The organism is Microcoleus sp. Pol11C3, from assembly GCF_036701485.1.
Taxonomy (GTDB): domain Bacteria; phylum Cyanobacteriota; class Cyanobacteriia; order Cyanobacteriales; family Microcoleaceae; genus Microcoleus.
This window is the reverse complement of record NZ_JAUBQW010000005.1, coordinates 1-114,725: the sequence shown is the minus strand read 5'-3', so window position 1 is coordinate 114,725 and position 114,725 is coordinate 1. Positions and strand designations below refer to the sequence as shown.

At 45.4% G+C, this 114,725-nt stretch carries 87 protein-coding genes and 2 tRNA genes; 52 read left to right on the top strand and 37 right to left on the bottom strand.

Translation table 11 applies throughout. The features are described 5' to 3' along the window. The coding region (locus tag QUA40_RS03100; protein ID WP_333121689.1) for a tetratricopeptide repeat protein at positions 1–2,590 on the top strand (2,590 nt) is incomplete at its 5' end. A 6-nt stretch (positions 2,591–2,596) separates the two neighbouring features. Continuing rightward, positions 2,597–3,655: an RNA-binding domain-containing protein gene (locus tag QUA40_RS03095; protein ID WP_333121687.1), complete on the top strand. Its 1,059-nt coding sequence runs from the start codon at positions 2,597–2,599 to the stop codon at positions 3,653–3,655. A 139-nt stretch (positions 3,656–3,794) separates the two neighbouring features. Here QUA40_RS03095 and QUA40_RS03090 read toward each other — a convergent pair whose 3' ends face one another. The 3 genes from QUA40_RS03090 to QUA40_RS03080 form a co-directional block, all read right to left on the bottom strand. After that, positions 3,795–5,384 carry a glycoside hydrolase family 57 protein gene (locus tag QUA40_RS03090; protein ID WP_333121686.1) on the bottom strand — a complete coding sequence of 530 codons (1,590 nt, stop codon included), beginning with the start codon at positions 5,382–5,384 and terminating at the stop codon, positions 3,795–3,797. 103 nt (positions 5,385–5,487) lie between these two features. Beyond that, entirely contained in the window at positions 5,488–8,697 is a 3,210-nt protein-coding gene (locus tag QUA40_RS03085; protein ID WP_333121685.1) for an EAL domain-containing protein, read from the bottom strand. A 370-nt stretch (positions 8,698–9,067) separates the two neighbouring features. Continuing rightward, positions 9,068–12,343, bottom strand: coding sequence for a PAS domain S-box protein (locus QUA40_RS03080; protein ID WP_333121683.1), 3,276 nt, complete (start codon positions 12,341–12,343; stop codon positions 9,068–9,070). Positions 12,344–12,871: 528 nt separating this feature from the next. Here QUA40_RS03080 and gatB point away from each other — a divergent pair. Continuing rightward, positions 12,872–14,374 (top strand): Asp-tRNA(Asn)/Glu-tRNA(Gln) amidotransferase subunit GatB, encoded by a 1,503-nt coding sequence (gene gatB / locus QUA40_RS03075; protein ID WP_333121681.1) that lies wholly within the window; start codon positions 12,872–12,874, stop codon positions 14,372–14,374. Positions 14,375–14,688: 314 nt separating this feature from the next. Here gatB and QUA40_RS28920 read toward each other — a convergent pair whose 3' ends face one another. The 4 genes from QUA40_RS28920 to rseP form a co-directional block, all read right to left on the bottom strand. Next, positions 14,689–14,934: an IS66 family transposase gene (locus QUA40_RS28920; RefSeq protein WP_445301117.1), complete on the bottom strand. Its 246-nt coding sequence runs from the start codon at positions 14,932–14,934 to the stop codon at positions 14,689–14,691. A 595-nt stretch (positions 14,935–15,529) separates the two neighbouring features. Then, positions 15,530–15,823 carry a hypothetical protein gene (locus tag QUA40_RS03070; protein WP_333121680.1) on the bottom strand — a complete coding sequence of 98 codons (294 nt, stop codon included), beginning with the start codon at positions 15,821–15,823 and terminating at the stop codon, positions 15,530–15,532. 497 nt (positions 15,824–16,320) lie between these two features. Next, a complete protein-coding gene (gene nth / locus QUA40_RS03065; protein WP_333121678.1) occupies positions 16,321–16,965 on the bottom strand; it encodes an endonuclease III in 645 nt (214 codons plus the stop codon). Between the two features lie 217 nt (positions 16,966–17,182). Then, positions 17,183–18,277 carry an RIP metalloprotease RseP gene (rseP, locus tag QUA40_RS03060; protein WP_333121677.1) on the bottom strand — a complete coding sequence of 365 codons (1,095 nt, stop codon included), beginning with the start codon at positions 18,275–18,277 and terminating at the stop codon, positions 17,183–17,185. A gap of 60 nt (positions 18,278–18,337) precedes the next feature. Between rseP and QUA40_RS03055 the strand changes: the two genes are divergently transcribed. The 6 genes from QUA40_RS03055 to QUA40_RS03030 all read left to right on the top strand — a co-directional run bounded on the left by QUA40_RS03055 (position 18,338) and on the right by QUA40_RS03030 (position 25,810). Next, a complete protein-coding gene (locus tag QUA40_RS03055; RefSeq protein ID WP_333121676.1) occupies positions 18,338–18,535 on the top strand; it encodes a hypothetical protein in 198 nt (65 codons plus the stop codon). After that, a complete protein-coding gene (locus QUA40_RS03050) occupies positions 18,532–19,209 on the top strand; it encodes an ATP-dependent Zn protease (RefSeq protein WP_333121674.1) in 678 nt (225 codons plus the stop codon). The genes QUA40_RS03055 and QUA40_RS03050 overlap by 4 nt, the downstream gene beginning before the upstream one ends. Positions 19,210–19,319: 110 nt before the next feature. Further along, positions 19,320–19,871, top strand: a complete 552-nt coding sequence (locus QUA40_RS03045) for a hypothetical protein (protein WP_333121673.1) — start codon at positions 19,320–19,322, stop codon at positions 19,869–19,871. A 172-nt stretch (positions 19,872–20,043) separates the two neighbouring features. Beyond that, the gene (locus QUA40_RS03040; protein ID WP_333121672.1) at positions 20,044–20,601 is read left to right on the top strand and encodes a Uma2 family endonuclease; all 558 of its coding nucleotides are present in this window, start codon (positions 20,044–20,046) and stop codon (positions 20,599–20,601) included. A gap of 217 nt (positions 20,602–20,818) precedes the next feature. After that, on the top strand, positions 20,819–22,246 hold the full coding sequence (locus QUA40_RS03035) for an MFS transporter (RefSeq protein WP_333121671.1): 1,428 nt from the start codon (positions 20,819–20,821) through the stop codon (positions 22,244–22,246). A 1,206-nt stretch (positions 22,247–23,452) separates the two neighbouring features. Continuing rightward, positions 23,453–25,810 (top strand): polysaccharide biosynthesis tyrosine autokinase, encoded by a 2,358-nt coding sequence (locus QUA40_RS03030; protein ID WP_333121669.1) that lies wholly within the window; start codon positions 23,453–23,455, stop codon positions 25,808–25,810. A gap of 215 nt (positions 25,811–26,025) precedes the next feature. Here the strand turns inward: QUA40_RS03030 and QUA40_RS03025 are convergent, their stop codons facing one another. Further along, positions 26,026–28,485, bottom strand: a complete 2,460-nt coding sequence (locus QUA40_RS03025; RefSeq protein WP_333121667.1) for a CBS domain-containing protein — start codon at positions 28,483–28,485, stop codon at positions 26,026–26,028. Positions 28,486–28,753: 268 nt separating this feature from the next. Between QUA40_RS03025 and QUA40_RS03020 the strand changes: the two genes are divergently transcribed. From QUA40_RS03020 to QUA40_RS02960, 13 genes are all read left to right on the top strand, one after another. Continuing rightward, on the top strand, positions 28,754–29,428 hold the full coding sequence (locus QUA40_RS03020) for a HEAT repeat domain-containing protein (RefSeq protein ID WP_333121665.1): 675 nt from the start codon (positions 28,754–28,756) through the stop codon (positions 29,426–29,428). Between the two features lie 177 nt (positions 29,429–29,605). Then, the gene (locus tag QUA40_RS03015) at positions 29,606–29,860 is read left to right on the top strand and encodes a hypothetical protein (protein ID WP_333121664.1); all 255 of its coding nucleotides are present in this window, start codon (positions 29,606–29,608) and stop codon (positions 29,858–29,860) included. A gap of 233 nt (positions 29,861–30,093) precedes the next feature. Further along, a complete protein-coding gene (locus QUA40_RS03010) occupies positions 30,094–31,209 on the top strand; it encodes an inorganic phosphate transporter (protein WP_333121663.1) in 1,116 nt (371 codons plus the stop codon). A 139-nt stretch (positions 31,210–31,348) separates the two neighbouring features. After that, positions 31,349–31,690, top strand: coding sequence for a metalloregulator ArsR/SmtB family transcription factor (locus QUA40_RS03005; RefSeq protein WP_333121662.1), 342 nt, complete (start codon positions 31,349–31,351; stop codon positions 31,688–31,690). 104 nt (positions 31,691–31,794) lie between these two features. After that, positions 31,795–32,499 carry an MIP/aquaporin family protein gene (locus QUA40_RS03000; protein WP_333121661.1) on the top strand — a complete coding sequence of 235 codons (705 nt, stop codon included), beginning with the start codon at positions 31,795–31,797 and terminating at the stop codon, positions 32,497–32,499. Between the two features lie 7 nt (positions 32,500–32,506). Further along, positions 32,507–33,166 carry an arsenical resistance protein ArsH gene (gene arsH, locus QUA40_RS02995; RefSeq protein WP_333121659.1) on the top strand — a complete coding sequence of 220 codons (660 nt, stop codon included), beginning with the start codon at positions 32,507–32,509 and terminating at the stop codon, positions 33,164–33,166. A gap of 50 nt (positions 33,167–33,216) precedes the next feature. Continuing rightward, on the top strand, positions 33,217–33,612 hold the full coding sequence (gene arsC / locus QUA40_RS02990; RefSeq protein ID WP_333121658.1) for an arsenate reductase, glutathione/glutaredoxin type: 396 nt from the start codon (positions 33,217–33,219) through the stop codon (positions 33,610–33,612). Between the two features lie 294 nt (positions 33,613–33,906). Then, a complete protein-coding gene (gene arsS / locus QUA40_RS02985) occupies positions 33,907–34,893 on the top strand; it encodes an arsenosugar biosynthesis radical SAM (seleno)protein ArsS (RefSeq protein ID WP_333121656.1) in 987 nt (328 codons plus the stop codon). 120 nt (positions 34,894–35,013) lie between these two features. Beyond that, positions 35,014–35,742 carry a TVP38/TMEM64 family protein gene (locus QUA40_RS02980; RefSeq protein ID WP_333121654.1) on the top strand — a complete coding sequence of 243 codons (729 nt, stop codon included), beginning with the start codon at positions 35,014–35,016 and terminating at the stop codon, positions 35,740–35,742. Positions 35,743–36,182: 440 nt separating this feature from the next. Next, on the top strand, positions 36,183–38,651 hold the full coding sequence (locus tag QUA40_RS02975) for an ATP-binding protein (RefSeq protein ID WP_333121652.1): 2,469 nt from the start codon (positions 36,183–36,185) through the stop codon (positions 38,649–38,651). 101 nt (positions 38,652–38,752) lie between these two features. Further along, a complete protein-coding gene (locus tag QUA40_RS02970; RefSeq protein WP_333121650.1) occupies positions 38,753–39,652 on the top strand; it encodes a methyltransferase domain-containing protein in 900 nt (299 codons plus the stop codon). 109 nt (positions 39,653–39,761) lie between these two features. Further along, positions 39,762–40,490, top strand: coding sequence for an HAD family phosphatase (locus QUA40_RS02965; protein WP_333121649.1), 729 nt, complete (start codon positions 39,762–39,764; stop codon positions 40,488–40,490). A 120-nt stretch (positions 40,491–40,610) separates the two neighbouring features. Next, positions 40,611–40,683, top strand: a tRNA-Ala gene (locus tag QUA40_RS02960). Between the two features lie 16 nt (positions 40,684–40,699). Here QUA40_RS02960 and QUA40_RS02955 read toward each other — a convergent pair. Beyond that, a complete protein-coding gene (locus tag QUA40_RS02955) occupies positions 40,700–40,876 on the bottom strand; it encodes a hypothetical protein (RefSeq protein WP_333121647.1) in 177 nt (58 codons plus the stop codon). A 333-nt stretch (positions 40,877–41,209) separates the two neighbouring features. Between QUA40_RS02955 and urtA the strand changes: the two genes are divergently transcribed. From urtA to QUA40_RS02920, 7 genes are all read left to right on the top strand, one after another. Next, positions 41,210–42,532, top strand: coding sequence for an urea ABC transporter substrate-binding protein (gene urtA, locus QUA40_RS02950; protein ID WP_333121645.1), 1,323 nt, complete (start codon positions 41,210–41,212; stop codon positions 42,530–42,532). Between the two features lie 302 nt (positions 42,533–42,834). Further along, positions 42,835–43,989 (top strand): ABC transporter permease subunit, encoded by a 1,155-nt coding sequence (locus QUA40_RS02945; RefSeq protein ID WP_333121692.1) that lies wholly within the window; start codon positions 42,835–42,837, stop codon positions 43,987–43,989. 27 nt (positions 43,990–44,016) lie between these two features. After that, a complete protein-coding gene (urtC, locus tag QUA40_RS02940; protein WP_333121643.1) occupies positions 44,017–45,159 on the top strand; it encodes an urea ABC transporter permease subunit UrtC in 1,143 nt (380 codons plus the stop codon). Between the two features lie 312 nt (positions 45,160–45,471). Beyond that, on the top strand, positions 45,472–46,194 hold the full coding sequence (locus QUA40_RS02935; protein WP_333121641.1) for a TIGR00266 family protein: 723 nt from the start codon (positions 45,472–45,474) through the stop codon (positions 46,192–46,194). A 135-nt stretch (positions 46,195–46,329) separates the two neighbouring features. Continuing rightward, positions 46,330–47,076 carry an urea ABC transporter ATP-binding protein UrtD gene (gene urtD, locus QUA40_RS02930; protein WP_333121640.1) on the top strand — a complete coding sequence of 249 codons (747 nt, stop codon included), beginning with the start codon at positions 46,330–46,332 and terminating at the stop codon, positions 47,074–47,076. A 72-nt stretch (positions 47,077–47,148) separates the two neighbouring features. Beyond that, positions 47,149–47,847 (top strand): urea ABC transporter ATP-binding subunit UrtE, encoded by a 699-nt coding sequence (urtE, locus tag QUA40_RS02925; RefSeq protein ID WP_333121639.1) that lies wholly within the window; start codon positions 47,149–47,151, stop codon positions 47,845–47,847. Then, positions 47,844–48,284 carry a hypothetical protein gene (locus tag QUA40_RS02920; protein ID WP_333121637.1) on the top strand — a complete coding sequence of 147 codons (441 nt, stop codon included), beginning with the start codon at positions 47,844–47,846 and terminating at the stop codon, positions 48,282–48,284. The genes urtE and QUA40_RS02920 overlap by 4 nt, the downstream gene beginning before the upstream one ends. Positions 48,285–48,288: 4 nt before the next feature. Here QUA40_RS02920 and QUA40_RS02915 read toward each other — a convergent pair whose 3' ends face one another. The 7 genes from QUA40_RS02915 to QUA40_RS02885 all read right to left on the bottom strand — a co-directional run bounded on the left by QUA40_RS02915 (position 48,289) and on the right by QUA40_RS02885 (position 60,266). Next, the gene (locus QUA40_RS02915; RefSeq protein WP_333036453.1) at positions 48,289–48,543 is read right to left on the bottom strand and encodes a hypothetical protein; all 255 of its coding nucleotides are present in this window, start codon (positions 48,541–48,543) and stop codon (positions 48,289–48,291) included. 16 nt (positions 48,544–48,559) lie between these two features. Then, positions 48,560–49,300, bottom strand: coding sequence for a pentapeptide repeat-containing protein (locus QUA40_RS02910; protein ID WP_333121636.1), 741 nt, complete (start codon positions 49,298–49,300; stop codon positions 48,560–48,562). 66 nt (positions 49,301–49,366) lie between these two features. Next, positions 49,367–49,843 (bottom strand): chemotaxis protein CheW, encoded by a 477-nt coding sequence (locus tag QUA40_RS02905; RefSeq protein WP_333121635.1) that lies wholly within the window; start codon positions 49,841–49,843, stop codon positions 49,367–49,369. A 199-nt stretch (positions 49,844–50,042) separates the two neighbouring features. Beyond that, entirely contained in the window at positions 50,043–52,853 is a 2,811-nt protein-coding gene (locus QUA40_RS02900) for a hybrid sensor histidine kinase/response regulator (RefSeq protein WP_333121634.1), read from the bottom strand. A gap of 397 nt (positions 52,854–53,250) precedes the next feature. Then, positions 53,251–59,040 carry a PAS domain S-box protein gene (locus QUA40_RS02895; RefSeq protein ID WP_333121633.1) on the bottom strand — a complete coding sequence of 1,930 codons (5,790 nt, stop codon included), beginning with the start codon at positions 59,038–59,040 and terminating at the stop codon, positions 53,251–53,253. Between the two features lie 99 nt (positions 59,041–59,139). Continuing rightward, positions 59,140–59,643, bottom strand: a complete 504-nt coding sequence (locus QUA40_RS02890; RefSeq protein WP_333121632.1) for a chemotaxis protein CheW — start codon at positions 59,641–59,643, stop codon at positions 59,140–59,142. A gap of 257 nt (positions 59,644–59,900) precedes the next feature. After that, complete coding sequence (locus QUA40_RS02885; protein ID WP_333121630.1) at positions 59,901–60,266, bottom strand: response regulator; 366 nt, start codon at positions 60,264–60,266, stop codon at positions 59,901–59,903. Between the two features lie 937 nt (positions 60,267–61,203). Between QUA40_RS02885 and QUA40_RS02880 the strand changes: the two genes are divergently transcribed. Both QUA40_RS02880 and QUA40_RS02875 read left to right on the top strand, forming a co-directional pair. Beyond that, positions 61,204–61,938: a phosphoadenylyl-sulfate reductase gene (locus QUA40_RS02880; RefSeq protein ID WP_333121628.1), complete on the top strand. Its 735-nt coding sequence runs from the start codon at positions 61,204–61,206 to the stop codon at positions 61,936–61,938. Between the two features lie 290 nt (positions 61,939–62,228). Beyond that, entirely contained in the window at positions 62,229–63,206 is a 978-nt protein-coding gene (locus QUA40_RS02875; RefSeq protein ID WP_333121626.1) for a class II fructose-bisphosphate aldolase, read from the top strand. A gap of 54 nt (positions 63,207–63,260) precedes the next feature. Here the strand turns inward: QUA40_RS02875 and QUA40_RS02870 are convergent, their stop codons facing one another. Beyond that, positions 63,261–64,100: a Uma2 family endonuclease gene (locus QUA40_RS02870; RefSeq protein ID WP_333121624.1), complete on the bottom strand. Its 840-nt coding sequence runs from the start codon at positions 64,098–64,100 to the stop codon at positions 63,261–63,263. 230 nt (positions 64,101–64,330) lie between these two features. Here QUA40_RS02870 and QUA40_RS02865 point away from each other — a divergent pair, with 230 nt between their 5' ends. Beyond that, on the top strand, positions 64,331–66,541 hold the full coding sequence (locus QUA40_RS02865) for a Tex family protein (protein ID WP_333121623.1): 2,211 nt from the start codon (positions 64,331–64,333) through the stop codon (positions 66,539–66,541). On the opposite strand, the gene QUA40_RS02860 is transcribed toward QUA40_RS02865, so the two are convergent. Together QUA40_RS02860 and QUA40_RS02855 are read right to left on the bottom strand one after the other, a co-directional pair. After that, entirely contained in the window at positions 66,538–66,699 is a 162-nt protein-coding gene (locus QUA40_RS02860; RefSeq protein ID WP_333121622.1) for a hypothetical protein, read from the bottom strand. The genes QUA40_RS02865 and QUA40_RS02860 overlap by 4 nt on opposite strands. A 429-nt stretch (positions 66,700–67,128) precedes the next feature. Beyond that, positions 67,129–68,208: a PIN/TRAM domain-containing protein gene (locus QUA40_RS02855; protein ID WP_333121621.1), complete on the bottom strand. Its 1,080-nt coding sequence runs from the start codon at positions 68,206–68,208 to the stop codon at positions 67,129–67,131. A gap of 375 nt (positions 68,209–68,583) precedes the next feature. On the opposite strand from QUA40_RS02855, the gene hemW reads away from it, so the two are divergent. The 4 genes from hemW to QUA40_RS02835 all read left to right on the top strand — a co-directional run bounded on the left by hemW (position 68,584) and on the right by QUA40_RS02835 (position 72,747). Next, entirely contained in the window at positions 68,584–69,927 is a 1,344-nt protein-coding gene (hemW, locus tag QUA40_RS02850; RefSeq protein WP_333121620.1) for a radical SAM family heme chaperone HemW, read from the top strand. A 226-nt stretch (positions 69,928–70,153) separates the two neighbouring features. Further along, the gene (locus QUA40_RS02845) at positions 70,154–70,414 is read left to right on the top strand and encodes a hypothetical protein (protein WP_333121618.1); all 261 of its coding nucleotides are present in this window, start codon (positions 70,154–70,156) and stop codon (positions 70,412–70,414) included. Between the two features lie 104 nt (positions 70,415–70,518). After that, entirely contained in the window at positions 70,519–70,791 is a 273-nt protein-coding gene (locus QUA40_RS02840) for a DUF1830 domain-containing protein (protein ID WP_333121616.1), read from the top strand. Between the two features lie 390 nt (positions 70,792–71,181). After that, entirely contained in the window at positions 71,182–72,747 is a 1,566-nt protein-coding gene (locus QUA40_RS02835; RefSeq protein WP_333121615.1) for an FAD-dependent oxidoreductase, read from the top strand. A gap of 91 nt (positions 72,748–72,838) precedes the next feature. Here the strand turns inward: QUA40_RS02835 and QUA40_RS02830 are convergent, their stop codons facing one another. Next, the gene (locus QUA40_RS02830; protein WP_333121614.1) at positions 72,839–73,705 is read right to left on the bottom strand and encodes a lipid kinase; all 867 of its coding nucleotides are present in this window, start codon (positions 73,703–73,705) and stop codon (positions 72,839–72,841) included. A gap of 224 nt (positions 73,706–73,929) precedes the next feature. Between QUA40_RS02830 and QUA40_RS02825 the strand changes: the two genes are divergently transcribed. Beyond that, positions 73,930–75,228 carry a HEAT repeat domain-containing protein gene (locus QUA40_RS02825; RefSeq protein ID WP_333121612.1) on the top strand — a complete coding sequence of 433 codons (1,299 nt, stop codon included), beginning with the start codon at positions 73,930–73,932 and terminating at the stop codon, positions 75,226–75,228. A gap of 133 nt (positions 75,229–75,361) precedes the next feature. Here the strand turns inward: QUA40_RS02825 and QUA40_RS02820 are convergent, their stop codons facing one another. The 11 genes from QUA40_RS02820 to QUA40_RS02770 all read right to left on the bottom strand — a co-directional run bounded on the left by QUA40_RS02820 (position 75,362) and on the right by QUA40_RS02770 (position 90,432). After that, entirely contained in the window at positions 75,362–76,498 is a 1,137-nt protein-coding gene (locus tag QUA40_RS02820) for a DegT/DnrJ/EryC1/StrS family aminotransferase (RefSeq protein ID WP_333121610.1), read from the bottom strand. Positions 76,499–76,678: 180 nt separating this feature from the next. Then, positions 76,679–77,290 carry a sugar transferase gene (locus QUA40_RS02815; RefSeq protein ID WP_333121608.1) on the bottom strand — a complete coding sequence of 204 codons (612 nt, stop codon included), beginning with the start codon at positions 77,288–77,290 and terminating at the stop codon, positions 76,679–76,681. A gap of 60 nt (positions 77,291–77,350) precedes the next feature. Further along, positions 77,351–78,550, bottom strand: a complete 1,200-nt coding sequence (locus tag QUA40_RS02810; RefSeq protein WP_333121607.1) for an ATP-grasp domain-containing protein — start codon at positions 78,548–78,550, stop codon at positions 77,351–77,353. 66 nt (positions 78,551–78,616) lie between these two features. Beyond that, positions 78,617–79,756: a DegT/DnrJ/EryC1/StrS family aminotransferase gene (locus tag QUA40_RS02805; RefSeq protein ID WP_333121604.1), complete on the bottom strand. Its 1,140-nt coding sequence runs from the start codon at positions 79,754–79,756 to the stop codon at positions 78,617–78,619. Beyond that, positions 79,753–80,901 carry a glycosyltransferase gene (locus QUA40_RS02800; protein ID WP_333121603.1) on the bottom strand — a complete coding sequence of 383 codons (1,149 nt, stop codon included), beginning with the start codon at positions 80,899–80,901 and terminating at the stop codon, positions 79,753–79,755. Before QUA40_RS02800 ends, QUA40_RS02805 begins: the two co-directional genes overlap by 4 nt. Before the next feature lie 8 nt (positions 80,902–80,909). After that, positions 80,910–82,085, bottom strand: coding sequence for a glycosyltransferase (locus QUA40_RS02795; RefSeq protein ID WP_333121601.1), 1,176 nt, complete (start codon positions 82,083–82,085; stop codon positions 80,910–80,912). Continuing rightward, positions 82,075–83,448, bottom strand: a complete 1,374-nt coding sequence (locus QUA40_RS02790; RefSeq protein WP_333121599.1) for a hypothetical protein — start codon at positions 83,446–83,448, stop codon at positions 82,075–82,077. The genes QUA40_RS02795 and QUA40_RS02790 overlap by 11 nt, the downstream gene beginning before the upstream one ends. A gap of 57 nt (positions 83,449–83,505) precedes the next feature. Next, positions 83,506–84,657 (bottom strand): glycosyltransferase, encoded by a 1,152-nt coding sequence (locus QUA40_RS02785; protein WP_333121598.1) that lies wholly within the window; start codon positions 84,655–84,657, stop codon positions 83,506–83,508. 35 nt (positions 84,658–84,692) lie between these two features. After that, complete coding sequence (gene murJ, locus QUA40_RS02780) at positions 84,693–86,051, bottom strand: lipid II flippase MurJ (protein WP_333121597.1); 1,359 nt, start codon at positions 86,049–86,051, stop codon at positions 84,693–84,695. A gap of 53 nt (positions 86,052–86,104) precedes the next feature. Then, positions 86,105–87,586 carry a DUF4832 domain-containing protein gene (locus QUA40_RS02775; RefSeq protein WP_333121596.1) on the bottom strand — a complete coding sequence of 494 codons (1,482 nt, stop codon included), beginning with the start codon at positions 87,584–87,586 and terminating at the stop codon, positions 86,105–86,107. Between the two features lie 62 nt (positions 87,587–87,648). Further along, positions 87,649–90,432: a polysaccharide biosynthesis protein gene (locus QUA40_RS02770; RefSeq protein ID WP_333121595.1), complete on the bottom strand. Its 2,784-nt coding sequence runs from the start codon at positions 90,430–90,432 to the stop codon at positions 87,649–87,651. Between the two features lie 665 nt (positions 90,433–91,097). On the opposite strand from QUA40_RS02770, the gene QUA40_RS02765 reads away from it, so the two are divergent. Further along, complete coding sequence (locus QUA40_RS02765; RefSeq protein ID WP_333121690.1) at positions 91,098–91,574, top strand: IS5 family transposase; 477 nt, start codon at positions 91,098–91,100, stop codon at positions 91,572–91,574. Positions 91,575–91,884: 310 nt separating this feature from the next. Then, entirely contained in the window at positions 91,885–94,101 is a 2,217-nt protein-coding gene (locus QUA40_RS02760; protein ID WP_333121593.1) for a polysaccharide biosynthesis tyrosine autokinase, read from the top strand. A gap of 20 nt (positions 94,102–94,121) precedes the next feature. On the opposite strand, the gene QUA40_RS02755 is transcribed toward QUA40_RS02760, so the two are convergent. Then, positions 94,122–97,547 carry a PAS domain S-box protein gene (locus tag QUA40_RS02755; protein WP_333121592.1) on the bottom strand — a complete coding sequence of 1,142 codons (3,426 nt, stop codon included), beginning with the start codon at positions 97,545–97,547 and terminating at the stop codon, positions 94,122–94,124. 591 nt (positions 97,548–98,138) lie between these two features. Between QUA40_RS02755 and QUA40_RS02750 the strand changes: the two genes are divergently transcribed. The 7 genes from QUA40_RS02750 (at position 98,139) to QUA40_RS02720 (ending at position 104,951) form a co-directional block, all read left to right on the top strand. Continuing rightward, a complete protein-coding gene (locus tag QUA40_RS02750) occupies positions 98,139–99,113 on the top strand; it encodes a LysR family transcriptional regulator (protein WP_333121591.1) in 975 nt (324 codons plus the stop codon). Between the two features lie 100 nt (positions 99,114–99,213). Further along, positions 99,214–100,278: an anthranilate phosphoribosyltransferase family protein gene (locus tag QUA40_RS02745; RefSeq protein WP_333121590.1), complete on the top strand. Its 1,065-nt coding sequence runs from the start codon at positions 99,214–99,216 to the stop codon at positions 100,276–100,278. 146 nt (positions 100,279–100,424) lie between these two features. Further along, positions 100,425–101,030: a molybdenum cofactor guanylyltransferase gene (locus QUA40_RS02740; protein WP_333121588.1), complete on the top strand. Its 606-nt coding sequence runs from the start codon at positions 100,425–100,427 to the stop codon at positions 101,028–101,030. 63 nt (positions 101,031–101,093) lie between these two features. Continuing rightward, a complete protein-coding gene (locus tag QUA40_RS02735) occupies positions 101,094–102,269 on the top strand; it encodes an aminotransferase class V-fold PLP-dependent enzyme (protein WP_333121586.1) in 1,176 nt (391 codons plus the stop codon). A gap of 425 nt (positions 102,270–102,694) precedes the next feature. After that, positions 102,695–103,042, top strand: coding sequence for a DUF6717 family protein (locus QUA40_RS02730; RefSeq protein WP_333121584.1), 348 nt, complete (start codon positions 102,695–102,697; stop codon positions 103,040–103,042). A gap of 14 nt (positions 103,043–103,056) precedes the next feature. Then, positions 103,057–104,406 (top strand): LCP family protein, encoded by a 1,350-nt coding sequence (locus tag QUA40_RS02725; RefSeq protein ID WP_333121583.1) that lies wholly within the window; start codon positions 103,057–103,059, stop codon positions 104,404–104,406. Positions 104,407–104,426: 20 nt separating this feature from the next. After that, complete coding sequence (locus QUA40_RS02720) at positions 104,427–104,951, top strand: pentapeptide repeat-containing protein (protein WP_333121581.1); 525 nt, start codon at positions 104,427–104,429, stop codon at positions 104,949–104,951. 128 nt (positions 104,952–105,079) lie between these two features. Here QUA40_RS02720 and QUA40_RS02715 read toward each other — a convergent pair whose 3' ends face one another. Beyond that, the gene (locus QUA40_RS02715) at positions 105,080–106,333 is read right to left on the bottom strand and encodes an S-layer homology domain-containing protein (RefSeq protein WP_333121579.1); all 1,254 of its coding nucleotides are present in this window, start codon (positions 106,331–106,333) and stop codon (positions 105,080–105,082) included. Positions 106,334–106,670: 337 nt separating this feature from the next. On the opposite strand from QUA40_RS02715, the gene QUA40_RS02710 reads away from it, so the two are divergent. Then, on the top strand, positions 106,671–108,149 hold the full coding sequence (locus tag QUA40_RS02710; protein WP_333121577.1) for an amidase: 1,479 nt from the start codon (positions 106,671–106,673) through the stop codon (positions 108,147–108,149). Between the two features lie 144 nt (positions 108,150–108,293). On the opposite strand, the gene QUA40_RS02705 is transcribed toward QUA40_RS02710, so the two are convergent. Together QUA40_RS02705 and QUA40_RS02700 are read right to left on the bottom strand one after the other, a co-directional pair. After that, positions 108,294–109,865 (bottom strand): GmrSD restriction endonuclease domain-containing protein, encoded by a 1,572-nt coding sequence (locus QUA40_RS02705; RefSeq protein ID WP_333121575.1) that lies wholly within the window; start codon positions 109,863–109,865, stop codon positions 108,294–108,296. A 156-nt stretch (positions 109,866–110,021) separates the two neighbouring features. Further along, entirely contained in the window at positions 110,022–110,714 is a 693-nt protein-coding gene (locus QUA40_RS02700) for a GDSL-type esterase/lipase family protein (protein ID WP_333121574.1), read from the bottom strand. Between the two features lie 80 nt (positions 110,715–110,794). Here QUA40_RS02700 and QUA40_RS02695 point away from each other — a divergent pair, with 80 nt between their 5' ends. From QUA40_RS02695 to QUA40_RS02675, 5 genes are all read left to right on the top strand, one after another. Next, entirely contained in the window at positions 110,795–111,025 is a 231-nt protein-coding gene (locus QUA40_RS02695) for a DNA-directed RNA polymerase subunit omega (RefSeq protein WP_015175138.1), read from the top strand. Positions 111,026–111,277: 252 nt separating this feature from the next. Continuing rightward, positions 111,278–111,925, top strand: coding sequence for a hypothetical protein (locus tag QUA40_RS02690; RefSeq protein ID WP_333121572.1), 648 nt, complete (start codon positions 111,278–111,280; stop codon positions 111,923–111,925). 141 nt (positions 111,926–112,066) lie between these two features. Beyond that, a complete protein-coding gene (locus QUA40_RS02685; RefSeq protein ID WP_333121570.1) occupies positions 112,067–112,435 on the top strand; it encodes a DUF1818 family protein in 369 nt (122 codons plus the stop codon). Between the two features lie 37 nt (positions 112,436–112,472). Further along, a tRNA-Pro gene (locus QUA40_RS02680) sits at positions 112,473–112,546 on the top strand. A 150-nt stretch (positions 112,547–112,696) separates the two neighbouring features. Further along, the gene (locus QUA40_RS02675) at positions 112,697–113,581 is read left to right on the top strand and encodes a phage integrase SAM-like domain-containing protein (protein ID WP_333121568.1); all 885 of its coding nucleotides are present in this window, start codon (positions 112,697–112,699) and stop codon (positions 113,579–113,581) included. 296 nt (positions 113,582–113,877) lie between these two features. Here QUA40_RS02675 and QUA40_RS28915 read toward each other — a convergent pair whose 3' ends face one another. Both QUA40_RS28915 and QUA40_RS02670 read right to left on the bottom strand, forming a co-directional pair. Continuing rightward, entirely contained in the window at positions 113,878–114,600 is a 723-nt protein-coding gene (locus tag QUA40_RS28915; RefSeq protein WP_445301116.1) for an IS630 family transposase, read from the bottom strand. Then, a partial coding sequence (locus QUA40_RS02670) for a hypothetical protein (RefSeq protein ID WP_333121566.1) occupies positions 114,539–114,725 on the bottom strand: 187 nt, incomplete at its 5' end. The genes QUA40_RS02670 and QUA40_RS28915, both read right to left, overlap by 62 nt.

Sequence of the window (114,725 nt, the reverse complement as noted above, 5' to 3'; positions counted from 1 at the left end):
AGCGCTACAGATTGAACCTAATAATCGGATAACATTATATAGTTATGCCTATGCTTTGAGTTCAAATAATCAGCATGAAAAAGCTTTACAGTTCTTTGAGCGAGCTCTTCAAATTGAACCTAATAATCGGATAACATTATCTAGTTATGCCTATGCTTTGAGTTCAAATAATCAGCATGAGAAAGCTTTACAGTTCTTTGAGCGAGCGCTTCAAATTGAACCTAATAATCGGATAACATTGTCTAGTTATGCCAAAGCTTTGATTTCAAATAATCAGCATGAGAAAGCTTGGTCGTTGTTTGAGCGAGCGCTACAGATTGAACCTAATAATCGGATAACATTATATAGTTATGCCTATGCTTTGAGTTCAAATAATCAGCATGAAAAAGCTTTACAGTTCTTTGAGCGAGCTCTTCAAATTGAACCTAATAATCTGATAACATTGTCTAGTTATGCCAAAGCTTTGATTTCAAATAATCAGCATGAGAAAGCTTTACAGTTGTTTGAGCGAGCGCTACAAATTGAACCTAATAATCTGATAACATTGTCTAGTTATGCCAAAGCTTTGATTTCAAATAATCAGCATGAGAAAGCTTTACAGTTGTTTGAGCGAGCGCTACAAATTGAACCTAATAATCTGATAACATTGTCTAGTTATGCCAAAGCTTTGATTTCAAATAATCAGCATGAGAAAGCTTTACAGTTGTTTGAGCGAGCGCTACAAATTGAACCTAATGATCTGATAACGCTCAATAGTTATGCCAATGCTTTGATTTCAAATAATCAGCATGAGAAAGCTTTACAGTTGTTTGAGCGAGCGCTACAAATTGAACCTAATAATCGGATAACGCTCAATAGTTATGCCAAAGCTTTGATTTCAAATAATCAGCATGAGAAAGCTTTACAGTTGTTTGAGCGAGCGCTACAAATTGAACCTAATGATCTGATAACGCTAAATAGTTATGCCTATGCTTTGATTGCAAATAATCAGCATGAGAAGGCTTTACAGTTCTTTGAGCTAGCCCTACAAATTGAACCTTATAATGTGATCACGCTAAATAGTTATGCCAAAGCTTTGACTTGGATTCGTGAGTATGAGAAAGCTTTGCCTTTGTTTGAGCGAGCGCTTAAAATTGAACCTAATAATCCGATAACTCTCAGTAGTTATGCTATTACTTTAGCTTCACTTGGTCAGGATGAGAAGGCTTTACCATTCTTTGAAAATGCACTACAAATGGGATTAAAAAATCATAATATACGAAATGATTTTATTTATTTTCACTATTTTCCTGCACTAGAAAGATTAGGCAAGTACCAAGAGGCTATCAACCAGTTATCTGAAATAAAAAAGGATTTTCTGACTCAATATGAAGCTAATATAATTCTACTCAAATTAGGTAGGCTATACTACTGCATTAAGCAACGAGAGAAAGGTGACGAATATTTCGAGGCAGCAATTGCCAACTCGGATGACAAAGAGAAAACACGGCTCCACAGTGCTAGAAATATTTTTGCCAGCGATCCTCATAACGATACAGCAATTCAAATGCTGCGGCAAATCGAAAAAGATTCTCCGCGCTACGATCAGGCAAGGGCAATGCTGATTCTTAACTTTAGTGAGCAAGACTACTTTGAAATGGTCAACGCTGATGTCCCAAGTGAATTAAGCGACACGGAAATCCTCAATCGGGCGATGTATCACAAAATTGCCAATGAGATCAGCATCCTTAAAGGAATTGCTTATCGAATTTCACGTCGCTCCGATCGCGAAGATCCCTTATTAAACGGTATTATTCAAGCGATTGAAGATGTCTTCAAAGAGGTTGACAAACGCAAGGAAGCACAAAAATCTGAGATTGAAACTATTTCTAATGACGACTATCGGAGGATTTTGACTGTCATTTCCAAAACTGCCCATGATATCTCTGACTTTGTGAATAACGAATTGGCTGTGATCAAGTCGAAGACTATACGATCCATCCGAAAGTTATCACCTAATGACGAGCATTACGCCCAGTTTGATAAATTGCTGACACAACTGGAACTAACCCAGACTGCTCTCAATGACTTGAAAGCTATCAACGAAGGTATCTCTATCAAAAATCACCATTTTCATGTCAAGGAACTATTTGAAAAGTGGGAAATAACTTGCCATATTGATAATGCTTGGATTCTTCTAGACATAAGAAACGGTGACTCTCAGTTCTATGGAGATCAGGAAAAAATAAAGAGTGCATTAAATGAACTGGTCGAAAATTCTCTGAAGCACAATGCTGACCAGCCGAAATTGACCATTCATATCACGTCCCAAGATGTGGTCAACCCATCAGGAATTCGGGGAATGAATGTCCCTGGAGAGCAAAAATATCTGTTTATTGAATTTGCTGATGATGGTAAGGGCGTTCCAGAGTATCATAAAGATTGGATCTTTCAACCCCTAAAAACCACATCTCAGGAGGGTAAAGGTAGCGGATTAGGGCTGTTCATTATCCGTAAAACCCTGACCAAGATGAAGGGCTATATTCGGGAAACGGGACAAGATGGAGCTAGATTTGAAATTTATATTCCTTATCTTGAGGAAGAGGTGTAAGATAATATGCAAAGTAAAAATGTTCATTTGCTGTTGGTAGAGGACAATCCTCGATTTTTGAGTGAGTTACTGGAATGGCTTGGGGACTATGGCTATGAGCAGATTGAAACGGCTAGCAGTGTTGCTCAAGCTAAAGAGAAGTTGGGAAATCCCTTTGACGTAATTATTGCAGATATGCGAATGGAGCAGGATGACAGTGGATTTGCTGTTATTGACGAAGTGAAAGCCCGAAATCTTTCTTCTGTAGTTATTATCTTGACTGCCAATGATACAGTTTCAGATTGCCGCGCTGCTTTCAAGATGGGCGCATGGGACTATATTTCTAAAAATATGCGAGGTAATATTTTCGATATACTTCATGAATCGATTCAGGATGCGATCGCCTATTTCAACCGTTGGGGTAACGTTCAGAATGAGCAGTGGATTAACGAGAATATAGAAACGTTGGATCAAACATATTTTGGTCAGTACATTGCCGTGATTAACAAAACGGTAATCGATGCAGGAGATACAGAAGAAATATTGAAACGACAGATTGAGGAACGACAACTACGCCGCTTTTTAACAACGATCAGAAAAATTGGCGAACTGCGCCCAATTTCTGAGTTGATAAAACTCCCTGAAAGCGATCGCCTGGAGTATAAGAGTACCTTTCAGTGGGATGTTAGGCGCGATTGTGAGAATAACGACTTAAAATTTAGCACTCTTAAGACAATTGCTGCATTTCTTAATTCTGAAGGTGGAACTCTCATTATCGGCGTTGAAGATAATGGTAATATTTTCGGGCTAGAAAAGGATTTGTCTTTACTGTCAAATGGAAATCTGGATCAGCTAGAGCGGACAATTATTGATTCAATTTGTAAACATATTGGCAGCAACTTTACTCAGCAGATTAAAATTAGGTTTGAAAAAATTGATGGCAAAGATGTCTGTGCGATTTATATAAAAAAATCGGCGAAAAAATCTTGGCTACAGAAAACGAACGAAAAGAAACTTGAATTTTATATTCGGATGTCGAACAGGTCTGAACCTCTTGATCTTCCAAATATCTACGATCACCTGTAATGCGACCGTGCGGTGCGTGAGAAATAGCCTCATCGTTGGTAGTTGAAGATTTCTCGTTCTCACGCACCCTATAAAGCTAGTGTATGAAAAAAACCCGCGATGGCGGGTTTTAAACTGTCGGGATTTGCTCGAAGTTTGCTTAAAGCGATCGATAAACGCGATAGTTAATTTCAGGGAAAATATTATCAATCTCCTCAACCTTCTCCAACCAACCCGAATCAACTTTCCCTTCTTTCACTTCATCGTAAAGCTTGTGAAAGCGCATTAAGTGCGATCGAGTTCGCCGCACCGCATAGGGCACCATCGTCCCTGTACGCATAATAAACGCCCAGTCAGAAGATTGAGCCAGCAGCACTTCCCGCGCCGCCTGATTCAAAGCACGAGACTGCAACTCATCTTCCGGTTCCATACTTCCCAACTCAATCATCCGTTCAGCAGCCTTGTGCAAATGCGGGTAAATCCAAGCATTCGTCTCATTCAACCAATACTCATGGAAACCTCTATATCCCCAACTAGACTGCGACGGGCGACAAACTTGTTGAGTCGGATTACCCCGCAAATAATCGGCCAAATGTGTCATTTCGTAGGTATTTTGATCGAACCAACTCTTGCGGAATAAGTAATCTAAGAACCAAGGCCCTTCGTACCACCAGTGGCCGAAAAGTTCCGCGTCATAAGGTGAAACAATAATCGGCGGGCGCTGCATAATGCCGTTGAGGTGCTCTACTTGCCGTTCCCGGTTAAAAGCAAAATTGCTGGCGTGTTCGGCTGCTTTTTCCCTGGCCCAGTACGGATCGTATAACTGTTTATCGCCTAAACCCAATCCGCGACCGGTGATTTTGTGATATTTAATGCCGGTATTTTTCCGCTGACCGTTGGGCATGATGTAGGGCTTAATGTAGTCATAGTCAGCTTCCCAGCCCAAATCTTTGTAAAATTCGCGGTATTCGGCGGCGCCGGGATAGCCGACTTCGGAAGACCAAACCTGCTGCGAGGATTCGTGATCCCGGCCGAAGGCTGCTACTCCGCATTCGGTGAAAATTGGGGCGTAGCTGCCGTAGCGGGGACGCGGGCGGGCGTAGAGGATGCCGTGACCGTCTGTGAGAAAGTAGCGGAGGCCGGCATCGGCTAACATTCGCTCTAAGCCTTCATAGTAGGCGCATTCGGGCAGCCAAATGCCTTTTGGTCGGCGGCCGAAGTTTTCTTCGTAGTTGTCGCAAGCTACTTGAATTTGTGCCCAAACTGCTTCGGGGTACATTTTCATCAGCGGTAGGTAGCCGTGGGTGGCACCGCAGGTGATGATTTCGAGGTTGTTGGTGTCTTGGTGTTCTTTGAAGGCTTTGACTAAATCTCGATCGTACTTTTCCCAAAAGTTGCGGACTTGACAGAAATGGGCTGCGTAATGTTCTGCTAAATAGCGGAGGTGACCGTTGCCGCTGTTGTGTTCGATTTCGAGATCGGCTAATTCTTCGAGTTTAGCCAAGTGGTCGTCGAAGCGGTCTTGCAGCAAGGGGTCGCGCAGCATGGCCACCAAGGGCGGCGTCATGCTCATGGTAATTTTAAAGTCGATGCCGTCGCGCTTGAGCCCTTCAAAGACTTGCAGCAGGGGAATGTAAGTTTCCGCGATCGCCTCAAACAGCCATTCTTCTTCTAAAACGTAGTCGCTTTCGGGGTGGCGGACAAAAGGCAAGTGGGCGTGGAGAACGAGGGCGAGGTAACCAATAGTCATAGTGATTTGGATGCCGTAGTTATTAACTGACGCCAGTTAGGGACAGCTTTAAAATATTTTAAGATTTTATGCTGAAACGGGACTCACAAAATGCCGTGTTTTTTTAATTGCCTTTCTCTAACAAACTAAATGTCAGCAAATTCTGATTTTCTGCTTGCTGTCGGATTAGGGATGCGGCTGTTTGAGCGTCTACTGCCTGTGAGAAAAAGAATCCCTGGGCATACTCGCATTTTAACCCTTTGAGTATAGATAGTTGCGAGGCTTCTTCGACTCCTTCGGCTACTACATCCATGCCTAAATTGTGCGACAAAGTAACTATTGAGCGTACAATTTCTGTGGGGTCAATGGCTCCTTTACCTAGGTCGAAATCACCTCCCATCCTGCTAACAAAAGAGCGGTCTATTTTTAAGGTATTGGTGGGGAATCGGTGCAGGTAGGAGAGGGATGAATAGCCGGTGCCGAAGTCGTCAATGCACAAGTGTATGTTTCGGGTTCTGAGCTGCACCAGCATTGCTGTTACTGATTCGGAATTTTCTATGAGTACGCTTTCGGTAATTTCTAGTTTTAAACTGCTGCCGTCGAGGTGACTTTCTGCGAGAACTTGGTCGATGTATTCAATTAAATCTGGCTGAGAAAACTGTTTGACTGAAAGGTTGACGCTGACGCTTAAGGGCGGGTTGCTGGGAAATAGCTGCTGCCACTGGCGGATTTGCTGGCAAGCTGTACGCAGTACCCAGCGGCCGAGGGGTACGATCAAGCCGGTTTCCTCGGCGATGGTGATGAATTCGGCGGGGGAAACTAAGCCGCGTTCTGGATGCTGCCAGCGCACTAGGGCCTCAAAACTGGTAATTGTGCTGTTGGCGATCAACACGATCGGCTGGTAGTGAAGGATAAACTGGGGCGCTGCGGATAAGGGAGGTAAGGCTGATTGGGGGGATGAGAGAAAGTCTTCTTCTCTGGCCGGATCTCTAATTGATTCGATCGCCCGCCGCAGGTCGTTTTCTAGCTGCAACAGCCGCAAAGCGTGGGCGTGCATGGAACTGTTGAAAACTTCGTGTCGAGCTCGGCCGAGTTCTTTGGCGCGGTACATTGCTGTGTCGGCGTCGCGCAGCAGGTTGGTAGGTTCTAAGTATTCGCCAGAACTCAAAGCTATGCCGATGCTGGCGGTGATAAATACTTCGTGTCCGTCTAGAAGGATGGGCGAGGTGATTTTCTTTTGCAGGCGGTTGACAATGGTGGTAGCTTCATTTAGGCCGTCGATGTCTTCGAGCAACAGCACAAACTCGTCTCCTCCGAGGCGGGCCACAGTATCTCCGACCCTCAGACAAGCTTCCAGACGCCGCGCGATCGATACTAGCAGTTGATCGCCGATGGCGTGGCCGAGGGAATCGTTGACGACTTTAAATCTATCTAAATCGAGAAACAGCACGGCAAACAAGTAGTCTTTGCGCCGTTTTCCCAGTCTCAGAGCGTGTTCCAGCCGATCGGTAAATAGTGATCGGTTGGGCAATCCGGTGAGCGCGTCGTGAAAAGCGTCGTGCAGCAGTTTTTCCTCGGCGAGTTTGCGCTGAGTGATATCGTGACAGTTAATCACGATTCCCTTGACTGCGGGATCATACAGCAAGTTGGTGGCTACAGCTTCTACATAACACCAGGAACCGTTGCGGTGGCGGACTCGGTACTCAACTGGACACTGGCTTCTTTTGGGGTTTTTAATGGCTTTGTGGAGGGTTTCGGTGATCGCGGCGCTGTCGTCGGGGTGAACTATTTCTAAGGCGCTGCGCCCGATCGCCTGGTGGGGTGCGTATCCTAAAATTCGCTTGACGGAAGGGCTGATGTAGCGGAAGATTCCCTCGCCGTCGAGAATGATCGTGATGTCTGTAGCGTTTTCAATCAGCGATCGAAATCGCTGTTCGCTTTGCCGCAGAGCTGATTCGGCTTCTTTACGATCGCTGATGTCGAGAGCTACTCCGTCTACAATTATGTCGCCGTTTTCGTTCTTGGAAAATCTGGCGCTGTCTTGCACCCACTTGACCTCCCCCGATCTCAGAACGATGCGGTACTGGCGATCACACGGCAAAAGACTCGCTCTCGATGCTGCTACGCTGCTGTCACACGAGCTTTTGTCATCTGGATGGATGATTTCGGTCAAGAGTTCTGGGCGCGAAATTACTTCTTCGGCAGCGATCCCAGTAACTTCGCGCACGCCGGGACTGATGTATGGCATGGACATTGTGCCGTCTGGATGAAGCAGGGTGCGGTAAACTGAGCCGGGAATGTTGGCTGCCATTGTGGCTAGCTGCTGCTGGATGCCACAGACTGCTGCTTCGGCGCGCTTGCGTTCTGCGAGTTCGGTTTGGGCTTGTTGGTAGAGTTCCGCTTGGTGGATCGCGATCGCGCACTGATCGGCTATGGCTTTGAGTAGGGACAGTTCTTCGGCGTTCCAAGAGCGCGCCCGATCGCACTGATAGAGGCTAATTCCTCCCAAAAATGACTGCTGGTAGAGCAGTGGGGCGATCGCGACGGAGCGAAACCCTACCAACCCTGCTGATTCTTGCAGGGACGGGCACAGTGTCGATAACTCGTCGATGATCAGGGTTTCCCCGGCCGCGAGCCCCGATCTGTAGTGTTCGGCCACTTTGCAATTTAGCCCGACAAACCCTTCTCTGTCGGCTGCTTTGCTGATGTAGCGAACTGTGATGCTGCCTTCAGCATCTGGCTGCAAGATGGCGCAGGCGCTGATGTCTAAAGCTTCGTGCAGTTGATCTGCGGTGGTTTGCAGCACTTCGTCGAGTACAAGGGTGAAGCGCATGGCTTGGAGGATGCGGTTGACGATCGCTTCTCGCTGAGCTTGCCGCTGAATTTGGGCGATCGCTTCTTGTTGCTGGCGCCGCATTTTGTATTCTTGGAGCGATCGTTCTAAGACTGTTGGCAACCTAAACAGCCGGCCTTTTAATACGTAATCGGTCATTCCGGCTTTTATGCACTCAACTGCTGCTTCTTCTCCCAAACTTCCCGTTATTAAAATCAAGGGTATGTCTTGCCCTAATTCCTGCATTAATTTCAATACTTCTATACCGTTGAAGCCGGGGAGGCGGTAATCTGAGAGTACAGCATCGTACTGGCAATTTTCAAGCAGTTTTCTGCACTCTGTTGCTGTTTCGGCAGTGTCGCACTTAAAATTTACCCCCCCCGCTTCTAAGGCGAGCACTATTAATTCCATATCTTCTGCCATGTCTTCGATAATCAACAATTTTAATGTTGATTCCGCTACCATTTTTAGTAGATAGTTTGTGTGAGTTATATCTAACATAAGGTATTGGGGATGTTTTTAATTGGTTGTTCGTGTTGTTGCTAAATGTAAATTTTTAGATTGAGTGTGGTTAATTTGATCTCGGTATTGTTAGTTATTTTAGCAAAATCAATTATATAATCTACTCTCAAGAGCTTTATTTAGCACCCGTAGTCGAGGGCTGACCGAACCGATTGGGGAGCATCCCAATTCTCTAAAAAGCGTTTTTTAGGATTGCGAGCATCGTGCAAAGCTTTGCCTATATCTCTCGCTTCGATCTCTCACAGCCAATACTCCTGTGAAAGCACAATTCGGATGCTCTCAGCGATTGTGACTTATTTAAGTGTATAAGAGTTTTAAATTCTGAATTTAAAACTCTTATACACTTAACTCACGAATCTATATTACCGCTTGAGATTGTTTGCCCTAGTTTAAAGTAAAAGGTGGCTCCTTGACTAGGTAGGCTTTCTGCCCAAACCGTGCCGCCGTGGCGGTGAATAATCCGCTGGACGATCGCCAAACCGATGCCCGTACCTTCAAATTCTCTCTGGGAGTGCAGCCTCTGAAAGGCTCCAAACAGGCGATCGGCATATTCCATCGGAAAACCCACCCCGTTATCCTTGACAAAAATCGTCCCATCAGGTAGACCCTCAATAACTATTGTAGCCGGAGTGCGTCCGCGGCTGAACTTGACTGCGTTGCTAATCAAGTTGCTGAACACCTGTTGCACCAAGGTTGGATCTCCCATTACTGTCGGCAAATCTCCGACGGCAAATTCAACGCTGTGGGGAGTTTGGGCCGGATCTGCGACGGTTGGGGGTTTAGTCAATTTAATCGCATTTTGTACCAAACGGCTCAGATCGATCGGAATTTGCCTCAACTCGGTGCGACTCACCCGCGACAGGGCGAGCAAACCGTCAATCAACAGGCTCATTTTTTGGCTGCTGTCTTCAATTATTTCCATATAGTGAACTATTTTGCGATCGCTCAAAGCCTCAGTTAATTCTAGCCGCTGCTTCAACACTTCTACAAAACCTGAAATATGTCGCAAAGGTGCGCGCAAGTCGTGGGAAACTGAGTAAGAAAAAGATTCTAATTCTTGATTTGCAGCTTCTAATTGCTCTGTGCGTTCTGACAAAGCTTGTTTTGTCTCTACCAACTCAGTGATATCGCGAGAAGTCCCAATTAAAGCATAAACCTCGCCGTCGAGATTTCTGAGGGGAATTTTAAAAGTATCGTAGTAAGCATTGCCACCGGAACTCACGAATTTTTCCTGAAAGTGCAGAGTTTCGCCTGTTTCAAATACTTGCAAGTTTTCCCGGCAAAATCGTTCGGCGAGTTCGGCGGGAAAACATTCAATAACTGTTTTGCCTTGCATCTCTTTGCTGCTGTTGAAACCGCAAGTTTTGGCAACAGTTTTGTTGACAAAAGGCTGGCGCATATTTTTGCGTTCGACCACAAAAATGCGATCGGGCAAAGCATCAAAAAAAGTCTCTAATTCTGCGGTACGCTGAGCGACTTGAGCTTCTAAAGTTTCGTTGAGTTCTTTGAGTTCAGCTTCTACTCGTTTGCGTTCGGTGATATCTTGACCAATGCCGATACAACTGCCGTCGGAAAGGTGAACATTTGCCCAAGAAGTGTCGATAATTCGCCCGTCTCTAACTTGTGTTTTAAAATCGCTCCAGTTCTGAGTTGCTGCTTGGATTTCATCTAAAACGTATTGACGGTATTCTGGCTGTGGATAAAATTCGGCCAAGATATCCCGGTTTTTTATTTCTGCCAAACTCCAGCCGAGCACTTGTTCCCAGTGGCGGTTTACCCAGTTTACTTCAGCGCTGCTGCCCAAGAAGGCGAGCATAATCGGCACGTTGTCGAAGATAGTTTGCAGCAGTTCCTTTTGCTGTTTTAATGATTCTTCGGCTTGTTTGCGATCGCTGATGTCGAGTACGGAACCGATAAATTGTAAAATTTGTCCGTCTGGGGTTCTTTTGAAGATTGTAGATCGAGCGTGCACCCAGCGCCATTCCCCATTTTTGTGTTTTATTCTGTAGTCTCTGTCATCCGTTTCATAGGGATTCCTGCTGTGTTTTAGTCGCTCCATGCCTGTAATTAGCTTTAACAGATCCTCGGGATGAACTAAGTTAGCGAGAGCGTCTGTACCCCAATCTTGCAATTCTTGGGGAGTGTATCCCAGCATGGCTGTGACCGATTCATTTGCATAAATATTTTTGTTTTCTACTGCATCGTAAATGTATAGAAAGTTAGGTATAGTTGTAACAATACTCTCTAAAAGTTGCTGATGTTTTTGCAGATCCAATTCGGCTTGTTTGCGCTCGCTTAAGTCCAGCACAAAACTAACGCCTAACTGCTTCGTTCCTTCTAAAAATGTGCTGCCAATCATCACCTGAACGCGGCTACCATCGGAGCGTATAAATTCTTTTTCAAAGGGAACAACCGTATTTCTAGCCTTCAGTTCGGCAACTTTTTCTGTATCTAAACGCACGTATTCTGGCGGTGTCATTTCTTGCCAGTTAACTCTTCCGGCAAGCAGCTCGTCCCGCGTATAATTTACCGTATTTAAAAAAGCGGCGTTGGCATCTGTAATGCTGCCGTTCAAATCCCAAAAAATTAGACCAATCATGTTAGAATCTACTATGGCTCTAAATTTTGATTCGCTTTGTCGCAACTGATCTTCGACTTGTTTTAGTTCTGTGAGGTCGCGGGCGATGGATAAAACTGTTTTTACTGAATTGTCTTCAGCAAACTCGGGAATGACTCGACAGTGGTAATGTTTTATTCCCTGGGGGCTGGGAAACTCAAATTCTATAGTTTCTTGTTTGCCGGTGCCAAAAACTTTCAGAAAAGTCTCGTCCCACAGATCGCACAAATGGGGCGGCATTCCTGATTGTCTATTGCTTTTACCAATCAATTCGGCGGGGCGTTTTCCGGTTGCTGATTCTACTGCTTGGTTGATGTAAATGTGGCGGAATTCTCGATCGAACCTGGCGATGATATCAGTCGCATTTTCGGCTAGGGTGCTGAATGCTTGTTCGCGCTGGTGCAGTTCTTCTTGAATGCGGTGGCGCTCGCTTACGTCTCTGGCAAAAGAGAGAATTGAAATTAGTTTTCCTTCTGCATCTTTCAGTACAGAATTGTACCATTCGCAGTAAATTACAGAGCCATCTTTAGTAGAGTTGCGGTTGTAGCCTATGTTGCGGGTTTCGCTGCCGTCTAAGAGTTTTTTTGCTATTAAGTTTACTGACTCACAATCGGCTTCATAAACTATTGATAATTCGTACCAGTCTTTACCCATTATTTCTGCTGTTTTCCAGCCAAACATTTTTTCGGCTTGGGGCGACCAACGCACGATGCGAAATTCGCTGTCCCATTCTAGAACTGCCATTGGCGAGTTTTCTACATGAAATTCCAGCCGCGAGAGGGCTTGTTTCATTTTGGTTTTGAACTCCTGGCAGAGTTGCTTGGTCTCGGTAAAGCGATCGCCTATTTGCTGTGCGTTTACTGGGCTGGCTTTGGCGAGTTCAGCTATGGTTTCTGCTGTTTGTTTTTCGAGTTCGTTCCAAGCGAGTTCGAGGGCTGATTCCGCCTGCTCTAGCTCAGTGATGCTGTTGTGAAACAGTGTGGCACTTTCAACTGGAATTTCAGGCATATTTTTGACACTTAGACAAGTGTTACTTTTACAATTCAAAATTAAATCTTAAAAGTTAAAAAAATATAATGTTATGTCAAATTATACATTTTTAACTTTTAATTTATGCGCCGAGCCGATCGTTGGAGGCGGGTGGCGCTATTAAAGACTGCCAGTAAAAGGGTTTGGGGTGCAGATTGATCGGCAATTGTGGTCGCTCAATCTAAAACTCTCCTGGGCAAGCGATCGGGCGCTAAGCTAAGTATATTCTCGCACAGGGTTGTTTGGGGCGATCGAAAGGATATCGGCGTGGCTCGGGGCGTTGGTCGATCGCGAATTTGTAGCAGGGCTTTGTGTGCCGATTCCCCTTAGTCTCAACTTAACGTACTTTCCCACAGTGTGACAGGGGGTTTCAACCCTGCCGCACTGCGGGTTTGACGTGCTTGTTGGCAGCAATGAAACCGCCCCTACCTACAAATAATCTCCAATCGGTTTGGTCAATAAAAAGCTAAAATAAAATCTAAAGTTATTCAGTCTTTTAAATCGCTTATGACTGCTGCTGCACCCTCTTCGATAAAAAACCAAACTCAGTACGAAGCCATTATCGGTCTCGAAACTCATTGTCAATTGAGTACGAATACTAAAATTTTCTCCAGTTCTTCTACTGAATTTGGCAATGCCCCAAATACTAACATTGACCCAATCTGCATGGGAATGCCTGGAGTGTTGCCAGTATTAAATCAAAAAGTGCTGGAGTATGCGGTGAAAGCAGGGCTGGCTCTCAACTGCGAAATCGCACCTTACAGTAAGTTTGACCGCAAGCAATATTTCTATCCCGATTTGCCTAAAAATTATCAAATTTCTCAGTTCGATTTGCCGATCGCTACTAACGGTTGGCTAGAAATTGAACTGGTAGATGAGACGGGAAATTCTACTAGAAAAAAAATCGGGATCACTCGCTTGCACATGGAGGAAGATGCCGGAAAATTGGTTCACGGCGGTAGCGATCGGTTGAGCGGTTCTACTTATTCAATGGTGGATTACAACCGTGCCGGTGTGCCTCTAATCGAAATTGTTTCGGAACCGGATTTGCGATCGGGCGCGGAAGCTGCCGAATACGGTCAAGAATTGCGCCGGATCGTGCGCTACATCGGTGTGGGCGACGGGAATATGCAGGAAGGTTCGCTGCGGTGCGACGTGAATATTTCGGTGCGCCCGGTTGGCCGAAAAGAGTTCGGCACGAAGGTGGAAATTAAAAATATGAACTCTTTTAATGCGATCGAACGAGCGATCGATTATGAGATCGAGCGGCAGATTCAAGCTGTGGAAAATGGCGAAACCATCGTCCAAGAAACGCGGCTTTGGGATGAAAACAAGCAGTGTACTTTCAGTATGCGGATTAAGGAAGGTGCGAGCGATTACCGGTATTTCCCGGAACCGGATTTGCCTCCGATCGAAGTTTCTGCCGAGCAATTGCAGGATTGGAAAGCTCAACTGCCGGAATTGCCGGCCTCCAAGCGCCATCGCTACGAAACTGATCTCGCTCTTTCTCCCTACGACGCGCGGGTGCTGACTGACGACAAAGCGGTGGCTGAGTATTTTGAAAAATCGATCGCCGCCGGTGCTGTGGCTAAACAAGCTGCTAATTGGGTGATGGGCGATATTACTGCTTATCTTAAAAATGAAAAGCTGGCGATCGCAGAAATTCCTTTCCAACCGCAGGATTTAGCCGAACTGCTGGGGCTAATTGATGCCGGTACGATCAGTGGCAAAATCGCTAAGGATATTTTGCCGGAGTTGCTGGCCAACGGTGGTTCGCCTCAGAAGTTCGTTGAGAGCAAGGGTTTGATTCAAATTTCGGATACTGGGGCGATAGATCGGGCGATCGATGCAGTGTTAGCCGCCAATCCCAAGGAGCTCGAACAGTACCGAGCCGGTAAAACTAAGCTGCTGGGCTTTTTTGTCGGCAAGGTGATGAAAGAGACGGGCGGACGGGCCGATCCCAAACTGACGAATGAGCTGCTGGTGGCGAAGCTGAACGGCCCAGGCTAAGCAATCGTTAAGGGGGCCGTGTAGCGGATACAGCGGTGGGCGATCGGTTTTTCCCGAGATCGCGGCGCGATCGCCCTTCTCGCTGGCTCGTAACTTTATAATTAATCTACATTTCTTTACAACATCTTCACGTTTGGGGTGTCACCCCTCATCCCTCTCGTGTTATATTGTGTTATGTAGATGCACCCTGATGGCAGAGAGAGTTACTTAGGTAGCCCTCTCTTTTTTTGTGTATTTTTTGTGGGCGTAAAAATAAGGATGCGGGAGAGCAAGAGGGACACGTCTCTAACAGGTGTAAGTTTTTTGGTAATTGCTCAACTAGGGGAAAAAAGGGAGCCATTAGTAGAGAGAGCTTGTTGAATGGATTGATCAGCAGTTAAACCCTGTCGTTTGCCAGTATTAACAACTGAACGAACCGCAGCAAACCAATCTCGACCCCATTCCGAACGGAAGCGATTGGTAACACGGCGAAATATCACGCTCATCCTAATCGCCTGTTCACTCTGATTGTTCGTGGGCGGAATTGTCGCATCTTCCAAAAATAGAAATAAATTGTCAATCAGCCCACCCTAGCGTTTTCGTAACCGGATACCATCCTTATGTTCTGGCTCTAAATTTAAAATCCTGGTTAATCTTTCCTGTAAATTTTTTCGATATCGCTTCAGCCTAGCATCGTCCATTTTTTCTCGTCGTCGATGGATGATAAAAGTCCTTATGAATGAGAATTAAATAACTTACAATTTGATGGTTCTTGTGGGATGGGCGTCCCGCCCATCCCACAAACTTGTGTAAATTATTTAATTCGCGATCCTTAATAATAACCTCTTCATCCCTGGGCCAAAAATCCTGTCCCCAACATCAATCGCATATTGGCAATCCCGCAATTGATGAGCACTCACACACTTGCCATTGTGGTGCGGGGTGATTTTTTTGAGCGCGGGAGAAGCCTGATAACCAAATATCGGGACGATGTTCTGCTATAACTTCGTTCATTACTCCACTGGCTCGGCTCGGGCCAATGACGTGTAAGCAAACATCCTGGTTCTTAAACACCCACTCCCACTGATTTTGTCCGTTAACTCTCGCACTCGTTTCATCTGAACAAATTAATTTTGCCCGCCGCCACCGTTGTAGTATTTGACTTACTTGAGCGTCTCAACTGATTTTGACCTTCAAGAGCAAGTTGGCGATGGCACCAACTGAAATCTTTAGTCCCAAGACGGAGCCAAATATCGACGACAGCCGTTCGTAGCTGATGGCATGAGTGTAACAAAGATATGTGACTAAGCTTTGAATTGAACTGCCAAACGGTGAACCTGGTTCCATTCCCAATGGTACAGGTGCAATATTCTCAGCCTGAATGCAGGCACACTGACCACCATAACGTTCTATTCGGGTGACGATGGGGCGAATTGGGGGTATTTCGATTTTTTCGTAGACGGATTGCAATTTTTGTGCATCGGCGGTGACTTTCTCTCCACACTGGGGGCAACTTTTTAGTTGGGCGATGATTGTTTGGTCGGGAGGAGGATGTAGTTCTCTTCCCCCTCCTGCTCTTCCTAGGCTTCTTTGTCTTTTTATCCCCTCAATTTTCGATGGCTTAATGTTGGGCTTGAATCCTTTGGATGGTGGAGTGCTGGAATTTTTGCTAGTTTTTTTTGGAGATGGCTCTGGTTTTCCTTCGTAGGTGGCTCATGCTGCGCTAAGTTTTTTGCTCTCTTTCGATAGCTTTACTATCAAGGCTTCTTTTACCTCGTTCGATAGTTGGTTTAGGTCGGGGAGTTTTTCCATTCCTTTATATAATGTCTATCTCCTCTTCTTGTCAAGGGGGTTGAGCAATTAACATTTGTGCAACACCTAACTATTAGTAGAAGGGCACAAATCTGCAATAACTCAATATTTTTGTGGTACAGGCATCTTGCCTCTACTAAACATTGGTGCAACACCTAACTATTAGCAGAAGGACACAAATCTGCAAGTTCGCAAATATTGCAAGCCGGATTTCTCGCATTACAAACCGCCCTGCCGTGATAAACCAACCGAATCGACCAATTTTCCCAATCCGGCTGCGGCAACAATATCATCAAATCCCGCTCGATCCTTATAGGATCGGTATGTTCGGTCAATCCCAACCGCTGAGTCAAACGTTTGACGTGAGTGTCTACGGTCACGCCCATATTAATACCAAAAGCGTGAGCGAGAACGACATTAGCTGTTTTGCGGGCAACTCCGGGCAATTCCAGTAGCAGTTCCATCCGCTGCGGCACTTGATTGTTAAATTTATTGACGATCGCCTGACAAGCACCTTTAATATTTTTAGACTTATTGCGGTAGAAACCAGTCGATCGCACGAGACTTTCGAGTTCTTCTATATCAGCATTTGCCAAAGCCACCGCATCGGGAAAACGCTCAAACAAAGCCGGCGTTACCAGATTTACTCGCTCGTCCGTACACTGAGCCGAGAGAATCGTCGCCACCAGCAACTGCACGGGAGTTTCGTAGTTGAGAGTGCAAGGAGCTTCTGGATAGAGGCGTTTGAGTCGAATCAGAATTTCGAGCGATCGTTGTTTTAAACTTAACTTTTTAGTCATTAGTCAGTAGTCAGTAGTCATTAGTCATTAGTCATTAGTCATTTGTTATTTGTTTTTAACTTCCAGGCACGACCGGGGAGCCCATAACCAGAGGCTCTGCCTCGCTTGCGTAGGAAAAAAAGAAGATGGAAAAATAGGAAAATAGGAAAACGGAAAACTAGACATAATTCTTCCTTCTTCCTTCTTCCTTCTTCCTTCTTCCTTCTTCCTTCTTTTACTATTGCATGAAATTTCGCAAATCAAACCCAGCCAAATTAGCAGTATCGCGAATAATCAAGAAAACTCCCAAACCCAGCAACAACACCAAACCAGTCTGCATGACATTTTCCTGAATGCGGTTCGGCAGAGGCTTACCCCGCAGTCCTTCTATCAAGAGAAAAGCTAGCTGACCGCCGTCCAAAGCAGGTAAAGGCAAGATATTAATCACAGCCAAATTGATGCTAATTAGCACAGCATACTGAAACAAACTCGCAGCATCCGATTTGGCAATCCCTGCACCAATCGCCACAATCGCCACAGGCCCGGACAACTTGTCGGCAGTCTGGCTGAAATTGCTAAGTAACTGCCCGAAACCTTGAACCGTCAGCACCACAATCCGCTCAAATTCTTTGGCGGCCTTGCTAAACGCCTCTACAATTCCGGCCCGCTGCCGCACGACAGTGCCATTAGAAGTTAGCTGCACCCCAATGCGACCTTTGCCGTCGGGCGACAGTTCAGGAGTTACTGTCACCACAAATTTTTGTTCTTGGCGCTGAATTTCCAAAGCTAGGGGTTGGTTGGGATGATCTTGGATTGCTGTGACCAATAATTTGATTGCTTCGCGGGAAGCGCCCAATTCCTTGCCGTCAACAGACAGAACAACGTCGCCCGATCGAATTCCCGCTTGTTTCGCGGCCGAACTGACTTCTGCGGCTACCTCCGGGACTTTAACTCCCGGTAGGGAGTTCATTTCTGCCGCGCCGACAGTGCTCAATTGTACCACCAGCAGGAAATAAGCAAAAATTAAGTTGGCAATTACCCCTGCACTAATGACGATCGCCCGATCGAGCACGGGGCGATTTTTGAGCAAATTCGGGTCATTTGGGGGAATTGTACTCTCTGGATCGTCGTCCGGGAAACCCACGAAACCTCCCAGGGGAAAGGCGCGGAGGGCATACTCAGTTTCCGGGCCTTGGTACTTCCAGAGGATGGGCCCGAAACCGATGGAGAAGCGGTTGACGTGGATGTGTTGAAGTCTCGCCGCCAGGAAGTGGCCGAGTTCGTGAACGACAATCAAGATACCTAAAACTGCGATCGCTGCCAAAACTGACATGAAGGATTCCACTAACACTTTTACTGGACTTTGATTTATTTTAATATCTTTTTAATATAGGTGGCTTGGGAGCGACAATTTTCAGTCAAACTGGAAGATGGAGTTTTTGTCGGAAGTCCCGGGTGCTGCTATCGACCCGACGCTGCCAAACCGATCGCGCGATCGTACCTGAGTTTACCTCTAAAACCCATTCCCATTAACAATTCCCTATTACAAATTCCCCATTACCAATTCCCCATTACCAATTCCCAGTTATGAAAGACACTTCTTTGAATATTATCGCTATTTCTATCTTTGCCATCACCGTTTCAATATTGTTAGGGCCCCTATTCAACTTGCCAGAAGCCGTACCTGCGATCGCCACTTTTTGCCTGTTGGGGCTAGCCACCCTTGACAGTTTCCAGTGGCAAGGTCAAGGCGGTACTATTTTATTAGATTGGCTGGGGGGAAGTTCCAAACAAAAGCGAGATCGTATCCTTCACCACGAAGCAGGACACTTCCTAGTTGCCTACCTATTGGGAATTCCCGTAACCAGCTACGCCCTCAACGCTTGGGAAGCATTTAAACAAGGCCAAACAGCCCAAGGCGGCGTCCGATTTGAAGACGAACAATTAGCATCTCAACTCCAAAGTGGCACTCTTTCCGCCCAACTTTTAGACCAATACTGCACCGTGTGGATGGCCGGAATAGTCGCCGAAAAATTTGTTTACGGCAGCGCACAAGGAGGAGCCGAAGACCGCACCAAAATTAGTGCAATTTTAACACAACTGCGCCGTCCAAGTTCCGAGATTCAACTCAAACAAAACTGGGGTTTACTGCGAGCAAAAAACCTGATAGAAAGCCACCAATCAGCTTACGAAGCCCTAGTAGCAGCAATGGCAGAAAGAGCAACTGTTGCCGAATGCTGCGACATAATCCAACAAAAATTATAGGAAAAAGATTATGCACTCTTGCCTTATAAGCCCGGTTTTTCTGTAAACTTTTCCATCAAAAAAATACGTAGAAACCGAGTTTAAGAGCGTATTATAGGGAGTAAAAATTCATGTCAGAACCAAAAACTTTCCCCACAACACTGCAAACAGCGAACCCAAATACAGAAAAATTGTTGTGGCTGTTAGGTTTCCGGATCGATCCCGGCACCGAAATACCAAATCTATATACTCTAATTGTCTATGGAGAACAAGAGCCGCCCTTAGTAGCTGGCGGTCAACTTGTATTTTTTACCCGTCCCGAACTAGCGATTAACGCTCTCCAATTGTGCAATATCGATGTCAGCGAACTGGGAAAGCCACCCACACAAATAGACGCTATTTGCGACATTGCAGAAACGCTGTACTTGCTCGATGCCGAAGATTTTGACGAGTCAGCTACTATCCTCAACTGTTTGAACGCACTTTTCGATTTAGTGAAAGCTACGTTAATACCGATGCCAACTGAATACAAGCGCATACTTTATGATTTTGCAGACCATTTGAATATTGAGGAAGAGTTTGCAAGTTTTTTAGACGCAGAAGATATTCAGCGATCGGAGATTGTCAATGCTATTTTGTGGTGTGTGGGAGCAATTACAGCAAAATCTAGATTGCTGACATAGCAATTTTAGATTTTAGATTTTAGATTGGGGATTTTTGATTTAAAGTAGTCCGGAACTATACCAAAGAAACCGGGTTTTTCACCATTGTTAAATTCTCTAATCCAGTATTTTGATAAAAAACCAGGTTTCGGGCTTTAGGATAATAGATAATATCGCCAAAGGAAATTGTGCCATGACTGTAACAGATGTACGCTTGTGGACTGTAGACGAATACCGTCGCATGACCGAAACTGGCATTCTCAATCCCGATGAACGAGTCGAATTAATTGACGGACAAATTATTTCAATGAGTGCAAAAAATCCTCCCCACGCAGCAACTAATCTCTGTGCAGCCGACTATCTAAGAAGTCTGCTGGCAGGACTTGCTTTAATTCGCATTCAAGACCCGATCGCTCTAAGTTATAATTCAGAACCAGAACCGGATATTGCTGTAGTGCAAATCGACCCTCGGCTGTACCAAGATTTTCATCCCGCGCCCGACAATATTTTGTTATTAGTAGAAATAGCTGACACGACTTTAGAAACAGACCGCAAGCGGAAAGCACCGGCTTATGCTAAGGCGGGAATTACTGATTATTGGATACTGGATGTTAACACGCGGCAAGTTTATGTTTTTCGCGAACCGGGCGAGGCAAACTACCGACAAGAAACAGTATTTAATGAAGATGATGTTTTGTCAATGCTGGCATTTCCCGAAATAGAAGTTCAGATTTCGCAACTGTTTCCTTAAGTCTGTAGAGGCGGGTTTTACCAACAATAATTGTCTCAGACCAATAATCTCGTACACCTGCCCCCACCAACCTATCAATTACCAATTACCCAATTATCAATTACCGAATCTTCAAGCTAGTCCGAAACCCCACAAAAAACTTAGTATTAGAGCGTAGCGCGAGTTATACTCCTACTGGAAAGACTGTGACTGCCGAAAAATCCCGAAATCAAAGTTTATGAGCAACACTTCCGGGCCTCAACCAGCCGCCGACAACCCCGAAACAAAAAAACTCAGTTTTTCAACAAAATTAGCTTACGGTGCCGGCGACCTCGGCCCCGCGATTACTGCGAATGTTTTGGTATTTTTCCTGCTGTATTTCTTTACCAACGTCGCCGGTTTGGCTGCGGGTACTGCTAGCAACATTTTGCTGATCGGCAAGGTTTGGGACGCGATAAATGACCCGATTGTGGGGGTTTTGAGCGATCGCACATCTCACCGCTGGGGGCGCCGATATCCTTGGATGGTTTACGGGGCAATTCCTTTCGGCATCTTCTTCTTTTTGCAGTGGATTGTTCCCAGCAAAGATCCAACGATACTATTTTGGTACTATGTGGCGATCGGCATTTTGTTTAACACGGCCTACACCGCCGTCAACCTGCCTTACACCGCCCTCACCCCAGAAATAACCCAAGACTACAACGAACGCACTAGCCTTAACAGTTTCCGGTTTTCTTTCTCGATCGGCGGCAGCATTTTGTCACTAATTCTAGCGCAAATTATCTTTGCAATAGTTAAAGATGACATCCAAAAATACTTAATCTTAGGCGCACTATGTGCAGTAATCTCAGTATTGCCTTTGTACTGGTGCTTTTTGGGAACCCGCAAACACGTACTCTCTCAATTGCAAGAAAATCCAGTAGCAGACAATTCAACATCCTTGCCGGTGGGAGAACAGGTGCGGATTGCATTTAACAATCGCCCTTTTTTGTACGTAATTGGAATTTATCTCTGTTCTTGGCTGGGAGTGCAATTAACTGCTTCTATTTTGCCCTACTTTGTAATCGACTGGATGAAACTGCCGCCAGCAACTTTTACCCAAACTGCGATCGCAGTTCAAGGCACTGCACTCGCCATGTTATCTGTTTGGAGTAAAGTCAGCGAGCGATATGGCAAAAAAGCAGTTTATTTTATGGGCATGAGTTTGTGGATAATCGCACAAGCCGGACTATTTTTCCTGCAACCAGGACAAGTAGTCCAGATGTACCTGCTAGCAGTCATGGCAGGTGTCGGAGTTTCCACTGCTTATCTTATACCTTGGTCGATGATACCGGATGTCATTGAACTCGATGAGCTTCAAACAGGAGAAAGACGCGAAGGCGTTTTCTATTCGTTTATGGTACTGCTGCAAAAAATCGGATTGGCAGTGGGTTTGTGGTTTGTAGGCCAAGCATTAGAAAGAGCTGGATTTCTCGCCACTATTCAGGGACAGGCTGCGCCCGTACAGCCTGATTCGGCACTGTTTGCGATTCGAGTTGCGATCGGACCGCTGCCGACCATTGCTTTAATTGCTGGCATGATTCTCACATATTTTTACCCGATTAGTCGCGAAGTTCATGCAGAAATTTTGTTGAGAATTCGAGAAAAGAAAGCAGAGAATCAGTAAGGTTTAATCAGTAATGGGTAATTAGTAAAATCAAAAACTCACAACTACAAATTGCTAATCCGGGCATCTATAGCAATCCTCCCATTACTGGCGAACTCTTTCTCTTTTCCTCTCTTCTCTTCTTTTACGGATTTGTCATCTGCCTCTTTCATCGGTTCCTTCAAACAAAAAAAACCGTTTCGCGTTTCCCGAAAGGATTGCTATAGCTTGCTCGGATGGCGAATCGAGGAACCGCGTCCGACGGTGAGGACGTTTTTAATTGCTTAAATCCTTGCTTTTATTCCTTCTCGCTTCTTTCTTCAACATCCACCCGTTACATCCGTTCAATCCTCTCCAAGCGAATCCGTTGCCTTCCTTCCTTCTTCCTTCTGCTATAAAAGCGATAGTTTTAGTAATAGCCCAGGAACCCAGAAACCTAGTTTTTATACGAAAAAACCTAACATTGCTCCGCACCATCCCGAACGGTAGAAAAACCCCGAAGGCTGGAGTTGTTCGAGATGTCGATCGAGCTTGAGCTTACAAATTATTAAATTTTATGTCCGTAGCACACTATAGAGATTAGTTTGTGATATAATTGATAAACCTCAGTTAAGTCTATACACTTAATCAGTCATCCAGCTCCTCAAAAAGTTTATAATTAAAAGAAGAAACAGATTTTTCTCGGAAATTGATTCGATTAGTTGCCGTTCCCAAAAATCGGCTGAATGTGGCTAATTATATCTACATGGGAAATGCAAAAATTTTTAGCCGGTCAGTTAGCGCGTAAGTTAACAAGTGCTTTTGCCGTGAACTGCGAACCGAAAAATAGCATAGAGGACAAACCAATACCAGGGCCAGCGGTGGCTGAGGTGTTACGGTCAATTGTAAAAGTTTGGTAAAGTTATTGAACTCCCTGTCGCAAAGCTGAGCGATACCTTAAAAAGTTGGCTTCGTCGCCCCGGAACTCTAAATACAAACACAACGCAGCAGACTCAAATGCAGTCTGATATAACTCTCTAGCAGTTGTAAAAGAACTTTTGCCGCCGGCATAGCATAGGGATTTAGTTATTTTTGTATACTATGTGAAAGTAGTGAGAACTATTAGAAGGAAGTGGGTTCGACAAACCAATAATTTCCTGTGATATCCTTAAGCCAATGCTCAAAGTATCAACCCGAAGGCTCGCAGAAGAAAGCTGATTTTACCCACACAATATCCAAGAGGTCAACATGGAAAGAGAACAGGACGCTCATATCGTACCCATTAGCAGCCAGAGCCGACAGGTGCAGCAATTTTCCGTTGACGAGGGAGAAGAGTTAAGCGCGCAGCCTCAGAAAGGATTGAATCTAAAGCCGTTGTTGAGGACTTTTCAGCGACAAGCCCTAATCATTATTGGGATTATAGGTCTAGTAGGCGTTGGAGCTGTTTATCAGATCAAGGGAGGCAAGAAAACATATCAAGGCGATTTTCGGATGCTAGTGGAACCCGTGACAACGGAGGCAAGAATTGCTGACCCCGCTGCCCTAGCCAATCGCGGCGAGGGGGGGGGAGTGCCTAATCGAGATTTTTTTAGTTTGGACTACGCAACTCAACTTGAAATTCTCAAGAGTCCTCAGATGCTTTCTGCTATTGCCAAACAAGTCCAAAAACGATATCCCGAAGTTACCGAGGAAATTCTTGAAAAAGGATTAGTCGTTTTGCGGATGGGAGAAAATGAGATGACGCTGACTAAAATTTTGCAAGTTCGCTTCCTAGGGACTGATCCTAAATTAGTTGAGTTCGTTTTACAAGAAACTAAAAAGAAATATTTAAAGTACAGTCTTGACGAACGCAAGACTCGGATTGGTGAAGGTGTTAAATTTATTGAAGACCAGCTTCCGGGACTCAATAAGCGCGTAAACACCCTGCAATCGGAGTTACAGGTGATACAGGAGAAGCAAAAGATTACCGATCCTAAAGAACAAGGAGCGCAATTAATCCAGCAAGTTCGTACGGTAGAAACTTTAGAGTTAGACACTCAAAGGCTACTGCAAGAACAGAAAACGCTGTACGCTAACTTGCAAAAACAATTAGATTTTACACCAAATGAAGCTATTGCCGCTTCAGCTTTAAGCGAAGAACCTCAATATAAAGAGTTGCTGACCAAGGTTAAGGAAGTAGAAGGTCAGATTGCTGTAGAAACAGCTCGTTTTAAATCTGCTAACCCTATAGTGGAAGCTTTAGAGCGCAAACGGGCAAATTTAGCAGCTTTGCTCAACCAGCAAACTGATCGAATTTTGGGGCAAAATTTAGTAGGCACCCAAGCTGATTCTAAAGTTCAGAATTTTCAAAACTCTATTCGCATAGGCTTAATTAAACAATTGGTTGATACTGCTAACCAAGTTGAAGTCTTAGAAGCTCGCCTTCAAGCAATCACCCAAACTAAAAACAATTTAAACAGGCAAGCAACAGAATTCCCCACCATAGCCCGCCGCTACAACGAACTGCAACAGCGATTAGAAGTAGCCACCCGCACCCGCGATCAACTTTTAAGCCAGCGGGAAACTCTGCGCGTCCAAGCCGCTCAAAGCCAAGTACCTTGGGAAATAATTTCTGAACCAGGCATACCCCGAGATGCGAAGGGCAACCTAATTCCTGTTCCATCCAAAGCTAAAAACAAATTAGTGATGGCAGTTGTTGGGGCGCTAGTTTTGGGTCTGGGAGCTGCTATCCTCATTGAAAAGTTCCGCAATATTTTCTACTGTGCTGATGACGTTAAAGATGCGGTTGAAGCGCCTTTATTGGGAGCAATTCCTCTTGACAAAAATGCTAAAAAATTTCCCCCTTCTATTGCTAATGCCTATACTTATCTTGAAGGAAAAGAGGGTAATAAGAAAAATGCTGCGGAATTTATAGAAGCTTTTGACTCTCTTTATACTAATATCCGCTTTCTTTCTTCAAATCGAACGATTAGCTCTTTGGCAATTGGTTCGGCTACAGTTGGCGAAGGCAAATCTACCATTGCTTTAAACTTAGCTTACGTCGCAGCGCTGGCAGGTCAGCGAGTGCTGTTAGTAGACGCGAATTTGCATTCGCCCAGTCTGCACTTGCTGTTGGAACTGCCTAATGTCAAGGGATTGAGCAACTTGCTCGACAATAAAAACGAACCAAATGAAATTATCCAACGATCGCATCTAGCAGATAATCTTTTTGTATTAACTGCCGGTCTCCCGGAGCCTGGTACTGCCAGACGGCTGGCATCATCTCAGATGCAGTATTTAATGGAAGAACTTCAGGCAAAATTTGACTTAGTTATCTATGATACGCCGCCGCTGGCGGACAGTAAAGATGCGAATTTTTTAGCGGCGCGCACCGATGGCATACTGATGGTTGTAGCAATTCGCCAGGTTCCCTTTTCTTTAGTCCAAAAAGTTTTCAGTCAATTAGAAAATTTTGGCATACCATGCTTGGGCACAGTTGCGAATCATGCCTCTAAACGCAAGAAGTATCCAGCATCTAGATCATCAGTTGTTGAAGATAAAAATGAATATTTGAATTTGACACCAGCACCGTCTCGTATCCGCAAACTAGCTCCTAAAAAAGAGTAACACCCAACAAAGCTGACACCCAAAAAAGGATACAAGCCCCCGACACGAGTCATGGAACTCCCAAAATTTTAGACTCTTGTTCCAGCTCCAAGATTCATCTGTGGAGTAAATCGAAAATCGAAAATCGTTCGACTGAGCGCGACTTAATGCTCGCGCTCGCCGAACCTCTTAGGCCGAAGTCTAAAATCTAAAATCTAAAATTGACTCATGGCCGATTAATTTCCATCCGGGTTGGTAGGAAATGTGACGGTAAAATTAGTCCAGCCATTCCTGCTTTCAACCTCAATTTTTCCCTGCAACTGTTCGACAAGTTTTTGAACCAAAGCTAAACCCAAACCTGTACCTCCTTGTTTCCAAGGATCGGCGTTGGGAACTCGATAAAATTTCTCAAAAATTCGAGGCAATTCCTCTATGGAAATCGACGATTGATTGCTGAGTGTAAATTGGATTTCTGAAGCCACAGCACTTGCTTGTCGCGAATTTGTCCTTTGTCCTCCTTGTTCGCCGTCTCCGTTTTTGCACTCGACTTTCAGAGAAATTTCGCCGTCATTAGCCGTATATTTGCAGGCATTGTTGAGGAGTTCGGCTAAAATTCGTCCCAAACTAGCGCGGTTGGAACTGATCGTGGGGAGGTGGCGAGCCCACTCTACTCGCAAATGCTGGTGGCGATCCTGGGCCCTGGTGTAAAACGGGTCGATAATAGTAGGCAGCCAGACTTCTAAGTTTACTGGTTCGAGGTCGATCGGACAAGTTGCCGCTTCGAGCCGCTGCAAATCTAGCAAAGCATTAATCAAATCTGTTTCTCTAGTACATTCTGTTTCTAAAATTTCTAGATAAATCTGGCGTCGATCTGGTGTGGGAGAAATTCTCAACATATGAATAGCCATTTTTATATTAGCTAAAGGCGTCCGCAGTTCGTGAGAAACGGTGCTGAGAAATTCATCTTTGAGGACGTTTAAATGCTGGAGTTCGTGAACTTTTTGCTGCAATTCGGCGGTGCGTTCTTGGACTTGGCGTTCGAGGTCGGTGTTGAGATTTTGGACTTGCTGATAGAGTTGGGCTTGCTGAATGGCGATCGCGATTTGAGTTGCCAGTTGCAGCAGCAAATCCACTTCCGAAGGTTGCCACTGACGGGATTGGGAACACTGATGGACACACATCATCCCCCACAAATTGCCGTCTTGCAAAATTGGTACAATCAAATAAGCTTTGATTTGGGCTTGCTGGAACCGGGCATATTTTTCGGCGGTCAAACAGGCTTGGTCGATGTCGGGGACGGCATAAATTTCCTGTTCGATCACGGAAGCAGATTCTTGCCAAATATTATCCGGCATGATTTCTCCCAATATTGAAAGCCAATTTTCGGCAACGGATTCTGCCACTACAATGCCGTAATTGCTGGACTCTAAATGCAGGATTGCTACTCGGTCAGCTTGCAAAACTTGGCGGACTTCATCGACGCTGCCGTGGAGAATTTCTTCGAGGTTTAAGGATTGGTGAATCCGCAAGGAAATGTGAGTTAACAGCCGATCTCGCTGCAATTGTTCATGGAGTTTTGCAGTCCGTTCCCGCACCTGCTGTTCCAGTTTGGCGTTACGGCTTTGCAGCAGTTCCACTTTTTCGGCTTGCAATTGATAAACCGACTGCTGCAACTGTTTGACAACTCGGTACATTTCGGTGGGATCGAGGACTCTGAGCAAGCTGGTCTGAGTAATAATCCCCAACAGTTCTCCGCGCGCCCCGCACACGACCAACCGCTGCACTTGTTGCTGCTGCATTTCTTTGTGCGCCGTCCACAGGGAATCGGAAGGTTGAAGAAATTGCAGGGGAGTTCTCATGACTTTTTGAGCTGGGGTTTGCTCGAAATTTAGTTCTAGAAACTGTGCCTGCACGATGTCGTATTCGGTAAGAATTCCCAGAGGTTGGTGAAAGGAATAGTGAAAAATGGAGGTATAGTCATCTTTGGGCTTCTCCATTGTTAATTCTTTGTTTTTTGTAATGACTACACAACTGACTTGATGCTCTGACATCAGTTCGGTTATGGTCAGCAGCGAGGCGGTGTGGGGCGCTGTAATTGGCGTAGTCATTAATTCTGCTACCCGCCGCAATTTAAGAATGTTTGAAGGCTGCAATACTTGGCGAATTCTTTCCCGCGTCAGCACTCCTACCAAGTGGCCCAATTGATTGACGATCGGCAAATAGCGAATCTTGTGCTGGCGAAATAAGGATAAAGCGGTAAACACGTCTTGGTCATCGGATTCTGTGAGGGAAACCGACACCGGGGACATCACTTCGGAAATTGGTATTTTGTGCAGGGCTACTTTGTGCTGGTTGTCTATTGTGCCAGAAGCTATCAGCCTCACTAGGTCGGCGGGAGTTAATATGCCGATTAACAGTCCGCGGCTGGGGTTGTCGGATAAGTTGCCTGTGGTAATAGTCTGCTGGTTCTGCACGACGAACACGCAGCGGGCCCGCACCTTTTCCGCCACTGATGTTTCGGTCATCGCCCCCCGGTCTGAGGGTACAGGTGTTTTGACTAGGGGACAACTGTTTTGCAACTTACTCATCAGGGCGATCGCCACTGCTAAGGAAGTTTCTGGCCCGGCAGTGAGGGGGTAGCGATCGATCGCTTGTTCTAAGGCTGAGGAGTAAAAGGGCGGGTGGTAAAAGGGCATAGTTGATTGCAGGTTGTCAGAGGGCGGCTAACTATCGGGCAAAGCCTTGGGGAACGGCAGAAACACCTCGCCTGTGCTTGGGATTTAAATAATAAACTTTCTAATTAATTATTTCCACGCAATCTGAGCTTTAGATTAATCGTCTCACTAATCCGCAATCTTACTCCTCTCAAATCCTTGGGCGGTTTTTACTGCCTGCTTTTCCCCTGAGACTCCCCTATAATCAAAATAACCCGAATGTAAAGTTTTACTACAAGATTTATCCATAATGACAACTTTAAGCTTAGAGCAAATTGCCGCCAAGTTAGAAAGCGAAAATTCAGCCGATCGAATGGTGGCTTTGGCCAACTTGCGGAACGTGCCTGCCGCCGAGGCGGTACCTTTGATTAAAAAGGTGTTGAACGACGAAAGTTTGCAAGTGCGATCGATGGCTGTGTTTGCTCTTGGGGTCAAACCGACTGCTGAGTGCTATCCTATTCTAGTCAAATTGCTAGAAACTGACCCTGATTACGGCATTCGCGCTGACGCTGCGGGTGCTTTGGGCTATCTGGAAGATATCAGAGCTTTTGAGGCTTTGGTGCGGGCTTTTTACGAAGATACTCAATGGCTGGTGCGCTTCAGCGCTGCTGTTTCTCTGGGAAATCTCAAAGATCCCCGGGCTCGCGATGTGCTGCTGAAAGCTCTCGACAGCGAGCAAGTGGTGATCCAGCAGGCGGCAATTTCGGCTTTGGGGGAAATTAAAGATATTGGGGCGATCGATCGCATTCTCAATTTTGCTCAGTCGGAAGATTGGCTGATCCGCCAGAGGCTGGCTGAAGCTTTGGGCAATTTGCCGAGTGTTAAGAGCGTTTCGGCTTTGAAATACTTAGAAAAAGATAGTAATTCTCAAGTATCTCAGGCGGCCACAATTTCTCTCGATCGCCTGTCAAAAGCAGAAGCGTGACATAAAACTTTTAGTATCTTGAAAAACCCGGTTTATTCAATAAACCGGGTTAATCCGTATTTTAGCAATCTTAATAAAATTTAGAGAGTATTCAGTAAAACCAGAATGTATTATTTAAGCTGCGAGGCTAAATCGCAAGTTAAAATAGTTGTCGATCTCCTTTAACCCAAACTAACCATGAATCAAGCGCCCAATCCCTTTAACTCAAATCCCTCCAATCCCCTAGACCCCTTGGAGCAAGAACTTGACGAGCAAGGTGAAGCATTGCCGAGACAGTACCACCCAGCTACTAAAAAAACTCTGCAAAAAGTCTTTATCATTCTGGTAGTTGTTGGGGTAATCATTGGGGGAATTCTATCTATAGGGGTGATTTCGCTCATGCACAAAGCCGGACTGACAGATGTGCCGCCGCGGGTACAGACTCCGAAGTGAATGGGTGGGGTGAGCGTACTGTCCGCGCTCGCCGATCCTTAATTATAGTATGGTTCAATATCGTGCCCATGTTGCTGGCGCGAAATTAAGATGCGATCGCTCGCCTTCCAAAGAAATCTTAATATTTTTCTTATTTTATTTGAGGCAACTGTGTCTATACAATCAAATTCGGTGCCGTAGCGGTCCCGGCCAAAAACAGTTTTAAATAAACCATACTTATTCTGAGTAAGAGAATGTTACTTATTGCTCTATTTATCGCCACGTTTTTTTTAGCATACTCCAATGGTGCTAATGATAATTTTAAAGGCGTGGCGACACTGTTTGGCAGTCAGACGACGAACTATAAAACAGCTATTGGTTGGGCAACGCTCACAACTTTAGCCGGTTCAGTATTTTCTATTTTTATAGCAGAAACGCTGGTAAAAAGCTTTTCGGGAAAAGGATTAGTGCCAGACGCGATCGCCAATGGTCAAGATTTTCATTTAGCAGTCGCGATCGCTGCGGGTTTAACCGTCATTCTTGCTACCTTAACTGGGTTCCCTATTTCCACAACTCACGGTCTTACAGGCGCTCTTGTAGGTGCAGGTTTAGTAGCAATTAGTACCGAAGTTAATTTTACAGCATTGCAGAAAACTTTTCTAATGCCTTTGTTGCTAAGTCCGATGATTGCGGTGCCATTAGGAGCTTTAATTTATGGGTTGTCTCGCTACCTGCGAGTTTATTTAGGAATCGAGAAAGAATGGTGTATTTGCGCTGGTCAAACTCAACAGATTATTCCCATTCCCCAACCAGATGGAACTAACATAATTAAGTGCATCACAACCGCTGATGTTGCAGTCGATTCTCTAGATAAATGTACGCAAAGGTACCGGGGAAAATTCTTGGGAGTCACCAGCCAAAAAATAGTGGACGCTTGCCATTTTATCAGTGCGGGAATCGTCAGTTTTGCCAGAGGATTGAACGATACTCCTAAAATTGTTTCGCTCATGTTAGTCGGTGAAGCGATATCTGTTCAATGGGGAAGTTTAGCAGTAGCTGTGGGTATGGCGCTCGGCGGTTTGTTGAATGCTAAAAAAGTTGCCGAAACAATGAGCAAAAAGCTTACAGCAATGAATACGGGTCAAGGACTTGCGGCTAACTTAGTAACTGGATTTTTAGTTATTTTTGCCAGTCGCTATGGACTTCCAGTTTCTACTACCCATGTTTCGGTAGGTTCAATCTTTGGTGTCGGATTGATTTCAAAAAAAGCTAATGTGCGCGTTTTCTATCAGATTCTACTATCATGGATTTTGACCTTGCCAATTGCTGCGGTAATCAGCGGCTGTGCTTACTGGGTGTTGCATCGGTAAGAGAATTAATCGTTAGTCCTAGAAGAGAAAGAGTTCGCGGTTGATTTGGGATTGCCATCAAAGGATAACCTTATGGAATCTAACGGCAAAAAAAAGAAATCGCGGCGGGAGTTTTTGAATAAAAAATTAAGGGTAATTTATGGTTAAAAATTCTACGATCGCGCTACCTGTTGCAAATAAATTGATTGCTGCTGGCTTTCACGCTCTTTCCGATCCTTTGCGGCTTCAGATTTTGGAGTTGCTGCGGGAACAGGAGTTGTGCGTGTGCGATTTGTGCGATCGACTTTCTGTCCCTCAGTCTAAACTCTCTTTTCACCTCAAAGCCTTGAAGGATGCAGCTTTAGTCCGCAGCCGCCAAGAAGGCCGCTGGATTTACTACAGCCTCAATTTAGCTCAGTTTGTCGCCCTCGAACAGTACCTCGCCGAATACCGCCGCTTCAGCCAGATCCTGCCGGCGCGCCCCTGTTCCGACGCGGGTTAACCCATCAACATTTCTTAATCACTCAAATACTGATATGGCTTGTTTGATGATTGACATATCAATTTTTATTGATATGATGGGGTGGAACCAATTAGTTGAGAGCGATGGATGCAACAGGTCAGAGATTAGCTTGTGATCGGCCAGATTGCAGGCGAGAGGCGATCGCGGAATTTCTAGGTACATTTATTTTGGTTTTTGCAGGCACCGGTGCGGTGATGGTTAACAAAACTAGCGCTGGCTCCGTAACTCATTTAGGCGTCAGTTTTGTATTTGGTGCAGTAGCAACTGCGATGATTTACGCCCTAGGACACATCAGCGGTGCACACTTTAATCCGGCCGTAACTTTAGGCTTTTGGGCGAGCGGTTTTTTCCCAAAATACAAAGTTTGGCCTTACGTTTTAGCGCAGTGTGCGGGTGCGATCGCAGCTTCTCAACTGCTGCTAATTACTTTAGGGGAAGTAGCAAATCTCGGTGCAACTATCCCTCTCAATGGTAACTGGTTGCAGTCTCTGATTTTAGAAACTGTTTTGACATTTATCTTAATGTTTGTTATCCTCGGTTCTGGATTAGATAGACGCGCTCACATCGGCTTTGCCGGGATAGCAATTGGGTTAACTGTAGGGTTAGAAGCTGCATTTATGGGGCCGATTACCGGAGCGAGCATGAATCCGGCACGGTCTCTCGGCCCGGCTTTAATTGGCGGTATTTGGAACCACCAGTGGGTTTACTGGGTTGCTCCTATCTGGGGAGCACAATTAGCAGTCGCAGTTTATCGGGAACTGTCTAACGGATTTCGGGATTTTAATTGAAAGTATCATGACAATTTTTACGCACAAACCGAGAATTTTGTTTCTATACGGCTCTTTAAGAGAGCGTTCTTATAGCCGCTTGTTAGCGGAAGAATCGGCGAGAATTATTGAGGATTTCGGTGCCGAAGTTCGATTTTTCAATCCTCTAGAATTGCCGATTTACGGCAGCGTTCCCGATACTCATCCGAAGGTTCAAGAGTTGCGGGAATTGAGCCTGTGGTCGGAGGGTCAAGTGTGGTCTAGTCCAGAAATGCACGGCAATATTACCGGGATTATGAAAAATCAAATTGACTGGATTCCTTTAAGTATTGGGGCCGTCAGGCCCACTCAAGGCAGAACTTTGGCGGTAATGCAAGTTAGCGGCGGTTCGCAATCTTTTAATGCAGTCAATACTTTGAGAATTTTGGGCCGCTGGATGCGGATGTTTACGATTCCGAATCAGTCTTCTGTTGCTAAAGCTTATCAGGAGTTTAATGAAGATGGGACGATGAAGGATTCGCCTTATCGCGATCGCGCGATCGACGTGATGGAGGAACTGTACAAGTTTACCTTGCTGTTGCGGGAGCAAACCGACTATTTGACCGATCGCTACAGCGAACGCAAGGAACAAGCCGCTAAAGAGGCGATCGCCCTAGCAAATCGCGCCCTTGAATTACCCGGTGGTTAGAAACCGCTGAAACCCCCACAACAACCAAGAACCAACAACTAACACAAACCATGAAAAAAGTAATGTTTGTTTGCAAAAGAAACTCCTGCCGATCGCAAATGGCAGAAGGATTCGCTAATACCATCGGAGCCGGCAAGATTGCAGTCACCAGTTCCGGGTTAGAATCAAGCAGAGTTCATCCGACAGCAATTCAAGTTATGTCAGAAATCGGCCTTGGCATCACCGATCAAACATCCAATTCATTAAGCGAATTTAATGCCGAAGACTACGACGCAGTAATTTCTTTGTGTGGCTGCGGCGTGAATTTACCCGAAGCGTGGGTATTGCGAGAAGTGTTTGAAGATTGGCAACTAGAAGACCCCGACGGACAACCCATCGAAACTTTTCACCGCGTTCGAGATGAAATTAAAGCACGAGTTGAAACATTAGTTGACTCTCTAAAGTAAGATTAGTGTCAAAATTAGAATTCTTGCCTTGTCGGTTTTAACTCAGCTCTTGCAGTATTGTCAATAAGCCTTTTATGAACAGGCAAGATGCCTGATCCACAACAAAATTCCTCTCCTGTGGAACAGGCATCTTGCCTGTTTTCAATAAGGGTGCAAGATGTGAGTTTCAATTAACTTTGTAGCGACCGTTAAAATTTGGATCTGTCGCATCCAAATAATTAGTGCTAAATTATGAGAGGCGTTCCGCCGGAACGCCTCTACATTCGTTGCGAGCAGAGACCAAAAGGTTAGCACATGATTCAGACAGCAGTCACGCCTTTCAAAAACAAAATTAACTCAGCTTTAACTAAAAAGCAGATTACAGTTTTACAAATTAATCTCGGTAAACGCTGCAACCTGGCTTGCACTCACTGCCACGTAGAAGCTAGCCCAAAACGAACAGAAGAACTTTCCCCGGAAATTTGCGACCAATTAATTGAAATCATTCGCCACTTTCCTCAAATTCAAACTGTTGATCTCACTGGCGGTGCTCCCGAAATGCTTTACGGTTTTAAACCGCTAGCGGAAGCTGCCAGGGCGGCAGGTAAAGAGGTAATTGTTCGTTCTAATTTGACGATTTACTTTGAAAAAGGTTTTGAAGATATTCCCGAATATTGCGCGCAGCACCAACTCAGAATTGTGGCGTCACTTCCCTGCTATCAAGCTGATAATGTGGACAAAATGCGCGGCAGCGGTGTTTTTGACAGTTCGATTCGGGGGCTGCAGAAGCTAAATCAGTTGGGATACGGGAAAAACCCAAATTTAACCCTGGATTTGGTGTACAATCCACAAGTGCCGGCAACAGACAAGTTTTCCCTAACACCGGAACAAGGCAAGTTAGAGCAAGATTACAAGGTTTATTTAGCCGAACATTTTGGGATTTGTTTTAATCAATTGTTCGCGATTACTAATTTGCCGGTGGGACGGACTAAGTTTCATCTGGAACATAAGAAACTCCACAAGCCTTATCTCGGGTTTTTGGAGGATAATTTTAATCCCGGTACTCTGGAACATTTAATGTGCCGTAACGAATTGTCGATCGACTATTTGGGCAATGTCTACGACTGCGATTTTAACCAGATGGAAAATCTGCCGGCGAAAACTGGCAGTGGGGAAAAGATAACTGCTGCTAAATTGCTCGAATCTGGCAGTTTAGATGTGATTCAAGAGGTGCAAACTGCTGCTTATTGTTATGGATGTACGGCAGGTTGCGGTTCTAGCTGCGGCGGTACTTTGATTTAATTTAAGGGAAAAGTTGCGCTTGATATCATCAATCGGATGAATACAGTAGGGACACGGCAGTGCGGTGTCCCTACCCTGGAAACGACGGTGTATGCAATGAATGAATGGGGAGTTTAGGTAATGAATGATTCGCGATCGCCCGGTGAAGAAAATCCGCCGCCATCAAATAGGTGGAAGCTGATTTTAGGGATTGGTTTAGCTGTGGCTTTGATTGTGGCGACTAAGTTTTTCAACTTCCAAGGAATTCTGAAAAATGCGCTGGAGTCGATCGCGAGTCTCGGCCCGTGGGGCCCGGCAGCTTTTATTGTAATTTACATTGTTGCAACGGTTCTATTTATCCCCGGTTCTTTGCTGACTCTCGGTTCTGGGGTTTTGTTCGGAGTCGTTGGTGGTTCGGTTTGTGTTTCCATCGGTTCAGTTTTAGGCGCAACTTGCGCTTTTTTAACAGGAAGGTATTTAACTCGCGACTGGGTTTCCAAACAGATAGAGGGCAATCAAAAATTTAAGGCGATCGACTCCGCAGTTGCCTCTGAAGGATGGAAAATTGTGCTGCTGACGCGGCTTTCTCCCATTTTTCCGTTTAATTTGCTTAACTATGCTTTTGGAGTCACGCAGGTATCTTTAAAAGACTATTTTTTGGCATCTTGGATCGGCATGATTCCTGGAACTGTCATGTATGTTTATATCGGTTCCCTGGCCGGGAGTTTGGCTGCACTCGGATCGCAAGGGCGATCGCGCACTGCTGCTGAGTGGGCTCTCTACGGCATTGGTTTGCTAGCAACGATCGCCCTCACCGTTTATGCAACCCGCTTGGCCAAAAAAGCTTTAGACGAAAAAATTTCCCCTTGAAACCACAGCGCAAATTGGTAAAATTGTCAATAGGGTTTTCCCCATACATTATAATACATTGCTAATTTAAAAAACTCCGTGTTTTCTCTGTGTTATTTACAATTATTTTGTTATACAAACGAGATAGATATTAAAGATATCGTAAAGCAGTTACCTCAATTAGGTAAACCGAAGGTCAAAATATAAAATTGATGCCAAAATAGAAAGCGACCACCCGACCAGAATAAAAATTGTTTGCCATCAGGAATGCAAATCATATCATTTTAGGTTTTAGATTAAAAGATTGAAAAATGGGGAAGGAGTGATGACTACCAGGGTTTGAATCTTGGCTACAGTTGCATTCTTTTCTTAAACTGCTCTCACTACTTGCCTAATATTAATTCTGCTGAAAGACGAACGACGAATGCCGTTTGAGAAATTTGACTTTGAGGGAACATTTGATGATGCAAAACCCAGCAAATCAAGCCGGATCTGTGTCTGCGCCGCCGCCCGACCAAGCAAAAAACCTACGCCACTTTTGGGACAACATCAGTAGTTCTGCTCAATCGCGGTGGCAGCAAGCGCACAGTCTTTGGCAGCACAGACGGCAGCGCCGCCATTTGCTGACCCTGCTAATTCTGGCCACCACCGCTTTAACCATTAGCACAACTGCTTGCATCAGCTATTTTTTTGTGCGTGGACTAATCCTCGACAATTTAAAGCAAATAGCACTATTAAAACTAGAAAAAGGCACCGACGAAATCGACCGCTGGCTCAGCACTCGCAAAGCAGAAATAGAAACCCTTGCTTACGATCCTACGGTTAACACTCTCAATTGGAAATTAGTCGAACCCCGGTTACAAGGAGAAATATACAGATTAAAAGAGTATTTCATTTTGTCATTAACTCAACCGGACGGCTCACTTATCAACACTTTAGGCAACCGGGCGAACAGTAAAGACCGCCAACACTTTCAAAAAGCAATGGCCGGACAGCTCAACGTTTCCGACCCGCTGATAAGCCGCACTACAAAAGTTCCGACGATCATCATTGCAGCTCCTATTTGGGCCTTACCTCCCGCTCCTAATAAAGTAATTGGAGTCCTATCGGGCAGCATTAAATTAGACCGAGTAACATCTGTTGCTAACAGCTTGCAGTACGGTTCCGACAGTTATGCTTTTGCGCTCAATTCACAAGGAGTGCCAATTGTTCATCCCAACAGTAACTTAATCGGAAACATCGACCGGCCAGGTCCAAGCTTTTTACAGTCACAAGACCCCGCACTCTCCACAATTGCGCGGCAGATGATCAACCGCCAGACGAACATCGAATTGGTAAAAATAGATAATAAATTGGTGTATGTGGCCTACGCACCCCTCAAGGAAGTTAACTGGTCGATGGCTTTAGTAATTCCCCGCGAAAATATTGAATCCCAACTGCAAGCATTAAATTTGCTGACATCGGTCGTGGCCGGACTGCTTGTCCCGGCAATGCTAGCAGCCATTTGGCTAATTTACTCCTCCGAAAACAATCGCGCTCAAGGGGAGCGAGAAGCCATGCTCAACCGGATTGCCGGACGCATTCGCGCTTCCCTGGAATTAGACCAAATCGTGCAAAGTACAGTCGAAGAAATAGTAAGTTTGCTGCACCTTGAACGGGCGGCTTTTGGTTGGTACAAACCGCAAGAAAAAATGTTACAAATTCTGTGGGAATGTTGCCCATCTGATTCTCCGACACAAGCCATAAAGTTTGAGCCTTACTTTCTCGAAAATGTGTTAGTACGGAGTGGTCAAGGCGAACCAATTATTCTTTCGAGCGACACTTGGGCGAAGGGTGTAACTCAACCGCCGGAACTTAAAGCTAATAGCTATTTAGCCGTACCTGTCCAGACTCAAAACCAGCCGCAGGGTTATTTAATTTGCAGCCACGTTACTCATTGGCTTTGGAGCCGGGAGGAAATCCAACTCTTAAAAGCGGTAGCAGACCAATTGGCGATCGCCATTACTCAATCTCACCTTTACAGTCAAACCCAAGACCAAGTAAAACGGCTCAATAGTGCCTTAAATGAACTGAAAAAAACTCAAACTCATTTAGTGCAGAGCGAAAAAATGTCTTCATTAGGTCAAATGGTGGCCGGGATAGCGCACGAAATCAACAACCCCGTTAACTTCATTTCGGCTAATTTGCCTCACACCAGCAAATATACTAAAGATTTATTAGAATTGGTGAGTTTATACAAACAAACATTCCCAGAGGTGCCGCCAGAAATCGCAGATTTTGCCGAAGAAATTGAGTTAGAATTTATCGAGGAAGATTTGCCGCATATATTGGATTCTATGAAAATAGGAACCGAACGCATTCGTAGCATCGTTCTTTCTTTGCGTAACTTTTCTCGCCTTGATGAATCTGACAAAAAGCAGGCGGATATTCACGAAGGTATAGAAAATACCTTGCTGTTGCTCTCCAACCGCATCAAAAATAGAATTTATATAGTCAAAAAATACGGAAAAGTGCCTTCAGTAGAGTGCTATCCGTCTCAGCTCAATCAGGTGTTTATGAACTTGCTGAGTAATGCGATCGATGCCTTGAACGAGGTCGATCGCCTGGATAAAATCATTACAATTTCCACGGGAGTAATTCGCGAACATGGCGGTAAATTTCTGAAAGTGGCGATCGCCGACAACGGCCCCGGCATTCCCGACAGCGTTAAAGACCAAATTTTTAACCCATTTTTTACTACTAAAGAGGTGGGAAAAGGCACGGGTTTGGGGCTAGCAATTAGCTACAAAATTGTAGTAGATGGACACGGCGGTAGCATCACCATTTCTCAACCTCCGGGCGGAGGCACGGAATTTTTGGTAAAAATTCCTATTAGTAACGAGCAACAAGAAGCAAGCAGGAAGAGGGAAGGAAGCCAACGGATTTTGTAACGGAGGTAAGGGATAGAAGTTCTAGGGGACAAACAGCTTTAATTAATGCTAAATTTACGGCCGTTGGCTAAAATTAGAAGAGTTTTTGTTAAAGGTGTTTTATGGCTGTTGGCAAGGATACAATTTTCGAGCGCTTTTTGTCGCCCCTGATTCGACTGGCGATCGACGAAGAAGCACTGAAACGACTCTACGAAGGCATCGACTGGGAAACAGCGGGCGATCGCTACCGACAACCCGACTTAGTTTATCCCGAATATTACAGCAGCCAAAACTTTCACGGCATTAAAGGCGGCTACCTCAACCCCAGTGCCGCCGTTTCCTACGATCCAATTACCCAATATGTTTTGCCTCCCCACGAAACAGTCGTCAGACAAGGCTTAATTGACGCTGTGCGGGTGAAACCGCGCCGAATCATCGATTTGGGATGCGGCACCGGTTCGACAACGCTCATGCTCAAGCAGGCTTTTCCCCAAGCGGAAGTTGTCGGCCTGGACTTGTCGCCTTATATGCTGGTAGTCGCTGAGATGAAAGCGCAAAAAGCCGGCTTAAATATCGAGTGGTTGCACGGAAATGCCGAAAGCGTTGCTTTTGCCGATGGCAGCTTCGATTTAGTCGCAGCTTCCTTGCTGTTTCACGAGACGCCACCTGCTGTGTCACGGGCAATTTTGCGAGAAAGCTTCCGACTGCTGAAGGTTGGGGGACAAGTGGCAATTTTGGACGGAAACCAAAAAACTTTGCGGCAGACAGAGTGGCTGACTGATATCTTTGAAGAGCCTTATATAAAGTCTTACGCGGCTGGCAGCCTCGATGCTTGGGCGGGGGCGGCTGGATTCGCGGCGGTGCAAACTCGCGAACACTGGTGGACGAATCAGGTGACGCAGGGTGTGAAACCTTTGCCTGGGGAAGATTTGGAACAGGCAAAGGTGGCGAGGGGGTGGAATAGGGGCGATCGAACTCCTGATTTTGATGGCGATTTACCAGGCATTCCGGCTCCTGCTTGATTTACAGAATAACCACCGACTGGAAGTCGGGGCAACACAAACAAAGTCCGCCTTCGCGGACTGAATAATAACTAATAACTAATAACTAATGACTAATGACTAATAACTAATGACTCTAAAAGCAGTTTTATTTGATTTTAATGGCGTTATTATTAATGACGAGCCGATTCACGAGAAAATAATTGATCGATTGATGCTCGATGAAAATCTCCAGCTCAAACGTGGGGAGGTTCGAGAAGTTTGTTTGGGAAGGAGCAATCGCGCTTGCATTACCGCACTGCTGGAGCGCCGGGGACGATTTCTGACAGAAACATACCTCGATCGGCTGCTGCGGCGCAAGGCCGAAGCTTACAAAGCTCAAATAGATACTTTGGAGAAACTGCCGATTTATCCGGGTTTGGCAGAATTTATTGACAAAATTCGGGTCGCCGGACTGAAAATGGCCGTAGTTAGCGGGGCAATGCGATCGGATATAGAATTGGTGTTAGATCGGGCCGGTTTGGCAGCAAACTTTGAGTTAATTGTCGCAGGCGACGACTTGACGGCGAGCAAACCAGCACCCGATTGCTATCTATTGGCTGTGGAACTTCTCAACCAGAAATATCCCGACTTTAACCTGCAACCGATCGAGTGTTTGGCGCTAGAAGATAGTTTTGCGGGGATTGAAGCGGCGAAAAAAGCGGGGATTCAGGTAGCGGGTGTGACTCACACTTACCCGTTTCACATGATCCAGCGCCAAGCTAATTGGACGGTGGACTATTTTGCTGATTTAGAGTTGGACAGAGTGGCCGCACTTTGCTCGATCGTCCGTACTGAGCCGGCTGCGGAAAACACTTGACGTTTTTAGCAGTTACGTGGTAATGTAGGTGACTGTCTGCGAACATTAGAGCAAGCAAGACCTGTAAGCCTTTTAGATTCGGCAATCCAGCATCTAAAATGCTAAATTAAAACTCAATCAGGGGAATTAGCTCAGTTGGTAGAGCGCTGCGATCGCACCGCAGAGGCCAGCGGTTCGAGTCCGCTATTCTCCATAAATCAGGGACATTTCTACAGGTGACGATCGTACTCAAAGCGAAGTGCGATCGTCACCTGCTTTGATACTCGCCTATGAGTGTGCGATCGACCCGGTTGCCGCTTAAGTTCTAGCATTAATAATCTGTGGAGAACCAGAAACCCGGTTTCTATTTTGTGCGATCGACCCGGTTTATACCTAACTGGTATCATTAATAAGATAATTTATGTAAAGAAACCGGGTTTCTAATTACACACTAATTCCTGAAAAGACGTATTTTGGTGTTTAAACCCGGTTTTCCCAAAAAATCCGGTAAGCCCGCGATCGCAACCCTGATGTCATCAGTCAATCTAAAATCTAACATGGTTTCCGCCCCGGTTTCTGTTGCAGTTGCCCTCAATCCCCACAAAACATTCAATTTGTCACAAACAATAAGTTTTGTAGCTAAAAATACAACAGTCTGCTGAAGCGAGTCTTAATATCAAGTCGCTATGTGTTATTATTCTCAATCATCTGACTCATCTATTCAAGAGTAACAAGAAAAAATGACAAAGCGATTTGATCGGCGGAAATTTCTTTTATACGGTTCTGCTACCCTCACATCAAGTTTATTTCTCAAAGCTTGTAGAACTCCCACTCCAACAGCAACTCCAGTCGCTTCTCCCACATCAACAGGAACTACACCAGCAGCAGCCGGGGGCGGAAACACGATCAAAGTAGGAATTTTGCATTCCTTGAGTGGCACGATGTCAATCAGCGAAAAAAGCGTTGTCGATGCCGAACAATTAGCGATAGAAGAAATAAATAAAGCTGGCGGTGTCCTCGGCAAACAAATCGAAGCAATAATAGAAGATGGCAACTCAGACTGGCCGACTTTTGCCGAAAAAGCCAAAAAATTGATCGACCAAGATAAAGTTGTCACCGTCTTCGGCTGCTGGACATCCGCCAGCCGCAAAGCAGTATTACCAGTATTTGAAGAAAAAAATCATATGCTCTGGTATCCTGTACAATACGAGGGTCAAGAGTGTTCCAAGAATATCTTTTACACTGGGGCAGCGCCTAACCAGCAAATCGAACCAGCAGTGGACTGGCTGCTAGAAAATAAAGGCAAAAAATTCTTCTTAGTCGGGTCTGACTACGTTTTTCCCCGCACGGCAAATACCATTATCAAGGCACAGCTAGCAGCCAAAGGCGGCGAATTAGTTGGGGAAGATTACATTCCTTTGGGCGGGACAGAAGTCACGCCAATTATTACTAAAATTAAGGCAGCTTTGCCAGACGGCGGCGTCATTTTCAATTCTCTTAACGGCGACAGTAACGTAGCATTCTTCAAACAGTTGCAGGGTGCAGGTTTGGGGCCGGACAAATATCCGTCAATGTCTGTCAGTATTGCGGAAGAAGAAGTAAAGGCGATCGGCGTAGAATATCTTAAAGGCCATTACGCCGCCTGGAATTACTTCATGACAGTGGAATCTCCGGCTAATACAAAATTTGTGGAAGCTTTCAAGGCAAAATACGGCAAAGATAGAGTGACAAATGACCCGATGGAAGCAGCTTACATCATGGTTTACCTGTGGAAGCAAGCTGTCGAGAAAGCAGGAACAGCCGACGATTTAGAAAAAGTGCGGGCAGCAGCTTTGGGTCAAACCTTTGACGCGCCGGAGGGCAAAGTTACGATGGAAAACAACCACCACATTTCTAAATTTGTGCGCTTGGGCGAAGTGAGAGAAGACGGTTTATTTAACATCGCTTTTGCTACACCAGAAGCAGTGAAGCCGATTCCTTGGAATCAGTTTGTAACTGAAACAAAAGGGTTTGCTTGCGATTGGTCTGACCCCAAAAAAGGCGGCAAATTTAAGAGTACATAATTAAGTAAATTTTCAACTCTTTCGGGGTGCGCGTAGCGCACCTTTACCCTTACATAACTCCGCACCTAAAACGTCGCTCCGGGTGCTTAGGACGCACCTTCCCCTCATACAAAAACTCGCGTCTTTAGGGTGCACCATTCGTACCTTTACCCGATTTAATAGCTCACCTAACACATCGGTGGGTGCGCTGAGGTTCCAGCTTACCTTTATACAAAAAGCCGCGTTTTTAGGGCGCGCAATGCCCACCTTACTATTACATAATTCACCAAATATGATAGAAAATAGGAGCATACAAAGTGGCGATGGGCTTATTGGACGGTTTATTTAACGGCATTAGCATCGGCGCTGTTTTACTAATTGCAGCCCTGGGATTAGCGATTATTTTCGGGCTGATGGGCGTGATTAATATGGCTCATGGCGAGCTGATGATGCTGGGGGCTTATACAACTTTCGTGGTGCAAAATGTCTTCAAAGGTATCGGAGGATTGGCATTTGAAACCTATATTTTATTTGCAATTCCCCTAGCTTTTTTAGTAGCTGCATTGGTAGGATTAATTCTCGAACGCGGAGTGATTCGCTATCTTTACGGGCGGCCACTAGAAACTCTGCTAGCAACTTGGGGTGTAAGTTTAATTTTGCAGCAGTTTGTCCGCAGCGTCAGTTGGGTTCTGGTAATTGCGATTGCGGTGTTTTGTTTGCTGTTTTTTGGCGGTTTGCGGTTGCTAAAATCTCGCCTGGATTTCGAGCGCATTCGCAACAAAATTATCGCCCTAATTTTGCCTTTATCTTTGGGTATTTCCTGGGCGGTGAGCGCCTTTTTAGGGCAAACTTACAAACTGGCAGTAACTCAACCTTGGTTTGGCGCTCAAAATGTGGACGTAACTGCACCGAAATGGTTGCGGGGTGGCATACCGCTGGGCAATTTTCAGTTGCCCTACGCCCGAATTTTTATTATTGTTCTGACCGGAATTTGTTTGGCGGGAATTTACCTATTTTTGCAAAAGTCTGTGTGGGGATTGCGGATTAGATCCGTGACACAAAATCGCAGCATGAGTGCGTGTTTGGGAATTCCTACCGAACAAGTAGACGCGCTGACTTTTGCTTTGGGTTCGGGGTTGGCAGGTGTCGCTGGGTGCGCGATTAGTTTGATCGGTTCGGTAGGGTCAAATACCGGACAAAATTATATAGTCGATACCTTTATGGTGGTGGTTGTGGGCGGTGTCGGCAAGATTGTGGGGACTGTAGTTGCTGCGATCGCGATCGGCACTGCCAATTACCTGATCGGTTCTGGAACCTTAGCATTAATGTTCGCTCCTATCAAGCCTTTAGCCGACTTCTTCACATTTTTCGCCACAACCAGCATGGCAAAAGTAATGGTATTCGCCTTAATTATGGCTTTTCTGCAAGTGAAGCCGGGAGGGATTTTCCCGCAAAAAGGGCGGACGGTAGAAAATTAAAAATTACAACTGCGAGTGTAGCGAAAAATGCAGAAAACACATCAAAAACCCTGGCTAAAAGAAGTGGCAATTGTCAGCGCGATCGCCCTTACATTCATCTTACTCATCCCAGGAATACTCCCCGACGTTCGGCTCAATCAATTGGGGCGATTTTTAGCACTAGCAATTGCAGCCCTCGGCATAGACTTGATTTGGGGATACACAGGTTTGCTTAGTTTAGGGCATGGGGTGTTTTTTGCGATCGGCGGCTACGCCTTCGCCATGCACCTAAAACTGCAAATTCCCCCAACCGCCAGCAGTCAATTGCCAGAATTTATGAACCTCTACGGTGTTACCGAACTCCCCTGGTTTTGGCAACCATTTTATTCATTTCCCTTATCAGCAGCAGCAGTAGTTCTCATCCCCGCCATCTTGGGCGCACTTTTAGGTTATTTAGTATTCCGCAATCGAATTCGAGGTGTTTACTTTTCAATTCTTACCCAAGCAGCAACCATTGTATTTTTTAACTTCTTTAACGGTCAGCAAAAACTGATTAACGGCACCAACGGACTCACCGACTTTAAAACCCTGTTTGGAGCCACAGTAAATGACCGAGATACTCAATATATTTTTTACATTCTCACCATACTATTTTTAGCAGCAACTTACGCCCTGTGCCGGTGGCTGACCAGCGGGCGTTTCGGCCGCCTGCTAGTCGCAATTCGCGACGACGAAGTGCGCCTGCGTTTCTCAGGTTACAATCCCACAGGATATAAAGTTTTAGTCTTTGCAATTTCCGCCGGTTTAGCCGGGATTGCAGGCGCATTATTTACCGTACAAACCGGAATTATTTCCCCAAAAGCAATGGATATTGCCTTTTCAATTGAAATGGTAATCTGGGTAGCAGTGGGAGGTCGCGCCACATTATCGGGAGCAATATTAGGAGCGCTGCTAGTCAACTTTGGCAAGAGTTTCTTGAGCGAACAATTTCCCGAAGTGTGGCTATTTTTCCAAGGCGCGCTATTCTTAATAGTAGTCACAGTGCTGCCCGACGGCTTAGTCGGATGGCTGCAACATCAAAGTTTTGACCAAATCCGCAGCTTGTTCAGAAGACCGAAGTACGTATCTACTTACCCCAGCCTGGAACAAGACCCCCAAGTGCAGCGCGAAAAAGAAGAACTTGAACATTGAGTGGAAAAATATTGTGTAATTTAGAAGGAGGTTGACACAAATCAATGTCACCAGGCAGCGAGGAACGAAGTAATCGCCATAGACTTGGGAAAAGCTGCGTTTTTCTATGAGAAGATGCAATATATATGTCCACCTACTTAGGAATGAGAATTAAATAACCTGCAATTTTAATTGTTCTTGTGGGATGAGCGTCTCGCCCGTCCCTTATAGACGGGCGAGACGCCCATCCCACAGGCTTATGCAAATCATTTAATTCACGATTCTTAGATATCAGTAGCAAGCAGCTTCGTCCTTTAAATTGAGGAAAAACAGATGGCAGATATTATCGACTACAAAATCTACGGCGACGATTTGCAACTCATCGAGATTGAACTCGACCCCAGAGAAGGCGTCAGGGCTGAAGCTGGAACCATGACATACATGGAAGGCGACATCCAAATGCAAACATCCACAGGCGGCGGCTTATTTCAAGGTTTCAAACGAATGCTGACAGGAGCGGGTTTTTTCATTACCACCTTTGTCAACGCCGGAAATCGCAAGGCCCGCGTAGCTTTTGCCGCCCCATACCCAGGTAAAGTAATTCCCCTAGATTTAGGCCAACTTGGCGGTAAATTTTTGTGTCAAAAAGACTCATTTCTCTGTGCGGCCAACGGCATTGAAATTGAGGTAGCTTTTACCAAGCGGCTCGGTGCCGGTTTCTTTGGCGGAGAAGGTTTTATTCTGCAAAAATTGCAGGGTGACGGGCTAGCTTTTGTTCATGCGGGAGGAACAATAGTTGAGAAAAATCTGGGCGTTGGCGAAGTGTTACGAGTAGACACCGGCTGTTTAGTAGCTTTTGCCTCCACAGTAGACTACGACATTCAATTTGTTGGCGGGTTTAGAAATGCTTTATTTGGAGGTGAAGGCTTGTTTTTGGCAAAGATGACTGGGCCTGGTAAAGTATATGTGCAAAGTTTGCCACTCTCGAAGTTAGCTGAACGCATTTTAGCAGCAGCTCCGCCTCCAATGTCGAGCAGTTCTAGCAGTTTTACTTGAGAGTAAACTGCCAGCAAAAAGGAGAAATGCTGGTGCCACGGAAGGGCAGAAAATCTGCGTAGTAAGGGAGGATATTTGCTCTCCGCACCTACAAGCGGTATCGGTTGTTGTTCATTAGTGAGTTAATTGCTAATTATGAATGGAAAAGTCTTAGAAATAGAAAACTTGACTGTTAGTTTTGATGGTTTTAAAGCTATCAACGGTTTAAATTTCAGCATGGATGCGGGCGAACTGCGAGTTATCATTGGCCCTAACGGTGCGGGGAAAACAACTTTTCTCGATTCGATTACGGGGAAAGTGCAGCCGACAGAGGGCAGGGTATTATTTAAGGGACAAAATTTGCGAAAGTTGTCGGAAGATAGGATTTCGCGCTTGGGAATTGGTCGCAAGTTTCAAACGCCGCGAGTTTACTTGAATTTAACGCCGCGCGAAAATTTGGAATTGTCTTGCAGCCGCCATAAAAATGTTTTTTCTACTTTATTTAAGCCTGCTTCTGCTACTGAAAAACGCACGGTTTCCGGTTTGTTAGAAACAATTGGTTTAGTTGCTAAAGCTGATGTTTCGGCTGGTTTGCTTTCTCACGGGGAAAAGCAATGGTTGGAAATTGGAATGTTAGTGGCTCAATCTCCTGATTTGTTGTTGGTAGATGAACCTGTGGCGGGTTTGACGGATGAGGAAACGATGTTAACTGGAGAGTTGCTAATTTCGCTGGCCGAAAGTCATTCGGTGTTGGTAATTGAACACGATATGGAGTTTGTGCGGCAAATTGCGCGGCAGGTGACGGTGTTGCATCAGGGTGCGGTTTTGTGCGAGGGGACTATGGATGAGGTGCAAAATGACGATCGGGTAATTGAGGTATATTTGGGAAAACCGGAAGAATAGTTATTAGTCAACAGTTAACAGTTAACAGTTAACAGTCAACAGTCAACAGTCAACAGTCAACAGTAAATAATTATGCTACAAGTTTCTAATTTGAATGTTTATTACGGTGAAAGTCACATTTTGCGCGATGTCGATTTAAGCGTCATGGCAGGGCAAATGGTTTGCTTGATCGGCCGCAATGGTGTGGGCAAAACTACTATGCTAAAAACGATTATGGGGTTGCTGCAACCGCGCAGTGGCACTATTGCTTTTGGTGGCGAATCTATTGCTTCTAAGTTGACTCACCAGCGGGCTAAAATGGGCATTGGTTACGTGCCTCAAGGACGCGAAATTATTCCCCGTTTGACGGTAAAAGAAAATCTATTGTTAGGTTTGGAAGCTAAACCAACCAAAATCAAAAATCCTGAAGTTCCTGATGAAATTTTTGAGTTATTTCCCGTTTTGAAAACTATGCTCGATCGCCTGGGAGGTGATTTGAGCGGGGGACAGCAGCAGCAGTTAGCTATTGCTAGGGCTTTGATGGGTGAGCCGAAATTGCTGGTTTTGGATGAACCGACGGAGGGGATTCAACCCTCGATTATTTTAGATATTGAAGCTGCGGTGCGCCGTGTGGTTGCCACTAGGGGAATTTCTGTTTTGTTGGTGGAGCAACATTTGCATTTTGTGCGGCAAGCTGACTGGTATTATGCTATGCAAAAAGGCGGGATTGTGGCTTCTGGAAGCACTAGCGAGTTAAGTGATGAGGTGATTCAGAGGTTTTTGGCTGTTTGAATAGAATTGAAGGAAGGCACGACACGGATTTTGACGATGACAGCGAGCGCCTCAAAGAGCAAGAAGGGCAAGCGTTTAGATTGGAAAAATGGCTTATTCGTCTGGGTTCGCTTGGTATTCTGCGATCGCAGTTTGGATTTCCTTGGCGGAGACATTTTCTTGTTCTGATTTCGAGTAAATCAGGTGTAAAACAACTTGAGTCGGTGATTCAACTTGATAAATCAAGCGATAACCGCCGCTCTTACCAACTTGGGCATCACTGTTTTTACCCGGACTTTGTAAACGGTGTATTAAGTCCCTGTAATCTGGTTTCCTATGAAGTTTCCTTGGATAAGCTCATCAAGGACTGGCTGAATATCGGTTTGAATTTGGCGATACTTTTTAGCGAGTCCTTTGAGGCGACGTTTGAAGAGTACCGTGAATGTGACTTGGACTGACATATCAGACATTGATACCGTCCCAGAGTTCGGATATGGGAAAGGTTTGTCCCGCTTTGGCTTGGTGGAGGGAGGCTTTCAGATCGGCGAGGATTTGCTCGTTGGAGTCGGTATCTGAGTCAAAATCTGAGTCGAAGTCTGGGGCGATCGCGGATTGTGTCCGACTGGTCAAAAATTCCAGAAATGCCAGCGTTTGCTCTAAAAGTGGCTCAGGAGTCCGTTCGATCGCTTCGAGAAGGCGTTGTTTAATCGGCGACATAAGACTACCTCTATTATTAATTATTTTTTCTGCCGTCTGGCATTGTGGTGCCGGCCATACTTGCTCGATCGATACTAGCGCCATCTATATTAGCATTGCGGAGGTTGGCATCGGAAAGATTGGCATCTCTCAAGTCGGAAAATCGCAAGTCTGCACCGTCTAAATTTGTCTTTGTCAAGTTAGCTTTTCTGAGGTTAGCGTTGCTGATTCTCGCTCCTACTAATTCGGCTCCGCTTAAGTCTGTGCGAGCTAGATTGGTGTTGACAAAATCTGAGATCTCGAAGCGACTACCGCTGAGGTTGGCATCTGATAAATCTGATCCTGTAAGGATGGGATTTTTTAAGTTAATGTTAACTAATTTTACGGCTCGGAGGTCGCAGCGGGAGCAGCTTTGAGTTAGCAGCAGCGTTTCGACGTTGGCGTTGATTTGGTCGATTTGTTGCTGGGAGAAATTTTCGGCAAATTCTGGGGAGACGTAGCCGAGTTTTTTGGGGTCGTTTGCTTTTGGTTGGGGTGTTTGTATTGGGGGTGTTTGGATTTGTTGGGGTGCTTGGATTGGTTGGGGTGTTTGTGGTTGAGGTGTTGGGATGGGTTGCGGTGTTGGGATGGGTTGGGGTGTTGGGATGGGTTGCGGTGTTTGGATTGGTTGGGGTGTTTCTATTTGCCCGATCGCACTTAGTTGCAGCCCCACCTTCGGCAGTCCGAGAGTTCCTGCAAAAATTAGTAGCGCGATCGACATTATTGTGAGTTTTTTCATAAATCAATAACTTTTTGTTTGCAAAAATACCATTTATATGGTATAATAACTCGAAAAGTTCACACTCTACATTTCGCTAAATAAATCAAAATTTAGATAAAAAACTTCGGAACCATCAGGTGCGCGAATTAACTTTTCTATTACCGGAGGCAGTTGCTGTTGACGGTACAATTCGGGAATCTCGCAGAAGCTTTCTTCGGTAATTTCCAAAATTTTTGGCATATCAGGAAGGGGAATCCCCAACCGATCGCTTTTATTTAAGGTACAAATAATCAGGTATTTGTACTCAGAAATGCTCGGACTGCTGGGAAATATTGTGGATAAATTAATTATGGTAATCAATTCTTCTTGATGCCGCAATAAACTATTACCGCTAGGTAAAGTGCCGTAGGAATTAAAGTTTTTAACAATGCGCTCCACTCGTTCAATAGGAACAGCATAGTAAATATTCCCTATTTCAAAGGAAACAAATTTTTTAGGGGCAATTCTAACAGTAGCTTGTTTCTTGCTCCGAAAGCGGCGATTGTAATTGGCGTGAGTCATGCGATTTTAGATTTTAGATTTTAGAGTGAATATTATTGGATTGAATATTATTGGATTTTAGATTTTAGATTTTAGATATTGGATTTTAATAGGTGAGTCGGCTGCGTAGCTTCCCACTAGAATTTGCGTATTCAATTACTTTTTGCCTAAGTTGTGTTTGAGATTAGGGATTATTTGATGGGAAATTTGAGATTGTGGATTAAATTATTGAGTGGTGGATTAATTTGGGGATAGCTTGTAAAAGTTGGGCTTCGCTGTAAGGTTTGGTGAAATATTGATTTGCGCCTAATTCCATTGCCATTTGCCGATGTTTTTCGCCGCTGCGGGATGTCAGCATGGCTACGGGAATCTTAGCAAACCGCTCGGTCAATCTGATCGCTCGCAAGAATTCAAATCCATCCATCCGAGGCATTTCAATATCCACGATCGCCAAACTGCAATCAAGACCATTTTGCAACTTTTCCAGGGCATCTACGCCGTCTTTAGCCTGTACCACCCGGTAGCGAGCACGAGTCAGCGTCAGAGACAGCAACTGCCGAATTGTATAGGAATCGTCCACTATCAAAATCTGCGGTGACTGACTCGAACTCGGCGGTATCTCCTGCACTTTACCGGACATCTCGGCGATCGAACTATTTGCCACAGGTTGGCCCACCAAATCGTCCACATCCAGAATATTCACCACGCGCCCGTCTCCCAAAATTGTACTCCCCAAAATCCCGCGAGGCTTGGATAGAGGCGGTGGCAAAGGTTTAACCACAATTTCCTGCTGGCCAATCAGCCGTTCCACTGCCACCGCCAGCATTCCTTCGGTAGAAGCCAAAACCAGGACGGGAATTTCGTCTTGGGCCAAAGGGTCAGGAGAGGGGGCATCCGGCGGGAGGACGCTGTATTCGAGCAAATCTTGCATCCTCACCAAACGAATAAATTCCTCTCGCCACCACAGCATCGGCTGATTGCCGGCGATGTGAACTTCCGAGGCTTTAATGTGCAGAATTTCCTCGACTGCATCCAGCGGCACTGCTATTTTATTGTGATCTGTCCTCACCATCAGTGCATCAGTAATCGACAGCAGCAGCGGCAGTTTGATGATAAAACTCGTACCTTTTCCCAGGCGAGAGTCTACCTTCACAGTCCCCCGCACAGTCCGCAAATTTGTTCGCACCACGTCGAGCCCGACTCCCCGCCCCGAAAGGTCGCTGACCCCTTCTGTAGTGCTGAAACCCGGCCAAAACAGAAAATCGTAGAGTTCGGCAATGGAAAATTCTTGAGCTTGTTCCTCCGTAGCCAAACCCTTTGTGACAACTTTACGGCGAATCATTTCCGGGTCAATGCCTTTGCCGTCATCGGCGACAGTAATAATAGTTTGGCCGCCTTGGTGGCGCGCTTCTATTTCTATTTGACCGCTGGCGGGCTTGCCGCTTGCTTGCCGAACTTCGGGCATTTCGATGCCGTGGTCGAAAGCGTTTCTCACTAAGTGTATTAAGGGGTCGCGCAAAGCATCCAGCAAACTTTCGTCAATTTTGGTATCTCTTCCCACTAGCAGCAGGTTGACCTCCTTATCGTATGTGAGACACATCTCCCGAAGCGCTCTGGGCAAGTGATCGACGGCGCGACTGAAACTCACGACTCGCAACTGCATGACGCGGCTGCGTAGTTGTTCGGTAATGCGGCGCAGTTGGTCGGTACTGCGCTCGAATTTCATGGCTAAGGTGTCTAATTTGGTGGCGGATTGAGAAATTGCTTGGGCAGTTTCGATGACTTCTGTGGCTGTCGAGTGGAACTCTGTATAACGATCCATCTCTAAGATATCGAAGTGAGCATGAACCGGAGAGGATTTGCCGTTAGCAATCATGGGGAATTCTGTTTCTGCAGCAGCAAGTTTTCCCAATCCAGAGTTCCCGTTTCCCCCTCTCCACTCTGCAAAACTCAGTCTGTCGTATTCTTCTCGCAACTGACCGCCGAATTGGTTCAAATCTATGATACTGCGCCGGATGCGCTTGACTTCGCCGCGCAGCTCGGATTCTTGAAGTTCTAAATTTGTACGGTTGATGACTAATTCTCCGACTAGATTCACCAATTCAGTTAAGCGTTCTAAGTCTACGCGAATTGTCGGCCTTTGCGCGCTGGGGGCTGGGGGAGAGGGGGAGGCTGGAAGTGTGGGGGAGGCTGGGATTTCGGGGGGACTGGGGGACGGGGAGGGAGGGGGAGTGGGGGACGGGGAGATTTTGGGGACTTCGATCGCCTTTCCTTCCAATATTTGTTGGCGTGCGGTTTGCAAGTTTTGGGCGATCGTCCAACCCTCGGATTGCAACCGTTGTAGAGTCAAGTCTGGAGAGTCAATCAAATCTCTCAGGGGTTGGGCGACTTTCCCAAAATCCGGCAATTGCAGCATTCCAGCCAAACCGGAGAGTTGATAGTAAACCTGGTTGAGGGCGGTCACGCTTTTTGCCAAATCTGCCTCAGAAGCTTGAGAAATCTCGGTTTCCAGGCGATTGAAGAGTGGGAGTAAATCGTGTTCAAAAATCAGTTTCAGGGTTTCCGGGGCTGCCGATTGGCTGGCTGCGGGGGGTGGCAACTGTTCTGACTTGCCGTACTTAGCCTGGAACTGAGCGAAAATTTGGGCGATCGCCTCCAAGTTTTCCGTTTGATCCGGAGTGGTGACATCCGAGTGTTGAACTGATTCGATCGTAATCTTTTTGAGAGCATCCACCCCTTGCAGCAAAACAGTGACAGTAGTCGGTTCCAGAGCCGACAAGTCTGTGCGATCGCGCAAAATGACAAAACAGTCCTCCAGCGTGTGAGCCGCCGCCGATACGTTTTGAAAGCCCAACATCGAACCCGCACCTTTAATCGAGTGAGCCGCCCGAAACATTTCTTTAACTGCCGCTTGTCGCTCTTTCAAACCCGCAGCTTCCATCGCCAGCAGATTCGTCTCCATTAACTGAAGAAACTCTTCGCATTCTGCGGTAAAAGCATCTATTAATTCGTTTAAATCGTCATCATTCATATTAGTCTGTTGTCTGTTGACTGTTGACTGTTGACTGTTGACTGTTGACTGTTGACTGTTAACTGTTGGCAGTTTTTTTATATATGATGTCCCGTTATTTAACTGTAATTGTTGCCCGGGTGGGTTCACGATTATCTATAAATTCGCATTCAGGATATTTGTCAACCCGCCCCGACAACAACGATAGTTATTAGTGAGTCGTATAACTGTCAACTGTCAACAGTCAACTGTCAACTGTCAACTGGTAAGTGTTCAGGGGGGTAACGAGAGAATAAGGGTTTCAGGCGATAAAATCACTTGACTTAGCCTCCTAAGTTCAAACTTAGGGGTTTAATAGTGTCCCAAACCCTATTAACTTCGTACCCCCCCTGAACACTTACGTCAACTGTCAACTGAACTAACTGCGGAAATTTGCCACCGACTTTTGCAATTGGCCCAGAGAACCAGACAGCTCGTCCAAAGAAGCCTTGACATCCGCACCTTTTTGTGCGGTCGTATTAGCAATCTCGTTGACTTGCTGCATACTGTTAGAAACTTCCTCAGCCGAAACAGTTTGCTTGGCAGATGCGCGAGTAATATTCTGCACCAAAGCATTCATTTCTCGACTAACTTCGATGATGGCATTGAGGTGAGTTTTAGCTTCGCTTGCCAGCTTAGTGCCTTCCACTACCTCCAGCGTCCCCGATTCCATTGCCTTCATCACGCGGCTGATTTCTTCTTGAATTGTACCGACAATTTCGGAGATTTCCTCAGTAGCGCCGGCGGATCTTTCTGCTAATTTCCGCACTTCTTCGGCGACAACTGCAAAGCCTAAACCTTGTTCGCCGGCTCGCGCCGCCTCAATAGTAGCATTCAGAGCTAATAAATTAGTTTGCGAAGCAAGTTGAGAAATCGAAGTCACAATTTTGCCAATTTGCTGCGAAGATTCGCCCAAACGCTTCATCATTTTCGAGGTAGAGGCGATCGTCAACCGGAGCCCGTTAATGCCTTCGACAGCTCGATCGACAGCCATACCGCCGACTTCAGCCGTGTGAGAAGACTGCTGGGCGACGGTTTCAGCGCGCACTGAAACATCCCGCACGTCGCGGATCGAATTCACAATCCGCTCGATTTCGCGCATGATGGCAGATATTTTTGCTGCTTGAATTTCTGCCTGTTGGGTGAGTTGACTGGTATTGTTAATTGACTCGTCGGTGGCAGATGTTACCTGTTCAGCTAAAGTTTGAATTCCCGTTACCACTTTCCGCAGAGAACCGATTAAGAAGTTGAAAGAGTCGGCGACAGCACCTAAAACGTCGTTAGTCACTTCCGCCCTGACTGTCAAGTCGCCTTGAGCCGCCCCTTTAATTTCTCCCAACAATTTAAGGACTTGCTGCGTCAGAGAATCAGCTTCAGCTTTACGTTCTGCTGCCAATTTTTCTAGTCGTTCTTCTGCTTCTTTGCGCTCGGTGATGTCAAAGCGAATGGCGATATATTTAATTATTGTGCCGGTGGTATCAAAAATGGGAGATATCGTCGAATCTACCCAGTAAAACGAGCCATCTTTGCGTCGATTTTTGACTTCCCCTTTCCACACCAAACCGCGAGAAAGTGTCACCCACATTTCTTCAAAAAATGATTTGGGATGGTAGCCGGAATTGACGAGGCGGTGGTTGCGGTGCAGGAGTTCTCCCATGCTGTAACCGGAGATTTCAATGAATCTGTCGTTGACGTAGCTAATCATGCCTTGGAGATCAGTTTCGCTGACGATCGCCGATTCGTCTAGGGCATTTTGCCGCGTTTTGAGTTCTTGCAGCAAGCGTTCCTGTGTCTCTGCCAACTGCTGCATTCGCTCCTGGGATGCTCTTTGTTCGGTGACGTTGCGGCAAACGACTACGCCGCCTTTAAGTGCCCCCGTTTCGTCTTTGAGCGGCCGGCCGTTAACTTTCACCCACAGGCCCTCTGGCTTCCCTGCGTGGCGGGTGAAAAGGTCTACTTCGTCAACGGCTTCTCCTCGAACCGTGCGCGCTAAAGGTATTTCGGCTGGGGGATAGGGAGTTACGGTATCAGGCAAGAATAAACCGTATTTTGCCGACCATTCGTTGAGAACAGCATCTGTCGCACCCATGCCAAACATATCTTGGGCGGCGGGGTTGAACAAAATAAAATTGCTATTTTCGTCGGCAGCAATTATGCCGTCGCCAATGCTGTTTATTAGCAGTTGCAAGAGATTGCTTTGTTGCCGAAATTGCTGTTCGGAATTGGCTAATTGGGCTGTTGTTGTTTCCAGTTGCACCATCGCGTGTTTGCTTTCGGTAACGTCGCGAGCCACTGCATACATGAGCTTTTGTTCGGTTTCTGGTCGCACTTTCCACGACAGCCATTTGTAGGAACCGTCTTTGCAGCGGTAGCGATTTTCAAAAGACTTTGTTTCGACGCCGGTGGCTATTTTTGCCGCTTCTTCTAGGGTTGATTCGTGATCGTCTGGATGGACGAAATCGATAAAATAGTTGTCTTCGATTTCATGCGCCTTGTAGCCGAGGGTTGTTACCCAAGCCGGATTGATGCGCTTGAATTTGCCTTCAAAATCTATAATACAAATCAAGTCTAGGGAAAGGGTAAAAAATCGATCGCGCTCTACTTCTGCTTTTTTGCGATCGGTAATTTCGATCGCCACACTCCCGATACCGATGGGTTTGCCCTCAGATCCGGGCAAAGGAAAGTATGACACCAGCCAATCTCGTACGACGCCCGGTTCGTGGAAGAGCGAGCCCGACACCTCAAGGTTTAACAACGGTTGGTTGGTGGCGAGAACCTGCTGCACCAGCGGGTCTAGGTTATCGCTCATTTCGGGTACAACTTCCCTCAGCGTCTTACCGAGGTGTTCGGCAACTGAGAAGCCGGTGGTTTCCGCTAATTTCTCGTTGACTTGCACGAAGCGCAACTGCTGGTCAAAAATACACATTGAGGTGGGGGCGGCTGCGAAAAATGCGTCAAAGCGACTTTGACGCAAAACTAATTCTCGTTCTAGGGCTTTGCGATCGCTAATGTCGCGGCCTTCTGGAATTAGCATCAAGACTTTGCCACTGTCGTCTACGATCGGCTTGATCGAGAAGTCAACGGTTGCTACTGCACCGTTGGCAACTAGCACATCCACTTCGTAACGGACTACCTCGCCGGCTGCGGCGAGGGCGATCGCTTCTCGTATCTGTTGCTTGGTTTCCGGGGAAATCTGCCACCACAGGGTTTCGGAAAACGGAGTGCCTATTATTTCTTCGCTCCGCAGGCCTGCGGCGGCCAGGGCTGTTTGGTTGGCTTCCAAAACGGTGCCGTCCGGTTTGAGCAGACCTATGAATTGGAACGATTGGTCGAAAATGGCTCGGAATAGTCTTTCGCGATCGCGCAGCATCTCTTGTGCACGTTTGCGATCGCTGATGTCGCGAGTAACTGTAGCTAGGCCCATAGGCTCGCCGGTTTCTGGGTGTTTGACGGTAAATAGGGTGAAGTCAACCGGAAAGTCTTCACCGGTTTGAAAGTTCCTCAAGCGGAATTCGCCCTGCCAAAAACCGTCTCGCACAGTAGCCGGGAGGATTTCTTCTTTTAAGGTTTTAGCATCTTCTGATGAGAAGAAGTCATAAACACTTTTGCTTTTGACTTCTTCAATATTTGGCAATTCTACGAGTTTCATTCCAGCGGGATTCAGGTATGTTGCCTCTCCCTCCAGGGTTGCCGTACCGATAAAATCCGAACTACTTTCTACGATCGCAATCAATCTTTTCTTTTCGATTTTGGCTTGCTTGCGCGCAGTGATATCCTTGTTGGTTTCTAAAATTGCTTTGGGTTTTCCCTGTTCGTCTCGCTGCAAATTCCAGCGACTGAATACGGTGATTTTGGTATCCGAATTGGTAGTGTGAATTAATTCTCCTTCCCAATAATCTTGCTCTTCTAATTGTGCCGAAATAGCTGCTAAAGGCTGGGGGAAAATGCTATGCAATAGAGTATGGGTAAGTTTCCCCAAGGCTTCTTTTTTTGTCCAGCCGTACATCCGTTCGGCTCCCTGACTCCAATAATTAATCGTGCCATTCATATCCCGAACGATCAAGGCATCGCTGGCAAGATCGAGCATTTGCAAGTTCTGCTGCAAGGCTTCTTCTGTGCGTTTGCGTTCTGTAATGTTGCGGGCGATCGTTGAGACAAATTCAACTTCTGAATTCTCGGATTTATGGGCAATAATTACTTGAGAAACTGGTATTTCTTTGCCGTCTAAAGTTTGCCAAATTGTCTCGCCACTCCACGCCCCGTCCCGGCAAGCTGCGGGGATGCCGACGTTGATAATAGTGTCGATACTTTTGGGCGATGTTAGGTCGGAAATGCTGACTGCGGCTAAATCTGAGTCCTCGCCAACTCTCAACATTTCTCTGGCTGCGCGGTTGAGATAAATGGTGCGCTGTTGGGTGTCGGCGATGCCTACCCAGTCTGTTGTAGTTTCTAAAATTGCTTTGAACCGCAATAGTTCTTCTTCAGATTTGCGGCGCTGTGTGATGTCGCGCGCCAAGCCGAGCATTCCTAAAATGTTGCCTTCTGCATCTTTGAGGGGCAATTTCTGGGTGTCGAAGGTGTGTACTTTGCCGTCGGCTAAGGTGCCTAAGTCGCTGGAGCCCGGCGCGAGGTGCTTGTCGGCCCGGAAGTTTTGGATTTGGTTTTGGGAATCGGTTTCGGCGTGGAAGTTGGGGAAGATGTCATCAACCGATATGCCGATTTCTGCGTCGTCTTTGCCGATAATTTCTGCTTGAGTTTTGCCGAAGGCGGCGGCGAAACCTTCATTGACTAGGGTGTAGCGCAAGTTTTGGTCTTTGACGAAGATGCAGTCTGGGGTAGCGTCAATGACTGTGCGGAGCAAGTTTTGGGAGCTTTCTGCTTCTGTGAGTGTGTGCCGCAGTTGTTCTTCCATTTGCAAGCGCTTGGTGATATCTCTCATGGCGCAAACGAGGACTTTCCTGCCGTAGGCATCTACAAATGTTGATTTTTTGGCGGAGAAAAAGTGGGTATTTCCTGCTGGGTCTGTGAGGGTTTTTTGGATTTCGCTGCTGCTATTTGTCAAAAAAACTAATTCGTCTTTTTCTCGATATATCTCTGCTTCCTCTTTGGGCAAAAACTGATCGTAGGATTTGCCAATTAGTTCTGATCTGCTGCGACCCAGGGATTGACAAAAGGCATCGTTTAATGTTAACCAGCGGTGCTGTTCGTCTTTGACGTAAATCGGGTCTGGGATGGCGTTGAGGATGTTGTTTAAGAATTGTTCTGAGGCTTTTAATTGCTCTTGGACTGCGGTGCGATCGCGAATTTCCTGTTCCAATTGTGCGTTAGTTTGCAGGATCTGCTCGGTTCTTTCATTCACTCGCTGCTCTAGTTCTGCACTTAGCTGCTGCAATGCGAATTCGGCTTGTTTGCGCTTGGTAATCTCCCGGCCTTCTGCGAGGATTTGAAATACTTCTCCTGTTGCATTTAACAGTGGCTTAAATGACAAGTCAATTACTGTTACCTGGTTGTTAGCTCCGGTAATTTCGTATTCTTCCCGGACAAAATTCCCGGCAGAAACTTGTTTAATGTTCGTTTTTAGGCGCTGCTGGTTGGTTGGGGATGATGCCCACCCTGGTGTCAGCCAAAATTTCAGCCCCTGCACTTCTGATGCTGGGAAATCTCCCAATTTTAGCGCTGTCTGATTGGCTTCGATCAGAGTACCGTCTGCCTCCAATAATGCGATCGCTTGAAAAGCTTGGTCAAAGATTGCGTGAAATCGCTGGGTTGTTTCGCTCAGCGCTTGTTCTGTTTGTTTTTTAGCGTTAAGGATGCGGGTGGAACCTACTAAGAAGCCGTAGCGGTTGGACAAACTCAAAAAAGCGATCGCCGCAATTACAGTGATCCAATCGAACACAGTTTGCACTACCGCAGAGTGCGGCAGTCCTAGGTATTCGGCAGCGTGGCCGCTGTGGCCGAAAGCGCAGCTCCAAAATATGCCTGCTGTGACTGTGGCGAAGATGTCGAACCCGAATTGACGGTTTCGCCACATAGCTAAGCTGATTAGCCAAGCGATGGCAAAGTAACATCCAGAAATGATGACATTAGCAGCCCCAGCTACCAGCGATGGGGAGAAGTCAGGCAATGTCAGGGTGAAAGTCGTTGCGATCCAGGTATAGAGAAGTTTCATGAGAAAATTTATAGTTGGTAACTCAGTAGATTTTAGATTTTAGATTTACTCCATATTCTTCCTTTTTCAACTCTCAACTGTCAACTCTCAACTGTTTAATTACCAGCGTTCGGAATGGGCGATCGCTTCTACATCCACAATCATTAGCAAGCGTCCTTCGGCATTGTACAGACCTTTTAAGAAGGGAGCTAGGTCGGGACTCACATCTAGTGCTGAGACAATGCGATCGGGATGGAGAGGTAAAACTCCTTCGACGCGGGAGACGGCTAATCCCAGGCGGATTCTCGACAACAATCTCACGTCTCGCGGATCGGGCGCTTCTACAACTAAGATGCGGCTGTTTGGGTGGTAGATGTCAACCGACTCAATACCGACGAACAGTCCGAAGTCTGCTGCTGCTAAGATTTCGCCCCGCAAGTTAGTTAATCCCAGCAAAAATGGCAGGGTGTTGGGAACCAGAGAAATCGGTTGTTCCTTGAGGGAAAGGACTTCCCGCACTGCCTCTAATTCTATGGCGAACAGACTGCCTCCTTGACCGAACAGGAGAAATTGCTTTGTTATACTTGTCTGATTGCCCCCAGCGGGGGGAGCATTTATTTTCATGGCTTATTTTTAATTTATAGTGTAGCTTACAAATTAGAATTTTGCTTTGACCCTAAAGTCGATCGCCAATCTAGTTTTTCTGGATCTGTTTTGCTGCGTCAAATGTTTCTGTTAAATAAATCGCGGCTGGGCAAATAAGCAGGTTGCTATCATTAAATATAAAACTTTTATGGAATTCAAAAACCCAGTTTCTTTAAAAAAACGGGGTTTGTCGGTATAATATTTTTGGGAACGCTGCCGAGCACTTTATATTTTGTTTACGCAGATAGCAGGCGCTGCACGATGTTTACGAGTTGCTGAGGTTCAAAGGGTTTGCTGACATAAGCGTCGGCGCCTAAATCAGTTCCCCAAGCTTTATCGATCTCGGTGTTTTTATGAGTACAAAATACTACGGGCAATTTGGCAGTTGCGCGATCGCCCCGCAATTCTCTGATCACTTCAAACCCGTTCATTCGTGGCATCACTACATCTAAAACGACCAAAGCTGGAGGGGTTTTGCGGATCATGGCGATCGCTTCTTCGCCGTCACCTGCCCGGATCACATCCAATCCGGCATCTTGAAGAATGCGGCAGATGATTTCTAGTTCGCTCTTAACGTCGTCCACTACTAAAATTTTGGACATGATTCCACACTTCCTTGCTGTTATTGACAGCGGACTACGTTTATTCAGAAGCTAGCGCGACCGATGGCGATGGGACTAGACCGCTTTGCGGACAAATTAATGTACTTCCAAATACAATATAGCCGATCGTATGGCTGAAGGTTAGCTGTCAGGGATAAAAAGCGATAAAAATTTACTTTACTAACGGAATCGCTCTGAATAAAGTAATCGGCAATTAGTAATTAATTCTTGTAAAGCGCTGTGTTAAAACCAACAGCTCTTAGTAGAAGGAGCGACTGGGTACCAAAGCGGGATTTTCTACGTATTTTTTTTAGATTTGTTCCCACTTATCTAGTTAAGTGCATTCCTAAATAATGCTGGTTAATTTATTTAATTAGCGCAAATAACAGCCACTTAAAAGTAGATATTGGGCGGTAAATACTGGTGTTGAGAGAAACTTTGTTCACTTAATATACAGCGCTATATTTTTGAGCTAGCGCTATTTTGTAATTAATAATACAAGCTTAATTTGAGGATGGTAACAATGACATTTAAAGAATTTTATTATCTGTAATTTATAATTTGGGGGCCAAATAAATTGACCGCGCGATAGTCCCATTTTACACAGTCGAGGAGTGTTGAGTTCACCAAAACTACTACCAGCAGGCGATCGCCATCCTTGAGCTTGATTGTGGACCCAGCCGAAAAGACTGCTGGAAGATGCGGTCAATCGATTTTAGATTTTAGATTTTAGATTTTAGATTTTAGAATTGAAGAAAGCGCTCCCACTGATAAATCCGGGGGCGGGTGATGAGCAGTCGGAGCTTTTTTCTCGTTTCACGGATGAATCCGGGGGCCCCGGACGACATTGCTTGATTGTCAAATTAGTCGGTGAGGGAGAGACAGCGATCGGCTATAATAAAGGGCTAGAGGAAAAGAACACCGAAAATCCGAAAATATGGTTGCCATCCAAAGAAATCTCAACATTGCCACGCTAGAAGCAGAATACAGTCAAAAAACACCGCGAGACATTCTCAAATTTGCCCTAGAAAATTTTGACAATATCTCCATTTCTTTCAGCGGGGCTGAAGATGTAGTTCTGATCGATCTGGCCTCAAAAATCACTAATAATTTCCGCGTTTTCACCCTAGACACCGGACGATTGCACTCAGAAACTTATCAGTTTTTGGATCAAGTCAGAAAACATTACGGCATTAAATTAGAAGTAATGTTTCCCGATGCAGCAGAAGTACAAGCCCTAGTAGAAGAAAAGGGATTGTTTAGTTTTTATCAAGACGGTCACAAAGAATGCTGTGGCGTGCGGAAAGTCAAGCCGCTGCGCCGCAAACTGAATACTCTCGATGCTTGGATTACTGGTCAGCGCAAAGACCAAAGTCCCAGTACCCGCAACGGTATTCCGGTCATTGAAGTTGACACTGCATTCTCCACTCCCGACCATGAATTAATTAAATTTAACCCCTTAGCAAACTGGTCTTCGGCAGAGGTTTGGGAATACATCCGCGCTTTGGATGTGCCTTACAACAAGTTGCACGAACGCGGTTTTGTAAGTATTGGTTGCGAACCTTGTACGAAGCCGATATTGCCTAACCAACACGAACGCGAAGGTCGCTGGTGGTGGGAAGAAGCGACCGTAAAAGAGTGCGGTTTGCACGCTGGTAACGCACAAACATAGTAAATCACTCTAGGAGTAAGGTGCGCTAGGCGCACCCTACTATTTGTTTGGTGCGCTGCACCTTACCCAAGAATAAATGCACCTCACATAAATCGTAGCCGAAGAATTCGCAATTAAAATAAACACAAATTAAGCTGAGCTTGCCCTTGAACTTTGATATAATGCTCGACAGTCAGAATAAATGCTAGCCGAAGAATTCGCAATTAAAATAAATACAAATTAAGCTGAGTTTGCCCTTAAACTTTGATAGAATGATGAACATTCAGAAAAGTTTTTAAAGTAGGTACTATATGCTCGCCTCAACTAACGAATTGCTGAACACGGCTTTGAGAAATGGTTATGCGATCGGCGCTTTTAACGTCTACAACCTCGAAGGAGTAAAAGCCGTCATCAAAGCGGCTGAAGCGCTGCACAGTCCTGCTATACTGCAACTTCACCCCAGCGCCCTCCTATATGGAAAATCGCCTTTAGTCGCGCTGTGCCTCAAAGCTGCGCGCACATCTTTCGTGCCGATCGCAGTACACTTAGATCACGGCACCTCAGAAAAAGACATTCACATCGGTCTAGCCGCCGGCATTAAATCCATTATGGCAGACGGTTCTCCTTTGCCATACGAACAAAACTTAATATTTAGCCGGGAAATGACTAAATTAGCCCACGCTAACGGTGCGGCAGTTGAAGCAGAAATCGGCAGAATTAGTGGCAGGCAAGACGGTTTGACAATCGATGAGAAAGCTGCAAGGATGACCGATCCAGTAGCAGCAGTAGAGTTTATCAAAGAAACGAAGGTGGATTTTTTAGCCGTAACAATTGGTAACGTTCACGGCAAATATTTCAGCGAACCAAAACTAGATTTTCCTCGTCTGGCCAAAATCCGGGCTGCTGTTTCAGTGCCGTTAGTGATGCACGGTGCTAGCGGTTTGCCGGAATCAATGGTTCATCAATGTATTAAATTGGGAGTATCGAAATTTAATGTGAATACAGAAGTTCGCGAAGCTTATATGGACGTGTTAAAAAGTACCATTTCTGAGGCACATCCTGATTTGTTGGAAATAATGGAAAAATCTATCAATGCCATGCGATGGGTCATTTCTGACAAACTGCAACTTTTCGGTTCTGTCGGTAAAGCTTATTTGCATCACTCTCTCGACGCGGATGACTTGAGTGCAAAGAGTACCAGCAACAAACAAACAAGCCGCAACCAATCAAGTTTTGATCAAATGTTAAAGCCTGTGTATAGTGAGGCTTTCAGTCTTCTTGTGAAGTAAAAAAAACTAAAGTCCTGACTGCGAACCCGTTTTTAGTCAGGACTTCAGTCCTATTTAACCGTTTAAAAATCGATCGGGATCAATGCCAGATTCCCGCAGCCGCCGAATTAAAGACTGCAATTGAGCTTCGGCTGACTCGGCCCGCTGCCGTTGCTGTTCCGCTTCAGTCAGAATCCAATTGCCATCAACATCATACCAGCGCAGCCACAGTCGATCGATTCCCTGAAACTCTCCTTGCCACAAACCCAAGCCCAAACTTAGCTCAGCAATCCACACTCGCGAATCGGGCAATTCTAATTCTTGATAGTGTCCGCCCTTCAATTCAAACACTCGCAACCTGTTAGTATAACGACTGAAAACGGCATAAACAGGAACCCGCAAAATTTGCTCGTAAACCTCCCATTTTCTCGGCGGTTCCTCCTTCCTCTCGCCTTCCAAAACTTGCCCGTTACCCGCAGTGTTTCCCGACTGAGGTGGCAACTTTTCCTCATTGGTATTGTCGCCTAAATCTTCTTTTTCCGTTCCCGGCGAAAGCAGTTCTACAATTACAAAAGGATTCACGCCTTCCTGCCAAGTAACATAACTCATTCGCAGTTCGGATCGATCGTAAAGTCGGGGAACTCCCACAACTCCAAACCAATCCGGCCGCTTGTGCCACAGAGTATGATGCACGTCATAATAAAGGTTCATGTCGGTGCCACTAAATATCTCAGAAGCTGGATAATTCCGAGGTCGAAACGTCAGGCTCAACAACTGCGGCTGCAAATCGTGAAATTCGTCAGGCAAACCAGGTTCCTCCGGGTCTTCGCTGGGTAAATCGTACATCGTCGGCAGCGTTTCTCTGGGCGATCGCGGCGGATCTGTTTGCGGCACAGGATATTTAAAAGGCAACATATAATATTGAGAAATGACTGCATTTATGCTAACATCACGGCAGCATCCCAAAGAGAGCTTTCACGGGAGTGCAAGCCGGAGAGCTACAAGCGAGAGATATCGGCTTTGCTGTGCGGGAAGATCGCACTCCTAGAAAGCGATTTTAACAAAAATGGGATGATTCCCTTTTCTTCCTCTCTTCTGTGAAGTTAATCTAAAATCTAAAATCGACTGATCCGAAATTCTGCACTATGCTCGACATTCCTCAACTGATTGCTCAAGAACTTTCCATTAATCTGTCTCAAGTCAATAATGCTCTGGAACTTTTCGCCGAGGGAGCAACTATTCCGTTTATTGCCCGCTACCGCAAAGAACGCACGGATTTGCTGAATGAGATTCAGTTGCGGGATATCTCCGATCGCTTCACCTATTTGACGGAAATCGAAGACCGCAAAAAGTCGATTTTAGAGACGATCGCCTCTCAGGGAAAACTCACTCAAGAACTGCAAGCGAAAATCGAATCTTGTTTGCAAAAAAACGAACTCGAAGACCTTTATCTGCCTTACAAACCCAAGCGGCGGACGCGAGCGACAATTGCTAGGGAAAAAGGTTTGGAACCGCTGGCAAATTTTATCAAATGTCTGAACTTACCGACGGCTAAACCCGCTGATTTGGAGGCGGAAGCCGCTAAATACATTTCGGAAGAAAAGGGAGTTAAAACAGCAGAAGAAGCTGTCAAAGGTGCTGCGGATATTTTAGCGGAAGCGGTTTCGGAAAAAGCGGAATTGCGCGCTTATTTGCGAGAGTTTTTGATGAAAACAGGAGTTTTTGTCTCGAAAATAAAAGATGATTTCCCGGAAGGAAGCACTAAATTTGAAATGTACCGCAATTACCAAGTTGCAGCGAGAAGCGTTCAGTCGCACAATATGTTAGCACTTTTCCGGGGGGAAACGGAAGGGGTTTTAGATTTGGAACTGGCTTTTGATGAATCCGCAGTGATGGCTTATTTGGAAGCTCAGGAAATTAGAACTAGAATACCGGAAGTTAAAGAGTTTTATCGATCGACTTTGAAGGATGCCTTCAACCGACTGATGAAGACTTCCTTGATTACGGAAGTGCGATCGCACAACAAAGCCGTCGCTGATATCGAGTCGATCGCTACTTTTGAAACCAACCTCCGCGAGTTGCTGCTGTCGGCGCCGGCGGGAATGAAACCGACACTGGCGATCGATCCGGGATTTCGCACGGGGTGTAAAGTTTCCGCCCTCGATGAAACCGGGCAATTTTTAGAATATCAAGCAATTTTTCCGCACCAAGCGGCCGCTCAGCGACAGCAAGCTGGTAAAATTGTCAAGCATTTAATTGAAAAATATAAAATTGAATTAATCGCGATCGGCAACGGTACAGCTTCCCGGGAAACAGACGAATTTGTTTCGGAAGTTTTGGCCGAAATGGAAAGAAAACCGATTAAAGTCATGGTGAATGAATCGGGTGCATCGATTTATTCAGCAAGCGAAGTGGCGATCGCCGAATTTCCCGACCTCGACATCACCGTCCGCGGCGCAGTCAGCATCGGACGGCGCTTGCAAGACCCCCTCGCCGAACTCGTGAAAATCGACCCGAAATCAATAGGAGTCGGTCAATACCAGCACGATGTTGACCAAAAACTGCTCAAAAAGAAACTCGACGAAACAGTCGAAAGCTGCGTTAATTATGTCGGAGTTGACTTAAACACAGCCTCCAAAGAACTGCTGACATTTGTATCGGGAATGACGGCAACAGTTGCCAAAAATATCGTCAATTACCGCAACGAAAACGGCGCATTTAAAAATCGCCGCCAACTCCTGAAAGTTCCCAAACTCGGGCCCAAAGCTTTTGAACAAGCAGCGGGGTTTCTCCGCATTCGCGGCGGCGAAAACCCCCTGGACAATACAGCAGTTCATCCCGAAAGTTATCCTGTAGTGCAGGCGATCGCCAAGGATTTAGACTTGCCGCTGACAGGAATAACACAAATATCGGAAAAAATCAAGACTGTAAACATCAAAAAATATGTCACAGAAAAAGTCGGAGAACCGACACTCCGAGACATTATTTCCGAACTAGAAAAACCGGGAAGAGACCCGCGAGCCGAGTTTAAATATGCCACTTTCCAAGCAGGAATTAAAGAAATCTCCGACTTGCAAGTTGGGATGGAATTAGAAGGCATAATCACGAATGTAGCTAACTTTGGAGCCTTTGTTGATGTGGGAGTGCACCAAGATGGTTTGGTTCACGTTTCTCAATTAGCCGATCGCTTCGTGGACGATCCGAAACAGATTGTTAAAGTCGGACAAGTTGTGAAAGTGCGGGTTTTGGAGGTGAATGAGAAGTTAAAGCGGGTTAGTTTGACAATGAAGCTGCAAGAAAAACCGCAACCGCAAAATGGCAATAGTGCGAGGCTTCCGGCCCCGCGCCGCCGTTAAAAGTTTGGGGAAAGGTGAAAAAGGGCGATCGAACCGCGAAGCGCGTTAGCGAAGCGGCGCGTAATATCAATTCCGGTTGCATCGGAATTGTCAAATCCAGTCAACAGCGATGCCATGAGCGAAGCCGAAGGGTCAACAATCACGGATGGATGGTGCAACCGGAATTGATAGAATTCATCTGCGTTAATCTGTGTTTATCTGCCTGTATCTGCGGTTAAAAAAAGATAATTTCAGCAAGCGCAGATGACAAGGGATTGACGCTAATTCACGCAGATGAAGAGAATAGAGATAGGAATAATTCCGATGCTAACAGATTTGATATAAGCGCTAGGACAGGAAGGAAGAGAAAAGAAGAAGAAGCTCATTTTAATGCTGTTCTGGGGTAATTGCTATTTTTTATTGGTGGCTTTCCAAGTGCCACCGTAGAAGTAAAAAGGATTGTTTTTACTTACCGATTCCCAACATTTAAGACACAAAAAAAACCACTGCCCCGACTCGTCATACCGGGCGCGGTAGAGAGTCGGGGCAGATTGGGAACAGCGATCGCAATATTTGATTCTGATTGCCCTGGCCATTGTTACTCAGTTTCAAACAATAACGGATTCTTGAGGACGGGCGAATATCATGCGGCCGGCGCTAGTTTGCAGGGCGCTGGTGACTACGACTCTGGCTTCGCCGCCGACATAGCTGCTTCCTGCTTCCACGACAACCATTGTGCCGTCATCCAAGTAACCGATTCCCTGAGAGGGTTCTTTGCCTTCTTTGCGGATTTTTAGTTCGATCGTATCTCCCGGCAAATAAGTGGGGCGCACCGCATGAGTCAAGTCGTTGATATTCAAAACCGGCAGTTTTTGGACGGTAGCTACTTTCGATAAGTTGTAATCGTTGGTGAGCAAAATGCCGTCGATATCCAAAGCGAAGCGGACTAATTTCGCATCGACTGTGGCAATATCTTCGTAGTCTGCCGAGTGAATTTGAATCCGTTCTGGATATGTTTCTTTGATGCGGTTGAGTACATCTAAGCCGCGGCGCCCGCGCACTCGCTTTTGATCGTTGGCGGAATCAGCTACCAGTTGCAGTTCTTGGAGCACGAATTGCGGCACGATAATTTGACCTTCGAGGAAACCTGTTTCTAGCAAGTTTTCAATTCGGCCGTCAATAATGCAGCTAGTATCGACAACTTTGGCACTTGCTGGTTTGAAAGTACCTTCGGCTACCAACACCGTGTCAAAGCTTTTGGGGTTGATCAGTCGCAAGAAAGCGCGGCCGTGGGTGTCGGTCAAACTGACGCCGGTGAAGCCGAACATGACGCTACCCAAGACTGCTACTAGAGGTTTGATGAAGCCGAACTCGCTGGGAATTGGTAGCAGGAATAGCGGAGCCAGCATTAAGTTGGCTACTAGCAGTCCGATAATTAAGCCGATCGCCCGCGTCAGCAGCATCTCCACTGGCATATCGCGGACTTGTTTTTCCAGGCGCCGATAGGTTGTTTGAGCCACTAATCCCATCACGAAGCCGATTAATGCTCCAAACGAGCCTAGTACAGAACTTAAACCTTGTATATTTGTAACTTGCTGCAGCAGATTGCTCGGCAGGAGTTCGACTCCGTAATAGCCGATGCCTCCGCCTGCGATTATGAATGAGATTATTATGATTGCGTCTAGCATTAGTTCTAGGTTAATGAATTTATTCACATTATATCTTTCGAGTGCTGATACTTGTTTTCATGCTGTGGTCGGATATCGCTATATTTACTCAGGGATTTTCATAAACTTATATTTCGCGGTTGTACCCTTTGGGGGATGTGCCAGGGAGTCGCTCGGAATTTACCACGCCGGGCCGAAAGCAGGCACGAGGTGCGAATAGACCGCCCTGCGTGCTGTCCGGGAATTTTTGCATCTCAAAATCGGTACGACGTTAAATTAAAAGAGCCGATCGTTCGCAGCGCTTTTTTGGTAAGAAAATGTCATAATATACATAATTATTCATGATTGTTTAATTAAAACTTTAGATTTGAAGTGGCGCTTTCGGCTTGAAATGTAATGAACCCTACCACAGATTATTTAACATTTGAATTAAAAAAAAGTGTGCAAGCGGCAAATTCCGGGATTCCTAGTTCGGCTTACCTGCACATACCTTTTTGTCGCCGCCGCTGTTACTACTGCGATTTTCCGGTTTTTGTGGTGGGCGATCGCAAAAATGGCGAGAATTCCGGCACAATCGTGCAATACGTTGCTCTACTGTGTCAAGAAATTCAAGAAACTAAAAATTTAGGCGCATCTCTGAAAACAGTTTTTTTTGGCGGTGGCACGCCTTCGCTGCTTTCTGTCAGTCAGTTGAGCAATATTTTAGAGACTCTCGACGCCAAATTTGGGATTGCTGCTGAGGCGGAAATTTCTATAGAAATAGATCCTGGTACGTTTACTTTAGAACAGTTGCGGGGATATGCAGCGGCGGGAGTAAATCGAGTTAGTCTGGGAGTGCAAGCTTTTCAGGATGAATTGCTGCAAGCTTGCGGGCGATCGCACTCTGTCGCTGATATTTTTGAAGCAGTGGAAATAGTGCGATCGGCTGGTATTGTCAATTTCAGTTTAGACCTAATTTCGGGACTGCCGCACCAAACTTTAGAAAACTGGGAAGCTTCCCTGAAATCGGCGGTGGAAATTAGCCCGACTCACTTGTCGAGTTACGACTTAATTGTTGAGCAGGGAACTGCTTTCGGGCGCTACTTTGAAGCAGGCGCGTACCCGCTACCAGCAGATGAAACCGCTGCAGGAATGTACCGTTTAGCGCAGGAAATTCTGACTGGTGCTGGCTACGAACATTACGAGATTTCCAATTATGCTCGGCCCGGTTATCAGTGCCGCCACAACCGCGTTTATTGGGAAAATCGCCCTTATTACGGTTTGGGAATGGGGGCGGCGAGTTACGTGGAAGGCCGTAGGTTGACTAGACCTCGCAAAACTCAAGAATATTATCAGTGGGTGCGATCGATCTCTAGCCTCAATTCCCCTGCAACTCCTCAAATTGGGGGGGAAACCCACCCAGATATTTACTCAGCAATTGAGCAAAATTTTCAAGTTTCAGAAAATGACGTTTTGTTAGAAACGCTGATGCTAGGTTTGCGTTTAGCAGAAGGAGTTAGCCTGTCGGCGCTGACCGAAAAGTTTACGCAGCAAACGGTTGATAAAATTTGGCATTGTTTGCAGCCCTACTGGCGGCAAGGATGGGTGGAAATTATGACCGAGGATAGGGCGAGCGCAACTTTAGGCGAGGGTGGGAAACTACCGCTTTCGGGAAATTTGAGGTTGAGCGATCCCGAAGGTTTTTTATTTTCTAATACAATTTTAGCCGATTTGTTCAGCAAGTTAGGCGAGGATAATTAGCTCTGTCTGAGGAAGTATATCCCAGGCCAGCGCGATCGGCCATAAAGCCGTGGCCGCCAATACCACCGAAAGCAAATTCAATTGCTCCCTAGCTTGATCATGTCAAAAATAATATATTTTCTATCGATCCCTACACAAAACTTAAAGGCGAACTAAGCCTTGAGATAGAGGCCACGACTGCACTCCAGCCGTCATACTTAAGACTGAACATTTAAAAAGTAATTTAATGAACACTTTAACTATCGATCGCAACAAAACCCAAAACCAGCCCTGCCTTGTAATTAGCGAGCGCGTTTGCAATCCGGCTTCCAAGTGTAATTTTTGCGGTCACTACCAACAGGCAAGAGGTTCAGTCGGTCACTGTCAATTGTTGAACGCACCTGTTAGGGGAGGATGGAAATCTTGCACTTTAGCAATGCCGGCTTTTGCACCTTCTTGGGAATACGTGGAAGGCGCTGATGTTTCCCCGGCAAAATTTATTAATTAACCCAAACAATATAAAAAGAATGTGTTTTAACGGGTAATATGCTATATTAATTTCAGGCCAGTCGCCGACGATCGCTCGCACAATTTCACCAACAAGTTAAAAAAATGAATTTGACACTGACTCAGGTAATTTCCGAACCTCATGGGCGTATTTTGTGTTGGTATCTTAATAATACTAGCACAGTGCAAATCGCTCGCATTACAAATATTCCTAATTGGTATTTTGAGCGGACAGTGTTTCCGGGGGAACGTTTTTTGTTTGAAGCGCTGCCGGAAGCTCAGTTAGAAGTTTGCAGGAGTGCGGATACGGGTGGTATAGTGTGCGAGCGAATTTTGTGCGATCGGCTGCGAGTTGAAGAGTTAAGCATTGCTGATTGAATATAATTTCCCCGACTTACCGCCGAGGGGTAGAAACCCGGTTTTTTTCATAAACCGGGTTTCTCTGTATGAGGATAAAAACTCTGTTTGTGATCGCACTTGCGACATCAGAAACCCGATTTATTCGTATATTTATCGTTACTCATCCCAAAATTCGTAGAAACCGAGTTTCTCGCCACTCTATGCGTAAGCCCTGAAACGGTCGCAAATGTTAATCTAAGGAGCGTCAATTAAATAATTTCCCTTTTTTCTTGTGGGATGGGCGTCCCGCTCGTCCTTTCTGACGGGCGGGACGCCCATCCCACAACAGTCATGAAAAGTGTAAGTTATTTAATTCTCATTCCTAAGCTAAATTATAAAAAACCCACCACTGTTTAATACTAAAACCCGATGTCCCTCACCGAACAAATCCTCTCCCAACTGCCAGGAGACGCCCTCGGAGGCCTGCGAAAGGTCGATCGACTCTGGGAAAACCTCAAACAAAACACCGCACCAGCACCTCAAGCAGTCAAACACAGTCAACAACCCCTCGAAACCCTCGACTTTGACATAGTTATCGGCGGCGGAACCCTAGGAATATTAATCGGTACAGCCTTAGCCGTGCGGGGTTGGCGAGTAGCCTTGCTCGAACGCGGCACCCTGCGAGGCCGCGATCAAGAATGGAACATTTCTCGTAAAGAATTAGACGCATTCTTAGAACTAAATCTACTATCTGTTGAAGAGATAGAAAAAGCTATAGCCACCGAATACAACCCAGCTCGCATCAGCTTTGCCAACACCCCCGACATCTGGATTTCGGGCGTACTAAACATCGGAATAGATCCAGTTTACCTCCTCGAAACCCTCAAGCAGCGATTCCTCGAAGCTGGAGGAAGGCTCTTTGAAAATACACCCTTTAAAACAGCAACTATTCACCCTGATGGAGTCTTGGTAGAAGCTGCCAATACCGATACACAACCTGCTACAAATTTATTTAAAACCAGATTATTATTAGACGCAATGGGACATTTTTCGCCCATTGTCCGCCAAGCAAGAAAAGGCAAAAAACCCGACGCCGTATGTTTAGTAGTCGGCAGTTGCGCTCAAGGATTTCCCAAAAACGAGACGGGCGACTTATTTGCATCCTTCACCCCAATGCAAAATCAGTGCCAATATTTTTGGGAAGCATTTCCAGCCAGAGACGGCCGCACCACCTACTTATTTACCTACATAGACGCCGACACAGAAAGATTCAGTTTAGAAACATTATTTGAAGAGTATTTGCGCTTGCTTCCCCAATATCAAAACGTCGAACTCGAACAGTTAAAATTCCAAAGAGCACTCTACGGATTCTTCCCCTGCTATCGCCAAAGTCCTTTAAAAACGCCTTGGGATCGCATACTCCCAGTCGGAGATAGCAGTGGCAGCCAATCTCCCCTCAGCTTCGGCGGTTTCGGGGCAATGGTACGCCACCTCAAGCGCTTGACTCTAGGAATTGACGAAGCTTTGACAAGCGACAGTCTCAGCAAAAATTCCCTCGCACTTTTGCAACCCTACCAGCCGAACCTATCAGTTACCTGGTTGTTTCAGCGTTCGATGAGTGCTGCGATGAATCAAAAAATAGACCCCAATCAAATCAATCAACTTTTGGCTGCCGTATTTCAGGTAATGGAAGAGTTGGGAGAACCGGTACTCAAACCGTTTCTTCAAGATATAGTGCTGTTTCCGGCTTTGTCCCAAACCCTGTTTAAAACAGCAATTAGCCATCCCGGATTAGTTATGAAAATTATCCCACAGGTAGGAATAGGTAATTTGATCGATTGGATGGTTCATTATGTGAATTTAGGAATTTATACGGGATTGCAGCCTTTGGGGAAAGCCGTAGAACCGCAGGTAAAAAATTTAGCGCCGGAGCAGCAATACTATTTTCACCGATTAGTTGAAGCGTGGCAATACGGCGCTGGAGGCGATTATTAAGTGAACAGGATCTCTGGCCTGTTACACAAGAAAAATTATTGATTGTAGCACGGGCAGTATTGCCAGTTTCTGATATATGACTGGTAAGTTATTAGGGAGCTATAACTGCTAAAACTTGGGGAATAACTCGGAACTTTGCAGGCGTGTAAGTGGTGATTTCACCGTCGGTATTAATCGGACGGCGTGTGCTAGTATTAACCTCAAATTCTTGAGCGTGCAAGGCGCGAACGTTAGGCCAACTGGTATGATTTCCTTGCCTCATAGCCGGCAGCAAAGCAATGATTTCCCACCAGTCTTTTGTTTCCAAACTATACAAATCCAGTCGCCTATCGTCGATTGTGGCATCCTCGGCAACTGTCATGCCACCGCCATAGTAGCGGCCGTTGCCAATGGCAATTTGAATAGTTTTAACATTAAAAGATTGGTTGTTTATCTTAATTTCGGCTCGGAACGGTCGCGCTGAAAAAAATGTCTGCAAAGCAGTAAAAGCATAAGCTAACACTCCCCAGCGCTGCTTTACGTCTTTAGTCAGCCGCTGGGTAATTTCCACGCTTAGTCCCAAACTCGCAACATTAAAAAAATGTTGGCCGTTAACCCAACCCAAGTCTATTAGCCGAACTTTACCGCTGGCAATTACTTGACAAGCTGCTGATAAATCTGTAGGAATTCCCAGAGTGCGGGCTAGGTCGTTAGCCGTTCCCATCGGCAAAATACCCAAGGGTAACTTCGTCTCTATCAAACCTTCTATGGCGGCGTTGAGAGTGCCGTCCCCACCGCCGATTATTACTAATTCGACTCGATTTTGGTAGGGGCGAATAGTGTCGGAAAGTTCGCGGGCGTGGTCGGTAGATTCTACAATTAACTCAAAACCCAGTGCTTCTAATTCTCTAGTGGCTTGGGATAATAGCTTTTGCCCTTTTCGGGAGTGCTGGTTTACTAAAAGTAGAGCTTTCTTCATTTGTTAATTTTTTATTAGGAATATTGAGGGTGTTTAATTACAAAAAGTATAGCTTGATGCCTTAACTGGATGCAATTAATGCTTTACTTCCATTTTACCAGTTATGATGGATTGACAAAAATGTCAAAAAAGGGATAATTGTAGCAAAAGATTCCTAAAAAGTACCTGCCGCTCTGACCTAGCAGCAAAAAACCTCGCTTTTCGATCGAACCTAATTTAAAATTATGTGTAATATTTTAGAAAAAGCGCAAGTCGCTGCCGATCGCCAAAACTGGCCTGGGTTAGTCGAATGCTTGCAGCAAGTGACAGCCAAAGGCAGCAAACCGCAGGAACAACACATTTTAGATCGAGCTGTGAGTTTAGCAATACAAGCCTTAGAATGGGGCGATTTTCAAGACCGTTGGGAAATTGCTAAAGTATTACCCTATCTGGGAAATGGCGCGATCGCACCTTTAATTGCCGTACTCGAAGACGAAGACGCTGACACAGAGCCCCGGTGGTTTGCCGCCCGCATCCTCGGAAAGTTCGATCGCCCAGAAGTGATTCAAGCTTTAGTAAAATTGGTTAAAAATTCCGACGAAGAATTGAGCCAAATCGCCGCCGAAACCCTAGGAAATTTAGGCCCGACAGCCATAGAATCCCTCGCAACTCTCCTACTCCAAGAAGACTCGCGAGAGTTTGCAACAGCAGCACTCGCCCAAATTCGCCGCACCGAAACCATCGCACCGCTGTTGAGCGTAGTCGCAGACTCTCAAGTTGCGGTACGGGCCGCCGCAATCGAGGCGCTGAGCAGCTTTCACGACTCCCGCATCCCGCCGGTACTGGTAGCAGCACTCAAAGATCCGGCGACAGCAGTCAGAAAAGAAGCCGTGCGAGCTCTCGGGGTGCGCGCCTATTTAGATGCCGAATTAGATTTAGTTAACTTGCTCAAACCTTTGCTTTCGGACATTCGATTAGAAGTTTGCAAGCTGGCGGCGATCGCGATCGGGCGAGTGAAAACCGATGCTGCAGCGGCTGCTTTATTTGAATTGCTGCGATCGCCCACAACTCCGGTTGAACTGCAAATCGAAACTGTGCGCGCCCTAATCTGGATGGAAACTGCAACCGCTTTAGCATATTTGCATCAGACATTAATGGCGCAATTTACTAACATAAATTCTACTGTTTATCAAGAGATAGTCACTGTTTTAGGCCGAGTAGAAAAGCTGGAATTAAAAGCTCTTGCTGCTAAAATTCTGATTGATTTGTTGAAAACAAATCATCCGACCGTGCAGGAGGCAGTTAGCAAAAAATCTTTAGCTTTAGGTTTAGGAAAATTAGGAGATATGAGAGGGCTAGATGCTCTGATTTCAATGTTGGGCGACGCAGACAGCAGCGTCAGGCTGCACTGCATGGCAGCGCTAAAACAGCTAGGTGCTGCCGAGGCCAGGCAGAAATTAGAAAACTTAGTGAAACAAGAGAGTCTCGAACCAAGATTGAAACAAGAAATTGCGATCGCCCTGCAAGAATGGCCGGAAAATTAATCAAAAGACAGAAGACGTAACTCCCCAACTTCTTGAAAAATTCAGGGATATAATAATAGCGATCGCATCTTTCTTCTTCCTGACCTCCGTTACATCCGTTAGAGAATCTGTTGTCGAACTTCCTTCGGCTAGATCATCGATTTTCTTTGTGAATTTGGGCGATCGCACTTGTCACCCGCTCTAAATCTTCATCAGTTAAATTAGAGCCAGAAGGCAAACAAAGCCCGTATTCAAATAACTCTTGGGCCACCGCACCTTCAATACATTCGCAATCGGCAAATACTGGTTGTAAGTGTAAAGGTTTCCAAACCGGACGCGCTTCTATTTTCTCTTGAGCAAGTGCTAAACGAACTTGTTCTCTATCTGCACCGAAAGCGGCCGGATCGATTGTTAAACAAGTCAGCCAGCGAGTAGATTTTCCAAAAGCAGCTTCCGGCATAAATTCGATTCCCGGCAATTTTCCTAAAGCTTGTTGGTAAACCTCAAAATTGTGTCGTCTCGCTTCAACTCGCTCCTCCAACACCCGTAATTGACCGCGACCAATTCCCGCCAAAACATTGCTGAGACGATAATTGTAGCCAATTTCTGAATGTTGGTAATGAGGAGCGGGATCACGGGCTTGTGTTGCCAAAAAACGAGCTTTTTCTACAATTTTTTGGTCGTCTGAAACTAACATTCCGCCGCCGGAAGTGGTGATAATTTTATTGCCGTTGAATGAGAAAATGCCGATTTTACCAAAACTTCCCGGCGCTCTATTTTTGTAACTAGCCCCTAGAGATTCTGCCGCATCTTCTATTAGCGGAATTTCATAAGCATTGCAAGCTTCCAGAATTGGGTCGATATCGCAACTTTGACCGTAGAGGTGTACGATAACCACAGCTTTGGGTAATTTACCAATTTTTGCTCGTTTGTCAAGTGCCTCTCGGAACAAATCGGGGTTGAGATTCCAAGAAGTGCGATCGCTATCGATAAAAACTGGTTTGGCACCAAGATAAGTAATTGGGCTAGCAGTCGCAATAAAAGTTAGAGTCGAGCAAAAAACCTCATCTCCCGAACCGACACCAATTAATTGTAAAGCCAAATGCAAAGCTGCGGTACCGGAACTAACAGCCGCTGCGTGTTTAGCGCCAACTACTTGGCAGAATTCTTGCTCGAAAGCATCCACATGGGGGCCGACGGGGGCGATCCAGTTGGTATCAAAGGCTTCTTTGACGAACTCCTGTTCGAGGTAGCCCATGTGAGGTGTTGATAGGAGAATTTGTTTGTTCATTACTTTTAAGCTGGCTTGTTTACTACGAACTTGCTGTTATCGTAAAGCACGATAGGTAGGGAAAAACCCTGAATTTAGCAGTGTTGTTGATTGTAAATCAGGCAATATTGCCAAGCTGTTGCGGCCCGCACGCCATACAAATTATGAGAATAGATGAGATATTGGAAAGTAAGATTGATGCTAATCAGCCACCCGATTAGACCTAACGCCAATCGTTTCTAAAATATACTTTAAATCTTGCATCAAAGAACACTTTTCCATGTACTCCAAATTGATTCGCACTTTATCTGGGTAAATTATTTCGTTGTTATACTGCACTGGATCGCTAATTTTTGCGAGTATTTCTTCTTCATTTCTGTAAGCGAGAGTTGCAGGGCCAGTAATTCCCGGTCGCAGCAGAAGCAATTTCCGATCGTCACCCTGCAATTTGTCTGCATAACCCGGAACATCGGGTCGGGGCCCTACCAAACTCATTTCGCCAACGAGTACATTCCACAGTTGTGGCAATTCATCTAACTTCCAGCGTCGTAAATAACTGCCAATTGCTGTCACTCGCGCATCGCCTGCAACAGTAATCGAGCTATCTTCCACCGATCGCACCCTCATAGTCCGAAACTTTTTGACATAGAAAATCTGTCCACCTTTGCCAACTCTTACTTGGGTAAAAAGGATAGGACTACCCGATGTGATCCCGATCAATATAGCTATCAGTGCCATTGGTACTGCTAGAATTATTAAACCTAAGAGCGCAATTGTCAAGTCACAAATTCGTTTACCAAATTGCAGGTACATATTGAATTCCTCGATAAACATCTTGCCTGTGAAATAACATAAGTATCAAAAACCTAATAATTATTGCATCATTTCTGTTGCCACAGGATTAAGATTTCCCCCCGATGCTAGGAAAGAGCTGCCATAGTGGGTTAATTCCATCAGCAAAGGCAAAGGATCGTGCCAGCGAAAGTCATCGTATGTGCGCGGGCGATTGCTAAATAGTATCCGTCCTGCCGAAGCTAGCGGAGCCAGACCTTTTCCTGTGCGGAATTCAGCTACACCTGCTATAATCTCACCTACTATCCACAAACTGGCAAGTGGTTGTAACAAAGGTTTAAAACAATCCGAATCAGGCTCACCTTTAGTTAACATAGTTACCAGTCCTCTGGGAAAATCAAAGCCATTCTGAACAGCCAGATTCAGCGCTCCCCAAAAGCGGGGATTCATTTCGATGAGATAGGCAGAGGAAAGCTGAGAATCGACAATAAAGTCAAAATGTCCAATTCCTGTCCAATTCAGTGCTTTTGCCATCCTTTGGGTATAGTCGTGCAGCAACGGAAATTCGCAAGGTTCGCGCAGTACGCTCGTGCCAAAGCCTGCTTCTTTGCAGCGCAAGTAGCGTTCAACAAAACAGGCTTTGACTTCGCCATCCTTGGCAAGAAAGCAACTTCCAAATACACTGCCTTCTGCATATTCTTGTAGAATCGGCAACTGATTATTGGCCAAACCAAAATTATCGACTACTTCGCGATATTTCTGGCGAGTTTCTTCCAGAGAATTGACGCGAAATACACCTTTGCCGCTATTGCCACGCCGCGTCTTGATAATTAGAGGAAATCCCAACTCTTGCGCGCATGATTCTAATTCTATGAAATTGGCAGGAGCCAGAGTTTTGGGAACGGCAACTTTTGCGGCTGCAGCGATTTTAATAATTTCGTATTTGTCTAAAACTCTAATGAGTTCGGTGCGAGGAGGACAGGCAATTAGCAAATTTTCGGGGAGGAGCTCACGATAAGTTTGTATGGCTAAAGCATCCTCGTGGACTGGCAGCAAAACATCGATATTTCGCCGCTTGACAATTGCCGATATTTCTGTTACGTATTGCTGTGGTTCTTTGAACGGATCGGGGACGCGATCGAAACCGCGAACAAATCTCGAAACCCGCACCATGCTCAAAGCAGTTGAACCGCAGGCATAGACTTCAAATCCAGCGCGGCAGAGGCTTTCTGCGGCAATGTAAGCTGTGCGGCACCATCCGTAAGTAAGTAAAATTCGCATAATCATCCTTTAATTAGTTAATCTTTTACTCAGACAAAGCTTCAGCACATAGTTCTTGAGGTAGCTTTACATGGTTACGCTCCTTAAAGCAGCAGCAATGTATTCTATCGACATTTTTCCCAAACTTGTATGACACGGCACAAGCACCAACCGCTCTGCAAGTGCGTGCGCGTTGGGGAGTTCATTTGGCCCGCCCAGCAATAGGGGGTAGGGTGTTTCGGTTTGCACGCCACGTTCGTACAGAGAACAGCGCACGCGATACACATACTCTTGCGCTTGTTCCGGCCCGCAATTGACTAGCAGGGGAAACAAATGTACTTTCGTCTGAGCTGCCGTGTCTGCCAATGGCTTAAGCGTCTTACAAGCTGCCAAAACTTCGTCCAAAATGCCCGTGTTTGCCTGCTGCTGCGCGACCAGTTTATCGCGCCGTCGCCACTGCGTCAGCGCGATCGCTGCTTGCAATTCCGACATCTGTCCGGCACGCATTTCCTGCAAAACAGCCCGTACTTCCTTCTGCTTCTCCAGCGATGGTGACGTAGCCCCCCCCAAAGCTTTTGGTAAATACTCACGTACAATAGCCCGCAAAGCATAATTAGCCAAAAGCGGTAATTGGTCTTTGGCTTTTGATTTTAGGTCTGGGAAATTTGGTTTCAAATTGCCCGACTTGAGCCATAAGACTCCTCCGCCAACTGCCGTTAGCGCTTTGAAGTTAAAGCTCCACACACCCGTCATGCCACGGAAGCCACAGGCGTCGTACCCTGCTTGATAAGCCGCGTCCTCAATCACTGGCAAGCCCAAGCTGTTAAGCAGCGCGTAGTCTTGGTCTAGTCCGTAAGTGTTTGCGGCCAAAATTGCATCCACACACCCAGCACGAACCATTTGCGTCAATTTTTCCGCATTGAACCGCAAGGACGACCTAGCACAATCAACCGCAACAATTTCCGCGCTGCCTGCCCGTAGACCTGTCAAAGCCGCCGGACAGATGTAACCTGGCACAGCCACGCGCCGCACGCGCAGCGCCTCAACTGCCAACGCCAGTCCGTAACGCGCCGACGCCAGTAAATGAGGTCTCCAGCCTGATGGGGCAAATGCCTGCAATTCTTGAGTGAGCGTGTCTGCGTAGCTCCGCCCCACTAAGGCTAACGCAGCATTCGCAAGTTCCGACGCACCCCAGTCTGGTATATTGATGCGAATGTGTTTTTTCATCTATGACTCAGGGCTTCGGCATAAAGGTTTTCATGAAGTTTGATGATGTGATCTATCTGATAATTCTCCATTTTATGTCGTCCCTTTTTTCCCATTGTTTGTACTTCTTCTGAATGATTTAAAACCCAATCCATTGCTTGTGTAATTCCCGGAATATCTCCTGGTTCTACAAGGATACCACATTCGTCTTCAAGGATATCCTGAATGCCCCTAATCTTGGTTCCAATTACAGTTATTTCCATCGATAAAGACTCCAACACGCATCTAGCTAGTCCCTCTTGTTCGGAAGCTAATATGGTGGCGATAGAAGCTTTTATAAGAGTGGGGATATCACTTCGCTTTCCTAAAAAATGTACTTGGTTTTTTACTTTTAAATCTGATGCTAATTGCCGCATTTCTTGTACAATCTGGCTTTCGCCCGGCCCAGCTAAAGCTAAATGTACTCCTGGTCGATTCAATGCAGCAAAGGCCTGGATTATATCGCGAGGACGCTTGCGGGGGATCAATTCTGCCACTGTTAGAAACAAAAAACTTTCTGTAGTTATTCCCAAGTCTTGACGCACCCGTGCTACTTCAGCTTCCGGAACCAAATCAGGATGGTAATAATCCAGATTCACACCTATTCCTGGCATATAACAAATGCGATCTGATGGCAAGAGATGATGTTTTTTTGCTGCTGCTTCATCCTCGCGATTGATCGTCACTAAATAATCAGTCCAAGACCCAGCCAGGTGTTCCAAAGCCTGAAAAATAGCATTTTTTAACGGTTTGCCTAAAGGATGGAAATGAAAGCCATGAGCTGTATAAATTACCTGACATTTTTGCTGTTTTTTTAAATCTTTGAGGGCGTATCTAGTAACAAAAGCAGCAACCGGCGTATGTACGTGAATTATATCGTATTTTTCTCTTTTGACAACCTCTCTAACCACTTGCGGAGCAGCCAAAAAATTTCTCGGATCTAGAGGATTGCGCGACCATTCTACATCCCAGACGCGATCGAATGCCTGCAAACATTCAGCATCGTCTGAAATTCCGCAAGCCATTGCATCCACTCGCCAACCCGCAGCGCGGAAGTGAGCGGCAAAAGGCAGCAAAAAAGCATGGATAGTTCCTGGGATAGTAGTGATAATTAGAAGGCGATTCATCTTAGGAGTTATTTGCGTTTGTTAGCAGTTAAGGCACTTTCATACAAATTTTCGTACTGAGTTACCACAGAGTCTAAAGAAAAGAATTCAACAATTCTAGAGCGAGCTGATTTTCCTAAAGTTTCCCTTTCCTCCTCATCTAGAGCGATTAACTCTTTCCAGGCATTTGCCAGCGCTTGAGGATTTTTGGGAGCTACTACTTTTCCGGTATTGGAGACAATCCAAGCTGAATCGCCTACATCTGTAACGACGCAAGGCACCCCGCAGGACATCGCCTCTCCTACAACCAAAGGAAATGCTTCACCGTAAGCAGAAGCGACAGTAGAAATATCTAATGCAGCAGTTAAACGAGGGATGTCGGTGCGCTCTCCCAACAGGTGAACGCGATCGCCAATGTTCAACTCTTCAATTAATTTTATGAGAGACGTATTTTGTCGATCAACTTTAGTGCCAATCAACAAAAAATGTACATCTGGATAGGTTTTTAACAGCAAAGCAGCAGCTTGCAGAAAGTTAGCATGGTCTTTCATCGGATGATAGCGACCGATCGCGCCAATCAGCGTCGTTTTTTCTGGTAATCCTAGCTCAGCTTTCACCTCTAATTTGTCTTCTAGTGATGGCAGCAATAAGGAAGTATCAAACCCGTTGGGAATGACGCTATTATTGTTACGGTTATAACCTAACGCTTCATGTTGCAGCTTGCTAGCTTGAGACACATAAACCACCCGAGCAGTTAATCGAGATAGATAAGCACACCATCTAATAATCTTAATCGTTAGACTTTTTTCTGATGCCAATGAACTAATTGAATGATGAATGCTCCACAAAACCGGTGTTTTCAATAGGCACAGCCCACTCGCTAATTGTGCTGCTAAATTGGCGTGATACATCCAACCTTGAATTAAGTCGGGCTGGAGTTTTCGCACTAGGCAAACTAATTTCCATATTGCTGCTGGTGTAGCTATTCCTGCTGTCATGCCCATAGTATAGACCGGGATGCCTAAAGATTCAATGCGATCGCCAAAAGTTCCCCGATCGATCAAAGAAACTACAATAGGGTCAAACCTTAGCCGATTAGTTTTAGACATAAGTTTATAAAGCATCATTTCAGCTCCACCCGTTGAGAGTCCAGTGATAATATGTAGCACTACAATTTTTTTAGATGAAATACGGTCAATAAACATGAGTTTTCCTTGGCCTTTTGGGTGTTACAAACTCTTGATTAACTAAAATTAATAAAGTTAAAGTTGACATAATATACCAAAAATTGGCTACCAAAAATACTCTTGGATCTCCCGACTGCTGATAGTCAACCCATACTTGCATTGTTAAAGCGTAAAGATATATTATCCAAGGGTTCTCAGCCATATTTTTAATTAAAATACTTTGTAAGTAGCGGCCAATCCATCCATAACAATAGGAAACTATTAGAAGTCCCGGCCAAGATAAACTATAAACAGCGAAGGCCAAAAAACCAGTCGGAATTTCATAGTTGAGATTTCCTTTAGCCGAAAGAATATATCGCGTATTAATAATAGAAATTGTTTCAGGTTTATTTATATTAAATATTTTTTCAGGTATAAAATACAAAAATCCATATATCCAGTCAACAAAAAAACGAAAACTATAATATTGATCGAAAGCTGTATCGAGGGACTGGATGGGAAAAGCAAAGTTAGCCATTAACTTATAAATACTAAACTCTTCATCAGAGGAATGACTATTTTTAGCATCTATGAATTTATCCACTACGGCATCAAAACCGCTCTCGATGGCGCTTAGGCTCCAAAAAAATTCTTTTCCATACAACAAAAACAAAGCACCAAAACCAAATATAGGGATAGTCTTCCAGGTAAAAGTCTTGCCTCCCTTCAAGACATAAATTAAATAAAATCCAAAAAAGTAATATATGAGTATGGCACGACCCCCTGACAAAGTTGAGGCGATAAAAGCAACAATTACAGAGCTAAAAAATCCGACGCGCAAAAATATTTTAAATGGTTTACTTTTAATTTCTCCAAAAGCAAAAGAAGCGAGCAAATAGGATGCAAATAATGAGCAATACATAAAGTGTTTAACGAATACAAGCGGACCGCTGTCAACTCCAGCATTCGAGCGAATCAAAGTTATGTTAGCCATAGCATTTAAAACACCACCATACTGAGCCCCATATATATAAATTGCCAGACAAGATATAATTAGTAATAAAAATGAATACCAAAGAACATACTTATTATTACTTTTTTTAATAGTGACCTTTTTTCCACAGCTAATCGCTGATTTTGTATGGAAGCCAATCAGCACAACTAAATAGCCTGTAAAAACAGCAAAAATTGTTTGTATATTACTCGTATAATTTAGTCCATTTAGAGTCATTTCAGAGCTTGAGTTGCCCAAATTAGCTTCTAACAAAAAACCTGGTATAGCATAGGATAGAGAGAACATAAAATGACCTAAAGTAAGAAAATCCAACTTTCCCGTTTTTTTGCGTATTATTTCTATAAAAAGCATGAAACCTAATAATCCTACGTAAGTTAATGCTACCATATATAGTTCTCTTCTTTTAAATAATCCTCTCTTTATTATAGTATTCCATATCAATATTCAGACCTGGATCAATAATGCCAGATATTCAGATATCGCTTTGTCTACACCAAAAGACATCCCTCGTTGTACGAGCATATTCCGATCGACGGGAATTTCAAGTACCTGCAACATAGCTTCAGACATTGCTACTTCGTCGCCGACTTGCACTAAATGTCCGTATTTTCCTGCTTCTAAAATTTCATCAGGACCACTCGGACAATCTGTGGAAATTACAGGGCAACCACAGGCCATAGCTTCAATTAACACTGTTGGCAATCCTTCCCAACGAGAGGAAAGTATAAAAGCACTAGCTCTGTTTAGATACGCATAAGGATTTTCGACAAACCCAGGTAAAGAAACATCTTCAGAAATTCCTAGACACGCGATCGCTGCTTCTAGTTCACTTCGACACTCTCCTTCGCCTAAAATCATCAAGCGAGCGTGTTTCTGCTTTCTGAGCAGGGCAAAAGCTTCGAGCAGAGTTGAGAAATCTTTCTGCTGTGTTAGTCGCCCTACCGCCAAAAATACAGGTACCTCTCCATCTTGAAACCACGGATGGTTGAGATCGGCTTTGGACTTGGCAATCAATTCATTATCAACGACTGGGTTATAAACAGTAATCACTTTCCCTTCTGAAAGCCCGAGCTGTAGTTCTAAATCGCGCGATACGCCAGTGGAAACCCCTACAATGGCATCAGCGCTGGGATAAAGTAAGTTCATCAGCGGTGCAACCAATTTAGCCTGAATTAATTTCGACTTATTTGAGGACATGGTGTTGTGTTCTACTACCACTAATTTAGTTTCTGTGCGAGCCAGCTTTCCGGCTAACAATGCCACTATGTTTGCATGACTGAGGTGCGACAGGAGGGCAAGTGGCTGATTTTGGCGTAGATATTTCGACAAAGGCAGGATAGCCTTGATGACACGTCCTGCTGAGAGATTGACAACGCGAACCCCATCAGGAACTTGGTTTAAATAGGGACCCTCAGCAGTAGCCAATACTAGATCTAATGGAATATTTTGGTTTGACATACCTTTGAGCAAGTTGACGGCAACCCGCTCCGCACCTCCACCATGCAAATTAGGCAGAAAGAAAGCTATACGTCTTGTAGTTTTTGGTTCTCGTATCTCTCGTTTAGTTGTTAAGTTGAAACCGGGCAGGTGCTTCATTTTTTAATTTTTTTTAATAAACAATAAAGGTTTTTTTACAATAAGTTATTTTTAATTTTTCTATGAACGAACCAAAGCAGCGAGAAGGAAGAAAACAAGTATACACAACTCGTAGACAAGGCAATTCCTTTAATTCCTATCCATTGCATAAACAGATAATCTAAGCTAATATTTATGAGTAAGCTACAGCCAAAAAACCAGATCAATAAATGATTAAGCTGCATAGAGGTTATTAACCTAATCGCCAAAATATTGATCGTATAAAAAGGGATCTGCAAAGCATATAAAGATTGAATTTCAGCCACTAGGTGTGTATTTTGGGTAGTGAATTCTCCTCTTTCAAAGAGAATGTGAACTATCGGCTCAGAAAATACAATAAAGAAGATTGTCATTGGGACAGTAACAACTAAAATGATTGCTATCCATTGCCTAAGAGTACGATGCAAATTGCTCCAATCTTTATTAGCAACCATCTTGGAAAAGTAAGGAACCAAAACAGTACTCAATGCAATACTCATCAGGCTAATTGGGGATGCAATCAACCTGTTACCATAGTTGAGTGATGCTACACTTCCCGGCAATAAAATTGCTGCCATAGATTGATCTACTACCCCAGCGCTACAAATTATAAATGCAGCTACAATCATAGGAATATACTGACCGGCTACCTGCTTCAAGTAAGTGTCAAATCCATACCACTTGGGGCGCAATGATATACCCTGCCGATTCAATGCTGCTCCTATTACAACCATCTCTATTCCCCCTCCACAAAGTAGCGCTCCGGCCAAGGCATATATTCCCCAACTCGGGAAGATTAAGAGAAACAATATGCCAACAACGTGGGTAGTAACAGGAACCACTGCTGCTAAAGCAAAACGTTCTCCTGCATTCAAAACAGCAGCCCAGGTGCTCGCAATACCCGTCAGTAGAATAATCGGTGCAGTAATGCAAAGTAGAGAGAATGTAAGGCTCAACTTTTGGGAGCTAAATCCTGATGCAATTAATGGTAAGTAAAGTGGCGCTGTAGCTAATACTATAGCTATTGTGAGCACCAGTATTCCTGCACTCCAGATAGTTGCTCCCGAAAAAAGTTTTTGAGCAGCTTTTATGCCCTCTTGCTCTCGAACCTGAATATAGGTGGGTACTAGGGCAGAATTAAACGAATTAGCTATCACATTAATAATAAAAGCCGGAACCAGCAAGGCAATCAAAAATGCCTCTAAATCATCTCCTGTACCAAATCTCCATGCAATGAATAACTCTTTGAACACAGAGACAATTTTAACCATTGCTGTCAATAAAGCAACTGTCGTAGCCGCACCAAAGATTTTACGACTGAGAGATCCACTTGTTAGATTTTTCCAGATATCAATCAACTTCTGCAAGTGACGCATTTTAATTAGGATCAAATTGGAGGGCAATTCATTTATGAGCTGTGGGATTTTTTTTACATAGGGGCGACAATAATGCTTTGCAACAAAGAGTTATAGCCCGTGGACACTTCCCAAATATCTTGATTAGCCAGCCTGATTGAATATTCTGGGCGCTTGTATAGCTTGGGAGTTGGATCGGGTAAATTTAACAATACATCGTATTCTCCGTATGGTGTATCTGCTGGGATAGTTTCTGCAAAGTTTATTAGTCTGGTCGTACCAGCCATCCACAGGCGCGGATCTGTATTAACAACCCAATGGTATTCTTTTTTTGTTTCGCGGTTGCGTAGAACCACTTCTACTTTACGAGGATTGTAAGGGCTAGCCCATCCTTCATTGATAATTTCAAAACTCATTGCAAAAGTACCATTAGGTTTGACAATTTTTGGGACTTTTGAATTAACAAGACGGAAGCGATATCCCAAACGACGCTTAATTTCCTCCATGCAGCCTTGCTTTATCCATCCCTGATACACTGCTGTTGCATCAGGTTGATTCATTGACAGACTGCTCCAGTGCATCCTAGCCAAGTCAGTTAAGGCCCCTGGACAGTCATCGTATTCTGGGGGCTTACTTGGCCATGCAGGTTCACCTCCCTGCACTACATATTTTGTATCAAGATTTAGCCAGGTTTTCTCTTGCTCTATAATAGTGGGATTGGTACTGCCATAGGTTCCAGCATCATCTATACCCGCTCTAAAACCATCGTTGTGATGACCAGTTCTAGCTCGAGCAGAACCATTAAATGCCTCTTCAATAGAGAGGGTATTTATGTTATTAAAAATCTGTTTTTTTTGTTTGGAGTAACGTATGGTAACCATCCGTTCAGTCGGTAGCACAGACAGTATTTTTAGGAGAATTGCTCTAGCATCATCCGTAACATCTAGAGTCCAATTATCTATAAGTTTGTTAGTTGAACTATGCCACTCTCCCCAATACCCAACAAAACCTGCATCCATGTATGCGATCGCATCGTAGTTCTCTGCCAAAATTGGCTGCAACTGATTCAAGTGTGAGATAATTTTCTCGCGCGGAGCATCAGCACCACCTCCTAGCCAATTGTAAGAAAATCGGACAATCAACTTTACCCCAGCTTCGCGGGCTGTTTCGCAGTCCTGCGAAATTATCTCTAGGAATGACTGTGATAGTGGTTTTTCTCGAAATTCTGAAAGCAGGTAAATCCGGCGCACCAAAGTTATGTTCTGACTTTTAACTTTTTGTAAGTCAGAGACCTGTAAGGGAGAAACTGGGTTATTACCCATAGGGTCAACGGCTACGAATAAACCTCTTTCAGGATTGGGAAAATTCTCAGCACTGCTTTCATAGGTTAATGTGGTTTGATTGGAAGCAACAGTAGCAACAGTCGGTTGGCATGAAGCGCTCGCCAACAACAAGATTGACGCCAAAGGAAACTCTATATATTGTCCTAAATTCATGATTTCCCTGCCTGCAGCTGTTGATTTTGTGAGCGCTAAGTCATCCACTCTGATTAACATACTCATCAACCTCTTTTATTTGAGAAAATGAGTATAATTTAAAATTATCAGGTAATTTTTGGTTAACTTTTAACAGCCATAGCCCCCATCAATTTTTCTACATTAGAGCCTTCTACAGGCTTCGAGAAAAAGTATCCCTGTCCGTAGACGCACTTCATAGATTTTAGCTGAGCTATTTGCCAGTTCGTTTCTACTCCTGTGGCAATCATTCCCATACCTAACTCCTGAGTTATGGCAATAATTTTGTGAAGAATTTCCAAGTTCGGCTTACTAGCATCAAGCCCGCTGACTAAAGAGCAATCTAGCTTCAAACTATCGAATTTCCCATACTTCAGCCGCGTCAATTGGTAGAGATGAGTTAATGATACATCACTGAGCCCGCAGTGGTCTATTTGTACTTGCACCCCTAAAGTTTTAACTTGGACAAACACAGACCCAGCCAACTCGGAATTTTGCGTCACAACATATTCAGGAATTTCTAACGTCAAACTAGAAGCATCGAGATTTGTTTCTTTCAATATTTTGGCAATCGTATTGATTAAGTCAGCTTGGAAAAACTGTTTGCTAGTCAGATTCACGCTAACTGTTAAAGGAGACTCAAGACCAAATTGCGACTGCCAAATTCGCATCTGGCTGCATGCTTGCCGCAGTACCCACTCACCAATAGGAAGAATCAAGCCCGTTTCTTCTGCCAGTGTTAGGAATTCGTCGGGCCAAAGCAAACCTCGATTGGGGTGCTGCCAGCGCAACAGCGCTTCAAAACCACTAATTTGATTGGTTTCCAGGCAGACGATCGACTGATAGTAAATCCGAAACTCCTCATTGGCAAGAGCCACCCGTAAATCATTCTCTAACTGAACAGATGCTGCTGTGCTAATCTTTGCCACAGCGGTGGTTTTTTGGGCTGTATTGGTGTGCCAAGTGGTAGTTGAATAACCTGGTACATACTCAGGCACTAACTGCTGTAGCATTGAGACAATTAAATTCACATCATTCCGATCGCCCGCTTGACAAAGGGCTTCTACTTCCTGGTCAATATTTTCTTTCACTATGCGGCTGGCATTGCCGAGACTCAGAATTTTTTCGTGTTTAGTGCGGTTGTATTTTTCGCCCGTAATAAACAGTTCTTCAAACAATTTTTCTCCCGGTCGCAGCCCTGTAAACGCGATTTCTATATCTTTGCCCACTTCATATCCTGAGAGCCGAATCAAATCCTTTGCTAAATCGAAAATTCTGACTGGTTCCCCCATCTCTAGCATGAATACTTCCCCGCCACCGCCGATGACTGCCGCCTGCAAAACCAGTTGAACTGCTTCGGGAATTGTCATGAAATAGCGAGTCATATCTGGATGGGTAATTGTGAGCGGCCCGCCCTCAGCAATTTGTCGCTTGAAAGTAGGTACGACGCTACCGCGGCTGCCAAGAACATTACCGAAACGAACCACTACAAACGGGTTTTTGCTTTTTTTGGCTGCTTGCAGCACCAGCATTTCGGCAACTCTTTTGCTAGCTCCCATAATGCTAGTTGGATTCACCGCTTTGTCAGTGGAAATCATCACAAATTGTTGCACATTGTATTTCAATGCCATATCCAGCAGATTTTTCGTCCCCCGCACATTGTTAGTAATCGCTTCCGGCGGGTTTAATTCCATCATGGGTACGTGTTTGTGAGCGGCCGCATGAAAAATCATGTCTGGTCTGATTGTTTCAAAAACGTACTCTAATCGCTTTAGCAAGCGAATGTCGGCGATGCAAGCTGTCACGCGAGTAATATCTGTTTGGGTTTGGCTGGCCTTTTTGAGTTCTGACAGGACTTTTGTTAGTTCTTGTTGAATATTGAATACAGAATTTTCTCCGTGTCCGACGATGATAATTTCTGCGGGAGCGCACTTTAATATTTGCCGACAAAGTTCGCTGCCGATGGAGCCACCCGCACCAGTAATTAGAACTTTCTTGCCTCTAATCAATCCCACGACTTTCTCAACATCAGTTTGAATGGGCTCGCGGCGGAGCAAGTCCTCAATCTGTACTTCTCTAAGGCTACCTAAACTGACACGACCGTTGATGATTTCATTGAAACCGGGGAGGGTGCTGGTTGGAATTCCAATTGACTGACAAATTTCTACGATCTCCCTAATCTCTTTTCCCGGAGCTGAGGGGATGGCAATTATGACTTTGGCGATATTTAGGGATAGAACTACTTCCGGAATGTTACAGCGATTGCCGACTACAGTCAGTCCGCGAATCTGCTTGCCGATTTTTTTGGGGTCGTCGTCTATGAAAGCGATTGGATGGAGTCCTACCTCCGGGCTCGTCTGCATCGTTTGCATCAGAGATGTGCCTGCACTGCCCGCACCGACTATCAGGACGCGATTGCGCCGCTGAAATTTCCACCGTTTTGGCCTCCATCTTTCCAGGGCGGGAATGCTGAAACGAATTGCCGCCACTAACAAAAAGCTGATCGTAGCGTCTTGTAGCGGCAGCGAGCGTGGCAGATTTGCGATCGGCGAATTATTTAGCTGGTAGAGTTCTTGGAACAAGATAATTTCCACTGCTAGGGATATACCTATCAGCATCGTTATTTGTGCCATTTCTTCCAGACCCGCATACTGCCAGTAACGCTTGTATAAGCCGCCGGCATAAAATACTATAAGTTTGACTGCTACAAATAGTACAGTAATTATAGCCAGACTCTGTAAGTAGGGAGCCAGATTGAATCTACCATCTAAATGAATTTCCAAGGCTACGAAGGGTGCGAGCGCCAAACAAATTGCATCGATTATCAAAAAATGACGGGTTCTTAATCCCACCAACATTTTACTGAGTTTTCTTATGTTCCTATTCATCACACGCTCTCAGACAACAAGTTTACCGTAACTAGATCGAGTTCGTAATGCTGAGGTATTTTTTTCTACCACCCTGCCCGCTGAAATTAACCACCCTTTTAAGCGTCGACTCTCACTTAATTTATATTACTAAGCAATAGTCCGGACTGTTTTTAATTACAAACGGTAGAATGCGGGTTGGGGCTTCCTCATGAACGGAAATCTTAACTGTAGAATGCGGATTTTGCCCGCAACTCCAAAAACTTTCCGGAGTATTGGCTAAGGAAATATTATTCAGAATATGTCCCAGGTCTTAATTTTATTTTTGATGTTATTTTTCAGATTAAATTTTTAGATGCCCCCTTATTGCTGACTATATCAGAGCCTAATGGTAAGATCGCTCATAACTTTATAATTCTTTACTTATTCTTAACCGAAGTATATTTCGTTAGGGGGATGACCAACAAGATATGTGTTAAAACCCGGGCTGTGCTAGACTTAAGAGATGTAATGGATATCCTTAATAAGAAGTTTAAAAGCCTAGGGCGTGTTTTCTTGCCTCGTTGTATCCTAGAAAATAGGCGAGCTCCGGCAGGGAGTCTTGAGGAATTGAGGAGACTTAAGTACCGCACCGTAGGAGAAGTTAAAATCGCTACTTCCACGGCTCCAACCCAAAACGGGTAAGCCTGCGACATAACCACCGACAGTTTGTCAACGGCATCCTCTGGATACTCAGAACCGGGGCTGCCTGGCGAAACCTGCCCGATCGTGATGGAAAGTGGGAAAGGGTAGCAACACGGTTTTATCGGTCGCAAAAAGCCGATATTTGGAAACAAGTCTTAGAAAGCCTACAAGCCGATGCGGACCAACTCCGAAAGCTAGACTGTCCGGTTCATTATGTAGACCGAACCGTGATTCGTACCCACCAACAGGCAGAAGAGTGGAAAAAAGGAGGCGAAAGAGAGGAAAAACTAGGTCGTTGTGGTGGTGGTTTTAGCCCCAAAATACACATCCGTGGTGGGAGTAAAGGTAAACCCATAACTTTTCTTCTGACTCCAGGTCAACGTAACGAGTCAATTTTTTTAGAACAATTGATGGAACTTTTGAGGAGTAAGCGCGTTCTGGTACAGGCCGTCCACGTCTACGCCCTTAAAGAGTCGTAGGAGACAAAGGCGATCGCACGTCGTCGCATCCGTAGTTATCTACCTTGGCGAGGTATCCGTTTTACCATCCCAAGACTTTCAAATGAACTACGTTGCCGTATTTTTAGCCGTGAAATCTACCGTCAACGCAATATAGTTGAATGTGCTATCAACCGACTCAAGAAAAGAGACGGATTGCTACCGGATAGGAGAAATTGCCTGCCAATTATACAGGCATGATTATGATCGCCTGCATTCTGTTGTGGTTAGAGTTTGAAAACACGCCCTAGGGTGTTAGAGTTTACAAAAAATCATTTTTCTGGAGTAACTCATGGAATCAACTGAAAGTGGTATGGGATTTCAGGAATACTGGCAGATTCTGAAGCGCCGGTGGCTGCCAGCCTTAGCTGTATTTGCCTCGGTGGTTGCACTCACTACCTACAGCACGCTGAAGGAAAAAGCAGTTTATGAAGCAGAAGGAAAGCTGTTATTTAAGAAAACAACTCCTGGCTCTGCTTTAACAGAATTAGGAAAAGAAATGGGACAGTTGACTCCGGCGGCGGAGCAAAGTAACCCTCTGACTACCGAGATGGAACTGATTCGTTCTATAGAAATCATCCAAAAAACCATCGATCGACTTCATTTAAAAGACGAAAAAAGTAATCCTCTCAAAACAAAAGATTTTTTGAAAAACCTGACAGTAGCTACTATTCGGGGAGCTGATATTTTAACTGTTTCCTACAAAGATAAAAACTCAAAAAGAGCCGCAGATGTCGTACAGACAATGATGAATTTATATATAGATAATAATCAAAAAAGCAATCGCCTAGAAGCTGTGTCTGTTCGACAGTTTATTGAAAGGAAACTGCCTAACTCCGACAAAGCTATGGGGAAAGCAGCGGCAGGCTTGAGCAAGTTTAAAGAAGATAATAAAGTTGTAAATCTTGAAGAAGAAGCTAAATCAGCAGTAGCAGTTATGGCGCAGCTAGAAAGTCAAATCGACCAAGCTAAGTCAGATTTACTCAATGCCAGTGCTAAGTCCAAAGCATTTGAATACCAATTACAAATGACTCCCCAGCAAGCATTGGCAGCCAGCACTATCAGCCAATCTAGCACTGTGCAGGAAGCTCTGAAAGAGTACAAACAAATAGAACGTCAGTTAGCAATTGAGCAAAATATCTACCTGGATAATTCGCCTATAATAACTAGGTTAGAAACTAAGAAAGCTACTATGAAAAATTTACTAGACCAACAAATAAAACAAGTTTTAGGTGGGCAACAGCCGTTGCAAAATCAAAGTTTACAGATAGGAGAGGTGAAACCAAAACTGATCGAAGAATTTATCAAGGTAGATGTAGAACGCCAGGGTTTGGCTGAGCGAGTTACTATTCTTTTAAATGCTCTAGCTGGCTACAAGCAGCGGGTCAAAGTTTTGCCGAAGCTAGAGAAGGAAAAGCGGGAACTAGAAAGAAAACTCCAAGAAGCCGAAGCTGATTATGAAGAATTGCAGAAAAAACTCCAACAAATTCGGATTACTGAAAATCAGCAAGTTGGGAACGCTCGCATTATCCAAAGACCTAGTGTTCCTGAAGAACCAGTACGTTCTCGCAAGTCTTTATTGCTGGTATCTGGTACTTTGTTGGGAACTTTGCTGGCCGTAGCTGCGGCGCTGGTTTTAGAATCTCAAGATAAGTCTGTCAAAACTATTGAAGAGGCGAGGGAATTGTTTGGGTTTACTTTGTTGGGGGTGATTCCTTTTCATAAAAAGCCTGACAAAAATACTCGGCGCAATTCCAGGCGGCTTAAATCTACTTCCCTGGATTTAGATCCATCTCCCCGACAGATTGTTGTTAGGGATAGTCCTCATACTTCGAGCAGTGCTGCTTACCGAATGCTTCAGGCAAATCTGAGGTTTCTGAGTTCTGATAAAGAGCTGAAAGTGATTGTTGTCAGTAGTTCGCTACCGCAAGAAGGCAAGTCTACTGTATCGGCTAATTTGGCTGTAGCTATAGCTCAATTAGGACGGAAGGTTTTGCTGGTAGATGCAGATATGCACTGTCCTGTTCAACATCGGATTTGGGAACTTCCCAATCAAGTAGGCTTGAGCAATGTGATAGTCGGACAAGCTGGGTTTGGGGATGCGATCGCACAAGTCATGGATAATTTAGATGTGCTGACTTGCGGGGTGATTCCGCCTAATCCAATGGCTCTCTTGGATTCACAGCGACTTACTTTATTGATTAAGCAATTTTCGGCTACTTATGATGCAGTGATTATTGATGCTCCTTCTGTGAATGTTGCTGCTGATGCTCTGATGCTGGGGAATAAAGCAGATGGAATTTTATTGGTTGTGCGACCTGGAGTTCTTAATTCTGGTACTGTGGCTTTTGCAAAGGAGCTATTGAAAAAATCAAGTCAGCACGTTCTGGGCTTAGTGGTGAATGGAGTAAGCCCTAAAAACGAACCGCACAGCCATTACTATTTTACCAATGAATCTTACGCTCAAGAGCAGAGTCTTGGTATCAATAAAATAACGAATAACCAGTAACCAATAACAACAGTTAACAGTTAGCTGTTGACTGTTGTTATTGGCAGCCGCACTCCGAAAGTCGAGCCGAGTCCTTCCCCAGGACTTTCGGCCCAGACACTGCCGCCGTGGAGTTCCACGAGATGGCGGACGATCGCCAATCCCAGTCCCAGGCCGCCGTAATTGCGCGTAGAAGTGCTGTCAGCTTGGCGGAAGCGATCGAACACCAACGGCAAAAACTCCTTGCTAATGCCAATTCCCGTATCGCTGACAACGATCAAAACAGAGTGAACCGGAGACGGCCCAGACAACATGGCGCCACCTCCTGCTCCCGCTTCCCCATCCTCCGAGAGCCTTATTTCCACGCGGCCCGACGGCGGCGTAAACTTAATAGCATTCGAGAGCAAATTAGACACCACCTGCTGCAAACGAGTAGCATCGCCCCTCACCAAGCTCACCCCTTCGTCACAAAAACTCACCAATTCAATTCCCCGAGCTTCAGCATCAGGGTTCAGCGCCTTCACCGCCGTTTCTACAATCCGCACCAAATCCACCGGGAACAGCTTCAAACACACTTTGCCGCTCACAATCCGGGAAACGTCGAGCAAATCCTCAATCATCTGAGTCTGCAACCGCGCGTTTCGCTCAATAGTCTCCAAACCCACAGCCGTTTTTTCGGCACTCATCTGGCGCTGTCGCAGCATCTGGGCCCAGCCCAAAATCGCGTTCAGAGGCGTCCGCAACTCGTGAGAAAGCGTTCCCAAAAACTGGTCTTTAATCCGGTTTGCCTCCGCTGCTTCCCGGTAAAGCCGCGCATTGTCGATCGCCACCGCCGCATCCCGCGCCAAATCCTCCAGCAAAACCAAATCCTCCTCCCCGCAGCGGCGGCCCGACTCCCCGCACAGCAACGAAATCGCTCCCAGCGTCCGCCCACGAGCGATCAGCGGCACGCAGATTGCCGACAGCGGGGCCTGGGCGCGCAGCACTTCCAGCAGTTCCTTGTCCGGCACAATGGCCTCGATCACCCAGTCCGGTATTTCTGGGTAGAGTTTCGACTCCCCAGTCCGCAGCACCTTTGCTACTCCGTGCCGTCCCTGGGGGTCTAGCGGCACGCGCTGCTCGATTTGCCACAGCAGAGCGACTTTGCTCGGATCGGAGTGAGCAACTGCTTGCAAGCGGATCGAGCCGTCGGGTTCGACCAAATGCACACAGCACCAATCCCCCAGCGCCGGTACTGCTAAATCTGCCAAACCTTGCAGCGCCTTCTCGTAATCCAGGGAAGCCGACGACAGCAAAGCTAAAGCTTGAGCGCTAAAATAGGCTGTTTGGGCCGATCGCTGGCGATCGTCAATATCGGTACAAGTCCCGAACCATTTGAGAATTTGCCCATCAGCGTCCCGCACGGGCAATGCCCGGCCCAGATGCCAGCGGTAAGCTCCGTCAGATGCGCGTTTAAAGCGGTATTCCACCTCGTAAGTCTTCCCTGTTTCCACCGAGGTCTTCCAGCTTTCTACGCAATTTTCCACGTCATCTGGATGCAGGGCTAACTGCCACCCCCAGCCTTGAGTTTCCTCCAACGTCAAGCCAGTATATTCAAACCAGCGCTGGTTGTAGTAGTCGAACCAGCCGTCAGCTCTGGCAGTCCAAACTATTTGCGGGATGGCTTCAGCGAGGACGCGGTAAAGCAGTTCGCTGGCTTCGGCTTGGCGACGGGCGGCCTGTTCCCGCGCCAATGCCCAATTCCGCTGTTCTTCGGCCTCTTTGCGAGCGGTGATGTCGCTAATCACGCCGATCCATTTGCAGGGATTGCCTTGTTTGTCAAGCACTGCTTTGCCCCGATCTATCCAGTGGAGCAAGCGGCCCCGCTGGCACTGAACGCGGTATTCCTGAAAAAATGGGGCGGCAGAACTGTCGGGCGCACTCAAATACCGATCAACCGCCGCCAAAACTCGATCGCGGTCGCTTGGATGCAAGATACTGTTCCAAGCTTCTCTTGTCCTCGGAAATCCGCCTTTTTCGTACTCCAAATGTTCGTCTACGTGACCGAACCACAGCACGATGCCGGTCTCGATATCCCATTCGTAAATCAAATCGCTGGCACTTTCTGCTGCAATCCGAAACCGCTCTTCAGACTGTCGCAGCACTTCCAGAAATTTAAAGCGTTCCGTCACGTCCAAAACCAGAGACAGCACCGATACCAACTCTCCAGAATCGCTGTAAAAAGCCGAATTGTACCACTCGCAGTGTACCAATGAGCCCCACTTATTATAATTGCTGTTGCGAACTACATTGCAGCGTTTTTCTGGTTTTCTTAAACTATAAATTGCCGATTCTACTTCTTCTAAATCGCCCTTAGAAATAAAGTTCCATTCGCTAAAATGCTTGCCTAAAACTTCTATTTTTTCCCACCCAAAAATCTTCTGTGCCGCCGGCGACCACCCGCTGAGACGAAAGTTTTCATCCCACTCTATCACCGCTAGGGGCGTATTTTCAAAATGAGAAGTGAGTTTTTGCAGCGCCTCGCGCAGGGATGCTTCGACTTGCTTGCGCTTAGTAATATCGCCAAAAGAAATAGCAATGCCGTCGCCCAATTTAACAGTCATAATCCGAAACCAGCCGACAATGCCTTCCCTGTTGTAATAAATCTCGGTATCGAGGGGAATGCCTGTTTGTACAACTTCCACGTAACGGTCGAACAAACCGCTATCTTTATGACCGGGCAGCATTTGCAGCAATCGCTTGCCGATTAATTCTTCAGGTGTATGTTGTTGAATTTTTGCCGCTGCGGGATTGACGTATTCCCATTCAAAATCCACAATTGTGGATTCGTCGCGGATGCTGCGGAATACGTTAAATCCGTCTAGAGATAATTCCTGAAAAACGCGGAAGCGTTCTTCGCTTTCTTGCAACTTGTCTACAGTGTCAAGCAGCAGATCCTCGACTCGCTCGCGCTGCGTTATTTCTGCGAGCAATTGCTGGTTAATTTGCTGGAGTTCGGTTGTGGGGGAGGGGACGGAATTTGTAATAGCAGAGTCGGCTTGCAGTCGATAGACCTTTTGGCTTCCCAGCGCCGTATTTCCTGGAAAAGAGGCCGCCCCAGCCAAAGCCAACATTTGAGGAACCCAGGGTATCAGGGACGCTACAGCCCACAAAGAGATGATAGCGGTCAAGGCGGCGATCGAACTTGACAGCCAGTAGCTGGGATGCACCAGCATCCAAACTTGCATCAAGTGAGTTGTCCCGCCGCAGAAAAACCAGGCTCCCAATAGCAGAAACCCCTTGCTCAAAGGCACGTCCCCCTGCTTCCTGGCAAAGTATGTCAGAATTGCTGGAATTGAATAATAAGCCAAAGCAATTAACAAATCGCTGACCGCGTGCAGTCCCATCAACTGGGATTGCCACTGGCAACAGCCATCTGGCGGAATAAAATTGTGGTTAAATGACATAATCTTAATAAATGGCAGCATTTCGGCTTTCCTGTGCGATCGATCCTAGTTGCACTTGTGTTGCTGACCCGCTAATTTCTAGTTTATACACAAAAAAACATAAAATAAGAGTGACTTTAGTCCGGGGAGGAAAGTTCACAGCCGGCTTTAACCTGCCTGAAATATTCGTACATTTATTAAGAGGTTTAGGGAGAGAGAGGTACTATAATTGCCAAGGAGGTACGAAATTTAATGCTATCTTTTGAATTCACAACTTACGGAAAAACAGAGCAATTGAGCGCACTTGATGAAGGGATTACTAGAGTGCCGTTCATTGAAACGCTTTAGCTAGAAGCTTGCAATATTCGATAAATTCATCTTTATAGAATCTATTTTTTGATAAGTTGGCACATTCAGAAATCCCTTCAACATAGGAGAATCGACCTCTACTTGGGCGATCAGAAATCCTGCCCGAGGAAATTGATTCGTAGAGCCAAGCATCCCCGCGTCTAACCCGGGAATCAAAACTACTCTGTACCTGTATCAAAGTCTACTAAATTCTTCAACTAAATCGGTTAATGTCACAGATTATCTTCCAGTAAAATTTCTGAAACCATCTCCAATTAAACCTCCATGCGCTTAGAGCAGCTTCAAGCATTTCTTTCAGTTGCTGAAACCGGTAGCTTTCAGCAAGCGGCCCGGAAGTGCGGCGTTACCCAATCGACTATTAGCCGCCAAGTGCAGGGATTAGAAGCGTCCGTGGGTTTGTCGCTGTTTCACCGCACGGCCCACGCGAAGCTGACTGTGGGAGGGGAACGCCTGCTACCTCACGCTCGCAAAATCTGTCAGACTTGGCGAAATGCTGCTGAAGAATTGGGAGACTTGTTGTCGGGAAAGCAGCCGGAACTGTGCGTGGCTGCGATTCACTCGGTTTGCGCTGCTTATTTGCCGCCTGTGCTGCAAAAGTTTTGCCGCGACTACCCTAACGTGCAGTTGCGGGTGACTTCTCTGGGGAGCGATCGAGCTCTGAAAGTCCTCAAAGACGGTTTGGTGGACATAGCGGTGGTAATGAACAACCGCTATTTTACTCAAGCCCCGGAAATGTTGGTTGAGGTGCTCTACAATGAGCCGATCGAGGTGTTGATGGCGGCGGGTCATCCCTTGGCCAAGTACGAGCGAGTACCTTGGCCGGAATTGATTTGTTACCCGCAAGTCGTGTTTAAGGACGGGTACGGAATGCAGCGGATGGTGCAAGAACAATTTGGACGCATGGGTGCTAAACTTCATGCTGTTTTGGAACTCAACACTCTTGATGCTTTTCGGGGTGTGGTGCGACAGGGAGAATTGATTGCTTTGCTGCCGCATTCAGCTTTGGTGGACGCGAAGGGCGATCGCACTTTAGCAATTCGGTCGATCGCCAGCGAGAGTGCAAATTCCAAGGTTTCGGCGATCGGCCAATCGGCGATCGATCCGACTTGGACTCGCGAAGTCGTGTTGGTGACAACACATGATCGAATGCAAATTCCGCCGATCGCCCATTTCTGGAACCTGGTACGCGAATGTGTGCCGCCATTTGATGTAATCCAGCTAGAAAAATCTGGGAGTTAATTCGATAATTTTGAATTGAGAGTTCGGGATTTAAAATTTAAAACGATTCAAATCTTACCAATTACTAACTACCAATTACTAACTACCAACTTCCAAAGTTATGAGTGACGCATTTAGAGAATTGCTGCGAAAAATTGGCAGTGGAATACACACAGGAGAAAACTTAACTCGATCCGAAGCAGCAGCAGCCACGCGGATGATGCTGCTGCAAGAAGCAACACCGGCTCAAATCGGAGCTTTTATGATTTCCCACCGCATTAAACGGCCCACCGGCGAAGAATTAGCCGGAATGCTTGATGCTTATGAAGAATTGGGGCCTATGCTTGCCCCCCCAAACCGAGAAAAAGGTTTTTCCGTCTCTACCGTCGCCGTGTTTGGCGTTGCTTACGACGGGCGATCGCGCACGGCTCCAATTAGCCCAATAACCGCCCTAATTTTAGCCGCCTCTGGCGTCCCAACCCTCATGCACGGAGGGGATACCATGCCAACCAAGGAAGGCATTCCCCTCATTGAAATTTGGCGCGGTTTGGGAGTAGACTGGAGAAAACTCCGTTTAGAAAAAGTCCAGCAAGTTTTTGACAATACGGGTTTGGGTTTTGTTTACCTTCCCAAGCATTTTCCTCAAGCCGCCGCTTTAGTGCCCTACCGCCGCGAAATTGGTAAACGACCACCTTTTTCCACAATGGAGTTGATGTGGTGTCCCTGTGCAGGCGACGTTAACGTCATCTCCGGCTACGTCCACCCGCCCACAGAAGGTATGTTTCAAAAAGCCTTTGAGTTGCGGGTAATCAAAAATTATACCACAGTCAAAGGATTGGAGGGAAGCTGCGATTTGCCGCGCGATCGGACTGCGATTATCGGCATTGCTAAGCCGGACACTGAGTTCGAGCGAGTGCTTTTGGCCCACGGAGATTACGGTTTTAGCAACACAAATCCTGCCTTTGAATCAGCATCTGAGTTATTTAAACAAATGCAGGAAGTGTTGTTGGGAAAACCCTCAGAATTGATGCAGTCCGCTATTTGGAACGGCGGATTTTATTTGTGGCGCAGCGGAGTTTTTTTAGATATGAACTCTGGTTTGATTGAGGCAGAAACTTTATTGAGCAGCGGTCAAGTTGTTCAAAAACTTGAGGAAGTTAGCCAAGCCGTTAGTGTTTTGAGTTGACAGTTGACAGTTGACAGTTGACAGTTGACAGTTGACTACTGACTACTAGACATCTCCAATAATTATTGTGGAACAGGCCGGCAAACCTGTTCAACACAGGCAATTCTTGCGATGACTACTGACTACTGACTAATGACTACTGACTAATGACTAATCATAAAATTGCTGTAATTGTGCTTGCAGGCGGTCAAAGTTCGCGGATGGGTAGGGATAAAGCTCTGCTGGAAATTGAGGGCAAATCCCTATTGCAGCGGGCTTTGGAAGTTGCAGCAGTTGTAGGGCCAGAAGTTTATGTTCTGACTGCTTGGCCCGATCGCTATCGATCGACCTTAAGCGAAACATCCCAATTTCTGGTAGAGTACAATCCGGGCTCTGGGCCTTTGGTTGCATTGACTCAGGGATTGACAGAAATTGCCGCCGAGTGGATTTTACTGTTAGCTTGCGATTTGCCTTTGTTGGATGCCCAGATTATTCAGAATTGGGCAAGTCAGTTAACAGAATTTCCCCCATCAACTTTAGCAGTTGTGCCTTATCAAAATTCGCGCTGGGAGCCTTTGTGCGGCTTTTACCGCCAAAAAGCTCTGCCCAGTTTGCAAAGTTTTATTGACAAAGGGGGACGTTCCTTTCAAGTTTGGTTAAATCAAATTACCGCAATCCCTTTACCTGTAGGGGAACGAGAAGCAGTAATGTTATCGAATTGCAATACAGTAGAAGAGTTTGAGCAATTAAAAGGTAAAATGGTTGACGGTTGACAGTTGACAGTTAACGGACTAATGATTACTGACTAATGACTAATTACTAATTACTAATTACTAATGATTAATCAATATTGGTTGCTCGATCGCAATATAACTTTCCTCAATCACGGCTCTTTTGGGGCTTGTCCGATTCCCGTACTGGAAGCGCAAACCGCTTTTCGAGAACAACTGGAAAGAGAACCATTGCGCTTTTTACTGCGGGAATTTGAACCCTTGTTGGATAATGCAAGAAATCAGTTAGCAACATTTATCGGTGCGGCTGACGAGGACTTGGCGTTTGTGCCGAATGCCACGACGGGAGTAAATGCAGTTTTGCGATCGCTCTGTTTTGCTCCGGGCGATGAATTACTAACTACAAATCAGGAATACAACGCTTGCCGCAACACGCTTAATTTTGTAGCCGAGCGTACAGGCGCTAAAGTAATAGTAGCAGAAGTCCCCTTTCCCATTGAGTCACCCGACCAAATTATTGAAGCAATAATTAAGTGCGTTTCACCGCAAACCAAGTTAGCTTTATTAGACCACGTTGTAAGTCAAACAGGTTTAATATTTCCCATCAAACAGTTAGTAGGCGAGTTAGCTAACCGTGGCGTCGATGTATTAGTAGACGGAGCTCACGCGCCGGGAATGGTAGCGCTGAATTTAGATGAAATTGGCGCGGCTTACTATACCGGAAATTGCCACAAATGGCTGTGCGCGCCGAAAGGTGCGGGCTTTTTGTACGTGCGGCGCGACAAGCAAAATGCCATTCGGCCAACTACGATAAGTCACGGTGCTAATTCGCCCCGCGCTGATAAATCGCGCTTTCAATTAGAATTTGATTGGATGGGAACTGTCGATCCCAGTCCCTATTTGTGCGTGCCTGTAGCTATTGATTTTATGGGTTCTTTGTTGAGCGGCGGCTGGCCGGCATTGAGGGCAAAGAATCATGCTTTGGCCTTGGCGGGGAGAAAAATATTGGCTGACAAATTAGATTTGCCGCTAGCTTGTCCTGATGAAATGGTGGGTTCGATGGCTGTTGTACCACTGGCAGACTCCCAGTCTGATGTGGTTGCAAAGGGAGGAATTCCACCTTTGCAAGAGGCGCTGTGGGAGATTTTTAAAATTGAAGTTCCGGTGATTCCTTGGCCGGATGCTAGCAAGCAGTTGGTGAGGATTTCGGCTCAGTTATACAATACTTTGCCGCAGTATCAGTATTTAGCTAATGCGCTGGTTGAGCTGACGAGAAGTTGAGCTGGAGCTTCCCGAAAAGAAACATCACACCCAGCTACAAACAGCTATAGGTTTGTAGTTAGGGGGTCGGTTCTCATAGTTTGGGAGAATACAGACTCTTCGTCCTTACTATAAACGTAGTAAGGGTTATACAAATAGGCCTAATTACAGTAAAAATCCTGCAAGGAATCACTTTATTCCTCTTTAATTTTGCTATTATTTACCTCAAATAAAAAACTCCTAAAAAAACAGCTCTAAAACCCCATGACCCTCAAGTTCCCCCATCCGCCCAAACCGAATAAAATTTGTAAAAAACCCGCCAAACTTCCTAAGTTAAAACAGGGTGGTCAAATCGGATAGCGCACAACTTCCGCGCAACAGAATATAATGTATCCACACTTGCATTCCTGCAGACAAAACAAAGGAAATGAAAAGAGGCGAATACCATGTCCAATGCCATGATGGTAATTTACCCCTATCGCGAACAGTACACCTGGGTTTTTGACGACGAGCGAGTCGGACTTGTCCGAGAACCATTTGTTCAGGGCGTCCCCGAAATGATTAACGTGCTCGTCGCAGACATTCCCAATGCCGCTCAAGGTTTCCGACTCTTATTTTCAGCCAATCCATTTCCCGGATTTCAAGCAGAAATGCTGTGGTTGAAAGCAGAATACGGCGGTAACTGGTATCGGTGGGAATCGAACAATCTCGAAGGCTGGCTGTGTCCGGCTTTGCTCAAATACTTTCGAGAAGCACCGCCCAAGTTTTACTGCAAAGCTGAAAAACTGCAATAATCAACAGCAAGTCAATGAAAAATTTGTCAATTTTTAAAAGAGACTTTGTTGAACGAGTCGATCAAACATCTCGAAAAAAGCCTAAGTTCTTCATATATATAGTGGGGCTATTTTTCCTAGTCTTCACCGCCGCCATCTCGGCCACAATGGGGGCAATTACTGCCCTGTTAGCTCCCGTGGAACCCCCAATTATCAATAGAGTATTAGAGGCGACGGGCTTTGACTATCTATCCTCCAATCGCTCTGGATACCGATTGTCGCGGTCAGTTAATATCTTGATATTGGGAATTGACAGCGTGCCGGAAGCGGCCGCTAATGGCCCTAAGATTTTTGAGGGGCGCAGCGATACAATACTCTTATTTCACCTCGATCCTAGAGAGAAAGCTATTAGTTTGCTTTCAGTTCCACGAGATACTAAAGTCGAAGTTCCCGGAATTAGCTTCAGCAAAATTAGCGAAGCCAATGCTAGAGGGGGAGCAGCTTTGGCCACGCGATTGGTTAGCAGTATGCTGAACAATACGAAAATAGAACGATACGTGCGAGTCAGCAGCAATGCGTTTCGGGAATTAGTCGATTTGTTGGGGGGAATTGAGGTATTTGTACCTCGCGCCATGTCCTATACAGATACCGCCCAAAAGTTAAAAATAAACTTAGCCAAGGGATGGCAAACTCTCAACGGAGAACAAGCAGAACAATTTGCTCGATTTCGCAAAGATGGTTTAGGAGATATCGGCCGCATTCAGCGACAGCAATCTTTAATTCAAGCTATTCGGAACCGCCTCACAAGTCCATCAGTATTGGTACGCTTGCCACAAATTGTGCGATTGATGCAAAAATATGTGGATACAAACCTAAATTATGAGGAAATATTGACCCTGGCAAATTTCGGTTTGCAATTGGAGCGAGAGAATTTTAAAATGGTAATGTTGCCTGGAAGTTCTAGTTCAAAACAAGGGGATTTGAGGAGTTATTGGATTTTAGATACGGTCGGGGTCGATCGCATTATGACACAATATTTCAACCAGAGCGTGCCGGATTTTGCACAAGGACGATTTCGCAACCCCACCGAGTCCGTTTTGCCCAAAAACCTCAAGATAGCTGTCCAAAACGCTTCTAGCAAACCGACAACCGCGAAAACCGTTGCTGAATTTCTCACAAAAAAGGGCTTTTTTAATGTATCTGTAGTGCAGGATGCGCCCCAGAAGGAGCGTCAAAGTCAAATTATTGTTCAGCAAGGCGATTTAGAGGCAGCAAATCTACTGCAAAAAGAGTTAGGCGGCGGTAAAATTGAAGCATCTTCTACGGGTGAAATCAATTCTGACTTGACACTTCGCGTCGGCGAAGATTGGGTAAAACGATTTTAATTAGTCCTAAGTCAATTACGATGAGTGCAATATCTGTGAAAAGTGTCTTCCGAATTTTTTTGAGCCTGGTTTTAAGTTTAGTGTTGGCTTTTGGGTGGGTGCTGCTGAGTGCTACTCCGGCATTTGCCCTGCCGAAAACAAGTATTAATTACACAAATATTAATTTGTCCGATCGCGATTTTTCCAACTCCGATTTAGCGGGGGGAACATTTGTCGCGGCCCAAATGCGGGGAACAAATTTTCAAGGTGCTGATTTAACTAATGCGATTTTGACTAAGGGAGTTTTGCTGAATGCCAACTTGTCAGATGCCAACCTCTCCGGTGCTTTGGTAGATAGAGTTACATTCGACGGCGCTAATTTGACGAATGCTAATTTTACCGAGGCAATTATGACTCGAACTCGGTTTTATGATGCTGCAATTTCCGGCGCTGATTTTACTGACGCGATTATCGACGCTTATCAAGTGAATATCCTGTGCGAGAAAGCAGATGGTGTCAATCCCGTGACGGGAGTTTCTACCCGAGAAAGTTTGGGATGTCCGTAGGAATTGACACTTAAAGAAAATCCCTGGCTAATTATTTGATTAGATGCACCTGTAGCAAGGTAAAATACACACATTAAAGCCCCTCTCCTGCAAGGCGAGGGGTTTGAGAAAATTTCCAACTATCGGCTCTATCGAGCGCTACAAATACCTGTGCTGGCAGTACCAACTACCAAATCGGAATTCAAAAGCAAATCTAAATCGGTGTCTGGATTAACAGCATACAAATCGACTTTATCTCTACCCAAAAACACCCCGACCAAAGTCCCGATTCCCGCACCGCCGAGCACCTCTTCAGTCGCGATCGCCCGATCGCCCGTAACACCTGCGATCGCCGCCGCTGCTGCTGCACCCAACGCCGTATTCTTAACTAGATTACCAACATTAACGCCCTTGGTAACAATTTCTTTCCTAGTAATCACTTGGGAAGTGGCATTGAGAGGGACTCTGCTGCCGTTGATGATACTTAATTCTTGAGCTACAAATTGAACGCCCGAAGCAGTCGATCGCAATTCGCCGCTAATTTTCGAGCCTTCGGGTATCAGCACTTGGCCATTACTTCCCGTGATATCCGAAGCAACAGTCAGCGTAATCGGAGATTTGTCATTGGGGCCGAGCAAAATCTTGCCTTTTGCATACTCGATGGGGATAGTCACTCCCCTGGGAATTTGCACAGCAACAGACTCGCTAACATCAATCTTAGCAATGTAAGGAGAATTAATGGCTCTTGCTTGATTGGTACTCACTAATGTTTGATAGATAAAAGCAGCTACTTCAGCTCGCGTTGCGGACTTGTTGGGTTTGAGAGATTTAGGATTGGGATAGCTGACAACTAACTGTTTTTCAGTAGCAGCAGCAACGCTTTTGACAGCATAACTTTGAATTTCACCCGCATCATTATAGTAGCTGAGAACATCTTGAAAATCGCACGTAGGCTCATAGCCCATGCCGTTATTTAAAGCGACTACAACTTGAACGCGAGGAATCTGCTGTGTCGGTCTGAAAACATTGCCGGGATAGCCAGACATCCATCCCATTTCGTAAGCTTCGGCGATCGCCCCGCTTGCCCAAAAATTAGACGGAACATCGGCAAACCTTACAGCAGCGCGGGTTTTTGCCTTTTTCACAGAACGGATCATTGCCGCGAATTCAGCCCGCGTTACCGGTGCATCCGGGCGAAAACTGCCATCGGGAAATCCTTTGATAATTCCTCTTTCTGACAAATCTTGAATAAAATCTTTGGCCCAGTAGTTATTATTAACATCCGAAAAAGCTGTCTGAGCAAAAGCAGGCGCGGGAGCTAGCATCGGCGCTGCGGTGCCGGCAACGGTTCCCAATGTTAATAATACAGATGTACCGGATTTAATGCGATGTAATACAGACATTTTTTGATTCTCCAATTTACACATTTTTTTTATTGAGGACAAGTAAGCTTTTGATAGGCTGATTGATTCCTGCCAAACTTTCTCTTTCCCTCAGCTATGTAATCATTATTGAATGGTTTTACTTCTTGGGCGGGGAAGATACGGTCTTTTAAAAGAAATATTTTGATGCTTCTTTGGGGATGTTAAAATGCTTAAATTCCTTATGTTGCTTATCTCCCTTATCTACCTTGTCTCTGCAATTAACAGGATTTAGGGACAAAGCCGTTTGATATTAGTTAACTGTATTAACGAAAAGTGACTATAATTGACTCGATCGAGAAATACCTGTTTGTTGCTTATGAGTAGCCTGACGTTTACTTCTGCCCATCAGCTAGCGCGAATGATTCGCGATCGCCAAGTCTCTGCCGTCGAAGTTCTCGACGCTTACCTTACTCAAATCGCAAAGCACAACTCGCAATTAAACGCCCTTTGTACCCTGGATGAAGACAATGCTCGTACTAGAGCAAGACTTGCCGATGAAGCCCTAGCCAGAGGAGAAAACTGGGGTGCTTTACATGGGGTTCCCATCACGATTAAAGACATTTTTGAAACAGCCGGACTCCGCACCACAGCAGGCTATATTCCCCTCAAAGATTATGTGCCTCAACAGGATGCAACTGCTGTTGCGAGATTGCGGGCAGCAGGCGCTGTCATCATGGGAAAAACCAACATGGCGGAACTGGCTGCCGATTATCAAAGCACAAATTCTCTGTTTCCACGGGTGAATAATCCTTGGCATCTTGACTACACACCTGGGGGCAGTTCTGGAGGGAGTGCCGCGGCTGTCGCAGCCGGACTTTCACCGTTGGATTTGGGGAACGATTTCGGGGGTTCGGTGCGTCAGCCTGCTCATTTCTGCGGCATATATGGTTTAAAGCCGACAGATCGCCGTATTTCTACAGCAGGGCAGATTCCTGAAGTGCCGGGAATGCCACTGTCTATTCGGCAAATGATGACCGTTGGGTGTTTTGCTCGATCAATCGAAGACATCCGGCTTTGTTTATCGTTAATTGCAGGCGCGGATCTGCGGCGCCCCGATGTCCCGCCGGTTCCGCTCGATCGACCCTCTGGCAAGCCTTTGCAGCATCTCAAAATCGCTTGGACTGCTGAATGGGCCGAAGTTCCCGTTGCTTCTGAAATTCGAGCAGCTATGGAGTCGATCGTGCAGACACTCTCTGACGCAGGTGTCCAAATCGAACGCTGGCTTCCCAAAGACTTTGACCTTTCCAAAATATTGAATCTCTACGGACGGATCTCAATGTACCTCACTATCTACGCTCAACCGCAGGATAGATATAACCTACGTCGTAGTTTAGAGTTAATTTTCCGCACCGCAACCCAAGGCGACAAGGAACTCCGAAAATTGGGAGATTTCAGCAGGTTCCTACCTGAGATATTGAATCCAAGTTTGAAAGGATATTTCGAGGCACTCACACAGCGCGATCGCTTCACGGCCCATATAGATGAGGCATTAGAACCGTGGGATGTATGGCTTTGTCCAGTTGCAGCAACCGCTGCGTTTACTCACCGTCCCGCTTGGAGTGCCGTTGACATTGATGGCAGATCCTATCCTCATGCAGTGGCAAACGGAGCTTACACCATGCCTTCTAATCTTAGCGGACATCCTGCCGTGGTAATTCCAATTGGACAAACTCAAAATGGTTTACCGATTGGAATGCAAATTGTTGGTAAGCGGTGGCGTGAAATGGAGTTGTTGGCGATCGCAGAAGCGATCGACAAAGTGGTTGGTAGTTTGCAACACCCACCTGGTTACTGAGCATTTTATAAAGTTTCACTTTATGGTGAAGAATACAATCAGTGTTAGGGTGCGTCAGGTTTGAGATGAGCGGGCACAGAAAATCAGATGATGACGCACCCTTCTTGGGTGGTGTGTCAAGATTAACTCCAATACAATTTTTTTTCAATTTTTATAGGTAGTATTGCAGTATGGGTGAGTTAATTGTGCGTTTTTTAAAGTTCCTAAACCCCCATCAGCTTTTCTTGTAATATGATCGATACTATTAAATCTGCAAGGCAGATACCCTCCACAAATTTTACAAACTGGCCAGCCTGGTAGAGCCTCTCTGATAAAGGCCGATGCTTTGGTTTCTCTAGAAAATTCTTTACTCTGAATTTCCCCAGTGTCTGTTTTCTTTGGAATTTTCAGAGTCGCAAATCTTTTATCGCCGGATCTTATTTCTGTGATAACATTCTTTTTATCTATACCTCCTGACAACTTATTAATGACTTCTAAGTAGAAGTCTCTCACTAGCTCTCTAGCTTGTAATGCGTCACTCTTCTTGGCAACAAGTTGTGGAACCATATCATAATTCCAAATTACCCATTCAAAGTCTTTTCTTACCTTTATCAATTTAGACCAGGATTTAGTCTGTTGTAAATGTAAAATTAAACTGACCACCCCATAAAAGGAACCAATTTTTGGCTTTCCTTGTTGAGTATAAAAGTATACCAGTGGATGTAAACCGAGAGAGGAAGGATCGCTGCTATTGATTCTTTGAGCGACTTTTTTGCACTGCTTCAGTAGCTCAATAGTTTGATCGCCTGTTGAATCTTCTCCCAACTCATTATCGGTTGATATGTTATTGACAATATTTATAAATTCTAAAATCAATTCCAGCTTATCCGAAGATGAAAGATTCCCCACAATGGGTACATCTAAGGTTTTAATGGGATTTGAAAGTTTGGGCTGAAATATAAGTTGGTGTATTTCTTGCGCTACTTTTTCAATCTCATCCTGTTTTTCTTTTGTGAACTCCGACCAATATTTATGACCATTACCACTTCTCACGATCGCACGCGCCGCCACACCATTAGGTGTTTTACGTGCTAGTAGCAACCTCATCTCAGTCTCGCTAATGGGGGCTGCTTTCTGGTTGATTTTGAAAAAAGATTCCTCCGCTTTCATAGCATCACCTTCAACCCATTGAAGTGAAATCGCTGAGGCCCCTAAGTTCCTAGCTCTTTCCAGCATTTTAGGATTAACTTGACCAGGTTGCGAAGTCAATGATTGATAATCTTTGTAAGCTCCTATTTTGTCTTTAATTAGTTTGCGAGTTTCTTTGGCTGCCTCTTTCTGTTCGTCAGTGATGTTGCCGTCATAAAATTGTTTAGAAATTTTACCATCCCCATAATCATCATTAATCCAAGCAAGTAACGAACTCAGTCGATGAGAACCATCAACAACAAAATAGTGGCTACTACCTCGCCAAAGAATAACTGCGGGAATTAAATCTCCATCTAAAAAACTTTCAATAAACTCGCATATTTTTGTTGCATCCCATTCATTAGTTTCTCTTTGAAAATCCGGTTTTCGCAAAAACGGATAGAAAAAAGAACTATGTTCTAGATCGCGAATACCTATAGTGAGGATACTTCTTCCCATATTGCGTTCGGGCTGATCTTTAATTTCAAATGCTTCTCGGGGAATAAGTGCATCTAGACTAACTGGGGAATTTTTGGATAATTTTGCCATTTTAAGTACCGATTGTTACTTTTTAGTATCTCTTGAGTTTTCGCTGGCTCGTGTTCCGTTTGAGCGTTGCAAGTCAAATCAATTTCGCTCAATCTAGAGGCTAAGCGCCCATTCAGAATGCCGCGAAAGTTAGCCCTGATAACTAATGACTACTGACTAATGACTGATAGCGGCTAGCGGTTCCCAACTTGTCACATCTTCAAATAAAGATTGATAGCCCGCTGCATTGGGATGTAGCCCGTCTGAAATCAGGCGCGAACTACACCACTCACTGCCCCGATTTATCCATTTATCAAAAATATCTAAATACGGAATTCCCCGCAAGTGACAAGCTAATTTCGTTGCTTCTTTATACCGATATTGGTCAGCATGACTGTAATACAAACAATCTTGAAAAGGCATTTTACTTTCATCCACCGGCACCATCCCGACAAATATCACCGGGCAAAGTTGTTGGGACAGGCTTAACAAATTATCCAAAACAGTTTTAAAATGTTCAAAATCAGTGTAGCTGCGCCCGGTAAACGACTGCACTCTCGCCGAATCGTTAAGGCCGACGGAAAGAATAATCGCATCAGGAACGCGGTTTCTGAGCTCGCCACGCTGGCGAAACTCGTTTTCGAGCCGCTGGGCGACTTGATAGGTGCGATCGCCCCGAACGCCCAAATTGTATAAAACGTGTCCTGCACTCTCCGGTAACATCCACTGGCGCCGCAATCTTTCCACCCAGCCACCGCCTACACCGTCGCCGAAACCGTAGATTAAACTGTCGCCGAAAGCAACCAATTTGAGGGGATGAGAATTTACCCGCTGCAAGTGACCAAAGGAATAGGCTGTTGCTGCCTGCATAAGCAATGATACTCAGTTAATAAATTATGAATCTTGACATACTAGACTAGAATGTAACATTACATAAAGTAGGGAGTCTCATGGTTAAGCGTCCAACTTTCGATTCAACTCAGCTAACCCGTCGGGCGGAAGAGTTGATTAACGGTGCATCCAACCGCTATCGGATTACGGTGCAGGTGGCGAACCGCGCAAAACGCCGTCGCTATGAAGATTTTGACAATATGGACGACCATCAAATGAAACCTGTAATGCGGGCGATATTTGAAATGTCGGACGAACTGACTCAGCCGGAAATTATCGGAGACATCTAGACTTCGGGGGTTTTGGGTTGTGAGTGGTGAATTGCCAGCAATTTTTGTCAACTCAAAACTCACAACTTTTTCAAACTAGACTAGGGCGCGCGGGACAAGAAACCCGGTTTATTCCTAGCTGCTTCGTTAAAAAACCTCTGATTTTTCTAATAAACCTCGTTGATGAGCGTAAATCCTAAAATTATAAACTAGGACATCTCCTGGCCGCTAAGTGTATGAAATTATTCTATTTTTCAAATTTTTGTCAAAACCGTGAATAGATTAAAGCAGGGCTTAAGTTTTCTGTTGGTTACTTTGATTGTAGCGATTTTCACGCTTTTGAGTTGGGTATTGGAATCTGGGGAACTGAGTATGTCGGCTTTGGAACCTTCGCTGCTGCGGAGTTCTGAGTCGGCCACAGTGCAGCGGGTGGCTCAACAATCTGTACCGCCGCAAGTGAGGGTGCAAGATGCGTGGAAATTTGTGTACGAAAAATTGCCCGATTTCCCGATCGAAAATAACTACATTTCTAAGGAAACTGGAAAAGTCGATCCTACCAATACTTTAATCGGGCGGTTGATTCGATATCACGTATTTGTCAAAGGACGGCCACCCAATTACCGCTTTGATTGGAAGTTGACTTTAGCTGACTATCTGGGGGCGACTCCCGATTATTTGGTGGAAAGCGTGTATCCGGGAAAAGACGTTTTGCGCTCAAATCCAATGGAACAGGATCGTGCTGCTATTCAAAGGTTAAAGAGAGCACAGCGGGATGCTTTGGTTCAAGCTTTGGTGGATGTTTTTACTGAGACTTCCGGGGGTGGGGGCACACCATCGGCGGGGGAAAAACCACAAGGGCGATCGAATTTCCCGGAAATACCGCCGCCGCAGCCGGGAGATGCGAAGTTGCTGGCACCTTAATACTCAGGAATGCAGAAACCGGGTTTTTTACGGAAATATTGCTTTTGAGCCTTTAACACAGGTAAAAAACCCGTTTTATTTCGTATTTATGGGTAAGTCCTACTAATCTAAAATCCAAAATCTAAAATCTAAAATCCCTTAATGGTGGAACGTGTAATTAAAACGGGTGTTGGGTGGCGTTTGGGATGGAACCCGGAGGCCCAGGAGTTTAAGGGTTTGGTGGCTGGCGACGGTTGGGCGATCGAACTCACGGACGCTGAGTTAAACGATTTTTGCCGATTGTTGGGACAATTAGCCGGCACAATGAGTCAAATGGCCTCTGAGTTAATGGACGAGGAAAAAATCGCCATTGAAGCCGAAAGCGACTTGCTGTGGGTGCAGGTGGAAGGCTATCCCCAAGCTTACAGCGTGCAATTGATCTTGAATGCTGGCAGAAGGTGCGAGGGTTTTTGGCCGGCGGCTGCGGTTCCGACTTTGGTGCAGGCCGCAAAAGTTTTAAAAGTTTTTTGACTTTTTCGGGAATTCTATGCTAAGCTATTAAAGCTGTCGGGGCGTAGCGCAGCTTGGTAGCGCACTACTTTGGGGTAGTAGGGGTCGTGGGTTCAAATCCCGCCGCTCCGATAGATGGAATCCTTATACACTAAGGATTCCATTATTTTTACTAGATAAATCGCAGGTTACGCATTCTCAATAAGGAGTGACAGAATATGTCATACTCTGACAAAAAGTGAGATAAAACTGGGATAAAACTGGGATAGGGCTTCAGGCTCGGTGAAAGTCCAGATTTTTAAGGATCGGTTACGGCTTGTCTGGTCATGGCAAAGAAAACGCTTCTGGCTCTATCTAGGTTTGCCGGATTCGATCGTCAACCGTAAAGCTGCCTCGATGAAAGCCAGCCAAATTGAACTCGACATGGCTAGTGGCAACTTTGACCCCTCCCTGACAAAGTACAAGCCACAGAAACAAGAATCCATTTCTGTTTCTGACCTTTTTGACCAATTTATCGAGTACAAGCGTCGGAAAATCGAGCCTGCTACTTTCGCTAAATATTTAAGTTTGGAGAAACACGTTTCTGCATTTTTCAAAAACAAAAGCACAATTTCTGTTTCTGAAACTGTTGCTGAGAAATTTAGAGATTGGCTATTATTCGATCGCTCCCTTGAACCGGTGACAGTACGCGAACGGATTGTGATGATGAACGCTTGCTGGGAATGGGCACAGAAAAAGAAGCTGGTTCTCGAAAATCCTTGGGAGGAAGTCAAAGTCTCGGTCGCACCCAAACAACGCCCAGAACCGTTCACGCTTACAGAAATAAACGCGATTGTCCAAAAATTCCGCTCTGACTCAAATCTGAAACATTATGCGGACTATGTGGAATTCAAATTCGGCGTCGGCCTTCGCACCGGCGAACCAGTAGCTCTCGTGTGCCGGCATTGTTCCCACAATTGCGATCACATCTGGATTGGGGAAAGTCTGAAAAATGGCAATCGGAAAGCAGCCAAGCGGAATAAAGACCGCACGGTACCTTTAACGCCACGGTTGCAACAGCTATTACTGAGCCGGCGATCGACTGACTTCCAACCTGATGATTTAATTTTTACCAGCATCGAAGGTAGAGCGATCGACTCCAGGGTAAGCTCATCTAATTTGGTATAAATTGTACTTGACTTTAAGGGCAAGATATGGGCAATTATCCAGTCAATAGCGCTTATTGAGAATCCATTGAAGATCTTGTGACGCTCGCCTGAGCTGTGTAAGTGAGGCTCGTAGCGGGCGATCGAGTTACAATGGGTGATCGAGTTACAATGGGTGATCGAGTTACAATGGGTGATCGAGTTACAATGGGCGATCGACCCGCAGCCTTAAAGATGTCAAATGCGTCCTATAATACTGCTTCATATCAGTCACAAATGGTGAGGAAAAAACAATAGAGAAAGGATTCTATCGTGTTGTCAATGAGCCCAAATAATCGTCGACGATCGAGCGGCCAGGACCCATCGACCTGCAAGACTTACAAATAAGCTTATAGCGTTTCTCATAAATATGAAGTACAATAACAGCAGTGAGTAAACCAATTCCTCATATCGGATAATGTAACTTGATTGAAGGCAAACCAAGAGTGCTTTTGCTAATTCTCGGTAATTAGTCGTCTTGATAGAACGGAGAATGTTTTTGAGTTTTGACCATAAATGTTCAATTGGTGAGAAGTCTGGCGAATATGGTGATAAGTATATTATTTTTGCCCCTTGACTTTTGATGGCCTTTTCTATTTCTTCGCTTGTGTGAATAGTACAATTGTCCATCACTACACAAGCACCTTTCCAGAGTTTTGGTACCAGCTTTCGGATGATAAAAGCCTCAAATGTAATTGTATCAGTTGTACCTATTAAGTTGACTGATGTTAGGACTTCATTGACTGATATAGATCCAATTATTGAGACATTTTTCCCCCGTTTATTTGGTTTTTGTCCCCGAGTCCTTGAACCTTTTAAAGACCTAGCATATAACCTAACCATTGCCAAGTTAACTCCTGATTCATCAATGAATATTAAGTCTTTAAAACAAACTTCTCGGACTTTTTGCCAGAACTCATATCGCAGGCCCTGAACTCGGTCAGTGCCTTTCGCGCTCGGAAAGAGAGTTTTTTTTAAAGTCATGTTTAAGAGTTTTGCCATTCTTCCCATCGTTGCCACGCTGAGCGTAAAACCAATTTTCTGGTACAGTAGACCTCTTGCAAAAGTCCCCAATAAGGGCAATAGTCAGGTGATCGAGAGGAAAAACTGATGACTTACGAACAAGT

Excerpts from the sequence above, each read along its gene's own strand:
- QUA40_RS03045 (WP_333121673.1), top strand. The coding sequence starts at position 19,320 with ATGTCAGAACCAAAAACTTTCCCCACAACACTGCAAACAGCGAACCCA.
- hemW (WP_333121620.1), top strand. The coding sequence starts at position 68,584 with ATGAACCCTACCACAGATTATTTAACATTTGAATTAAAAAAAAGTGTG.
- nth (WP_333121678.1), bottom strand. The coding sequence starts at position 16,965 with ATGACTAAAAAGTTAAGTTTAAAACAACGATCGCTCGAAATTCTGATT.
- QUA40_RS02770 (WP_333121595.1), bottom strand. The coding sequence starts at position 90,432 with ATGAATAGGAACATAAGAAAACTCAGTAAAATGTTGGTGGGATTAAGA.
- QUA40_RS02715 (WP_333121579.1), bottom strand. The coding sequence starts at position 106,333 with ATGTCTGTATTACATCGCATTAAATCCGGTACATCTGTATTATTAACA.
- QUA40_RS02795 (WP_333121601.1), bottom strand. The coding sequence starts at position 82,085 with ATGTTTATTGACCGTATTTCATCTAAAAAAATTGTAGTGCTACATATT.
- QUA40_RS02880 (WP_333121628.1), top strand. The coding sequence starts at position 61,204 with ATGGTTGCCATCCAAAGAAATCTCAACATTGCCACGCTAGAAGCAGAA.
- rseP (WP_333121677.1), bottom strand. The coding sequence starts at position 18,277 with ATGTCAGTTTTGGCAGCGATCGCAGTTTTAGGTATCTTGATTGTCGTT.
- QUA40_RS02760 (WP_333121593.1), top strand. The coding sequence starts at position 91,885 with ATGGAATCAACTGAAAGTGGTATGGGATTTCAGGAATACTGGCAGATT.
- QUA40_RS02890 (WP_333121632.1), bottom strand. The coding sequence starts at position 59,643 with ATGAAAATAAATGCTCCCCCCGCTGGGGGCAATCAGACAAGTATAACA.
- QUA40_RS03010 (WP_333121663.1), top strand. The coding sequence starts at position 30,094 with ATGTTACTTATTGCTCTATTTATCGCCACGTTTTTTTTAGCATACTCC.
- QUA40_RS02830 (WP_333121614.1), bottom strand. The coding sequence starts at position 73,705 with ATGAAGAAAGCTCTACTTTTAGTAAACCAGCACTCCCGAAAAGGGCAA.
- QUA40_RS02905 (WP_333121635.1), bottom strand. The coding sequence starts at position 49,843 with ATGACTCACGCCAATTACAATCGCCGCTTTCGGAGCAAGAAACAAGCT.
- QUA40_RS03035 (WP_333121671.1), top strand. The coding sequence starts at position 20,819 with ATGAGCAACACTTCCGGGCCTCAACCAGCCGCCGACAACCCCGAAACA.
- QUA40_RS02965 (WP_333121649.1), top strand. The coding sequence starts at position 39,762 with ATGACTCTAAAAGCAGTTTTATTTGATTTTAATGGCGTTATTATTAAT.
- QUA40_RS02825 (WP_333121612.1), top strand. The coding sequence starts at position 73,930 with ATGTGTAATATTTTAGAAAAAGCGCAAGTCGCTGCCGATCGCCAAAAC.
- QUA40_RS02915 (WP_333036453.1), bottom strand. The coding sequence starts at position 48,543 with ATGTCGCCGATTAAACAACGCCTTCTCGAAGCGATCGAACGGACTCCT.
- gatB (WP_333121681.1), top strand. The coding sequence starts at position 12,872 with ATGACTGCTGCTGCACCCTCTTCGATAAAAAACCAAACTCAGTACGAA.
- QUA40_RS02710 (WP_333121577.1), top strand. The coding sequence starts at position 106,671 with ATGAGTAGCCTGACGTTTACTTCTGCCCATCAGCTAGCGCGAATGATT.
- QUA40_RS02785 (WP_333121598.1), bottom strand. The coding sequence starts at position 84,657 with ATGAAGCACCTGCCCGGTTTCAACTTAACAACTAAACGAGAGATACGA.
- QUA40_RS02970 (WP_333121650.1), top strand. The coding sequence starts at position 38,753 with ATGGCTGTTGGCAAGGATACAATTTTCGAGCGCTTTTTGTCGCCCCTG.
- QUA40_RS02725 (WP_333121583.1), top strand. The coding sequence starts at position 103,057 with ATGAAAAATTTGTCAATTTTTAAAAGAGACTTTGTTGAACGAGTCGAT.
- QUA40_RS02885 (WP_333121630.1), bottom strand. The coding sequence starts at position 60,266 with ATGTCCAAAATTTTAGTAGTGGACGACGTTAAGAGCGAACTAGAAATC.
- QUA40_RS03090 (WP_333121686.1), bottom strand. The coding sequence starts at position 5,384 with ATGACTATTGGTTACCTCGCCCTCGTTCTCCACGCCCACTTGCCTTTT.
- QUA40_RS02845 (WP_333121618.1), top strand. The coding sequence starts at position 70,154 with ATGAACACTTTAACTATCGATCGCAACAAAACCCAAAACCAGCCCTGC.
- urtC (WP_333121643.1), top strand. The coding sequence starts at position 44,017 with ATGCAGAAAACACATCAAAAACCCTGGCTAAAAGAAGTGGCAATTGTC.
- QUA40_RS02855 (WP_333121621.1), bottom strand. The coding sequence starts at position 68,208 with ATGCTAGACGCAATCATAATAATCTCATTCATAATCGCAGGCGGAGGC.
- QUA40_RS03030 (WP_333121669.1), top strand. The coding sequence starts at position 23,453 with ATGGAAAGAGAACAGGACGCTCATATCGTACCCATTAGCAGCCAGAGC.
- QUA40_RS02945 (WP_333121692.1), top strand. The coding sequence starts at position 42,835 with ATGGGCTTATTGGACGGTTTATTTAACGGCATTAGCATCGGCGCTGTT.
- QUA40_RS02775 (WP_333121596.1), bottom strand. The coding sequence starts at position 87,586 with ATGTTAATCAGAGTGGATGACTTAGCGCTCACAAAATCAACAGCTGCA.
- QUA40_RS02820 (WP_333121610.1), bottom strand. The coding sequence starts at position 76,498 with ATGAACAAACAAATTCTCCTATCAACACCTCACATGGGCTACCTCGAA.
- QUA40_RS02755 (WP_333121592.1), bottom strand. The coding sequence starts at position 97,547 with ATGCTGCCATTTATTAAGATTATGTCATTTAACCACAATTTTATTCCG.
- QUA40_RS02870 (WP_333121624.1), bottom strand. The coding sequence starts at position 64,100 with ATGTTGCCTTTTAAATATCCTGTGCCGCAAACAGATCCGCCGCGATCG.
- QUA40_RS02815 (WP_333121608.1), bottom strand. The coding sequence starts at position 77,290 with ATGTACCTGCAATTTGGTAAACGAATTTGTGACTTGACAATTGCGCTC.
- QUA40_RS02955 (WP_333121647.1), bottom strand. The coding sequence starts at position 40,876 with ATGATACCAGTTAGGTATAAACCGGGTCGATCGCACAAAATAGAAACC.
- urtA (WP_333121645.1), top strand. The coding sequence starts at position 41,210 with ATGACAAAGCGATTTGATCGGCGGAAATTTCTTTTATACGGTTCTGCT.
- QUA40_RS02840 (WP_333121616.1), top strand. The coding sequence starts at position 70,519 with ATGAATTTGACACTGACTCAGGTAATTTCCGAACCTCATGGGCGTATT.
- QUA40_RS02800 (WP_333121603.1), bottom strand. The coding sequence starts at position 80,901 with ATGAATCGCCTTCTAATTATCACTACTATCCCAGGAACTATCCATGCT.
- QUA40_RS02980 (WP_333121654.1), top strand. The coding sequence starts at position 35,014 with ATGAATGATTCGCGATCGCCCGGTGAAGAAAATCCGCCGCCATCAAAT.
- QUA40_RS02740 (WP_333121588.1), top strand. The coding sequence starts at position 100,425 with ATGACTAATCATAAAATTGCTGTAATTGTGCTTGCAGGCGGTCAAAGT.
- QUA40_RS02685 (WP_333121570.1), top strand. The coding sequence starts at position 112,067 with ATGGTGGAACGTGTAATTAAAACGGGTGTTGGGTGGCGTTTGGGATGG.
- QUA40_RS03080 (WP_333121683.1), bottom strand. The coding sequence starts at position 12,343 with ATGCCTGAAATTCCAGTTGAAAGTGCCACACTGTTTCACAACAGCATC.
- arsS (WP_333121656.1), top strand. The coding sequence starts at position 33,907 with ATGATTCAGACAGCAGTCACGCCTTTCAAAAACAAAATTAACTCAGCT.
- QUA40_RS03095 (WP_333121687.1), top strand. The coding sequence starts at position 2,597 with ATGCAAAGTAAAAATGTTCATTTGCTGTTGGTAGAGGACAATCCTCGA.
- QUA40_RS02835 (WP_333121615.1), top strand. The coding sequence starts at position 71,182 with ATGTCCCTCACCGAACAAATCCTCTCCCAACTGCCAGGAGACGCCCTC.
- QUA40_RS03005 (WP_333121662.1), top strand. The coding sequence starts at position 31,349 with ATGGTTAAAAATTCTACGATCGCGCTACCTGTTGCAAATAAATTGATT.
- QUA40_RS02735 (WP_333121586.1), top strand. The coding sequence starts at position 101,094 with ATGATTAATCAATATTGGTTGCTCGATCGCAATATAACTTTCCTCAAT.
- QUA40_RS03000 (WP_333121661.1), top strand. The coding sequence starts at position 31,795 with ATGGATGCAACAGGTCAGAGATTAGCTTGTGATCGGCCAGATTGCAGG.
- QUA40_RS02810 (WP_333121607.1), bottom strand. The coding sequence starts at position 78,550 with ATGCGAATTTTACTTACTTACGGATGGTGCCGCACAGCTTACATTGCC.
- arsC (WP_333121658.1), top strand. The coding sequence starts at position 33,217 with ATGAAAAAAGTAATGTTTGTTTGCAAAAGAAACTCCTGCCGATCGCAA.
- QUA40_RS02875 (WP_333121626.1), top strand. The coding sequence starts at position 62,229 with ATGCTCGCCTCAACTAACGAATTGCTGAACACGGCTTTGAGAAATGGT.
- QUA40_RS02730 (WP_333121584.1), top strand. The coding sequence starts at position 102,695 with ATGTCCAATGCCATGATGGTAATTTACCCCTATCGCGAACAGTACACC.
- QUA40_RS02975 (WP_333121652.1), top strand. The coding sequence starts at position 36,183 with ATGATGCAAAACCCAGCAAATCAAGCCGGATCTGTGTCTGCGCCGCCG.
- QUA40_RS02750 (WP_333121591.1), top strand. The coding sequence starts at position 98,139 with ATGCGCTTAGAGCAGCTTCAAGCATTTCTTTCAGTTGCTGAAACCGGT.
- QUA40_RS02900 (WP_333121634.1), bottom strand. The coding sequence starts at position 52,853 with ATGAATGATGACGATTTAAACGAATTAATAGATGCTTTTACCGCAGAA.
- QUA40_RS02705 (WP_333121575.1), bottom strand. The coding sequence starts at position 109,865 with ATGGCAAAATTATCCAAAAATTCCCCAGTTAGTCTAGATGCACTTATT.
- QUA40_RS03085 (WP_333121685.1), bottom strand. The coding sequence starts at position 8,697 with ATGTTAGATATAACTCACACAAACTATCTACTAAAAATGGTAGCGGAA.
- QUA40_RS02865 (WP_333121623.1), top strand. The coding sequence starts at position 64,331 with ATGCTCGACATTCCTCAACTGATTGCTCAAGAACTTTCCATTAATCTG.
- QUA40_RS02805 (WP_333121604.1), bottom strand. The coding sequence starts at position 79,756 with ATGAAAAAACACATTCGCATCAATATACCAGACTGGGGTGCGTCGGAA.
- QUA40_RS02910 (WP_333121636.1), bottom strand. The coding sequence starts at position 49,300 with ATGAAAAAACTCACAATAATGTCGATCGCGCTACTAATTTTTGCAGGA.
- QUA40_RS28915 (WP_445301116.1), bottom strand. The coding sequence starts at position 114,600 with ATGGCAAAACTCTTAAACATGACTTTAAAAAAAACTCTCTTTCCGAGC.
- QUA40_RS02745 (WP_333121590.1), top strand. The coding sequence starts at position 99,214 with ATGAGTGACGCATTTAGAGAATTGCTGCGAAAAATTGGCAGTGGAATA.
- QUA40_RS03050 (WP_333121674.1), top strand. The coding sequence starts at position 18,532 with ATGAAAGACACTTCTTTGAATATTATCGCTATTTCTATCTTTGCCATC.
- QUA40_RS02935 (WP_333121641.1), top strand. The coding sequence starts at position 45,472 with ATGGCAGATATTATCGACTACAAAATCTACGGCGACGATTTGCAACTC.
- QUA40_RS03015 (WP_333121664.1), top strand. The coding sequence starts at position 29,606 with ATGAATCAAGCGCCCAATCCCTTTAACTCAAATCCCTCCAATCCCCTA.
- murJ (WP_333121597.1), bottom strand. The coding sequence starts at position 86,051 with ATGCGTCACTTGCAGAAGTTGATTGATATCTGGAAAAATCTAACAAGT.
- QUA40_RS02700 (WP_333121574.1), bottom strand. The coding sequence starts at position 110,714 with ATGCAGGCAGCAACAGCCTATTCCTTTGGTCACTTGCAGCGGGTAAAT.
- QUA40_RS02720 (WP_333121581.1), top strand. The coding sequence starts at position 104,427 with ATGAGTGCAATATCTGTGAAAAGTGTCTTCCGAATTTTTTTGAGCCTG.
- QUA40_RS02695 (WP_015175138.1), top strand. The coding sequence starts at position 110,795 with ATGGTTAAGCGTCCAACTTTCGATTCAACTCAGCTAACCCGTCGGGCG.
- arsH (WP_333121659.1), top strand. The coding sequence starts at position 32,507 with ATGACAATTTTTACGCACAAACCGAGAATTTTGTTTCTATACGGCTCT.
- urtD (WP_333121640.1), top strand. The coding sequence starts at position 46,330 with ATGAATGGAAAAGTCTTAGAAATAGAAAACTTGACTGTTAGTTTTGAT.
- QUA40_RS02895 (WP_333121633.1), bottom strand. The coding sequence starts at position 59,040 with ATGAAACTTCTCTATACCTGGATCGCAACGACTTTCACCCTGACATTG.
- QUA40_RS02790 (WP_333121599.1), bottom strand. The coding sequence starts at position 83,448 with ATGGTAGCATTAACTTACGTAGGATTATTAGGTTTCATGCTTTTTATA.
- urtE (WP_333121639.1), top strand. The coding sequence starts at position 47,149 with ATGCTACAAGTTTCTAATTTGAATGTTTATTACGGTGAAAGTCACATT.
- QUA40_RS03040 (WP_333121672.1), top strand. The coding sequence starts at position 20,044 with ATGACTGTAACAGATGTACGCTTGTGGACTGTAGACGAATACCGTCGC.
- QUA40_RS03020 (WP_333121665.1), top strand. The coding sequence starts at position 28,754 with ATGACAACTTTAAGCTTAGAGCAAATTGCCGCCAAGTTAGAAAGCGAA.
- QUA40_RS03025 (WP_333121667.1), bottom strand. The coding sequence starts at position 28,485 with ATGCCCTTTTACCACCCGCCCTTTTACTCCTCAGCCTTAGAACAAGCG.